Source organism: Bradyrhizobium sp. DN3, from assembly GCF_041357655.1.
In the GTDB taxonomy this organism is placed as follows: Bacteria; Pseudomonadota; Alphaproteobacteria; order Rhizobiales; family Xanthobacteraceae; genus Bradyrhizobium.
In genome coordinates this window covers 167,141-275,998 of the sequence record NZ_JAULLN010000009.1, presented here as the reverse complement: position 1 = coordinate 275,998, position 108,858 = coordinate 167,141, and the positions used below count along the sequence as shown (strand labels likewise).

General features: G+C 64.7%; 102 protein-coding genes (1 of these 102 running past the window's edge). 56 read left to right on the top strand and 46 right to left on the bottom strand.

From position 1 onward, the window contains the following. The coding region (locus AAE027_RS16415; protein ID WP_479714224.1) for a SufB/SufD family protein at positions 1-595 on the bottom strand (595 nt) is incomplete at its 3' end. Between the two features lie 122 nt (positions 596-717). After that, entirely contained in the window at positions 718-1,857 is a 1,140-nt protein-coding gene (locus AAE027_RS16410) for a cysteine desulfurase family protein (protein ID WP_370990351.1), read from the bottom strand. A 336-nt stretch (positions 1,858-2,193) separates the two neighbouring features. On the opposite strand from AAE027_RS16410, the gene AAE027_RS16405 reads away from it, so the two are divergent. Beyond that, positions 2,194-2,841 (top strand): alpha/beta hydrolase, encoded by a 648-nt coding sequence (locus AAE027_RS16405; protein ID WP_014495555.1) that lies wholly within the window; start codon positions 2,194-2,196, stop codon positions 2,839-2,841. A 127-nt stretch (positions 2,842-2,968) separates the two neighbouring features. Here AAE027_RS16405 and AAE027_RS16400 read toward each other — a convergent pair whose 3' ends face one another. From AAE027_RS16400 to AAE027_RS16390, 3 genes are all read right to left on the bottom strand, one after another. Next, entirely contained in the window at positions 2,969-3,292 is a 324-nt protein-coding gene (locus AAE027_RS16400; protein WP_370990350.1) for a DMT family transporter, read from the bottom strand. A 10-nt stretch (positions 3,293-3,302) separates the two neighbouring features. Continuing rightward, complete coding sequence (locus AAE027_RS16395) at positions 3,303-3,980, bottom strand: glutathione S-transferase family protein (protein ID WP_370990357.1); 678 nt, start codon at positions 3,978-3,980, stop codon at positions 3,303-3,305. 96 nt (positions 3,981-4,076) lie between these two features. Beyond that, positions 4,077-5,180: an anhydro-N-acetylmuramic acid kinase gene (locus AAE027_RS16390; protein ID WP_370990349.1), complete on the bottom strand. Its 1,104-nt coding sequence runs from the start codon at positions 5,178-5,180 to the stop codon at positions 4,077-4,079. Positions 5,181-5,345: 165 nt separating this feature from the next. Between AAE027_RS16390 and tyrS the strand changes: the two genes are divergently transcribed. The 4 genes from tyrS (at position 5,346) to AAE027_RS16370 (ending at position 10,640) form a co-directional block, all read left to right on the top strand. Further along, positions 5,346-6,599 (top strand): tyrosine--tRNA ligase, encoded by a 1,254-nt coding sequence (tyrS, locus tag AAE027_RS16385; RefSeq protein WP_370990348.1) that lies wholly within the window; start codon positions 5,346-5,348, stop codon positions 6,597-6,599. A 57-nt stretch (positions 6,600-6,656) separates the two neighbouring features. Next, complete coding sequence (locus tag AAE027_RS16380) at positions 6,657-7,928, top strand: MFS transporter (RefSeq protein WP_370990347.1); 1,272 nt, start codon at positions 6,657-6,659, stop codon at positions 7,926-7,928. Positions 7,929-8,148: 220 nt separating this feature from the next. Then, the gene (locus tag AAE027_RS16375; RefSeq protein ID WP_370990346.1) at positions 8,149-8,586 is read left to right on the top strand and encodes a DoxX family protein; all 438 of its coding nucleotides are present in this window, start codon (positions 8,149-8,151) and stop codon (positions 8,584-8,586) included. 359 nt (positions 8,587-8,945) lie between these two features. Continuing rightward, positions 8,946-10,640 (top strand): methyl-accepting chemotaxis protein, encoded by a 1,695-nt coding sequence (locus AAE027_RS16370; protein ID WP_370990345.1) that lies wholly within the window; start codon positions 8,946-8,948, stop codon positions 10,638-10,640. A 182-nt stretch (positions 10,641-10,822) separates the two neighbouring features. On the opposite strand, the gene AAE027_RS16365 is transcribed toward AAE027_RS16370, so the two are convergent. After that, a complete protein-coding gene (locus AAE027_RS16365; protein WP_370990344.1) occupies positions 10,823-14,632 on the bottom strand; it encodes a YhdP family protein in 3,810 nt (1,269 codons plus the stop codon). Positions 14,633-14,827: 195 nt separating this feature from the next. On the opposite strand from AAE027_RS16365, the gene AAE027_RS16360 reads away from it, so the two are divergent. Together AAE027_RS16360 and AAE027_RS16355 are read left to right on the top strand one after the other, a co-directional pair. Next, positions 14,828-15,508 (top strand): peroxiredoxin, encoded by a 681-nt coding sequence (locus AAE027_RS16360; RefSeq protein WP_370990343.1) that lies wholly within the window; start codon positions 14,828-14,830, stop codon positions 15,506-15,508. A 111-nt stretch (positions 15,509-15,619) separates the two neighbouring features. After that, positions 15,620-16,987 carry a M23 family metallopeptidase gene (locus AAE027_RS16355; protein WP_370990342.1) on the top strand — a complete coding sequence of 456 codons (1,368 nt, stop codon included), beginning with the start codon at positions 15,620-15,622 and terminating at the stop codon, positions 16,985-16,987. A gap of 42 nt (positions 16,988-17,029) precedes the next feature. Here the strand turns inward: AAE027_RS16355 and AAE027_RS16350 are convergent, their stop codons facing one another. Next, positions 17,030-18,226: a DUF5666 domain-containing protein gene (locus tag AAE027_RS16350; RefSeq protein ID WP_370990341.1), complete on the bottom strand. Its 1,197-nt coding sequence runs from the start codon at positions 18,224-18,226 to the stop codon at positions 17,030-17,032. Next, positions 18,223-19,134 (bottom strand): DUF6502 family protein, encoded by a 912-nt coding sequence (locus AAE027_RS16345; RefSeq protein ID WP_370990340.1) that lies wholly within the window; start codon positions 19,132-19,134, stop codon positions 18,223-18,225. Before AAE027_RS16345 ends, AAE027_RS16350 begins: the two co-directional genes overlap by 4 nt. A gap of 128 nt (positions 19,135-19,262) precedes the next feature. On the opposite strand from AAE027_RS16345, the gene AAE027_RS16340 reads away from it, so the two are divergent. From AAE027_RS16340 to AAE027_RS16320, 5 genes are read left to right on the top strand one after another with little or no spacing between them, the layout of a single operon-like run. Next, the gene (locus AAE027_RS16340; protein ID WP_370990339.1) at positions 19,263-19,424 is read left to right on the top strand and encodes a hypothetical protein; all 162 of its coding nucleotides are present in this window, start codon (positions 19,263-19,265) and stop codon (positions 19,422-19,424) included. A gap of 8 nt (positions 19,425-19,432) precedes the next feature. Beyond that, entirely contained in the window at positions 19,433-21,361 is a 1,929-nt protein-coding gene (locus tag AAE027_RS16335) for a glycosyltransferase (protein ID WP_370990338.1), read from the top strand. A 3-nt stretch (positions 21,362-21,364) separates the two neighbouring features. Next, positions 21,365-22,105 (top strand): ABC transporter ATP-binding protein, encoded by a 741-nt coding sequence (locus AAE027_RS16330; RefSeq protein ID WP_370990337.1) that lies wholly within the window; start codon positions 21,365-21,367, stop codon positions 22,103-22,105. After that, positions 22,102-23,481 carry a glycosyltransferase family 4 protein gene (locus tag AAE027_RS16325; protein ID WP_370990336.1) on the top strand — a complete coding sequence of 460 codons (1,380 nt, stop codon included), beginning with the start codon at positions 22,102-22,104 and terminating at the stop codon, positions 23,479-23,481. Before AAE027_RS16330 ends, AAE027_RS16325 begins: the two co-directional genes overlap by 4 nt. 11 nt (positions 23,482-23,492) lie before the next feature. Continuing rightward, the gene (locus AAE027_RS16320) at positions 23,493-24,773 is read left to right on the top strand and encodes an O-antigen ligase family protein (RefSeq protein ID WP_370990335.1); all 1,281 of its coding nucleotides are present in this window, start codon (positions 23,493-23,495) and stop codon (positions 24,771-24,773) included. On the opposite strand, the gene AAE027_RS16315 is transcribed toward AAE027_RS16320, so the two are convergent. The 5 genes from AAE027_RS16315 to AAE027_RS16295 all read right to left on the bottom strand — a co-directional run bounded on the left by AAE027_RS16315 (position 24,774) and on the right by AAE027_RS16295 (position 32,189). Further along, positions 24,774-25,721 (bottom strand): DMT family transporter, encoded by a 948-nt coding sequence (locus AAE027_RS16315; RefSeq protein ID WP_370990334.1) that lies wholly within the window; start codon positions 25,719-25,721, stop codon positions 24,774-24,776. 145 nt (positions 25,722-25,866) lie between these two features. After that, positions 25,867-26,850 carry an NAD(P)-dependent oxidoreductase gene (locus AAE027_RS16310; RefSeq protein WP_370990356.1) on the bottom strand — a complete coding sequence of 328 codons (984 nt, stop codon included), beginning with the start codon at positions 26,848-26,850 and terminating at the stop codon, positions 25,867-25,869. Beyond that, positions 26,751-27,882 (bottom strand): peptide chain release factor 2 gene (prfB, locus tag AAE027_RS16305; RefSeq protein ID WP_128934108.1). Its coding sequence is split into 2 segments (ribosomal slippage): positions 26,751-27,812 and positions 27,814-27,882, totalling 1,131 coding nucleotides; the frame shifts between segments, so codons are not numbered across the junction. Before prfB ends, AAE027_RS16310 begins: the two co-directional genes overlap by 100 nt. Before the next feature lie 209 nt (positions 27,883-28,091). Then, positions 28,092-30,593, bottom strand: a complete 2,502-nt coding sequence (locus AAE027_RS16300; RefSeq protein WP_370990333.1) for a penicillin-binding protein 1A — start codon at positions 30,591-30,593, stop codon at positions 28,092-28,094. Between the two features lie 300 nt (positions 30,594-30,893). After that, positions 30,894-32,189: an N-acetylmuramoyl-L-alanine amidase gene (locus tag AAE027_RS16295; protein ID WP_370990332.1), complete on the bottom strand. Its 1,296-nt coding sequence runs from the start codon at positions 32,187-32,189 to the stop codon at positions 30,894-30,896. 706 nt (positions 32,190-32,895) lie between these two features. Here AAE027_RS16295 and AAE027_RS16290 point away from each other — a divergent pair. The 3 genes from AAE027_RS16290 (at position 32,896) to AAE027_RS16280 (ending at position 38,963) form a co-directional block, all read left to right on the top strand. Beyond that, positions 32,896-35,973: an Rne/Rng family ribonuclease gene (locus AAE027_RS16290; RefSeq protein ID WP_370990331.1), complete on the top strand. Its 3,078-nt coding sequence runs from the start codon at positions 32,896-32,898 to the stop codon at positions 35,971-35,973. A gap of 218 nt (positions 35,974-36,191) precedes the next feature. After that, the gene (locus tag AAE027_RS16285) at positions 36,192-37,688 is read left to right on the top strand and encodes an amidase (RefSeq protein WP_370990330.1); all 1,497 of its coding nucleotides are present in this window, start codon (positions 36,192-36,194) and stop codon (positions 37,686-37,688) included. Positions 37,689-37,730: 42 nt separating this feature from the next. Beyond that, entirely contained in the window at positions 37,731-38,963 is a 1,233-nt protein-coding gene (locus tag AAE027_RS16280; protein ID WP_370990329.1) for an NAD(P)/FAD-dependent oxidoreductase, read from the top strand. A 125-nt stretch (positions 38,964-39,088) separates the two neighbouring features. Here AAE027_RS16280 and AAE027_RS16275 read toward each other — a convergent pair whose 3' ends face one another. From AAE027_RS16275 to AAE027_RS16265, 3 genes are all read right to left on the bottom strand, one after another. Next, positions 39,089-40,423 (bottom strand): dicarboxylate/amino acid:cation symporter, encoded by a 1,335-nt coding sequence (locus tag AAE027_RS16275; RefSeq protein WP_370990328.1) that lies wholly within the window; start codon positions 40,421-40,423, stop codon positions 39,089-39,091. A gap of 84 nt (positions 40,424-40,507) precedes the next feature. Next, complete coding sequence (locus tag AAE027_RS16270; protein ID WP_370990355.1) at positions 40,508-41,065, bottom strand: biotin transporter BioY; 558 nt, start codon at positions 41,063-41,065, stop codon at positions 40,508-40,510. 90 nt (positions 41,066-41,155) lie between these two features. Continuing rightward, a complete protein-coding gene (locus AAE027_RS16265; protein WP_370990327.1) occupies positions 41,156-42,343 on the bottom strand; it encodes a pyridoxal phosphate-dependent aminotransferase in 1,188 nt (395 codons plus the stop codon). Between the two features lie 194 nt (positions 42,344-42,537). Here AAE027_RS16265 and AAE027_RS16260 point away from each other — a divergent pair, with 194 nt between their 5' ends. From AAE027_RS16260 to aat, 10 genes are all read left to right on the top strand, one after another. Next, the gene (locus tag AAE027_RS16260; RefSeq protein ID WP_370990326.1) at positions 42,538-43,938 is read left to right on the top strand and encodes a M48 family metalloprotease; all 1,401 of its coding nucleotides are present in this window, start codon (positions 42,538-42,540) and stop codon (positions 43,936-43,938) included. 114 nt (positions 43,939-44,052) lie between these two features. Further along, complete coding sequence (locus AAE027_RS16255) at positions 44,053-44,820, top strand: DsbA family protein (protein ID WP_370990325.1); 768 nt, start codon at positions 44,053-44,055, stop codon at positions 44,818-44,820. Positions 44,821-45,032: 212 nt separating this feature from the next. Then, complete coding sequence (locus tag AAE027_RS16250; RefSeq protein WP_370990324.1) at positions 45,033-45,836, top strand: DUF1236 domain-containing protein; 804 nt, start codon at positions 45,033-45,035, stop codon at positions 45,834-45,836. Between the two features lie 229 nt (positions 45,837-46,065). Continuing rightward, positions 46,066-46,533 (top strand): type II 3-dehydroquinate dehydratase, encoded by a 468-nt coding sequence (gene aroQ, locus AAE027_RS16245; RefSeq protein ID WP_370990323.1) that lies wholly within the window; start codon positions 46,066-46,068, stop codon positions 46,531-46,533. A gap of 35 nt (positions 46,534-46,568) precedes the next feature. Continuing rightward, the gene (gene accB / locus AAE027_RS16240) at positions 46,569-47,057 is read left to right on the top strand and encodes an acetyl-CoA carboxylase biotin carboxyl carrier protein (RefSeq protein WP_370990322.1); all 489 of its coding nucleotides are present in this window, start codon (positions 46,569-46,571) and stop codon (positions 47,055-47,057) included. Between the two features lie 62 nt (positions 47,058-47,119). After that, on the top strand, positions 47,120-48,478 hold the full coding sequence (gene accC / locus AAE027_RS16235) for an acetyl-CoA carboxylase biotin carboxylase subunit (RefSeq protein WP_091888036.1): 1,359 nt from the start codon (positions 47,120-47,122) through the stop codon (positions 48,476-48,478). A 104-nt stretch (positions 48,479-48,582) separates the two neighbouring features. Beyond that, positions 48,583-50,109, top strand: coding sequence for a sensor histidine kinase (locus AAE027_RS16230; protein WP_370990321.1), 1,527 nt, complete (start codon positions 48,583-48,585; stop codon positions 50,107-50,109). Beyond that, positions 50,106-50,546, top strand: a complete 441-nt coding sequence (locus AAE027_RS16225; protein ID WP_091888040.1) for a response regulator — start codon at positions 50,106-50,108, stop codon at positions 50,544-50,546. The genes AAE027_RS16230 and AAE027_RS16225 overlap by 4 nt, the downstream gene beginning before the upstream one ends. Then, positions 50,543-51,646, top strand: a complete 1,104-nt coding sequence (locus AAE027_RS16220) for a sensor histidine kinase (RefSeq protein WP_370990320.1) — start codon at positions 50,543-50,545, stop codon at positions 51,644-51,646. The genes AAE027_RS16225 and AAE027_RS16220 overlap by 4 nt, the downstream gene beginning before the upstream one ends. A 62-nt stretch (positions 51,647-51,708) precedes the next feature. Then, complete coding sequence (aat, locus tag AAE027_RS16215; protein WP_370990319.1) at positions 51,709-52,389, top strand: leucyl/phenylalanyl-tRNA--protein transferase; 681 nt, start codon at positions 51,709-51,711, stop codon at positions 52,387-52,389. Between the two features lie 13 nt (positions 52,390-52,402). Here the strand turns inward: aat and AAE027_RS16210 are convergent, their stop codons facing one another. After that, positions 52,403-53,431 (bottom strand): DUF2155 domain-containing protein, encoded by a 1,029-nt coding sequence (locus tag AAE027_RS16210; RefSeq protein ID WP_370990318.1) that lies wholly within the window; start codon positions 53,429-53,431, stop codon positions 52,403-52,405. A 209-nt stretch (positions 53,432-53,640) separates the two neighbouring features. On the opposite strand from AAE027_RS16210, the gene AAE027_RS16205 reads away from it, so the two are divergent. Beyond that, positions 53,641-54,588: an alpha/beta hydrolase gene (locus tag AAE027_RS16205; RefSeq protein WP_370990317.1), complete on the top strand. Its 948-nt coding sequence runs from the start codon at positions 53,641-53,643 to the stop codon at positions 54,586-54,588. Between the two features lie 11 nt (positions 54,589-54,599). Further along, positions 54,600-55,607: a Na+-dependent transporter gene (locus AAE027_RS16200; RefSeq protein ID WP_370990354.1), complete on the top strand. Its 1,008-nt coding sequence runs from the start codon at positions 54,600-54,602 to the stop codon at positions 55,605-55,607. A gap of 817 nt (positions 55,608-56,424) precedes the next feature. On the opposite strand, the gene AAE027_RS16195 is transcribed toward AAE027_RS16200, so the two are convergent. After that, on the bottom strand, positions 56,425-57,327 hold the full coding sequence (locus AAE027_RS16195; RefSeq protein ID WP_370990316.1) for a LysR substrate-binding domain-containing protein: 903 nt from the start codon (positions 57,325-57,327) through the stop codon (positions 56,425-56,427). A gap of 101 nt (positions 57,328-57,428) precedes the next feature. On the opposite strand from AAE027_RS16195, the gene bla reads away from it, so the two are divergent. Further along, positions 57,429-58,310: a class A beta-lactamase gene (bla, locus tag AAE027_RS16190; protein ID WP_370990353.1), complete on the top strand. Its 882-nt coding sequence runs from the start codon at positions 57,429-57,431 to the stop codon at positions 58,308-58,310. 41 nt (positions 58,311-58,351) lie between these two features. Here bla and AAE027_RS16185 read toward each other — a convergent pair whose 3' ends face one another. Continuing rightward, the gene (locus AAE027_RS16185) at positions 58,352-59,290 is read right to left on the bottom strand and encodes a GlxA family transcriptional regulator (protein WP_370990315.1); all 939 of its coding nucleotides are present in this window, start codon (positions 59,288-59,290) and stop codon (positions 58,352-58,354) included. A 91-nt stretch (positions 59,291-59,381) separates the two neighbouring features. Here AAE027_RS16185 and AAE027_RS16180 point away from each other — a divergent pair, with 91 nt between their 5' ends. Together AAE027_RS16180 and AAE027_RS16175 are read left to right on the top strand one after the other, a co-directional pair. Beyond that, positions 59,382-60,068 carry a DJ-1/PfpI family protein gene (locus AAE027_RS16180; RefSeq protein WP_370990314.1) on the top strand — a complete coding sequence of 229 codons (687 nt, stop codon included), beginning with the start codon at positions 59,382-59,384 and terminating at the stop codon, positions 60,066-60,068. An 82-nt stretch (positions 60,069-60,150) separates the two neighbouring features. Next, on the top strand, positions 60,151-60,870 hold the full coding sequence (locus AAE027_RS16175) for a DUF899 family protein (protein WP_091888168.1): 720 nt from the start codon (positions 60,151-60,153) through the stop codon (positions 60,868-60,870). A 348-nt stretch (positions 60,871-61,218) separates the two neighbouring features. On the opposite strand, the gene AAE027_RS16170 is transcribed toward AAE027_RS16175, so the two are convergent. Continuing rightward, a complete protein-coding gene (locus AAE027_RS16170; RefSeq protein WP_370990313.1) occupies positions 61,219-61,629 on the bottom strand; it encodes an NADH:ubiquinone oxidoreductase subunit NDUFA12 in 411 nt (136 codons plus the stop codon). Positions 61,630-61,874: 245 nt separating this feature from the next. On the opposite strand from AAE027_RS16170, the gene AAE027_RS16165 reads away from it, so the two are divergent. The 3 genes from AAE027_RS16165 to AAE027_RS16155 all read left to right on the top strand — a co-directional run bounded on the left by AAE027_RS16165 (position 61,875) and on the right by AAE027_RS16155 (position 65,467). Further along, positions 61,875-62,546 (top strand): BA14K family protein, encoded by a 672-nt coding sequence (locus AAE027_RS16165; RefSeq protein ID WP_370990312.1) that lies wholly within the window; start codon positions 61,875-61,877, stop codon positions 62,544-62,546. A 246-nt stretch (positions 62,547-62,792) separates the two neighbouring features. Further along, positions 62,793-63,215 (top strand): response regulator, encoded by a 423-nt coding sequence (locus AAE027_RS16160; protein WP_091888060.1) that lies wholly within the window; start codon positions 62,793-62,795, stop codon positions 63,213-63,215. Then, on the top strand, positions 63,212-65,467 hold the full coding sequence (locus AAE027_RS16155) for a CHASE3 domain-containing protein (RefSeq protein WP_370990311.1): 2,256 nt from the start codon (positions 63,212-63,214) through the stop codon (positions 65,465-65,467). Before AAE027_RS16160 ends, AAE027_RS16155 begins: the two co-directional genes overlap by 4 nt. Positions 65,468-65,543: 76 nt before the next feature. Here AAE027_RS16155 and AAE027_RS16150 read toward each other — a convergent pair whose 3' ends face one another. Next, positions 65,544-66,440 carry a DMT family transporter gene (locus AAE027_RS16150; RefSeq protein ID WP_370990309.1) on the bottom strand — a complete coding sequence of 299 codons (897 nt, stop codon included), beginning with the start codon at positions 66,438-66,440 and terminating at the stop codon, positions 65,544-65,546. A gap of 760 nt (positions 66,441-67,200) precedes the next feature. Between AAE027_RS16150 and AAE027_RS16145 the strand changes: the two genes are divergently transcribed. From AAE027_RS16145 to AAE027_RS16125, 5 genes are all read left to right on the top strand, one after another. Further along, complete coding sequence (locus tag AAE027_RS16145) at positions 67,201-70,971, top strand: vitamin B12-dependent ribonucleotide reductase (RefSeq protein ID WP_370990308.1); 3,771 nt, start codon at positions 67,201-67,203, stop codon at positions 70,969-70,971. Positions 70,972-70,984: 13 nt separating this feature from the next. Beyond that, on the top strand, positions 70,985-71,902 hold the full coding sequence (locus AAE027_RS16140; RefSeq protein ID WP_370990307.1) for a hypothetical protein: 918 nt from the start codon (positions 70,985-70,987) through the stop codon (positions 71,900-71,902). 225 nt (positions 71,903-72,127) lie between these two features. Then, entirely contained in the window at positions 72,128-72,688 is a 561-nt protein-coding gene (locus AAE027_RS16135) for a DUF4145 domain-containing protein (protein WP_370990306.1), read from the top strand. A gap of 154 nt (positions 72,689-72,842) precedes the next feature. Continuing rightward, positions 72,843-73,520 (top strand): phasin family protein, encoded by a 678-nt coding sequence (locus AAE027_RS16130; protein ID WP_370990304.1) that lies wholly within the window; start codon positions 72,843-72,845, stop codon positions 73,518-73,520. A 245-nt stretch (positions 73,521-73,765) separates the two neighbouring features. Continuing rightward, positions 73,766-74,779, top strand: coding sequence for a hypothetical protein (locus AAE027_RS16125; RefSeq protein ID WP_370990352.1), 1,014 nt, complete (start codon positions 73,766-73,768; stop codon positions 74,777-74,779). A gap of 279 nt (positions 74,780-75,058) precedes the next feature. Here the strand turns inward: AAE027_RS16125 and AAE027_RS16120 are convergent, their stop codons facing one another. Continuing rightward, complete coding sequence (locus AAE027_RS16120) at positions 75,059-76,099, bottom strand: acyl-CoA desaturase (protein ID WP_370985298.1); 1,041 nt, start codon at positions 76,097-76,099, stop codon at positions 75,059-75,061. A 204-nt stretch (positions 76,100-76,303) separates the two neighbouring features. Between AAE027_RS16120 and AAE027_RS16115 the strand changes: the two genes are divergently transcribed. Then, positions 76,304-77,101: a transglycosylase SLT domain-containing protein gene (locus AAE027_RS16115; protein WP_370985299.1), complete on the top strand. Its 798-nt coding sequence runs from the start codon at positions 76,304-76,306 to the stop codon at positions 77,099-77,101. 304 nt (positions 77,102-77,405) lie between these two features. Here the strand turns inward: AAE027_RS16115 and AAE027_RS16110 are convergent, their stop codons facing one another. The 5 genes from AAE027_RS16110 to AAE027_RS16090 form a co-directional block, all read right to left on the bottom strand. Then, positions 77,406-77,912, bottom strand: coding sequence for a hypothetical protein (locus tag AAE027_RS16110; protein WP_370985300.1), 507 nt, complete (start codon positions 77,910-77,912; stop codon positions 77,406-77,408). A 402-nt stretch (positions 77,913-78,314) separates the two neighbouring features. Continuing rightward, positions 78,315-78,596 carry a hypothetical protein gene (locus tag AAE027_RS16105; RefSeq protein WP_091888080.1) on the bottom strand — a complete coding sequence of 94 codons (282 nt, stop codon included), beginning with the start codon at positions 78,594-78,596 and terminating at the stop codon, positions 78,315-78,317. 301 nt (positions 78,597-78,897) lie between these two features. Further along, the gene (locus AAE027_RS16100) at positions 78,898-79,548 is read right to left on the bottom strand and encodes a cell envelope biogenesis protein TolA (protein WP_370985302.1); all 651 of its coding nucleotides are present in this window, start codon (positions 79,546-79,548) and stop codon (positions 78,898-78,900) included. 247 nt (positions 79,549-79,795) lie between these two features. Beyond that, positions 79,796-80,197, bottom strand: a complete 402-nt coding sequence (locus AAE027_RS16095) for a VOC family protein (RefSeq protein WP_370985303.1) — start codon at positions 80,195-80,197, stop codon at positions 79,796-79,798. 121 nt (positions 80,198-80,318) lie between these two features. Further along, positions 80,319-81,725 carry an adenylate/guanylate cyclase domain-containing protein gene (locus AAE027_RS16090; RefSeq protein ID WP_370985304.1) on the bottom strand — a complete coding sequence of 469 codons (1,407 nt, stop codon included), beginning with the start codon at positions 81,723-81,725 and terminating at the stop codon, positions 80,319-80,321. A gap of 214 nt (positions 81,726-81,939) precedes the next feature. Here AAE027_RS16090 and AAE027_RS16085 point away from each other — a divergent pair, with 214 nt between their 5' ends. Further along, positions 81,940-82,290, top strand: a complete 351-nt coding sequence (locus AAE027_RS16085) for a zinc ribbon domain-containing protein YjdM (RefSeq protein ID WP_091888087.1) — start codon at positions 81,940-81,942, stop codon at positions 82,288-82,290. 8 nt (positions 82,291-82,298) lie between these two features. Here the strand turns inward: AAE027_RS16085 and AAE027_RS16080 are convergent, their stop codons facing one another. Beyond that, positions 82,299-83,219, bottom strand: coding sequence for a DMT family transporter (locus AAE027_RS16080; RefSeq protein ID WP_370985305.1), 921 nt, complete (start codon positions 83,217-83,219; stop codon positions 82,299-82,301). A gap of 86 nt (positions 83,220-83,305) precedes the next feature. Then, on the bottom strand, positions 83,306-83,722 hold the full coding sequence (locus AAE027_RS16075; protein ID WP_370985306.1) for a nuclear transport factor 2 family protein: 417 nt from the start codon (positions 83,720-83,722) through the stop codon (positions 83,306-83,308). 130 nt (positions 83,723-83,852) lie between these two features. Between AAE027_RS16075 and AAE027_RS16070 the strand changes: the two genes are divergently transcribed. Continuing rightward, positions 83,853-84,485: a bifunctional transcriptional activator/DNA repair enzyme AdaA gene (locus AAE027_RS16070; protein WP_370985307.1), complete on the top strand. Its 633-nt coding sequence runs from the start codon at positions 83,853-83,855 to the stop codon at positions 84,483-84,485. A 149-nt stretch (positions 84,486-84,634) separates the two neighbouring features. Here AAE027_RS16070 and AAE027_RS16065 read toward each other — a convergent pair whose 3' ends face one another. After that, positions 84,635-84,889 carry a hypothetical protein gene (locus AAE027_RS16065; protein WP_091888091.1) on the bottom strand — a complete coding sequence of 85 codons (255 nt, stop codon included), beginning with the start codon at positions 84,887-84,889 and terminating at the stop codon, positions 84,635-84,637. 170 nt (positions 84,890-85,059) lie between these two features. Next, entirely contained in the window at positions 85,060-85,266 is a 207-nt protein-coding gene (locus AAE027_RS16060; protein ID WP_091888093.1) for a hypothetical protein, read from the bottom strand. Between the two features lie 504 nt (positions 85,267-85,770). Between AAE027_RS16060 and AAE027_RS16055 the strand changes: the two genes are divergently transcribed. After that, positions 85,771-87,075 (top strand): hypothetical protein, encoded by a 1,305-nt coding sequence (locus tag AAE027_RS16055; RefSeq protein ID WP_370985308.1) that lies wholly within the window; start codon positions 85,771-85,773, stop codon positions 87,073-87,075. 5 nt (positions 87,076-87,080) lie between these two features. Here the strand turns inward: AAE027_RS16055 and pdxY are convergent, their stop codons facing one another. The 3 genes from pdxY to AAE027_RS16040 form a co-directional block, all read right to left on the bottom strand. Further along, positions 87,081-87,896: a pyridoxal kinase gene (gene pdxY / locus AAE027_RS16050; protein WP_370985309.1), complete on the bottom strand. Its 816-nt coding sequence runs from the start codon at positions 87,894-87,896 to the stop codon at positions 87,081-87,083. Positions 87,897-87,913: 17 nt separating this feature from the next. Continuing rightward, positions 87,914-88,579, bottom strand: coding sequence for an FMN-binding negative transcriptional regulator (locus tag AAE027_RS16045; RefSeq protein WP_370985311.1), 666 nt, complete (start codon positions 88,577-88,579; stop codon positions 87,914-87,916). Positions 88,580-88,674: 95 nt separating this feature from the next. Further along, the gene (locus AAE027_RS16040) at positions 88,675-89,307 is read right to left on the bottom strand and encodes a TetR/AcrR family transcriptional regulator (protein WP_370985312.1); all 633 of its coding nucleotides are present in this window, start codon (positions 89,305-89,307) and stop codon (positions 88,675-88,677) included. A 97-nt stretch (positions 89,308-89,404) separates the two neighbouring features. Here AAE027_RS16040 and AAE027_RS16035 point away from each other — a divergent pair, with 97 nt between their 5' ends. The 3 genes from AAE027_RS16035 to AAE027_RS16025 all read left to right on the top strand — a co-directional run bounded on the left by AAE027_RS16035 (position 89,405) and on the right by AAE027_RS16025 (position 91,201). Next, complete coding sequence (locus AAE027_RS16035) at positions 89,405-90,070, top strand: O-methyltransferase (RefSeq protein ID WP_370985313.1); 666 nt, start codon at positions 89,405-89,407, stop codon at positions 90,068-90,070. A gap of 217 nt (positions 90,071-90,287) precedes the next feature. Next, entirely contained in the window at positions 90,288-90,632 is a 345-nt protein-coding gene (locus tag AAE027_RS16030; protein WP_128944295.1) for a DMT family transporter, read from the top strand. Beyond that, positions 90,632-91,201: a TetR/AcrR family transcriptional regulator gene (locus tag AAE027_RS16025; protein ID WP_370985314.1), complete on the top strand. Its 570-nt coding sequence runs from the start codon at positions 90,632-90,634 to the stop codon at positions 91,199-91,201. The genes AAE027_RS16030 and AAE027_RS16025 overlap by 1 nt, the downstream gene beginning before the upstream one ends. Positions 91,202-91,220: 19 nt before the next feature. On the opposite strand, the gene AAE027_RS16020 is transcribed toward AAE027_RS16025, so the two are convergent. From AAE027_RS16020 to AAE027_RS16000, 5 genes are all read right to left on the bottom strand, one after another. Then, on the bottom strand, positions 91,221-91,538 hold the full coding sequence (locus tag AAE027_RS16020) for a hypothetical protein (RefSeq protein ID WP_370985315.1): 318 nt from the start codon (positions 91,536-91,538) through the stop codon (positions 91,221-91,223). 67 nt (positions 91,539-91,605) lie between these two features. Further along, positions 91,606-91,785 (bottom strand): hypothetical protein, encoded by a 180-nt coding sequence (locus AAE027_RS16015; RefSeq protein WP_128944298.1) that lies wholly within the window; start codon positions 91,783-91,785, stop codon positions 91,606-91,608. A 273-nt stretch (positions 91,786-92,058) separates the two neighbouring features. After that, positions 92,059-92,337 (bottom strand): hypothetical protein, encoded by a 279-nt coding sequence (locus AAE027_RS16010; RefSeq protein WP_176945616.1) that lies wholly within the window; start codon positions 92,335-92,337, stop codon positions 92,059-92,061. Between the two features lie 162 nt (positions 92,338-92,499). Then, on the bottom strand, positions 92,500-93,471 hold the full coding sequence (locus AAE027_RS16005; RefSeq protein WP_370985316.1) for an SH3 domain-containing protein: 972 nt from the start codon (positions 93,469-93,471) through the stop codon (positions 92,500-92,502). Between the two features lie 153 nt (positions 93,472-93,624). Next, positions 93,625-95,547 (bottom strand): FAD-binding monooxygenase, encoded by a 1,923-nt coding sequence (locus AAE027_RS16000; RefSeq protein ID WP_370985317.1) that lies wholly within the window; start codon positions 95,545-95,547, stop codon positions 93,625-93,627. A 102-nt stretch (positions 95,548-95,649) separates the two neighbouring features. Here AAE027_RS16000 and AAE027_RS15995 point away from each other — a divergent pair, with 102 nt between their 5' ends. Next, a complete protein-coding gene (locus AAE027_RS15995; RefSeq protein WP_370985319.1) occupies positions 95,650-96,114 on the top strand; it encodes a MarR family winged helix-turn-helix transcriptional regulator in 465 nt (154 codons plus the stop codon). 119 nt (positions 96,115-96,233) lie between these two features. Beyond that, positions 96,234-96,668 (top strand): COG4315 family predicted lipoprotein, encoded by a 435-nt coding sequence (locus AAE027_RS15990; RefSeq protein ID WP_370985320.1) that lies wholly within the window; start codon positions 96,234-96,236, stop codon positions 96,666-96,668. Between the two features lie 84 nt (positions 96,669-96,752). On the opposite strand, the gene AAE027_RS15985 is transcribed toward AAE027_RS15990, so the two are convergent. Further along, complete coding sequence (locus AAE027_RS15985; protein ID WP_165406031.1) at positions 96,753-97,349, bottom strand: L,D-transpeptidase; 597 nt, start codon at positions 97,347-97,349, stop codon at positions 96,753-96,755. Between the two features lie 336 nt (positions 97,350-97,685). Here AAE027_RS15985 and AAE027_RS15980 point away from each other — a divergent pair, with 336 nt between their 5' ends. Next, a complete protein-coding gene (locus AAE027_RS15980; RefSeq protein WP_370985321.1) occupies positions 97,686-98,687 on the top strand; it encodes a hypothetical protein in 1,002 nt (333 codons plus the stop codon). A gap of 382 nt (positions 98,688-99,069) precedes the next feature. Beyond that, complete coding sequence (locus tag AAE027_RS15975) at positions 99,070-99,300, top strand: DUF6894 family protein (RefSeq protein WP_091888123.1); 231 nt, start codon at positions 99,070-99,072, stop codon at positions 99,298-99,300. Position 99,301: 1 nt separating this feature from the next. Here the strand turns inward: AAE027_RS15975 and AAE027_RS15970 are convergent, their stop codons facing one another. Further along, positions 99,302-100,084, bottom strand: coding sequence for an SDR family NAD(P)-dependent oxidoreductase (locus AAE027_RS15970; RefSeq protein ID WP_370985322.1), 783 nt, complete (start codon positions 100,082-100,084; stop codon positions 99,302-99,304). A gap of 127 nt (positions 100,085-100,211) precedes the next feature. On the opposite strand from AAE027_RS15970, the gene AAE027_RS15965 reads away from it, so the two are divergent. Together AAE027_RS15965 and AAE027_RS15960 are read left to right on the top strand one after the other, a co-directional pair. Then, positions 100,212-100,604, top strand: coding sequence for a hypothetical protein (locus AAE027_RS15965; protein ID WP_091888127.1), 393 nt, complete (start codon positions 100,212-100,214; stop codon positions 100,602-100,604). A gap of 112 nt (positions 100,605-100,716) precedes the next feature. After that, positions 100,717-100,965: a hypothetical protein gene (locus AAE027_RS15960; RefSeq protein ID WP_370985324.1), complete on the top strand. Its 249-nt coding sequence runs from the start codon at positions 100,717-100,719 to the stop codon at positions 100,963-100,965. A gap of 21 nt (positions 100,966-100,986) precedes the next feature. On the opposite strand, the gene AAE027_RS15955 is transcribed toward AAE027_RS15960, so the two are convergent. From AAE027_RS15955 to AAE027_RS15935, 5 genes are all read right to left on the bottom strand, one after another. Continuing rightward, positions 100,987-101,172, bottom strand: a complete 186-nt coding sequence (locus AAE027_RS15955; protein WP_027572193.1) for a hypothetical protein — start codon at positions 101,170-101,172, stop codon at positions 100,987-100,989. 174 nt (positions 101,173-101,346) lie between these two features. Then, positions 101,347-101,628 carry a cell division topological specificity factor MinE gene (gene minE / locus AAE027_RS15950; RefSeq protein WP_091888131.1) on the bottom strand — a complete coding sequence of 94 codons (282 nt, stop codon included), beginning with the start codon at positions 101,626-101,628 and terminating at the stop codon, positions 101,347-101,349. Beyond that, complete coding sequence (minD, locus tag AAE027_RS15945; RefSeq protein ID WP_018644673.1) at positions 101,625-102,440, bottom strand: septum site-determining protein MinD; 816 nt, start codon at positions 102,438-102,440, stop codon at positions 101,625-101,627. The genes minE and minD overlap by 4 nt, the downstream gene beginning before the upstream one ends. A gap of 21 nt (positions 102,441-102,461) precedes the next feature. Then, complete coding sequence (gene minC, locus AAE027_RS15940) at positions 102,462-103,157, bottom strand: septum site-determining protein MinC (RefSeq protein ID WP_130220786.1); 696 nt, start codon at positions 103,155-103,157, stop codon at positions 102,462-102,464. A 274-nt stretch (positions 103,158-103,431) separates the two neighbouring features. Then, complete coding sequence (locus tag AAE027_RS15935; RefSeq protein WP_370985325.1) at positions 103,432-104,448, bottom strand: ABC transporter substrate-binding protein; 1,017 nt, start codon at positions 104,446-104,448, stop codon at positions 103,432-103,434. A 101-nt stretch (positions 104,449-104,549) separates the two neighbouring features. On the opposite strand from AAE027_RS15935, the gene AAE027_RS15930 reads away from it, so the two are divergent. From AAE027_RS15930 to AAE027_RS15910, 5 genes are all read left to right on the top strand, one after another. Beyond that, the gene (locus AAE027_RS15930) at positions 104,550-105,197 is read left to right on the top strand and encodes a TetR/AcrR family transcriptional regulator (protein WP_370985326.1); all 648 of its coding nucleotides are present in this window, start codon (positions 104,550-104,552) and stop codon (positions 105,195-105,197) included. An 81-nt stretch (positions 105,198-105,278) separates the two neighbouring features. Further along, positions 105,279-106,049 (top strand): ABC transporter permease, encoded by a 771-nt coding sequence (locus AAE027_RS15925; protein ID WP_370985328.1) that lies wholly within the window; start codon positions 105,279-105,281, stop codon positions 106,047-106,049. A gap of 17 nt (positions 106,050-106,066) precedes the next feature. After that, positions 106,067-107,104: an NAD-dependent epimerase/dehydratase family protein gene (locus AAE027_RS15920; protein ID WP_370985329.1), complete on the top strand. Its 1,038-nt coding sequence runs from the start codon at positions 106,067-106,069 to the stop codon at positions 107,102-107,104. Continuing rightward, positions 107,091-107,912 (top strand): GNAT family N-acetyltransferase, encoded by an 822-nt coding sequence (locus tag AAE027_RS15915; protein ID WP_370985330.1) that lies wholly within the window; start codon positions 107,091-107,093, stop codon positions 107,910-107,912. The genes AAE027_RS15920 and AAE027_RS15915 overlap by 14 nt, the downstream gene beginning before the upstream one ends. 6 nt (positions 107,913-107,918) lie before the next feature. After that, positions 107,919-108,858, top strand: the 5' portion of a protein-coding gene (locus AAE027_RS15910) for a dihydrodipicolinate synthase family protein (RefSeq protein WP_370985332.1). The gene runs 116 nt beyond the window's last position; 940 of the gene's 1,056 nt are visible here — the first part of the coding sequence; its start codon is at positions 107,919-107,921; its stop codon lies off the right edge, out of view.

Below are 108,858 nucleotides of genomic sequence, written 5' to 3'. Positions count from 1 at the left end.
TCGCGTAGAAATTGTCCGACGTCGGCACCACGGAGCCGAGATATTTCTGCACCAGTTCAGGGTGCTCGCGGATCGCCTCCGAGATCGGCATGAAGATCACGCCAGCCTTCTTCAGCTCCGCCTTGAACGTGGTCGCCACCGAGACCGAATCGAAGACCGCGTCGACCGCGATCTTGCGGCGGGCGGGGTCTTCCTCGCCCACCTTCGGCTCGACGCCTTCGAGCATGGCGACTTCCCGCAAGGGAATGCCGAGCTTTTCGTAGGTCTTCAGAATCTCCGGATCGATCTCGTCGAGCGAGGTGACCGTCTTCTTCGGCTTCGGCGCCGCGTAATAGTAGATGTCCTGGAAGTCGATCTTGGGATATTCGACGCGTGCCCAGGTCGGCTCGGTCATGGTCAACCAGCGCCGATAGGCTTCCAGCCGCCACTGGAGCATCCAGGCGGGTTCATTCTTTTTCTGCGAGATGAACTTTACGATCTCTTCCGAAAGCCCCTTGGGGGCCTTCTCGGAGTCGATCAGGGTTTCAAACCCATAACGATACTGGTCGACGTCGATGCGCTTCACGCGCTCGACCGTCTCTTGTACGGCTGGCATTCCATCCTCCGCTCGCGGTTTCAAGGACCGCGGTGGATCAAACTCGGACGAGTATTACGTCTATTACGATGTTTTTTGGCGGAAAGCACGCACCTAGAACCATTCAAGCCGTGTTTCGTCGCCTAGCCCTTAAGTAGGTTATTACCGAGCTTTCGCCAAGCCTCTAACGCTCGATTGATCTCCTCGAGTTCCGTGGACCAGCCAAGACTGAGGCGCACCGCTCCCTGGGCCACAATGGGATCGTACCCCATGGCCGAAAGCACGTGGGACGGCTGGACCTTTCCTGATGAGCAGGCTGAACCTGACGACACGGCGACGCCCGCGAGGTCAAAGCCGATCACAGCGGTCCCGGCCTTCAGGCCTGGCGCGGTGAAAAGGACGGTATTTGGCAACCGCTCTACATCGTCCGCAAAGACGATCACCCCGGCAATTGCGCGAAGGCCATTTTCCAAATGATCCCTGAGGGTTGCCATTCGCTTCGCATCCTCCGGCAGAGCCTGAAGCGCCACTTTGACCGCCGCGCCAAAGCCGGCAATCCCAGCGACATTCTCGGTGCCCGCCCGGCGGCTGAGCTCCTGCCCGCCACCCCGCAGAACCGGCTCCAGACCGGCGAGCCCTTCCGCCACCACCAGCGTGCCAACGCCCTTCGGGCCGCCGATCTTGTGCGCAGAAAAGGTCGCAAGGTCTGCGCCCACAGCCTTGATATCGAACGGAATTTTGCCCAGCGCCTGGATCGCATCGACATGCAGGAGGCCGCCGACCTCATGAACGATCCGCGCCGCCTCCGCGACCGGCTGGAGCGCGCCCGTCTCGTTGTTGGCGGCCATGATGGAGACCAGCGCCGGCGGGCCGCCACTGAGTTGGGCCTTCAAGTGGTCGAGGTCGACCACGCCGGAGCGCGACACTCGAATCTGACCGATCTTGTCCGCCGGGAACCGGCCGCCCGCCAGCACCGAGGCATGCTCGACTGCGGAGACCAGCAGTCGCTCGACGGGTCCGCCCGACGGTCCCCGCAGGCCGGGCGACAGCGCCAGCCCGTTGGCTTCGGTTCCGGCTGAGGTGAAAATGACGTTCCGCGGCAGCGCACCTACGGCGGTGGCCAGCGTGGCACGGGCCTCCTCGACCAGGCGCCGTGCCTCCCTGCCCTCGGCATGGACCGAGGATGGATTGCCGATCAGGTCGTATGTAGCCAGCATCGCAGCCCTCGCCTCAGCGCGGAGCGGCGTGGTCGCGTTCCAATCGAGATAGACCCGGGTCGGCATTGAGTAAGATATTACCTCAAATCAAAGGGGCATTTCCGTCGTCCCGACATGGGCCGCGGGCACGCGCTTGGCAACCATGATTCCGAACGGTGCGGTCGCGGTGACGCGACCATGACACGCTAACGTCTTGAACCCGTTGGGCGATGTTCAAGATGCTTGCTTTTTGACCCTGTGCCTATGTTAGAACGCGCACCGTCAAGCCACCGCGCGCCGTCAGCGCATCACCGCACGACGCGCCCTCTCACTCTTCATTGCGCTTTCGTCGGCATCTGCCGATGAAGCCACAATCGGTTGATTGCCGAGGTCGCCTCCAGGAAATCAATCAAGAGATCATCGATGCCCGAAGTCATTTTTACCGGCCCTGCCGGCCGTCTCGAAGGCCGCTACCATCCGGCCAAGCAGAAGAACGCGCCGATCGCGATGATCCTGCATCCGCATCCGCAGTTCCATGGCACGATGAACCATCAGATCGTGTATCAGTGCTACTACGCCTTTGCGCATCGCGGCTTCTCCGTGCTGCGCTTCAATTTCCGCGGCGTCGGCCGCAGCCAGGGCTCGTTCGACCATGGCACCGGCGAATTGTCGGATGCAGCGGCTGCGCTGGATTGGGCGCAGACCATCAATCCCGAGGCGCGCGCCTGCTGGGTCGCCGGCTTCTCCTTCGGCGCCTGGATCGGCATGCAACTCCTGATGCGCCGGCCCGAGGTTGAAGGCTTCATCTCGATCGCGCCGCCTGCCAATCTCTACGACTTCTCGTTCCTTGCGCCCTGCCCGTCCTCGGGCCTGATCGTGCATGGCGAGAAGGATGCGGTGGTGCCGCCAAAGGACGTCAACACGCTGGTCGAGAAGCTGAAGACGCAGAAGGGCATCGTGATCGACCAGCAGGTCATTCCCGGCGCCAATCACTTCTTCGACGCCAAACTCGAGCCGCTGATGGAAACCATCACGGCCTATCTCGACATGCGCCTCGCCAACGTGCGCTGAGGCCCTATAGCACTAAGGTCCTGTAGCCCGGATGGAGCGCAAGCGAAATCCGGGAAACTCCATCCGCAGATACAGGGCCCCGGATTGCGCTTCCGCTCCATCCGGGCTACGGGACTGAGTTCGCCGCTCAAGCCAGCTTGAGGGCGACGATCCCCGTCAGCACAAGCGCGATGCCCGCAAGCTTCACCGCGCTCAAGGTTTCGCCGAATAGCATGACGCCCATCAGGAATGTGCCGGCCGCGCCAATGCCGGTCCACACCGAATAGGCAACGCCGACCTCGAGCACCTTCAAGGCGCGCCCGAGCAGGAAGACGAAGGCGGCGAGCAGCACCAGCGAGGTGAGGCTCCAGCCTGCGCGCGTGTAGCCTTCCGCATATTTCATCGAGATCGCCCAGCCGATATCAAGCGCGCCGGCGATCACCAGCATGAGCCAGGCCATGGACTGCGACATCGGCGTCGCCTCAGGCCGCGAGCTTCAAGAGATGCGCGTCATGGCGCACCAGGAAGGCCCGCAACAATTGCGGATAGTCCGCCCCGACTGCGGCGCGCACGCTGGGTCGCTTCGCGAGCTCGGCCCGCCACCCGCGGACCCTGGGCAGATCGCTGAAGATGCCAAGCTCGGTCAATTCATCGAACACATCGAAATAGCGAAAAATCGGCGCGAACACTGCGTCGACGAGGCTGAACGTATCGCCGGCGAAATACGGCCCTGCGCCAAGCGCGGCTTCCACGCGCGCGAATTTGGCCGCGAGCGCCTGGCGCTTGCTCTCGAGCGTCGCAGGGTCCGTCGTCGTCTCCAGCCCCCAGAGGTCGCCGAGGATCGCCGAGCCGAACTCCATCCAGGCGCGGTGCTCGGCACGTTTCAGCGCATCCGCCGGATGCAGCTTCGCGCCGCCCTGCGTCTCTTCGATGTACTCGCAGATCACGTTGCTCTCGAACAACGCAACCTCGCCCTTGTCGGTCGCAACCACCAGCACCGGCACCTTGCCGAGCGGCGATAGCTTCAGGAACCATTCGGGCTTGTTGGCGAGATCGATATCGATCCGCTCGAACGGCACGCCCTTCTCCTTGAGCGCGATGACGGCACGCTGCACGTAGGGACAAAGCTTGTGGCTGATCAGTTTGAGCGAAGCGGTCATGGTGGCGATCTCGGCGGTTAAATGCAACTGCATCTATATAGATGCAGCTGCATTAACTCGTCAAGGTCGATGCATCTGCATCAACTGCCTGTGACTTCAGGGCCGCGCGATCACCCCGCCCGTCATCGGCATCGGCACGCCCGTGGTCGCCGGATAGGACAGCGGCAGGCCCTTCAGTCCCCGGGCAGCAAGGAAGCCGAAGGCCTGCGCCTCGATGGCGTCGGAGGCCCAGCCGAGCGTTTCGGCGGCCTCGACGATGGCCGAGCCGACCCGCTCGCGCAGCATCCGCAGCATGGTGAGGTTGCGGGCCCCGCCGCCGCAGACGATCCAGCTACGCGGCCGCCGCGGCAGCAGCGGCATGATGCGGGCGATCGCGGCGGCGGTGAAAGCGGTCAGCGTCGCGGCGCCGTCGGCCGGCGGCATGTCGCCGAGCTTCAGCGCGGCAAAATCATTGCGGTCGAGCGACTTTGGCGGCGGAGCTGCAAAGAACGGCCGCTCCAGTGCGCGCGCGATCCAGGCTTCATCAGCCTTGCCGAGCGCGGCGAATTTTCCTTCCGCATCGAACGCCTGGTTCATGCTGCGGTACATGAAGTCGTCGAGCAGCGCATTGCCGGGCCCGGTGTCGCAGGCGATCAGCGTGTCGTTGCCGTCGATATAGGTGATGTTGGAGACGCCGCCGATATTGACCACGACAATCGGCCCCTCGCGCTCGAGCGAATTGGCCAATGCCCGGTGGTAAACCGGCACGAACGGCGCGCCCTGCCCGCCGGCCTCGACGTCGGCGGCGCGGAAATCATGCACCACCGGGATATGGATCGCCTTGGCCAGCGCCGGCCCATCGCCGATCTGTACCGTCAGCCGCTTTTCGGGCCGGTGCAGCACGGTCTGGCCGTGGAAGCCGACGATGTCGATGTCCTCCGGCCTCATCCGGTTCTGCGCGACGAAAGTGGCGACCGCCTCGGCATGGGCCCGCGTCACCACGCGCTCGGCCTCGGTCAGGATCCCCGGCCGGGCATCGCGTTGGGACAGGTGCACGGCCTCGCTCAGCGCCTGGCGCAGCAGATTGCGCTCAGCGGGGCTATAGGGCCGGTAGCCGGTCGGCCCGAACGCCTTCACCTGCTTACCGTCGGTTTCGATCAGCGCGACATCCACACCGTCCAGCGAGGTGCCGCTCATCAAACCGAGTGCCGTCAACATCATGGATCAGCGTCCTCAAAAGACCTGCCCTGGCATGCCGATCTTGTGCCAGAGGGACACATCTTATAATGCCACAGCGCCAAGTGGCGGGCGGCAATCGAGTTCCCATGCAAGACTCTTAAATTGCCCCCAAAACAGTAAACCAAGAATTGTCAGGCACGCCGACAGATGACTGCATTTAAATCGGATTTCCTCAATACCCTGCAGGAACGTGGATTCATCCACCAGTGCTCCGATTTCGAGGGGCTGGACGCGCTCGCCGCCAAGGGCGAGGCGATCACCTATGTCGGCTACGATTGCACCGCCCCCTCGCTGCACATCGGCAACTATCTGACCATGATGATGCTGCACTGGCTCCAGCAGTCGGGCAACAAGCCGATCACGCTGATGGGCGGCGGTACCACGATGGTGGGCGATCCCTCCGGCAAGGACGAGACGCGCGCGATGCGCACCGTTGCCGAGATCGAGGCCAACAAGGCCTCGATCCGCGGCGTGTTCGCAAAGGTGCTGCACTATGGCGAGGGCAAGAGCGACGCCATCATGCTCGACAATGCGGAGTGGCTGACCAGGCTGAACTGGATCGAGATGCTGCGTGACGTCGGCCGGCATTTCTCGGTCAACCGCATGCTGACCATGGACTCCGTGCGGCTGCGCCTCGAACGCGAGCAGGAGATGAGCTTCATCGAGTTCAACTACATGGTCTGCCAGGCCTACGACTTCGTCGAGCTCGCCAAGCGCACCGGCTGCCGCCTGCAGATGGGCGGCTCCGACCAATGGGGCAACATCATCATGGGCGTCGATCTCGGCCGCCGCATGGGCACGCACCAACTGTTCGCGCTGACGACGCCGCTGCTGACGACCGCGTCCGGCGCCAAGATGGGCAAGACGGCGCAAGGCGCGGTCTGGCTCAACGCCGACCAGTTCTCGCCGTATGATTTCTGGCAGTACTGGCGCAACACCGAGGATGCCGACGTCGGCAAATTCCTGAAGCTGTTCACGACGCTGCCGATAGCTGAGATCAAGAAGCTCGAGGCGCTCGGCGGCTCCGAGATCAACGAGGCCAAGAAGGTGCTCGCGACCGAAGCGACCGCGCTCTTGCACGGCCGCGACGCTGCTAACCAGGCAGCCGAAACCGCGCGCCGCACCTTCGAGGAAGGTACGCTCGCCGAAAGCCTGCCGACGGTGGAAATTCCGCGCGGCGAGTTCGATGCCGGCTTTGGCGTGCTCAACGCCTTCGTGAGGGCGGGCTTGGTTGCCTCCAACGGCGAAGCCCGACGCCAGATCAAGGGCGGCGGCCTGCGCATCAACGACGCGCCGGTCACAGACGAGAAGATGGCGCTGTCAGGAGCCAATCTGACGCCGGAGGGCGTGATCAAGCTGTCGTTCGGCAAGAAGAAGCACGTCCTCATCAAGCCTGCATAGCCGTATGAGCTTTTCGCTGCTTGTCAGGGCGCGCCGAAGCGCGCTCCCTGACCGGCAATGGACCAGAACACGCCCAGGGAAACAAACAGGGAAACGAGCAAGGATGGCGTCGCGGCAACGCCGCAAGGCGCCGTGCGCATCGCGCTCACCGTGCTCGCGCTCTGCTTCACGCTGGCTGTGCTGGGCCGCGGGCTCGGCGACAGCTTTACGGTGTTCCTGAAGCCGATCTCGGAGAGCTTCGGCTGGGACCGAGCGCAGATCGTCTCGGTCTATTCGCTGACCTGGCTCGCCAGCGGCCTCACCGCGCCCTTCGTCGGACGCCTGTTCGATCATTCCGGACCGCGCATCGTCTACGCGCTCGGGCTGCTTTTGCTCGGCGCTGCGTTCCTGATCGCAGCGCACGCACAACACCTGTGGCAATTCCAGCTCTCGATCGGCCTCTGCGTCGGCATCGGCATTGCCTTCATCGGCATCGTACCGAACTCGATCCTGCTTGGTCGCTGGTTCGGGCCCCGCCTGCCGACTGCGATGTCGGTGGTCTATTCGGCGATGGGCGGCGGCGTGCTGGCGCTGCTGCCGGCCTCGCAGCTCCTGATCGATCACATCGGCTGGCGCGGCACCTACCAGCTGTTCGGCTTCGCGGCTCTGGGCCTGCTGGTGCCACTCATGCTGCTGCCGTGGCGGCTGTTCGCTGCCGGCTCGTCGCATGTCGTGAAGAAGACCGATCCGGATTTCGTGGACAACGGCTGGACGCTCCTCCGCGCCATGCGACACCACGCATTCTGGGCGCTGTTCTCGACCTTCTTCTTCACCGCGGTCGGCATGTATGCGATCGCCGCGCAGATCGTGGCCTATCTGATCGACGCCGGCTTTCCGCCGCTCCAGGCCGCAACCGCCTGGGGCTTCTCCGGCGTCGTGCTGGTGTTCGGCATGTTGGGAGTCTCCGCCCTCGACGGGCTGATCGGGCGCCGGCCGTCGGTGCTGCTGAGCTACGCGATCTCGATCCTCGGCATCTTCCTGCTCTGGCTCTTGCAGTATGATCCGAACATCATCCTGCTCACCGGTTTCGTCGTCTGCTTCGGCAGCATGATGGGCTCTCGCGGCCCGCTGATCAGTGCCACCGCGATGCGAATCTTCCAGGGCAAGCGCGTCGGTACCATCTACGGCACCATCTCGATCGGCAGCGGCCTCGGCTCGGCATTCGGCTCCTGGAGCGGCGGCCTGATTCATGACGCAACCCACGGCTACAATGCAGTGCTCGCCTTCGCACTTGCGAGCGTGGTGCTCGGGATGATTCCGTTCCTGGTCGTGCCCGCCTTGCGGCGGTAGGTTTCTCAGGGGTAACTTGAGCTCATTGGCGTCACCGGACAATTACGGGTGGGCATGACGCAAACACGAGCAAAAAATTCGGATCGAACGCGAGCCTGCGGTGTTTTTCTGACATGACGAAAATGTCAGAACGGAATTGATCCTGGGTGGCTTGCGAGGCCGAACCGAATGCGGTCCAAGTCGCAGCATTGGGTCACAGCATTGGATGGAGGGCAAACCAATGAACTTTCTTTATCTCACCCGCTTTCAACCGGTTCTCCTGAGCCTGTTCCGCTTCATCACCGGCCTGTTGCTGTTCCAGTACGGTATTGCCAAGCTGTTCAAGTTTCCGGTGCTCCCGTACTTCGCGAACATCCCGCCGATCATCTACGCGGCCGGTACGCTCGAGCTTGTGCTCGGAGCGCTCCTGATGCTCGGGCTGTTCACCCGCCTCTCGGCTTTCATTCTCTCGGGTGAAATGGCCTTCGCCTACTTCATGGGCCACATGTTCAAGGGCGAAGCGCCGGTGTTCCTGCCGCTGCTCAACGGCGGCACCGCCGCGATCCTGTTCTGCTTTACCTGCCTCTACCTCTCGGCAGCCGGCGGCGGCTCGGTCAGCGTCGATGCGGTGATGGGCAAGGAAAGCGATTCGGCCGGCGACGCCTACGCGCGGCGCTGACCCGCGCAATTGGCGTGCAAGTAACGGATGGCGCCGGCAGCTTCGCCGGTGTCATCTACCGCGAGCCCAGCACGTTCCAGATCAGGACGAGGGCCGCCACGAGCAGCACGGACATGATGATGCGGTGAACGAATCGATTCATCGCTGTCCCGGCCAGGCTCGGTCATAACCACAATCCAGCATCATTTCTCACCGCGATCCGGCGCGCCATGCGCAAGCGAAGCGCGTTGCGCCTGCACATTTGCGCATGCGGCTGCGAACGCTGCGTGCGCGGCAGCGCGTCGCACGCGTCCGTTCATGATTGGTAAGAACTTCATGCTACCGACGCGTGCAATAACAACCATCCCGTCGAGGCCGTGATGCAACTGCTGAGTCATCTCAAGATCCGCACCAAGCTTGCCAGCATGGTCTGCCTCGCGGCGCTCACGGTCACGGCCATCATCGGGGTATCGGCCCTGCTCAGCAAGAGCCGCATGATGGAGGACCGCATCCAGCAGATGCGGACTGCGGTGGAGCTCCTCTATAACTACGCGCAATCGCTCCAGGACGAGGTGACGGCCGGCAAGCTCACGCAAGCCGAGGCCAAGAGCTTGTTCCACCAGCGCGGCCGACGCATGAACTTCAACGACGGCCAGGGCTATCCGGTGGTCTATAATCAGGACACCTCCCTGGTCGTGAACGGCGCCAATCAGCAGCTCGAAGGCAAGATCACCGGCGCCAAGGATTCCAACGGCGTGCTGATCGCCGACGCCATCGTCAAGGCCGGCAGCGAGACCGCGCAAGGCGGCGTGACCTCTTATCTCTATCCCCGCCCCGGCCAGACCGAGCCGGTCCGCAAGACCGTGTTCGCACGCAAATTCGCGCCCTGGAACGTGACGATCAGCTACGGACTCTATGTCGACGACATCGACGCCGACGTGCGCGCATTGACGCTGGAGCTGGCCGCCATCGGCATCGGCCTGATGCTGCTGATGGCGACGCTGTCCTGGCTAATCGCCCGCGACGTGCTCGGCGCACTCGACCGCCAGAAGAACCGCATGCAGGAGATTTCCGAAGGCGCCATCGACAAGGTGGTCGAGGAGACCGGCCGCGGCGACGAGATCGGCCGCATGGCCGAGACGCTCGAAGTGCTGCGGCAAACAGCGCTGACGGCGCGCACCCTGGAGGCCGAGCAGGTCGCCACCAAAACCCGCAGCGAGCAGGAGAAGCGCGATGCCTTGATCGCGCTTGCCGACCGCTTCGATGCCTCCGTCGGCCAGCTCGTCGGCCTGATGGCTTCGGGCTCCGGCGAGCTCGAGGCCACCGCCAAGTCGATGTCGTCCACCGCCGAAGGCACCAACCGCCGCGCCGCTGTGGTCGGCTCGGCCGCCACCGAGGCCAGCCAGCGCGTCCAGACGGTTGCGGCTGCAGCCGAAGAGCTCTCCTCCTCCATCACCGAGATCAGCCGTCAGGTCGCGCAGTCTGCCGAGGTCACCGGACGCGCGGTGGACAGTGCCCGCCGCACCGACACCATCGTGCGCGCGCTGTCCGATGGTGCCCAGCAGATCGAGCATGTCGCCGAGCTGATCTCCAGCATCGCGGCACAGACCAATCTGCTCGCACTCAACGCCACCATCGAGGCTGCACGCGCGGGCGACGCCGGTCGCGGCTTTGCCGTCGTCGCATCCGAGGTGAAGTCGCTCGCGAGCCAGACCGCGGAAGCCACCCGCGAGATCGGCGACAAGATCGCCCAGATCCAGGGCGCGACCAAGGAAGCGGTGGACGCGATCGGCGGCATCACCGCCACCATCGAGGAGGTCAGCCGCATCGCCACCTCGATCGGCGCCGCCATCGAGGAGCAAGGCGCCGCCACCGCCGAGATCGCCCGCAGCGTCTCGCAGACCGCGGAGGCGACCAAGGAGGTCACCACCAATATCGGCGGCGTCAGCACCGCTGCGAACGAGACCGGCAATGCCGCCGGCATGGTGCTCGCGGCTGCCTCGAGCCTCTCCAAGCAGGCCGAACAGCTCTCCGGCGAAGTCGGCACGTTCCTGGCCGGCGTGCGCGCGGCGTAAACGCTCTTCACCTCTCCCGCTTGCGGGAGAGGTCGGCGCGAAGCGCCGGGTGAGGGCTTTCTCCTCATTGGGAATCTCGCTGCGGAGGCACCCTCTCCCCAGCCCTCTCCCGCAAGCGGGAGAGGGAGCGCACGTGGCTACAATCGAATCTGATCAGCTGCGAACTACAATGAGCCCCGCTTCTATCGCCGCGCGAGGCTGCAGCCGCTCGACAGCTGGCGCGTCGATCCGGTCGAACCGTCATTCGACTGCGACGGGAATTCTTCGAATGGCGAGTTCTGCTTGCCGGTGTTGAATTCGAAGATCTTGCGGAACAGGCCCGGCGCCATCGCCGAGATCGGATTGACGCGCATCACGGGCGCGGCCGGCGTGCCGACGACCTCGTAGGTCACGCCGATCAGACCTTCGTTGTTACCGCCGCCGAGGAAGATGCCGAACAACGGGATCTGGCCGAAGATGTTGTTGACGCCATACATCGGCACGAAGGTGCCGCTCATGCAGACCTGGTTGCCGGGATAGTCGATCGAGCCCTCGATGGTGGCACCGATCATCGGCCCCTTGACCACGCCGTCGCGGATCGTGAGCGCGCCATTCTGCCGTGTGAACTCGGCGCGGAGCGCGCTGAAGGAGACGCCGTTGCCGGTGCCGTTGGGCGCGCCGGCAGCGACGCGTTCGAGCTGCGCCTCGCCCTTGACCGTGAAGTCGCGCACGTTGATGAGGCCCTCGCGCGACGTGTTCGGCTCGGACGTCGGCGGCTCCATCGCCACCACCATCTGGCCGCCGACCGCCTTGGTGTAGGTGTCGGTGAAGCGCAGCAGCGCGCCGGCATCGTTGGTCTGGAGATAGATCACCTCGCGATTGCCTTGCGCGCGGCCGCCGCGCAAATCGGCTGCCACCGGCGTGTCGCGACCGATCTTGCCGCTCAGCGAAAATGCTTTGATGGCGCCATTGCGTTTCGACATCTTCGCGTCGACGCTGCGCATCGCCTCGCCGTTGAAACCCGCGACGGCACCGAGCTTCACGTCGATATCGAAATCGACGTTCTTCATCTTGTTCTTGCCGTCGTCCTTGGAATTGCCTGAGATCGCCGACTTCAGGAAGCCGCGGCCGTCGAACACGTCGCCGCGCATCGTGCCGCGCAGCACGCCGTCCTGACCGCGCTCGGCCTTCAATGAGGTCTTGTCGCCGTCAGACGGCGAATAGGTCGGGAAATTCACGTTCATGAGGTCGCCGTTCGCGTCGACCTCGAGCGAGCCCTTGATCGAGGCGCCGCCGCCTTCGATGACGATATCTTCCAGGCGCGTCGATTGCGCCGTCGGCACCACCTTGAAGCTGGCTTTCCCCGACTTGCCTGGCAGCTTGACCCAGCCGGGCAGGATGTTGTCGAGCTTGACCGAGGTCAGATCGGCCTCGACGCCGAGCTTCGTGGTCTGATCCGCGCCGCTCGCGATCTTGCCCGACAGCTTGATCGGCAACGATCCGCTGACGGCGGGGCTCAGATCAAATCCCAGGCGCGCGCGGCTGGCATCGTCCAGCGTCGCCTGCAATCTGACGTCCGCATCGCCTTCAGTCGGCTTGCGATAATCGAGCGAGGCGGCCTGTCCGTTGATCTTGACGTCGCCCTTGACCTGATAGCCCTGGTTACTCGCGACGATCTTGAGGTTGTTGGCCTCCAGCTTCTGATTCATCACCAGCTTGTCGGCGGCAAAGCCGTTGAGGTCGGCGGTCACGGCATAGGTGGTGTCGGCCTTGGTCAGCTCGCCCTTGACCGGCATGCCGAGCTGGATATTCGCCGAGAACGTTCCCTTGCTGGTGTTGGGATCGACGACGGTCGACGACAGATCGCTCAGGCGATCATTGGCGAGCATTTCGGCCGCGGCGGGCACGGGTCCTTCGACGCGGAACTTCGTGCGCGACGGCGACGGCTTGGGCGCCATGTCCGGCACCTCGAAGGTGAAGTCGGAGATCGTGATCTTGCGGCCGGCGGGCGTATCGGCAATGCCCTGCCCGATGTTCACGGTCGCGGTGCGGCCGGTCACGCGCGCCTTCAGATCGGCATCATGCACCACCGGCATGCCGTCCACGGGACGCACGGCGACACCGTTTGCGACGATGTTGACCGACAGGCCGTCGTCGGGGATCGGAGGCCCCTTGCGCGGAAGGTTCTTCACCGGCGAGTTGATGCCGATCTCGATGCGCTGGAGCGTGCCGCGCTCGATCCGCTCGATCACCCATTCACGCAGCTCGGGAACGATCAATGTGGGCCACATCCGCTTCAGCGCGGAGGCCGACATCGGCGTTCCCGCAAAGCCCAGCGTCAGCCGCGGCTCACCGGAATAGTCGATGGCACCGGTGCCGGCGACGCCGATCTCGCCATTGCTGATATCGGCCTGCGTCAGCAAGAGGCGCTTGTGGTCGGTGTCGAAACGGAAGCCGATCGCAATCCGGTTGAAGACGAGCGGCGGCTCGTTGTCGATGCCACCCAGCAGGATCGAACCGCCACTGAAGCCGAGCTGCCAATCATTGGTAGCACCGTTCGGTGGCTCGAGATGCCCCAGCAGCGTCAGGCGGTTGGCGCCAGAGAGAACCTTGAACGGTGCGACCAACACCCGCCGGTTCGCGTCCCACTCGACGTTGATCTCGGCCTGATCGATCGCCATCGGATAATCCGGCGTGTCGGTGTCGATGATGTTGCCCGCGCCGACCGCGATCTTGCCGCGGAAGAAGGTCGGAACGCCGTCGCGGCCGAGCTCGCCCTTCAGCTCACCCGTCAGCGGCAGGTCAGCGGTATAGGTGAGATCCTTGACACGCAGCGCCAACAGGATGTTCGAGGTCGAGACCTTGTCGGCGCGGATATCGACCGAACGCACGCCGTTCTCGGCCGGCCCGATCGTGGCGCGCAGCATCCACGGACGCGCACCCTCCTCGCCGAGGCTGAGCGTGACGCCGCCATGGCTCGGCCGGCGCAGGCTCAGCGTGATGTTCTCGAACGACCATTTGCTACCACGCTGCTGGTCGTCGACGATCAGATTGCCGTTCTTCAGACCGATCTCGTTGAGGTTCTGGCCGTCGAGCCCGGTCATGCTCAGACTGTCGAGCCAATCGAGGCCCTGCAGGATTCCGCTCTGTGCGGTCGCCTGAGGCGCGGCCTGGGACGCGTCCGGGCTCGCAGGCGCTGTGGCGAATGGCGGCGGCGGGACGCCATTGCGCGGGAATGTCGGCGGCAAGCCTGCCTCTTTCTTGGAGGCCACGCCGGTTGCCAGCGGCTTTGCGGTGTCGCCGGCCGAGACCGTGACGGTGCCGTCAGGCGCGATGCGGATCGCGAGCTCGGCATCGACGAGATTGAGGCTTTCCGCGCGCAGATGCCCCATGAGGAGACCCGCACCCGACAGCTTCACCTCGGCCTTCGGCGCACTGGCGACAATGGCGTGATCGCGGTCGCGGACGATGATGTCACGGATGCGGACGGCGATCCGGACCCGCCCCGCCCGCTCGATCTGCGTGCCGCCCACCTCCACGGTGTTGCCGTGGCCGATATTGTCCTCGATGGCGGCTGCCAGCCATGGCGTTGCAATGTCGAGATTGATGGGACCCGCGCCGAGCCGCCACCACAGCGCGCCGAAACAGCCGACGAAAATGACGATGAGGGCACTGACGACGACGGCAAAGCGCATCAGCCATCGACCGCCGCCCTGCCAGCGCTGCAACGACCTGAACCCGTCACCGAAACGATGGAAGCCCGAATTGGAACGCGACAACAGCCGGCGCGCGCGATGGCCCGCGGCCGCCTCCTGATCCGGATCCCAGTCGGCGTCGTCCCATTCCCGCGGCTCGTATTGGCCGCCGTGCCGATCGAAGTCCCGGTTGTAGTCCTGGGGCGACTTATTCCTTGCCATTGCCTCTCGATACAGGCGCCCATCGTAGGATTGAGCGCCGCCGGGACCGCAGCCGTCGAGGGGGAGCGAAGACCCCCGCGCCGGCACTGCCGCCATACCTCGAATATTCCTGCTGTTCGTCATTTCGCCCCGGGAGCGCGTTCAACGAGCAGTGGGGTGGTGCGTGGAATTCCTTGTAACCATACTCCGGCGTCGTCAGACTTGCCCAGCCGAGGGCGCGATTCCGGCACACCGGACGAGAGCTGCAATACCGCTTTGGTTGACCTGCCGAAAGCGACGAAAGGAAGGCGTATGTCCAAGAAATCCCAAAAGAAATCGTCCAAAACGCCCTCCGGCAGTCCGACGGCCAAAAAGAAGACCCTGAAAACGCGGGCAACGACTCAAACAAGGTCCGCGAAAACACAGCGGACGCCGGCGAGCAAATCAACCAAGACAGTAGCAAAAGCAGGATCACATAAGGCCGCATCGAAACAGTTAAATTCCTCCAAATCGCCCGGGGCGGCGAAGGCCGCCTTGACCGAGGGTCAGAAGGCTCCCGCCTTTCGCCTGCCGCGCGACGGCGGCGACGTGGTCACGCTTACGGACTACGCCGGCCAAAAGCTCGTGCTGTTCTTCTATCCCCGCGCCGACACGCCCGGCTGTACCAGGGAGGCCATCGATTTCACCCGGCTGGCGGACGCCTTTACGGCTGCCGGCACCGCCGTGCTCGGTATCTCCGCCGACCCGTTAAAGGCCCAGGAGAAGTTCCGCGACAAGCACAAGCTCGCAATGCCCCTCATCTCGGATGAGACGCATGAGATGCTGGAGGCGTATGGCGCCTGGGGCGAAAAGTCCATGTATGGCAAAAGCTTCCTTGGAATTCTTCGCACCACGGTACTGGTCGGGGGCGATGGCAGAGTGGCCAGGATCTGGCGCAATGTCCGGGTCGACGGCCATGCCGATGAGGTGCTGGAAGCGGCAAGAGGTCTTTAACCAGTCCTTTAAATTCGAATGTTCCCGTTTCCGGAAAATTAACCATGACCAGCCCAGATTGCTGCGGCAATTAGGCCGTTACGGACTCATCCGACCGGCGCGGGAGTGCCGATGTCGAAAAGTTCTGCCCAATACTCGCAGCACCTCCAGCATCATCCTCACGACCACGGAAGGGCCTTCCATCGCCGTCCTACCACCGCCGCAACGGCGGTTGCGATTCCCCTTCCGGCGACCGACGACGCCTACACCATTGTCCATGCCGGCAAGCAGGTCCGCTTCGGACCCGTGGTGTTCTGGATCGTGGTCGGCACGGTGGTGCTGCTCGGTCTGTGGTCGGCTGCGACCGCCACCTATTTCGCCTTCCGCGACGACGTTCTGACCCGGCTGATCGCCCGCCAGGCCGAGATGCAGTACGCCTATGAGGACCGTATCGCCGAGCTGCGGGCCAAGGTCGACCGCACCACCAGCCGGCAGCTGCTCGATCAGGAGCAGTTCGACCAGAAGCTCGACCAGATCATGAAGCGCCAGACGGCGCTGGAGTCCCGGGCTACGGCGCTCGGCGCCATGCCCGACGTGACCGGATCGATCCCGCGCGCGACACCGCAGCGTGGTGACGCCGGCCAGAACGCAACGCAGGGCACGCCGAAGCCGTCGCCGATCAGCGACACCGTGATCTTCGTGGCCCCGCCGGATCGCGAAGCGCGGCTCGAATCGCGCGCGCCGAACGTCGCGACGCCGCCGACCAGCCAACTCGCCAAGAACCAGGGCTTCGACAACGTCCTGGTCCGGCTCACGACCTCGCTTGATCAGGTCGAGCGGCGCCAGATGGCGGCGCTCAGCGCCGTCGAGGAAGGCATGGATTCACGCATGCGCCGGATGCGCGGCGTCGTCAGCGATCTCGGCCTCAACCTCGCCAGTCTCGAAGCCGCCGTACCGCGCACCGCGATGGGCGGGCCTTTCGTACCCGTCAAATTGACGCCCAACGCTGGGCCGTTCGAGAAGCAGCTCTACCGCCTCAACACCACGCGCACCGAGTTGGACCGCCTCAATCGCACGCTGGCGTTGGTGCCCTATCGCAAGCCCGTCATCGGCGAGGTCGAATTCACCTCCGGCTTCGGCGTGCGCAGCGATCCGTTCCTCGGCCGGCCCGCGATGCATACCGGGCTCGACTTCCGCGCCGCCACTGGTGATCCCGTTCGCGTCACCGCCAACGGCAAGGTGGTTTCCGCCGGCTGGTCCGGCGGCTACGGCCGCATGGTCGAGGTCGACCACGGCAACGGGCTTTCGACCCGTTATGGCCATCTCTCCGAGATCAACGTCAGGGTCGGCGAGGTCGTGAAGATCGGTCAGGTGGTCGGTCTCGTCGGCTCGACCGGCCGTTCCACTGGTCCACATTTGCATTATGAGACCCGCATCGAGGGCGAAGCGGTCGATCCGCAGAAATTTTTGCGCGCCGGCGTGCGGCTCAGCGCGGGCTAAGCCCACGCTTCTCTCTTTCCCGTAAGTTCGCCACAAGTGGCCTTAGCGCCGGCCACCGCCCATCCCGCCTCCGGGACCGCCGAAACCACCACCGATTCCACCCCCTGGCCCCATGGGCCCGCCGGGTGCACCCAGACCGCCGGGACCTGACGGGCCACCCGGTCCTGTCGGCGCCGGGCCGGACGGCGCGCCAGGGCTCGCCCCCGGGGCAGGCGCGCCCGGTGCACCGGGCTGGCCGCCGCCAGGCGTGGCGGTGCCGCGATTTGGATGCAGGATCGAGCCGCCCGGCGAGCGCCCGGGCTGGCCTGCTCCGCCGGGCGCCTGCCCCGGCGATCCCGGGAATTGACCGACCGCGCGCGCCGAATCGAGCTGGAGGCCGCGTGAGCGATCGAACACGCCGTTGACCACCATGCGTGCTTCGCCGGCGGCTGGCCCGAAGCGCGAGCTGTCATGGGCGATGAGCCCGGAGCCGAGCTGGAGGTTCGATCCCATGCGCTGCACATAGGCCTCGACCGACAGGCGGCTCGCGCCGACGAGATCCGAGAAATCGTCGATCCGCGTGCGCGCGGCCTGCATCGCGCCCTGGCTCGCGCTGCCCTCGATCTGGACGCGCTGGCCGACGAGCAAGGGATCGACGCCGTTCAGCCTCAACCCACCGATTCGCAAGCCGTCCGGCCCGCGTTCGACCAGCCCCGTCACGCGCGCGGCCGCATCGCGCCGCGGCTCGACCAGGCTTGCGACAATGACCCCGTCAGTACGGCGCAAGCCGTAGACGGCGACCTGCGTGCCCGTACGGAGCTTGCTCTCCTTGTCGCCGGCGACGATCTTCTGACCGAGCACGGTCAGCTCGTTGCCCTTCACCTGCTCGATCGGACCGGAGACTTCGCTCGCGATCGTGATGTTGCGCGTGACGAGCGTGCCGTCGGCCTGACGGGTCGCAACCACGCGCGCGAGCTGGCCAATGCGCAGCGCCTTGGCGCTGGCCGCTTCACCGTCGATCCGGACCGGAACGTCGCTCGCATAGGTGACGCGCTGGCCGTTGACGTAGATGCTGCCGAAACGCTGGATCACGCCGACGATGCCGGTGCCGCCGATGCCGTGATCATCGCCGCGCGTGATCCCGGTGCCGCCGATGCCCTGATCGGTGCCGCGCTTGACCTGCGCACGGGCGATGGCCGTGCCGGCGAGCCAGAATCCCATCAGCAGCAGGCGGCGGGAGATGAGCGGCGGCCGGCTCATGACGAAGCGCCCTCTTTGCCACCGTCTTTGCCGCCCTCCTTCGCCCCGCCTTCCTCATCGGCATCTTCGCTGTAGATGTAGAGGCCGAAATTCCAGCGCGCGTTGCCGCCCTTGTCCTTGGCGAGAGCCCGATTGGCCTCGCGGTTGGCTGTCTTCAGCGCATCCATGGCGAGTTCGCGCGAGCGCGCCTCGAGCTTCCGTGCCAGTTTCGGCGAGATGTTGTTGTAGTGCACCGCGCGTTCGAGGAAGCGTGGCGCCCCAGAGACATTTTCCGCGGCGGCCGCGATATGGTCGTGCAGATTGCGGCCGAGATAGTGCCATTTGCCGTCGTCCTCACCGCTCGGAACGAAGGCGGCCTCGACCAGCTCGATTTCGTCGGCGTCATTGATGGTGACGAGCTTGCGGTCGATCCATTCGTCGAGCACCGCGCGCGGGCGCACGTCCTTGGTGACGGAGGCGACGAGCTGCTCGAACGACGGCGCATCGCCCTCGGCCGTTCGCGGCAAAGCAAGCGGCTCGCCCTTGGCATCGGTGAATTCCGGCGCGGCAAGCCAGCGCGCGATCACCGCACTGGTCAGCGACACCGCCGCCGGCGCCTCGTGCACGGGTGCGCCGGCGCCGCGCAGCCGCGCCACCTCCTTGCGATGGATGCCGGTGAGCAGGCTGACCCGGCTGTCGGTCTGCTCTTTTCCCTCCAGCGCGAAATCGTGCTCGGCGACGTTGACGAAAAGCTCGCGAAGCAGCTGCGCCAGCGCCGGGAAGGTCATGCCACTGCGGATGCACAGCCGCACGAGCGGGCGCAGCAGCCGCGCCAGCGGCGCGTGCAGCTTCTCGGCGGCATTCGGCTGCGGCGCCATCGGCTTGTCGGCCGATTTGTCAGCCTCCTTGGATCCGGACTTGGCATTCATGTCTGAATTGTACCGATGCCTTACGTGGGACACAATCCCACTTTTTTCCACCAGGTCGATTGACGTGGTAAATTTTCCCACATATACGAACCGCCACTGAGGGCGCGACGTAGAGGGACTCAAAACCTATGGTTGACCGCTTGGTCCGCATTTCCACTTCACCGCCTGCTATGCCGGCTCCCGATTGGGGGCATAGCGCGATCGAGCCGATGCTGCCGGCGCTGCTGCGCGGCGCGATCTTCATTGCGGTGCTGGCCGCACCGTTCCTTGCCGCGCTCCTCGCAGGCTGACCATCGTCATGCATCACACCCACGAAACCCCGCACCGCCCGTCGGTGCTGCACATCTTCAAGGTCTATTATCCCGACCTGTTCGGCGGCACGCTCACGGTGATCCGCGACATCTGCGCGAGCCTGAAAGATGCCTTCGCCTCCGCCGTGCTGGTCTGCTCGCAATCGGCCGAACGGCGCGAGATCGTCGTCAACGACGTTCCGGTCGAACGCGTCCGCTCGTTCGGCAATTTGTTGTCGCTGCCCGCCGCTCCCACCTATCCCTGGCGGCTGTGGCGCAAGATCGCCGCGCACGATCTGCTCGCGCTCCACGCCCCCTTCCCGCTCGCCGACCTCGTCTTTGCCTTCGGATTCGGCGCCAAGCGGCCGCTGGTGGTGCACTGGCACGCCGACATCGTCACCCATGCCGGCCTGCGCTGGATTATCGAACCTCTGATGCGGCGGACCTTGCGGCGCGCCAAGGCGATCATCGTCTCGGACCACGTGCTGGTCGACAACACGCCGTTGCTGCGCGAATTCGAGGACAAATGCCACGTCGTGCCATTCGGCATCGACACCTCTGGCTATGACTGGCCGAAGATCGAACCGCACCACGTCAACGATCGCGGCCGACTCGTGCTGGCCTGCGGCCGGCTGGTGCCCTACAAGGGTTTCGACGTGCTGATCCGCGCCGCTGCCGCACACAATTTCGAGGTCTGGATCATCGGCGAGGGCACCGAGCGGCCGCGGCTCGAGCAACTGATCCAGGAGCTCGGCCTCGGTGATCGCGTCCGCCTGCTCGGCTCGGTCAACGATTGCGAGCGCATCAAGCTGATGTGCCTCGCCGACGTCTTCGTGATGCCGTCGGTGACCAATGCCGAGACGTTCGGCCTCGTCCAGTTGGAAGCCATGGCCGCCGGCCGTCCGGTCGTGAACACGGCGCTCGACACCGCAGTGCCGCGCGTCGCCCGCCACGGCATGGAGGCGATCACCGTGCCGCCCGGCGACGCCGCGAGGCTGGGCGAGGCTATCGACACGCTGATCCGCGATCCCGAGCGCCGCCGCCGCATGGGACGATCGGCGCGCGCGCGCGCCCTCACCCGCTATTCGGCCACGGCCTTCAAGCAAGGCATGGAGACCGTCTACCGGGAGGCCATCGCCGCACCGAGCGAGCAGCGATCGGCGATCGCCGATCCGCCGCAGGCGACGGGATGGGTGGACACCGTCCGGATCGCGGCGGCGCTGGCCTGGTCCGACATGCGACACCGCTATGTGCGCTCGCTGCTCGGCCCGTTTTGGATGTCGCTCCAGATGGCGATCGTGGTCGCGGTGCTGGGCTCGGTGATCGGGCAGATGTCGAACGCCGACGTGCTGTCGCGCCTGCCCATGCTGGCGCTGTCGATGACGGCCTGGACCTTCCTCAACAGCGTGGTGCTCGATGCCACCACGGCGCTGCAGAACTCCGCGAGCCTGATCCGCGACCGGGCGCTGCCGCCGGTAATCTTCCTGCTGCAATGCACGTTCCGCCAGGCGCTGTTCGCGCTCCATAACGCCTGCGTGCCGCTGCTCCTGTGGCTCATCCTGTCACGCCACGATCTCTCGCACGCGCTGGCGGCGCTGCCGGGCCTCCTGCTGTTCGTGGTCTGCACTTTCGCCCTGAGCCTCGTCCTCGGTGCGATGGCAACGCGCTATCGCGACCTCAAGCCGATCATTGAATCCACATTGATGCTCGCCTTTCTCGCCTCACCCATCATCTGGTCGTCGGAGATGATCAACCACCGCTCGACGGTTATGCGGATCAATCCGCTCACGCATCTGTTCGCCGTGTGGCGCGAGCCGCTGGCGGGTGGCCATGTCGATCCCGTCAGCATCGTCTATGTCCTCGTCGCGTTGGCGCTCCTGATCTGCGCGAGCGTGCTGACGCTGGTCCATCTGCGCAAAGCTGCATTCTGGATCTGACGCATGGTTTCGATCAGTCTTCGCAACGTCTGTCTCGACTATCCGCTCTACGGTGCCTACGACTATTCGCTGAAACGGCGGCTGCTCGGCCATCTCATTCGCGAGCCGGGCGAGATGCGGATCATCCGCGCCGTCGATAACGTCACGATCGAGGCCGAAGCCGGCGCCCGCATCGGGCTTGCCGGCCCCAACGGCTCCGGCAAATCGACGCTGCTGCGGCTGATCGCCGGCGTCTATCCGCCGAGCGGTGGCAACATCGCAATTCAAGGCAACGTCGTGCCGCTGCTCGGCCTCAACGCGGGCGTCAATCTGGATTTCGTCGCCGAGGATAACATCGCGCTGCTGCTGCGGATCAGCGGCCGCAAGCCGACCCGCCGCGTGATCGACGAGATCTGGGCCTTCACCGAGCTCGAGGCACGCATGCAGCGGCTGCCGCTGCGGATGTTCTCCTCGGGCATGCTGATGCGGGTGCTGTTTGCGACCGCCACGGCGTTTCCTGCCGATATCCTCCTGCTCGACGAATGGCTCAGCGTCGTCGATGAGCACTTTGCGGAGAAGGCCCAGCAGCGGCTGCTGAACCTCGTATCGCAGGCGGCAATCGTGATCATCGCCTCGCACGACCAGCCGCTGCTGCGCCGCACCTGCACCAGCATCATCAATCTCGATCACGGCCGCGTCGCCTCGACCGTCCCGGTCACCCCGCCGGCCACCCACACCTTCGAGCTCCGCGAGAAACGCGCATGAAGCAGAACATCCTTGTCGTGTCCGAAGCACTCGGCGAGCCCAACCACAAGCGCGGCATCTTCCACTTCACGCGTGAATTGATGCGCTCGCTCGCGGCCGAGGGGCACGAGCTGACGCTGCTGGTCGAGACCACGCGGCGCTATCGCAAGCTGCACCGGCGCGAGCGGCGCACCAAGCTCTTTCCGGCGCAGTCGCGCAACATCGAGCTGCTTGCGCTCTACCGCTTTCTCGATGAGGTCAACATGGGCGAGCCGGTCGTGCGCGGCGGACTGCGGCGCACGCTCGACTGGATCCGCCACAAGGCCACCATGTCGGTGTCGTGGGACTACATCGTCTGCTTCCTCCGCGCCGTCGGCCTGCGTGGCCTGCACGCCCGGCTGATCGAAAACAGGACCGAGGCGCTCGAATACGTCCCGCCGGACCTGCGCCATCTCGAGCTGTTCCGCGACTTTCAGCTCGAGCCCGGATTCTACAGCTATCAGGACTCCTCGGCGTTCTTCCTGCTGCCGCCACCGCGGGTGGACGCGCGCGAGTATGACGTCATTGTCGTGGATACGCCGACGAGGGTTGCGATCAGGCGTAGGCCCAACGCCAAGGTGATCTGCGTCGTCCACGATTTGTTGCCGCTCACCGACCTCAAGCTCAGCGACGTCGCGACACGCCTGTTCCTGTCACGGCTGCTCACCAGCCTGCGCCAGGCCGACGAGCTCGCCTTTGTTTCAAACTATAGCATGATGCGGTTCAGGGAACTGTTGCCGCAATTTGCGCACCTGCCGGCGCGGGTCGTGTATCCCCGCACCCGGTTCGACGCCCCGGATGTCCTGCACCTGCCAGCCCCGTCGGGGCGTCCGGGGCGGCCGAGCTTCGTCGTCATCGTCTCGAACGAGCCGCGCAAGAACATCGCCACCGTCGTCCGCGCCTTCCGCGGCGTACCCCACGCCGATCTCGTCGTGATCGGCTATGCTGGCGAGATCAGCCGGATGCGCAATCTGCCGCCGAACGTCCGCTTCGCCGGCTATGTCGACGAGCACGAGAAGGCGGCCCTGATCGCGGAAGCGCACGGCCTGATCATGCCGAGCTTCGCCGAAGGTTTCGGCGTGCCGATCATCGAGGCGCTGGCCGCGAACACGCCGGTACTGTGTTCCGACATCGCCGTCTTCCGCGAGGTCGCGGGCGAGCTCGCCGACTATTTCGATCCGTTCTCGACCGAGGCGATCGCAGCCTCCGTCACCCGCGTGCTGACGCGGCAGGAGGAGTGGCGCGGCAAGATCCGGGCGAGGCGCCACGAGCTCACTGAACGCTTCGGCTACGAAACCCAGGCCCGGGATTTCCTCGGGCATGAGATGCCGAGAGAAAGCCTGGTCGCAGCACAGTAGGCGTCAGCCAGATGACAGCTGAGCAGGCAGCATGGTCCGGTCCGGCCAGCCCGCCAACTTTCCGCGACCGATGGCAGGCCCTGGGCCGTTCCGCCGCGCTGTTCCGCGCTGCCGACATGCTCGCCGTCCTCATCGCGGCGTCGCTGCCCTGGTCGACCACGGCGCCTTCGATCTTCGTCGGGCTCTTTTTGCTCGCGGTCACGCCGACCATCGACTGGCGCGACTATGCGCGCAGGCTCATGCGGCCCGCGCTTGCCCTGCCCTTCGCCTTCCTGCTGCTCGCCCTCATCGGCACGCTGTGGTCGGACGGCGCATGGGCCGACAGGCTGCATGCGCTCAAGCCGGTCGCAAAGCTCGTGCTCATTCCGCCGCTGCTCTATCATTTCAGCCGGTCGGAACGCGGCTTGTGCGTCTGTATCGCCTTTCTCGCCTCCTGCGCGCTGCTTGCGGTCTTCTCATGGATCGTGCTACTCGATCCCAGCTGGAAGATCACCGCGACGGCATCATCAGGCGTTCCCGTCAAGAACTACATCGACCAGAGTCAGGAATTCACGCTCTGCGCGTTCGCGCTTTCACTCCCTGCGTTGACCTTCTGGCGCAGCCGAAACCTGGCTGCGACAGCCGGCTGCCTGGCGCTGATCCTGCTGTTCGCCACCAACATGGTGTTCGTCGCGTCCGCTCGCACCGCGCTGCTCTGCATCGCGGTGCTGCTGGGCTTATTTGCCTGGCGGCATCTGAGCCTGCGCGCGGCACTGCTCCTGCTCGCAGGCTCGCTCGCCGCGAGCGCGCTGGCCTGGTCAACGTCGCCCTATCTGCGCCAGCGCATCACCGACATCGCCGTCGAATACCGCCACGGCCATGAGGATATCAGCCGCGCCTCGACGGCGCAGCGGCTGACCTATTGGCGCAAGTCGCTTCACGCCTTTGTCGAGGCGCCCCTGATCGGCCACGGCACCGGCTCGATCAAGCACCAATTCGAGCGCGCCGCCACAAGCGGGAGCAGCCTCGATTCCGAAGTCGTCAGCAATCCGCACAACCAGACCCTCAACGTCGCCGTGCAATGGGGCCTTCTGGGCGTCGTCCTGCTCTACGCCCTCTGGATCGCACATCTTCGCCTGTTTGCAGGGGAAGGCGTCGCCGCCTGGATCGGTCTCGTCGTCGTGGTGCAGAACGTCACGAGCTCGCTGTTGAACTCGCACCTGTTCGATTTCCACGAGGGCTGGATGTACGTGCTCGGCGTCGGCGTCGCCGGCGGCATGGCGCTGAAGGCGAAAGCCGGCAGCCGGCCCTGACTACTGGCTGTGCTCGTGGCCGACTGGGAGCTTGCGCTCCGCGACGCGGCGCAGCAGGCTCAATGTGCGTCCGTCGATCACGAGCAACGCGCTGCCGATGACGATTGCGCCCGCGATCTCGCGCATCGAGATCGGCTCGCCCAGCACCAGCCATCCCAGAAGAATGGCGGTGACGGGAATGAGCAGCGTCACCAGCATGACGTTGCTCGCGCCCGAGCGCCGCAGGATCTGAAAGAAGACGATGTAGGCGAGCGCCGTCGACAGGCCGGCAAGGCCAAACACCGCAAGCCAGGTTGTGAGGCTCGGCACCGGAAGGCGCCAGGGTTGCTCCACCGCCCCGGCGACGGCCGCCATCATCACGGTCGACGCCATCAGCTGAAACGTCGCCGTGCCCAGCGGAGCTGCGTCCTTCAGCAATCGTCGCGCCGCCAGCGCCGCAAAGGCATAGCTCAACGCGCCGCCGAGGCAGAGCAGAATGCCGAGCCCCTGCCCCGGCCTTGTCTCGAAACCCCATCCGCGCAGGATGATCACGCCGGCAAGGCCCAGCGCCACCCCGGCCATGCGACGCATCTGCAAGGTCTCGTCGCCTGCCGCCGCCATCACCACCACGGTGAACAGCGGCGTGGTGGCGTTGAGGATCGAGGCCAGCCCGCTCGGAATGAAAGTCTGGCCGATCACAATGAGCGAGAACGGAATGACGTTGTTGAGCAGTCCGATCAAGACGAACGGCCTCCAGCCCGCGACGCCCTTGGGAAAACCGATGCCCTGCATGCGCAGCAGCGGAAGCAGGATAGCAGCGCCAAGCGCAACGCGCAGGAACACCAGCGTCAGCGGCGGCAAGTCCCGCAAGGCCGCGCCGTTGAAGAAGAACGAGCCACCCCAGAGCACCGACAGCACGGCGAGCAGCGACCCGTCGCGCGCATCGATCCGGTTATCGTTCGGGGACATGGCGTCTCACCTCGGCGGCCGAGCCCATCGCCTAGAACGCTGCGGTGGACAGTGCCACCCGATTTCCGATGAAGCACCGGACTTGAAAACCGGTGCTCGGAATGAATGGAGCGGCCAAGGCGGCCCCATGTTGATACACACCTGCCTACGAGGATTTCTTCGGCCGCGACACCAGCTCGATCATCCTGCCCTCATCATCGTCGGGCATCACAGCCTTCGCCTGAGTGTAGGCCTCGACCGCGGCACGCGCGACCAGCGGCTTATCAGCCAGCAGACTCTCGGCGAGCTTCACCGCGTAGGCGGCATCCTTGTGCCGCAGCGCCGACGTGAAGGTCGCGCCGCTGAAATCGCGAGCGACCATGCGCTTGGAGTGGCGCTGCACCTGTGGGCTTGCGGCGACGCCCGCCTGGATCGACTCCAGCACGAGGTTCATGTCGAGCCCGGCCTGCTCGGCGATCGCAAGGCCCTCGGCGAGGCCGGCGATCTGGATCGCGCCCAAGAGATTGTTGATGAGCTTGTAGACCGTGCCGGTGCCGACCGCACCGAAATGGCGGACGGTCGAGCCGATTGGGTCGAGATAGGGCCGTGCGCGCTCGAGATCGGCTGCATTGGCGCCAACCAGCAGCGTCAGCTTTCCGCTAGCGGCCGCATCGGGCAATCCGGTCACCGGGCAGTCGATGTAAATGAGCCCGCGCGCGTTCAGCTCGCGGCCCATCTCGCGGGCATGGTCATAAGAGACGGTCGAGCATTCGATCGCGATGGTGCCTGCCTTCGCGGTCTTGGCCGCGCCCTTGGGCCCGAGCCAGACCGCACGCGAGGCCTCGTCATCGGCGACCATGGTCACGACCGCATCGGCATCGATCGCGGCATCCTCCGGCGAGGTCGCCCATTGCGCGCCGCGGGCGATCAGGTCTTCCGCCTTGGCCTTGCTGCGATTCCACAGCGTCACGGTAAAACCGGCATCGAGATAGCGGCCGGCCATGCCGTGCCCCATCCGCCCAAGTCCGATGAAGGCGACGCGGGGCATGATCAGTCCACGTCCTCGATGTCGCCGCTGGTGGTGCCGAAGGCGCGCTGCGCCAGCGTCGCGGCCATGAAGTCGTCGAGCTCGCCATTGAGCACGCCGGATGTGTCCGAGGTCTGCACCCCCGTGCGCAAATCCTTCACCATCTGGTAGGGCTGCAGCACGTAGGAGCGGATCTGGTGGCCCCAGCCGATATCGGTCTTGGCAGCCTGGTCAGCGGCGGCTTTCTCCTCGCGCTTCTTCAGCTCGATCTCGTAAAGGCGCGCACGCAGCATGTCCCAGGCCTGCGCCCGGTTCTTGTGCTGGGAACGGCCGGCCTGACAGACCACCGCGACACCGGTCGGAATATGCGTCAGGCGCACCGCGGATTCGGTCTTGTTGACGTGCTGGCCGCCAGCACCGCCCGAACGCATGGTGTCGGTGCGGACGTCGGATTCCTTGATGTCGATCTTGATGCTGTCGTCGATGACGGGGAACACCTGCACGCTCGAGAACGAGGTGTGCCGCCGCGCGTTGGAGTCGAACGGCGAGATGCGCACCAGGCGATGCACACCCGCTTCGGTCTTCAGCCAGCCATAGGCGTTGTGACCGGAGACCTGGATGGTCGCCGACTTGATGCCGGCCTCTTCGCCCTCGGATTCTTCCAGGAATTCGACCTTGAAGCCGTGGGTTTCGGCCCAGCGCGTGTACATGCGCAAGAGCATCTGCGCCCAGTCCTGGCTCTCGGTGCCGCCGGCGCCGGCATGAACTTCGAGATAGGAATCGAAGCGGTCGGCCTCGCCCGACAGCAGCGCCTCGAGCTCGCGCCGCGCCACCTCCTTCTTGAGGTTCTTCAGCGCGGCTTCGGCCTCGGCAACGACACCGTCATCGCCCTCGGCCTCGCCGAGCTCGATCATGCCGATATCGTCTTCGAGCTCCTGCTCGACCTTGCCGATGCCCGACAGCGCATCCTCCAGCGAGGTGCGCTCCTGCATCAGTTTCTGGGCTTTCTGGGGATCGTTCCAGAGATCGGGATCTTCTGCGAGCTTGTTCAGCTCAGCGAGGCGCGCCGTCGATTTCTCGACGTCAAAGATGCCTCCTCAGCAGCCCGACTGACTGCTTGATCTCTTCTACCAACCGCTCGATTTCGGCGCGCATGTCGTTCTCTGATGTCGCGGAATTGTTCCGCATTCGATTGCAACGGGGATGTAACGGCGGCGGCGCCAAAGCGCAACCGCCCGCTCCTTCAAACGTCAGCGTTATCCGCTAAAGCATGATCCGGAAAAGTGCGCAGCGGTTTTCCGAAAAGATCATGCTCAAACAACAACCTAAAGCGTGATGACGATTCATCCTAATCTCTTCGCGCTTTAGTACAGCCCGCCGGTGCCTGGCCGCATGAAGAAGCCGGAATCCGGCTGCTGCTGCTGCGACGCCGGCATGCGCCCGTCGGCATCGGCCACGCCGATGACCGAATAATTATCCGGCGGCGCCGTGCCCGGCTTGAAGGCTTCGAGGATGGTTCCGCCGGTCTCGCCGGGACCTGCGCGCATGCCGGTCTTGGAGACGACGCGCACGAGCTTGATGCCGGCCGGCACCTTGAACGGAACGGCGGGCTTGTCGGCGAGCGCAAGCTTGAGGAAATCGCGCGCGATCGGAGCTGCCAGATGGCCACCCGTCGCGGCATTGCCTTTGCCGAGTGGGCGCGGCTTGTCGTAGCCCATATAGATGGCGACGGCGACGTCGGGCGAGAAGCCGACGAACCAGGCGTCCTTGGCCTCGTTGGTGGTGCCGGTCTTACCGGCGATCGGCTTGCCGACTTCCTTGACCACGGTCGCGGTACCGGCCTGCACCACGCCTTCCATCAGCTCCGTGATCTGATAGGCGGTCATGGAATCCAGCACCTGCTCGCGGCGGTCGATCAGCTGCGGCTCGGCCTGATTCTTCCAGCCGCCCGGCGCGTCGCAGCCGCGACATTCGCGCTGGTCATGCTTGAAGATGGTGCGGCCGTAGCGGTCCTGGATGCGGTCGATCAAGGTCGGCTTCACCCGGCGGCCACCATTGGCGAGCATCGAGTAAGCCGTGACCATGCGCATCGCCGTCGTTTCGCCGGCGCCAAGCGCGTAAGACAGATAGTTCGGCAGCTCGTCATAGACGCCGAAGCGGCGGGCATATTCGCCGATCAGGGGCATGCCGATGTCCTGCGCGAGGCGCACCGTCACGGTGTTCAGCGACTGCCGCAGCGCGTTGCGCAGCGTCACCGGTCCCTGGAACTTGCCCGAGGAGAAGTTTTCAGGCCGCCACACGCCGGCGCCCTGGCCCTGATCGATTTCGATCGGCGCGTCGAGCACCACAGTCGACGGCGTATAGCCGTTGTCGAGCGCGGCCGAATAGACGATCGGCTTGAACGACGAACCCGGCTGCCGATAGGCCTGCGTGGCGCGATTGAACTGGCTCTGGTCGAACGAAAAGCCGCCGACCATCGCGAGCACGCGGCCGGTCGAGGGATCCATCACCACCATCGCGCCCGACACTTCGGGGATCTGACGTAGCCGGTACTGGCCCTCGACGGGCTGACCGTCCTTGTAGAGCGGATCGGCATAAATGACGTCGCCGGGCTGGAGCACCTGCGACACCGCCGTCGGCGTCTTGCCCCTTGTGCCACCCTGCGTGGCCCGTGCCCAGCGCACGCCGTCGACCGTGACGATGCCGGTCTCGCGCTGCTTGCTGATGGCACCGCCAAGCTCGCGGCTCGGCTGGAAGCCGATGCGCGCCGACTGGTCGCTGGTCTCCAGCACCACCGCCATGCGCCATGGCGAGATGTCGGAGAGCGACTTGATCTCGGCAAGCTTCACGCCCCAATCGCCCGAAATGTCGAGCTTGCTCATGGCACCGCGATAGCCCTGCTGCTCGTCATAATTCACGAGGCCGGCGACCATGGTCTTGCGCGCCATGACCTGGATCTTGGGATCGAGCGTGGTGCGGACAGAGAGACCACCCTCATACAGCTTCTTCTCGCCATAGCGCTCGAAGATGTCGCGGCGGACTTCCTCGGCGAAATATTCGCCGGCGAAAGTGTGGGCCCCGTTGGAGCGGCTGGTGACGGCGAGCGGCTCCTTGCGCGCCTTCTCGGCATCGGCCTGCTTGATCCAGCCGTTCTCCTGGAGACGGTCGATCACATAGTTGCGGCGCTCGATGGCGCGGTCGCGGTTGCGCACCGGATGCAGGGTCGCCGGCATCTTCGGCAGCGCGGCCAGATAAGCGGCTTCCGCAACGGTAAGCTCGTTCACCGACTTGTCGAAATAGACCAGCGACGCCGCCGCGATGCCGTAGGCGCCGAGGCCGAGATAGATTTCGTTCAGATACAGCTCAAGGATCTTGTCTTTCGAGTAGGTCTTCTCGATGCGCATCGCCAGCAAGGCTTCCTTGATCTTGCGCGCGAAGGAGACCTCGTTGGTCAGAAGGAAGTTCTTGGCGACCTGCTGGGTGATGGTGGAGGCGCCCTGCGGACGCCGGTTCGAGCCGTAGTTCTGGATGTAGAGCAGACCTGCCCGCGCCATGCCGGTGTAGTCGATGCCGCCATGCTCGTAGAAATTCTTGTCCTCGGCCGCCAGGAACGCGTTGATCACGAGCTTCGGCACCGCCTGGATCGGCAGATACAGCCGCCGCTCCTTGGCGTATTCGCCGAGCAGCGAACCGTCGACCGCGTGCACGCGGGTCATCACCGGCGGCTCGTAATCCTGAAGCTGAGAGTAGTCCGGCAAGTCCTTGGAGAAATGCCAGATCAGGCCTGCCACGGCCCCGACACCGACAAGGAACACCACTGTTCCCGCGGCGAACAGGAAGCCCATGAACCGCACCAGCAAGCGCATTATGTGTTTATCCGTTCAAACTCTGGATCAGCCCAGTATCAGCCCCTTGGCACCCCGAACAGGGGCCGACCTTTACGTCACGAATTCACCGGCTTACACAATTACATCAGCGCCGGATTTTAGACGCTTGCCGAGCGGGATTCTCTCCAATTCCGGAACCCCCTGCGGCATTTTTATAAAGCGCCCGCTGTGGCCAAACTAGGGCTTTTGCGGCGGGACGGAAAAACCCTTTCAGTTCGAAGACCCCCGGGTCGTCAATTTGACGATCCCCGGGTCGTCAATTTGACGATCCCCGGGTCGTCAATTTGACGATCCCGCCGTGGCCATCCGCTTGGCCAAAAACCCGTCGATCGCCTGTGCCATGGAGCCCACGGCACGGGACCGCCAGCCCTCGGAGACCAGATGCTCGAGGTCACCCTTGTTCGAGACATAACCGATCTCGACCAGCACAGAAGGAACGTCGGGCGCCTTCAGCACCCGGAAGCCAGCCGACTTCAGGGGATGCTTGTGCATCCGCACCGTCGACTTCATTTCCCCCATCAGCAGACGGGCAAAACGGTTTGAAAAAGTGCGGGTTTCCCGCTGCGTGAGGTCGATCAAGATGTCGGCGACGTCGGTCGGCTCCTCCGCGAGGTTGAAGCCGGCGATCGCGTCCGCCCGGTTCTCGGCGTCAGCCAGCCGCTGGGCCTCGGCGTCGGAGGCCTTATCGGAGAGCGTGTAGATGGTCGCGCCCTGCGCATCGCCCTCGGCACGAGGCAGCGCATCGGCATGAATCGAGACGAACAAAGCGGCCTTGAGGTTGCGGGCGATCTTGGTCCGGTCATTGAGCGGAATGAAAGTGTCGTCGTCCCGCGTCATGACCACGCGATATTTGCCGGCCTTTTCCAGTCTATCGCGTAGCGCCAGCCCAAAGGCGAGGACGAGGTTCTTCTCGCTCTCGCCGCTCGACTGCGTGCCGTTGTCGATGCCGCCATGGCCGGGATCAATCACGACCACCGGCCGGCCATCGGCCTTCTGCTGCGCGGTTTCCGGAGCCGCCGTAGTGGGAACCGTGGCAGGCGGCGCCTCGGCGATCGCGGGCCTCAGCTCGGGACGATTTTCGGGCGCGACCGAGGGCACAAAGGCGGCGCGGTCGACCTCTTCCAGCTCAAGCACGAGACGGGCCGGCTGGCCGTTGGCGGCGTCGACCACGTAGGAATTGGCGATCTTCGCCGGCCCGGTCAGGTCGAACACGATTCGCGAGCCGCCAGGCATGACGAGCCCGTAGCGGAAGGCCTTGACCAGCCCCCGCCCCCCGCTGCCGGTACCGGCGGGCAGCTGAAAATTGACTTGCGGCACGTCCACCACCACGCGGTAGGGGTCGGCGAGCGTGACGGCGCGAAAGGTAATGGTCTGGTCGATGTCGAGGATGAAGCGGGTCTGCTTGCCATCGCCAGCCAGACGGGCGGCCGAAGCGATTGGAAAATTCGCAACCGCAACAGAGGGTTGCGGCTGGCTTTCCGCTGCGCTCAAGCGCGAGGAATTTGCATATGGCAATGCTGCGGCGCACAGCAGCACGCATCCCAGCAAAACCCTTTGATTTGTGCGGCTCGCCACCGAATTCCGTGCCTCCGAGCAGCCTCTTTAACGCAATAGAACCACAGGGTTAAACGATCCTTAATGACGGATATGCGAAACTCGCTGACTGTGACCGCCGTGCGACGCTCCCTTGCACGGATGGCTCATTCCTCGTATGTACGGAATGCTGACGGCCGATATTCCCGGTTGTGTCGCATTCAGCCTCCCGGTGCAGCGCCGGAACTCTCAAGGTTTGGGAATTCCAGCGTTTTCCGTTCCCCTCTAAGACCAGCGCGGTGCGCGGCAACGAGATGGAGCGGGTCAAGCTCCGGCGGCGGACGGTCCTGGGTTACCACTCACGTCACCCGGGCGGTTCTGACAGCGACGTAACCATTAACCCGGTCTCTTGATCCCAAGGGAGCGGTTCGTGATCCCCAAGGCGAGCGCGCTCGCGCCATGCCTGGCCAGCAGCAACTGATTGAGGGGCGGCCCCGCCGCCCAATGTTTCATACGGGCCGACGCTTGATGCGCCAGACTGTGCCGACGAATTCTGAAGGACCATTCGCGACGCTGCGGATTGAAAATCCCGCGCGCCGCGCTGGCCCCGAAGCTTCCGGTTCGGCAAGGCGCGAGAGACGGTGTCTCGGCCTTCCCCTCACCCCCGAATCAGGTGGACCGTCGCGTCACCCGGCGGCGCGATACGCGCCCACGGTGAATCGCGCCCGCCGCCGCCAAGAGTTAAGACATGCCCAACAAGATGTTGATCGATGCCACCCACCCGGAAGAGACCCGGGTCGTCGTGGTCCGCGGCAATCGCGTCGAAGAGTTTGACTTCGAGACCGCACAACGCAAGCAACTGCGCGGGAATATCTACCTCGCCAAGGTCACCCGGGTCGAACCCTCGCTCCAAGCCGCGTTCGTCGAATATGGCGGCAACCGCCACGGCTTCCTCGCATTCAGCGAAATCCATCCCGATTACTACCAGATCCCGGTCGCCGACCGGCAGGCGCTGATCGAGGCCGAAGAACAGGCTCATCGCGAGGCCGAGGAAGAGAGCGAGAACCGCTCCCATGGCCGCCGCCGCTCGCGCCACCGCAACGCCCGCCGCCGCGGTCATGGCGAACGCGTCCGCAGCGACATCGTCGAAGGCCTCGAGGCCGGCGCCGACCCCGCGGCCCAGCCGGTCGAAGGTGAGACCCTGCCGGCGCAGACCGAAGGCGCTTCGCACGAAGGCGAGCTCCTGCAGGCCGATGCCGAGCATTACGGCGAGCACGACGGCCATGATCATCACGAACACGATCATGGCGATCATCAGCCCCATGATGACGATCACCAATACGCCCACGCTGATGACGACCAGGGTGATCACGGCGAGCACGATCATCACGACCATGATCAAGCCGACGAGACGCCGGCGCCTGTCGCGGCCGTCGGCGCCGAGCCCGTGGTTGCGGCCGAGACCGTTGCCGAGCCGCAGGAGGCCGCCGCCCCCGAAGCCCGCGCCGAGGCTTTCGCCGAGGCTGTAACTGTCGCCGTTGAACCAGCCGATGCCGTTTACGCCGCCGACGCGGCGCATGCCAAGGGCGCGGAAGTGACGGCCGACGAAGAGGAAGAGGACGAGGACGGCGAGGAAGCCGAAGAGGAACTCGTCGAATCCGTCGGCGGCGACGACGTGCTGGAAGAAGTGCCGGAGCGCACCTTCCGCCCGCGCCGTCAGTACAAGATCCAGGAAGTCATCAAGCGCCGCCAGGTGATGCTGGTGCAGGTCGTCAAGGAAGAGCGCGGCAACAAGGGCGCCGCGCTGACGACCTATCTGTCGCTCGCCGGCCGCTATGCCGTCTTGATGCCCAACACCGCGCGCGGTGGCGGCATCAGCCGCAAGATCACCAGCGCCCAGGACCGGTCGCGCCTCAAGGAAGTGGTGCAGGATCTCGACGTGCCCGAGGGCATGGGCATCATCCTGCGCACCGCCGGCGCTGCCCGCACCAAGCCCGAGATCAAGCGCGACTTCGAATATCTGATCCGGATGTGGGAGACGGTGCGCGACTTGACGCTGAAGTCGCAGGCCCCGACCCTCGTCTACGAGGAAGGCTCGCTGATCAAGCGCTCGCTGCGCGACCTCTACAACAAGGAGATCGACGAGATCCAGGTGGCCGGCGAATCCGGCTACCGCGAAGCGCGCGACTTCATGAAGATGCTGATGCCCGCCAATGTCAGCGCGGTGAAGCAGTATCGCGACGGCCAGCCGCTGTTCTCGCGGATGGGCGTCGAGAGCCAGCTCGATGCGATGTTCTCGCCGACCGTGCAATTGCGCTCCGGCGGCTACATCGTCATCAACCAGACCGAAGCGCTGGTCTCGATCGACGTCAACTCGGGACGATCGACCCGCGAGCACCATATCGAGGACACCGCGCTCAAGACCAATCTGGAAGCGGCCGAAGAGGTCGCCCGCCAGCTCCGCCTGCGCGACCTCGCCGGCCTGATCGTCATCGACTTCATCGACATGGACGAGAAGCGCAACAACCGCGCGGTCGAGCGCAAGCTGTCCGATTGCCTCAGGCAGGATCGCGCGCGCATCCAGGTCGGCCGCATCTCGCATTTCGGCCTGCTGGAAATGTCGCGCCAGCGCATTCGCGCCAGCGTGCTGGAGAGTTCGACCGATCCCTGCCCGCATTGCGGCGGCACCGGCCATGTCCGCTCGGTCTCCTCAGTGGCGCTCCAGCTGCTGCGCGGCCTCGAAGAGATCCTGATGAAGGGCGCGACCCACAATCTCGTGGTCCGCACCCGCACCGACGTCGCGCTCTACGTGCTGAACCACAAGCGCGGTCATTTGCGTGATCTCGAGAACGGCTTCAAGGTCACGCTGTCGGTCATCGCCGATCAGTCCGTCAGCGGACCTCAGGCTTACGTGATCGACCGCGGCGAGCAGGTGCATACGCTGGAAGCTGCCAAGGCCCTGCTTGCGGCGCAGGCGGCTGCGAGCCCGCCGCCCCTGGTCGAAGACGCCTATGAGGACGAGGAGTTCGATTCGGAGCTGGAATCCGAGATCGAGTCCGAGGAGACCGAAGGTCTCGCCGAGGAGCAGGCCGCCGGTGAGGCCCCCGAGCAGGACGGCCAGCGCCGCAAGCGCCGCCGCCGCCGCCGCGGCCGTGGCGGCCAGCGCGACGGCGAGTTGCGCGAGGATGGCGCGCCCACGCTTCCTGAGGCCGCTATGGCCGCCAGCGAATCCGAAGAGGATTCAGAGTCCGAGCAGGACGGCGAGGAAGGCGAGGAACAGGCCGCCCGCGGCGAGCAGCAGGGCAGCGGTGAGCGCCGCCGCCGGCGTGGTCGCCGCGGCGGACGCCGTCGGCGCGGTGGCGCCGAGGAAGGTCTTGCCGGCTCCATCGGCGACGAGCTCGCGGCCAATGCGCCGCCGGAGGCGACCGACGCAGTCGCCGATTTCGACAGCTTCAGCAACGAGGCCGCGCCCTCGATTGCACAGGCCGAACACACCGCCGAACCGCAGGCGGCGCAGCCTGAACCGCGCGCCGACGTGCAGAGTGAGCCGCCGGCCCGGCCGGAGCCGGCTCCCGTCATGGCGACCGCAGCGCCGGTCGAAGAGCCCACCGACGACAAGGCCGCGCGACGCCGCTCCACGGTCCGGGAAAAGGTGAGCTTCCTGCTGCACAGTCAGCCCGAGCCCGCGACACCGGTTGCGCAGCCGACCGAACCGGTTGCTGCGCCCGCACCGGCAGCCGAGCCCGCACCGCAAGCCGCAAATGAACCTCCGGCCGCCCCGCGCCGTGCCGGCTGGTGGTCGCGCCGCTTCGGTGGCGGCGAATAAAGCCGAATATCGAATGCAAAACGCCCGGCTCAGCCGGGCGTTTTTGTTTCGGCGATCTCCTTGCTCGCACGACGGCGGCAGGTCGTCGTCGCCAAGCGACGCGGCCTGATCTGGCGGAGCTGGAGAGAATCTCCAAAACGCAAAAACTCGGTGGCAGCGCGCCCAACCGAGTGTCCGGTGTGCTAGATCGTCTTCACGATTTGAAAGGGGATTGGCATTTGTCAGAGCTTTGCGATTCCAGTGCCGTCGAACTGCGCCGCCTGCTGGCCGCCCGGGCGATCTCGCCCGTCGAGCTGCTGGAGTCCTGTCTGTCGCGGATCGCCGCCATCAATCCGGCCGTCAACGCCGTCGTGACGCTGGACGTATCAGGCGCACGTGCCGCGGCCAAGGAGGCCGAGGCCGCTATCCTGCGCGGCGAGGATCGTGGCGCCCTGCACGGGCTCCCCGTTCTCATCAAGGACACCCAGGACACGGCCGGGCTGCGCAGCACCTATGGCAGCCCGCTGCTCAGAGATAACGTCCCGGCGGCCGACCAGGGCTCGGTCGCGCGGCTGCGTGCAGCCGGCGCCATCATCTTCGGCAAGACCAACACGCCGGAATGGGCCGCGGGCGGCAACACCCGCAACCCCGTGTTCGGCGCGACCGGCAATCCGTTCGATCCGATGCGCTCGGCGGCCGGCTCATCCGGCGGCTCGGCGGTGGCGCTCGCCTGCGGCATGGCGCCACTCGCTTCCGGCTCGGACACGGGCGGCTCCTTGCGCAATCCGGCAGGCTACGCCGGCATTGTCGGCATGCGTCCGTCCTACGGCCTCGTGGCCAGCGAGAAGCGCGCGTTCGGCTGGTCCAATCTGTCGACCGACGGGCCGATGGCGCGCAATGTCGCCGACACCGCGCTGATGCTGTCGGTGATGGCGAGCGACGATGCGCGCGATCCGCTTGCCTATACGCTGCCCGGCGAGCCGTTGCGCGGCCGCGCCGAACGCTGGGCCGCGCCGCGTGCCGCCGAGCTCGGCAAGCTGCGCCTCGCCTTCACCGAGGACTTTGGCCTCGCCCCGACCGAGCAGGCGATCCGGCGCGTGTTCCGGCAGCGCGTTGGCAAGCTTGCACCGCTCTTCGCCGCATGCCGCGAAGCGACGCCGGATTGCGCCGGCGCGGACGACGCCTTCGCCGTGCTGCGCGCGGGCATGTTCCTGGCGACGCACGGCAAGAACTACAAGGAGCGTCCCGAGATGCTCGGCCCCAATGTCCGCGCCAATGTCGAGGAAGGTCTCGGCTACAGCCTCGAAGACCACGCGCGCGCCGCAACGACACAGACGCGGATCTATCGCGCCTATCAGAGCTTCTTCGAAACGACCGACGTGCTGATCAGCCCGACCATCACGCTGAGCCCGCGGCCGTGGTCGGAGCTCTACCCCGCCGAGATCGACGGCGCGCCGACAAAATCCTACTTCCACTGGCTCGCGCTCGCCTATGCCGTCACGCTTCCTGGCCATCCCGCCATCAGCATTCCGCTCGGCCTCGATGAAGCCGGCCTGCCCTTCGGCCTCCAGATCGTCGGTCCGCGCGGTGGCGATGCCGTCGTGCTCTCGGTCGCGGCAAGCATCGAAGCGGCGTTTGCTGATGATGCGCAATTGTCCCGGCCAGTCCCCGATCTGGCGCGGCTCGCCGCGGCGCCGCCGCTGTCGACCGCACCAGGCTTCCTCGCCTGGGAATGACCCGACCTCGCCCACAACCAGCCTGACAGGAGAATTCTGCCAATGCAAAGCGCGATCGTTCTCGGCGGCGGCATGATCGGCGTCAGCGCGGCGCTGCACCTGCGGCAACGCGGCTGGTCCGTCACGCTGGTCGACCGCAGGGAGCCGGGCCGCGAGACCAGCTACGGCAATGCCGGGATGATCCAGGCGGAAGCGGTCCGCCCCTATCCGATGCCGCGCGACCTCGCCACGCTGCTGAAGATCGCGACCGGCCGCACCAACGACGTGCGCTACAGCCTGTCGTCGCTTCATCTCCACATCGAGCCCCTGCTCCGCTATTGGTGGCATTCGGCGCCGAAGCGGCATCGTGAGGCGATCGAGGCCTGGGCACGGCTGATCGCCTATGCGACGGCGGAGCACGACATCCTCATTCGCGAAGCCCATGCCGACAATCTCATCCGCCGCGCCGGCTATCGCATGCTGCATCGCGATCCTGCGTCATTCGATCTCGCGATCAAGACCGCGGAGGAAGACCAGCGCGAATTCGGCGTGAATTTCCGCGTGCTCTCCGGCAGCGAGCTCGCCAAGGCCGAGCCGATCCTGCGCGACGATCTCCCCGGCGCGATCCATTGGCTCGACACCTGGACCGTGTCCGATCCAGGCGCCCTCGTCACGGCCTATGCCGAGCTGTTCGAGCGCCTCGGCGGCACCATTGTGCTCGGTGATGCCCAGAGCCTGCGGCAGACCGCGACCGGCTGGTCCGTCGATACGGACCAGGGACGTCTCGACGCTCCCCACGCGGTCGTAACGCTCGGGCCGTGGTCGCCCGATCTGTTGCACAAGTTCGGCTATCGCATTCCGCTGGTACGCAAGCGCGGCTACCACATGCATTACAGCGGCGGGGCCTCGCTCGACCTCCCGCTCGTCGACAAGGGCGGCGGATACGCCATGGGCCCGATGGCCAAGGGCATCCGCATCACCACCGGCGCGGAATTGACCGGCATGGACGCGCTCGCAACACCGGTGCAGCTCGCCAGCGCCGAGGCCTCAGCACGCGAGCTGATCGATCTCGGCAAGCGGGTCGAGCCGGATCCATGGTTCGGCACGAGGCCCTGCACGCCCGACATGCTTCCGGTGCTCGGGCAAGCTCCACGACATCCTGGCCTCTGGATGAATTTCGGTCACGGCCACCAGGGCTTTACGCTGGGGCCCGCGACCGGACGCCTGCTCGCCGAAATCATGAGCGGTGAGACGCCGGCGATCGATCCGGCGCCCTATCGGCCGGAGCGGTTTTAGCTGTCGACGTTCCAATCTCGAGCGAAGACGCGCGCCTTGCGCGGATGCACGCCGAAAGAAAAAGGGCTGATCGAGGATCTCGACCAGCCCTGCTTACTTCTGAGCTTGGCGGCGCGTCGCGCCGATCAGTCCGTCGTGATCGCCGTCTCCATGTCGGTCGGATCGATCTGCTTGGAGAGGTTGGCGTTGAGCTTGTCGCGGTCGAGCTCGCGTTCCCACCAGGCGACGATCACGCAGGCGACGCCGTTGCCGCATAGGTTGGTCAGCGCGCGGCATTCGCTCATGAACTTGTCGATGCCGAGCACGATCGCCATGCCCGGCACGAGGCGTGGATCGACCACGGCGAGCGTTGCCGCCAGCGTGATGAAGCCGGCACCGGTGATGCCGGAGGCGCCCTTCGAGGTCAGCATCGCCACAACCAGGATCGTGAGCTGCTGGCTGAAGGAGAGATCGTAACCGAGCGCCTGCGCAATGAAGAGCGTCGCCAGCGTCATGTAGATGTTGGTGCCGTCGAGGTTGAACGAGTAACCCGTAGGCACCACGAGACCGACCACCGACTTGGAACAGCCGAGCCGCTCCAGCTTTTCCATCAAGGATGGCAGCGCGCTTTCCGACGACGAAGTGCCGAGCACGATCAGGAGTTCGTCCTTGATGTAGGCCAGGAACTTGAAGATCGAGAACCCGGCCACGCGCGCGATGATGCCGAGCACGACGAACACGAACAGCGCCGCCGTGAGGTAGAAGGTTGCAATCAGCCCGACCAGGTTGAGAATCGCGCCGGTGCCGAACTTGCCGATCGTATAGGCCATCGCACCGAACGCGCCGATCGGTGCTGCACGCATGACGATGGAGATGACGCCGAACACGGCATGCGCGGCATCGTCGATGAAGCTGCGGATGGTGTGGCCGCGCTCGCCGAGGCTCATGATCGCGAAGCCGAACAGCACCGAGAACAGCAGCACCTGGAGGATTTCGCCTTGCGCGAAGGCGCCGACCACGGTGTCCGGAATGATGTGCAGCACGAAGTCGACCGACTTCTGACCGGCAGCCTGCTTGGCGTAATTTGCGACAGCCGCCTCGCTTGCCGCGCCGCTGCCGAAGCCCGCGCCGGGCTTCACCAAGTTGCCGATGATGAGTCCGATCACCAGCGCGAAGGTCGAGACGACCTCGAAATAGACCAGCGCCTTGACGCCGATCCGGCCGACCTTCTTGGCATCCTGGATATGGGCGATACCCGAGACGACGGTGCAGAAGATGATCGGCGCGATCACCATCTTGATCAGCTTGATGAAGCCGTCGCCGAGCGCCTTGATCCACTCATTGGTGGCGAGCTGTGGCCACAGCCAGCCGACGATGGCGCCGAGCACGATGGCAATCAGGACCTGGACGTAGAGGATTTTGTACCACGGCTTGGCGGCGGGCGGCGCGACCGGCGTTTCCGCCATCGTTGTCGTCGTCATCGTTTCACTCCCCCTCAAACTATCGGGCCAGCCAAGATCAACTTGGCCGGCCCTGTCAATTGGAACTGCTCGTTACTGCGCGTTTTACCCGCGGCGATCGATGATCCGGCGCGCTGCCGGCATCAACGCGGCGCCGAGCGCGTTCTTGACCAGCGAAGCCGCAATGAACGGCACAATGCCGACCTGCCAGGCCTTCGCAGCGCCGAGGCCAAGGCCAAAGGCCAACCAGCCGAACCCGGCGGCGAGAATGACGATATGGCCAACGGCCATCGCCGCAAACAGCAGCACCACGCTGCGATCCCAGCCGCGCTCGGCGAGCCAGCCGGTCACGAAGGCTGCGGCAATGAAACCGAACAGATAGCCTGCAGTCGGACCAATTAGCGGTGCAATGCCCCCCACCGGACCGGCAAATACCGGCAGCCCGAACGCGCCCTCGGTGAGGTAGGCGATCATGGTTGCGCTGCCAAGGCGCCAGCCATAGGCAGCGCCGATCATCAGCACCACCAGCGTCTGCAACGTCATGGGCACATAGGGCAGCGGCAGGCTGACCTTGGCTGATAGCGCCATCAACGCGGTGCCGAGTGCAATCAGCATGAAGGCGCGCACTGCGCCGACGGTTTCGCCCGGCCGGGTCGGCCACATCAATGCGGCGAGAGGAGAATGCGACGTGGCGGCGGGCGCGGCAGATCGGTCAGACAAGATGAACTCCGGAAGGCTGATCAAAACTGGCGGCTATTTAAGCCAGTCAGCGATCCGGTCAACTGCCTCGCGCATCTCCTCGGGCGAACGTGCGTAGGAAAAACGAACGAACGAGCGTCCGTGGATGGGATCGAAATCGAGGCCGGGCGTAGCCGCAACATGAGCCTGTTCCAGCATCTGCTTGGCGAACTCGAAACTGTCGGAGGTGAAGTCCGAGACGTCGGCATACAGATAGAAGGCGCCGTCGGCGGGCAGGAACCTGGTCAGGCCGGCTTTGGGAAGTCCCTCGATCAGAATGCGCCGGTTTTCCTGATAGCCGTGCTTGATCTCCTCCATCTCGGCCGTGCCCTCGAAGGCGGCCTCGGCCGCGATCTGTGACAGCGCCGGCACCGAGATCGAGAGGTTCTGCTGCAGCCGCTCGATCGGCCGCACCAGGATCTCAGGCACGACCATCCAGCCGACGCGCCAGCCCGTCATGCAAAAGTACTTCGAGAACGAGTTGATCACGAGTGTGTGGTCCGACAGCGCCGCCGCCGTCACGGCAGGAAACGCATAATCCAGCCCGTGATAGATCTCGTCCGAGATGAAGCGGATACCTGCGTCCTGCGCGGCCGCGATCAGGCCAGTGAGCGCCTCGCGGGACATCATGGTCCCCGTCGGATTGGCGGGGCTGCCGACCAACACGCCCTTCAGCGGCGCCTTGCGATGGGCAGCAAGCAACGCCTCGCCGGTGAGCGCGTGGCGCGTCTCGTTGGTGGTCTCGATCAGCACCGGCTCGCAGCCGAGCGCGGTGAGGATATGGCGGTATGGTGGATAGCCCGGCACGGTCACCGCGACGCGATCGCCGGGCTCGAACATCGATAGGAAGGCCAGGATAAATCCGCCGGAGGAGCCGGTCGTCACCACGATCCGCTCGGGGCTGACGTCACAGCCATAGACATCGCGATAATGTCGCGCGATGCGCTCGCGCAGCGAGGGGATGCCGAGCGCGGAGGTATAATCGATCCGCCCCGCTTCGAGCGCAGCATGGGCGGCTGCGATTGCGGTCCTGGGCGCGCCGGCCGCGGGCTGGCCGACCTCCATGTGGATGACATGGCCGCCGGCGGCCTCGATTCGGGCCGCCGCCGCCATGACGTCCATCACCATGAACGGGGGAACATCGCTGCGGCGGGAGGGCTCGAGCCACTGTCCCAACCGGTTCCTCAATGTCGCATCGTGCATCGATTTCTGCTATTCGCTGGCGGACCGGTCCGTCCGGTCCGGAACACGGGGGCGCTTGCGCCCCAGACTAGCCGCATTGTACGGCTCATAAGGGGTAAAGGCTCACAAGGGCATATCGCGTATCCGGTCCGCCGCCAATCGCCAAAACCAATCACGAAACTGCTTGACCAAGACCGTTTGACCCAGACCGCTTGATGTTGCTCCAGATCGCATTGCGCAAGAAGGCTTCCGCCCTCACCGCCCTCGTTACGGCCACGGCGATCGCGCTGACGCCGTTCTCGGCTGCGCGTGCGCAGGCGAAGGGGCCGCCGGTCCTGCGCGACACCGAAACCGAGCAGCTCCTGCGCGAGTATACCCGCCCGATCCTGCGCGTCGCCGGTCTGGAGAAGCAGAACATCCAGATGGTGATCATCAACGACGGCTCGTTCAACGCATTCGTGGCAGACGGCCGCCGCATCTTCGTCAATTGGGGCGCGATCCTCCAGTCGGAGACGCCGAACCAGATTATCGGCGTGCTCGCGCACGAAACCGGGCATCTGGCGGGCGGTCATCTGTCCAAGCTGCGCGAGCAGCTCGCCACGGCGCAGACCCAGATGATCATCGCGATGCTGCTCGGCGCCGGCGCAATCGCCGCGGGCAGCACCCAGCGCAGCAGCGCCGGCAATAACGGCCTTGCCAATGCGGGGGCGGCCGCCATCGCCGCTCCGCAGGAGATGATCCGCCGCACGCTGTTGTCCTATCAGCGCCAGCAGGAGGAGAACGCCGACCGTGCCGGCGTGAAATTCCTCACCGCGACGGGGCAGTCGCCGAAGGGCATGTACGAGACCTTCAAGCGCTTCACCAGCGAGAGCCTGTTCGCCGCGCGCGGCGCCGATCCCTATCTCCAGTCGCATCCGATGCCGGCCGAGCGCGTCGCCGCGCTGCAGGTGTTCGCAAGCTCAAGCCCCTATTGGGACAAGAAGGACGATCCCGCGCTCCAGCTCCGCCATGACATGGTGCGCGCCAAGATCTCCGCGTTCATGGAGCGGCCGGAGACGGTGTACCGCCGCTATCCCCAGACCAACGACAGCTTGCCGGCGCGCTATGCCCGCGCCATCAGCACCTATCTGCATGGGGATTTGCGCAGCGCGCTGGCCCAGATCGACGCGCTGATCCAGGTCCAGCCGAACAACCCGTACTTCTACGAGGTGCGCGGTCAGGCCTTGCTGGAGAGTGGGAAGCCCGCCGAGGCGATCGCTCCCCTGCGCAAGGCGGTGCAGCTTTCGAACAATGCGCCCCTCATCGAGATGTTACTTGGGCAGGCTCTGGTTGGAACCGATAATAAGGCCTACACCGACGACGCCGTTCGGATTCTCCGCGCCGCGGTGGCGCGAGAGCCCGAGGCCGCGCTCGGCTACACCCAGCTCGCGATGGCCTATGGCCGGAAGGGAGACTATGCCGAGGCGGATCTCGCGTCGGCGCAAGCCGCCTACTTGCGCGGCGACAACAAGACCGCCCGCGAGCTCGCTACGCGCGCGAAAACCCGATTCGCCGTCGGCACGCCCGGATGGGTCAAGGCCGACGACATCGTGGCGGCCAAGCCGCCGCGCAACTGACGCAACGCAAACGACGCAACGCAAACGACGCCCGACACCACGACGTCACGACATCGAGCTTTAAGTCCGCCGCGACGTTTTACCGAAACCTGCTTTGGATAAGAGGATTTGACCATGCCTTCGCTGCGCCTGCTTGCTCCCGCGCTGTTTGCGCTCGCCATGTTCAGCGCAGCCGCGCCCGTTTCGGCCGAGAGCTTCTCCGATAGTCAGCGCACCGACATCGAGGCGATCATCAAGAACTATCTCGTCAGCCATCCCGAGGTGCTCGAGGAGGCCATGACCGAGCTCAGCAAACGTCAGGCCGCGGCCGAAACCCAGAAGCACGAGGCCAGCATCGCGCAGAATGCCGACGCGATCTTCAACTCGCCGCGCCAGGTCGTGCTCGGCAACAAGGACGGCGACGTCACCTTCGTCGAGTTCTTCGACTACAATTGCGGCTACTGCAAACGCGCCATGGGCGACATGCTCGATCTGATGAAGAGCGATCCGAAGCTGAAGGTCGTGCTGAAGGAATTTCCCGTGCTGAGCCAGGGCTCGGTCGAGGCGGCCCAGGTCGCCGTCGCCGTGCGCATGCAGGATCCCTCCGGCAAGAAATATCTCGACTTCCACCAGAGACTGCTCGGCGGTCGCGGCGCGGCGGACAAGGCGCGCGCGATTCAGGCCGCCAAGGAGGCTGGTCTCGACACTGCTAGAATCGAGAAGGACATCGCCAGCCCCGAAGTGCGCGCCACGATCGAGGAGAACTTCAAGCTCGCCGAAGCGATGGGCATGAACGGCACGCCGAGTTACGTGATCGGCAAGCAGATCGTGGTCGGCGCCATCGGCGTCGAAGGCCTCAGGGAAAAGATCGGCATCGCCCGCTGCGGCAAAGCGACCTGCTGATCCCACATTTTACGATACTGAAAACGCGAAAAAGGCCGGCAGGGAAGCCGGCCTTTTTCTTGTGCCAAATCTTGGCGCGCCTCTGCAAAATCATTCATCCGGCGTTCAACAAACAAAGCTCGTCGGAACCTCCTGATTTCGGAACGACCGCGCTCTCCTTTCGTTGTCGGCGCGGGCAATGACGCAAAGAAATCACGTGAGGAGAGGTACAAATGACTAATCGCTTTTTGGTCTCGGTTGCAGCCTTGGCGCTGATCGCCGGCACCGGTTTCGCCAATGCGCAAGGAACCGGAACCAAGGACTACGGGAGTGGCCAGCAGACCCAGCACAGCACGCAGCCTTCTGGTGAGCGCAGCGGCTCCATGGGCAAACAAGAGTCCATGGACAAGCAAGATAAGCATGACAAGGGAACGGTCGGTCAGGCCGGCGGCATGAAGGATCAGAAGGATCAGCCGAGCGCTCATGACAAGTCGACTCAGTCCGACAAGATGAACAAGGACCAGCCGGGTGCGATGCGTGAGAAATCAACGCAGTCGGAGAAGTCGTCGACGGTCGGCCAGAGCCCGCGGAGCGACGAGAAGTCCAAGGGTAGCATGAGCAAGGAAACCGAGACCAAGGGCAGCAAGGACATGAAGCCCCAAGGTCAGGAAGACCGCAGCGGTATGAATGCGCCTGGCCACCAGGGTTCCCAAACCCAGACCCAGACCCAGACCGGGACCGAGCGGTCGCAGACGACGACCGGCCAGGCTGGCGCGGCCGCCAAGCTCTCGACCGAGCAGCGCACGCAGATCACCTCAGTGATCCGCGAGGAGAAGGTGGCGCCCGTGACCAATGTGAACTTCAACATTTCGGTCGGCACCCGCATCCCGCGTGAGGGCATTACGCTCCACGCCCTGCCGTCGAAGGTCGTGACGATCTATCCGGAGTGGCGGACCTACAAGTTCGTCCTGATCCGCGAGGAAATCGTGATCATCAATCCGGATACCTATGAGATCGTGGCGATCCTGAACGCCTAAGGCCGGATCACCGCAACCTCAGGGGGCGGGCAGCGATGCCCGCCCCCTTTGCGTTCGGCCGGCAGCCATGCTTTGGACCGGTTAACAAGCAATTTCCGCAGCTTCCACACAGGTTTTTGCGCACTGGATGAGGTACTTGAAGCCACCCGGAAGGCCCTTCAAGGCTTCCCCTCACGCGCTTTGTTACCTATAACCCCCGCCACGCCGAAGCACCTCTTCCGGGATTGGAATGGCTGAACCTGCAACCGACACGATCCTCGTCCTGAACGGGCCGAACCTCAACATGCTGGGGACGCGCGAGCCCGAAAAGTATGGCCATGCGACGCTGGCCGACGTCGAGGCGCTGTGCCGGGAGACGGCGGCGACCTTCGGCCTCAAGGCCGACTGCCGACAGTCCAACCGCGAAGGCGAGCTGATCGACTTCATCCACGAGGCACACGCCCGCAAGATGAAGGGCATCATCATCAATGCCGGCGGCTACTCCCACACCTCGATCGCGCTGCACGACGCGCTGCTCGCGGTGCAGATTCCGACGGTCGAAGTGCACGTGACCAACATCCACGCCCGCGAGGGCTTCCGTCATCACTCCTACACCGCGCGCGCGGCCTTCGCCTCGCTGTGCGGTTTCGGCATCGAAGGCTACCGCCTCGCGATCCAGGGCCTTGCCGCGAAGCTCGGCATCAAGCCCAAAGCCTGACGCCCCCTTCCAACAGAACATTCGGATCAAACAACATGGCGCGCCAGCCAGACGACAAAGCAGCCGCAAAGTTTTCCAGCGAGGATTCCGCGCTCGTCCGCGAGCTGGCCTTGCTGCTCGATGAGACCAGCCTCACCGAGATCGAGATCGAACGTGCGGGCCTGCGCCTGCGCGTTGCCCGCAACGTCAGCGTCGCCGCGACCATGCCGATGCCGGTGGCAGCCGCTCCCGCCGCCCTGCCGGCGGCCGCAGCCGCGCCCGCAACTGCCGCGGCCGATCTGTCGAAGCATCCCGGCGCCGTGACCTCGCCGATGGTCGGTACCGCCTATTGGGCGCCGGAGCCCGGCGCCAAGCCGTTCATCGACGTCGGCACCAAAGTCTCGGTCGGCCAGACGCTGCTGATCATCGAAGCCATGAAGACGATGAACCAGATTCCGTCGCCGCGCGCCGGCACGGTGACGCAGATCCTGGTCGAGGATGGCCAGCCGGTCGAGTACGGCGAGCCGCTCGTCATCATTGAGTAACGGCCCCCGGCGGCCAGCCGCCCTCACCGCTTCCCGCGCGCTATTCGTCCCTTAAGGGCACCATGTTCGACAAGATCCTCATAGCCAATCGCGGCGAGATCGCTCTTCGCATCCTCAGGGCCTGCAAGGAGCTCGGGATTGCGACCGTAGCCGTGCACTCCACCGCCGACGCCGACGCCATGCATGTGCGCCTGTCGGACGAGAGCGTTTGCATCGGGCCGCCACCTTCAAAGGACAGCTATCTCAACGTGCCCGCGCTGCTCGCCGCCTGCGAGATCACCGGCGCGGATGCGGTGCATCCCGGCTACGGCTTCCTGTCCGAGAACGCGCGCTTTGCGGAGATCCTCGCAGAGCACAATCTGCATTTCATCGGCCCGAAGGCCGAGCACATCCGACTGATGGGCGACAAGATCGAGGCCAAGAAGACCGCCAAGCGCCTCGGCATCCCCGTGGTGCCCGGCTCCGACGGCGCCGTCGGTCCCGATGACGATGCGATGGCGATCGCGAAGAAGATCGGCTTCCCCGTGCTGGTGAAGGCTGCGGCCGGTGGTGGCGGCCGTGGCATGAAGGTCGCCCACAGCGAGGCCGATCTCCAGGTCGCGCTGTCGACCGCGGCCAACGAGGCCAAGTCCGCCTTTGGCGACGCGTCCGTCTACCTCGAAAAATACCTCCAGAAGCCGCGCCATATCGAGATCCAGATCCTCGGCGACGGCCGCGGCGGCGCCATTCATCTCGGCGAACGCGACTGCTCGCTGCAACGCCGCCACCAAAAAGTCTGGGAAGAAGGCCCCTCGCCCGTCCTCGCCGCGGCTGCGCGCGCCAAGATCGGTGAGACCTGCGCCAAGGCAATGCGCGAGATGAAATATCTCGGCGTCGGCACCATCGAATTCCTGTTCGAGGACGGCGAGTTCTACTTCATCGAGATGAACACGCGCATCCAGGTCGAGCATCCCGTCACCGAGAGCATCACCGACATCGATCTCGTGCTGGAGCAGATTCGCATCGCCGCCGGCGGCGACTTGCCGGCCAGGCAGGACGAAGTCCAGGTCATCGGCCACGCGATCGAGTGCCGCATCAACGCTGAGAATCCGCAAACCTTCCGCCCCTCGCCCGGCCGCATCCTGCAATACCACTCGCCCGGCGGCCTCGGCGTCCGCATCGATTCCGCCGTCTATCAGGGCTACACGATCCCGCCCTATTACGATTCCCTGGTCGGCAAGCTGATCGTGCACGGCAAGACCCGCGCCGAATGCCTGATGCGGCTGCGCCGGGCGCTGGACGAGATGGTGGTCGAGGGCATCGAGACCACGCTACCGCTGTTCCGCGCGCTGGTGCGCGAAGCCGACATCATCAACGGCGACTATCACATCCACTGGCTGGAACAGTATTTGGCCGGCCAGGCGGAACCCGCCCCGCGATAATCTTCCTCCTCGTGGAACCCTTTGGCCCCAATCGCGTTCAGGAGGGTTGGGGCCAGTTCCAAGGGGGCGCTTTGAACTCCACTGAAATAGACAGGTGAACCGTCGTGAAGGCTGAAGGCCATCGGCGGCGCGCATTCTGGCAGATCCTGCTGTTCTCGGCGGGCCTTTTGGTGCTGACCGTGATCAGCGCCGGCTCGGTCTACCTCGTCAACAAGGCACGGGGAGACAGCAAGTGGGTGGTCCACACCATCGAGGCGGAGAACCAGATCAACGCGTTGCTGCTCGAGGTCCGGCGCGCCGAAAGCGCCCTGCGCGGCTACCTCCTCACGCTGGGACCCGAATTCCAGACAGATTACGAAAGGTCCGTTGCGGCGATCATTCCCGCGCTCGACAGGGTGACGCGCCTGACCCGCGACAACCCCGCGCAGCGTGAGAACATCGAGAAGTTGAGCGCGGCGATTGAGACTCGTCTGGGCCAATTCGCGCGCGAAATCGCTGCCATCAAGCAAGGCCAGCCGGACATGGCGACGGCACTGTCACGGGAGGCGGCGGCCCAGGGCGCCACCACCACGATCGGCAATGTGGCGGAGGCAATGATCGACGAAGAGGAGCGACTGTTCCGGCTCCGGTCGGCCAATGCCGACAGCAGCCAGACCCTCGCTGCATCGATGACCGGCATCGGCTCCGGCCTCGTCGTGCTACTGGCGCTGATCTCGATCTGGCTGGTGCGGCGCTCGGCGCGCGCCCGCGACGAGGCCGAAGCGCGCCTGCGCGATGCCAACATCAATCTGGAGACCGTCGTCGATGAACGCACGGCAGACCTGCGCGAAGCCAACGACGAGATCCAGCGCTTTGCCTATATCGTGAGCCACGATCTGCGCTCGCCGCTCGTCAACATCATGGGCTTCACCAGCGAACTCGAGGAGCTCGGCGGCGACGTCTTCCGCCGCATCGGCAGCCTCACCCATGTCCCGGCCGACGGACCGCCACTGGCGCCCGGCGCCCCCGGCGAGATCGTGCTCAAAGGCGCCGACAAGCAGCTCTCGGATGACTTTTCCGAAGCGCTCGACTTCATCAAGACGTCGATCGCCAAGATGGATCGGCTCATCTCCGCCATCCTCAACCTCACCCGCGAAGGCCGCCGCGAATTCCAGCCGGTGAAGATCGACACAAGCGAGCTGATCGGAGCCATCGTGTCGACGCTGGCGCACCAGGCCGCCGAAGCGCAGGCCGAGATTCACGTCGAGCCCCTGCCCAACCTCATCAGCGACCGCCTCGCGCTCGAGCAGATCTTCTCCAACCTGATCGACAACGCGATCAAGTACCTGAAGAGTGGCGTGCCCGGCGAGATCAGAATCCGCGGGCGCACCAAGCTCGGCTATGCCATCTTCGAGATCAGCGACAACGGCCGCGGCATCGATCCGAAGGATCACCAGCGGATATTCGACCTGTTCCGACGCGCGGGAACCCAGGACAAGCCCGGCCAGGGCATCGGTCTTGCGCATGTACGCGCACTTGTGCGTCGCCTCGGCGGCACCATGTCGGTATCATCGGAACTGAACGCGGGCAGCACCTTCACGATCACGCTGCCGATCGCCTGGAACGTGAGTAACCGGAAGGCAGATCGATGACCAAGCCTGTGACCATCATCATGATCGAGGACGACGAGGGCCACGCCCGCCTGATCGAGCGCAACATCCGAAGGTCCGGCGTCAACAACGAGATCGTCTCCTTTGCCAACGGCACGGACGCGATGAAGCACCTGTTCGGTGCCGACGGCAGCGGGCTCGTGCAGAAGGGCAATGCGCTGCTGATCCTGCTCGATCTCAACCTCCCTGACATGACCGGGATCGACATCCTGAAGCAGATCAAAGAGAACAAATATCTGAAGGCTTCGCCCGTGGTCGTGCTGACCACCACCGACGACTCCCAGGAAATCAAGCGCTGCTACGAGCTCGGCTGCAACGTTTACATCACCAAGCCCGTCAACTACGAGAATTTCGCCAATGCCATCCGGCAGCTCGGCCTGTTCTTCTCGGTCATCCAGGTCCCGCCCGCCGCCTCATGAACCAGCACACGCCAACACTGCTCTACATCGACGACGACGAGGCGCTGTCGCGCCTGGTTGATCGCGGCCTGACGCGACGCGGCTACAGGGTCATTCATGCCGCGAGCGGCGAGGAAGGCCTCGAGCGCATCCGCCGCGCGGGCGCCGAGGGTGGCATCGATGTCGTGGCACTCGATCAGTACATGCCGGGCCTCGACGGGCTGGAGACGCTCGAGCAGATCATGGCGATCCCGGACGCGCCACCGGTCGTGTTCGTCACCGCGTCGCAGGATTCCAGCATCGCGGTCACCGCGCTGAAGGCCGGGGCGGCCGACTATCTGGTCAAGGACGTCCAGGGCGACTTCATTCCCCTCCTCCACGTCGCCGCCGACGGCGCGCTGCGTCAGGCCGAGTTGCAGAGGGCGCGCGAGGAAGCCGAAGCCGAGATCCACGCCTCGCGCGACCGCTACGCCGCGCTCGCCGCCGAACGCGAGCTGCTGCTGCGCGAGGTCAACCACCGCGTCGGCAATTCGCTCCAGATCATCGCCTCGCTGCTGCATCTTCAGGCGAGCACCGCCGCGCAGGAGGAGGTCAAGGCGGCGCTGACCAATGCCATGGGCCGCGTCGCCGCGGTCGCGCAGGTGCACCGCCGCCTCTATACCTCGCAGGACCTGAAGAGCGTGGTCCTGAACCAGTATCTGGACTCGCTGCTGGAGGACCTCAGGCGCTCGGCCGAAGGCAACCGGATGTCGCGCCTGACGCTGAAGGCCGAGCCGATCGAGATCGATCCGGACCGTGCGGTCGCCGTCGGCATCATCGTCAACGAGCTGGTGATGAACGCGGTGAAATATGCCTATCCCGATGGCGCCGGTCCGATCCATGTCGAGCTGATCTCGCAGGGCGAGGATCTCCTGCTGTCGATCACCGACAACGGCGTCGGCGACAACGTCAAGGCCGATCCGCGCTCCACCGGCATGGGCCAGCGCATCGTCGCAGCCATGGCGTCCAAGCTCGACGCGTCCGTCGAGCGCGATCCCGCCCATAGTGGAACCCGCATCGTGCTCAGGTTCCGCCGCGCGCCTCCGGCCCCCGGCAAGACCAACGCCGCCGCCGCGAGCTGACAGGCGCGAGGCTTTGCGCCACCCATCGCAACCGCATTGCGATCCTGCTATTGTCGCGCGCCATGACGTCTCGCGACTCTGCCTCTTCTGAAATCACGCCGGCCGTGCTGCTGCGTGCCTATGCCTGCGGCATCTTTCCGATGGCGGAAAGCGCCGACGATCCGACCCTGTTCTGGGTCGAGCCGGAGCTGCGCGGCGTCATCCCGCTGGACGGATTCCGCGTGGCCTCGCGGCTCGCGCGCACGGTGCGTTCGGATGCGTTTCGCGTCACCGTCAACACCGCGTTCAAGGCGACGATCGCCGGCTGCGCGGCGCCGCAAGCCGGGCGCGAGGATACCTGGATCAACAAGCGCATCCGCGACCTCTATGGCGGCCTGTACGAGCTCGGCCATTGCCACAGCGTCGAGGCCTGGCAGGGAGACGACCTCGTCGGCGGGCTCTACGGCGTCAGCTTGGGGCGCGCCTTCTTCGGCGAGAGCATGTTTCACACCGCGCGCGATGCCTCGAAGGTTGCGCTGGTGCACCTGGTCGCGCGGCTCATCCAAGGCGGCTTCGAGCTGCTCGACACGCAATATGTCACCGAGCATTTGAAGAGCTTCGGCGCGGTCGAGATTTCGCGGCGGCGCTACACCGCGCTGCTCGACAAGGCGCTCGCGGGCGAGCCCGGCGATTTCCTGAGGCTCTCTGCCGGTGAGGCGATTCCGGGCGCGCGCGCGCTCGAGATCATCGCCTCGCGACAATGATCGATAGTCGGACTTACCGGCCGAACCCGGGGATACCGAACAAACCTGGCCGCTGCTCTGGTGGCGGAGGCGGCGGCGGGGCCGGTTGCTGCTGCTGGATTGGTGGCAGTGGCTGCGGCGGACGCTGCTGCACCTGCTTGGGCGCAGCCTTCTTCTGCGCAGGCGGCGGTGGCGGGGCCGGCTTGGCCGCGGGGTCCGGCGCGGCGGTGGCAATGGTCTGCTGCGGCTCTTTGCAGTCGGTGAGCCAGATATCGTAGATCGGATGCTCGACGCCGTGCAGGCCGGGGCTTGCGGCATACATCCAGCCCGAGAAGATGCGCTTCACCTCGCCCTGCAAGGTGATCTCGTCGACCTCGACGAAGGCGTCGGTGTTGGTGGCCTCAGTTGCCGGCCGCGTATAGCAGGCGTCGGTCTTGACCCGCAGCGCGCCGAACTGGACGGTCTCGCCGATCTCCTCGTCGAAATTGATGATACGCCCGGTGATCTTGTCGAGGCCGGAGAAGGTCGCCTTCTTGTTCACGATCTTCTGGGCCGGCGGTTCGGTCACGACCTCGTCGCCCGGCTGGAGGCTCGCCGGCGTCTGCGGGACCGTGCCAGGTGCGCCCTTCTGCTGGGGCTGGCGCTGACCCGGCGCGCCTTGCGGACTGGGCGGGGCGATCGCCGCGGAGGGCGGCTGGTTTGGCGGCGCGACGCTGGAGCCCGGCGGCGGCGCCAGGGGCTGGGTCTCGACCGGCCCGGGCATCACATTGCCCTGCCGGCCCGGAGGCGGCGGCATCGGGCGCGACGGCAGCACCCGGCCCTGCGGCGGCAGCTCCGGCACCTCTTCGTCGTCGTCGGGGATCTGCTGCAGCTGCGGCTGGCCGCGTGGAATGTTGCCGGGCGGCCGCAGCGGCGGCGGATCGGAGAAAATCGTGCCGATCTGCGCCTGGGCCGGCGTCGCAACCGTGAGCGCGGTGGCGGCCAGCAGCGCCGCAAGGCCTGTCAGGGAAAGGGTTTTGAACATCTCGCGCGGCTTCAACAGCGAATCGGGCTTGTTGGACATTCTACAGGGGATACCGCCGCTCGCAGGCCCTCCGGTTAACACGGCGAATACGGCGGGGGAAGGGCGGCATCCCTGCTCCGCCCGGCGCCGACTGGCCAGACCGGCTCCCGGATGGGATAGTCGCAAAGACCCTTCCTCGGAGCTGCGGCGGGCGTCGCCCTCCGAAAACGACGTTCCAACCATAACTGGAAACCCAGAGGCCGCCCCCCATGCCCGTTGTGCTCGATCCCGATGCCGCCGCCGTCTATAAGGCGTTCCAGGAGGCCGGCCGGCCCGCCTACGAGACCCTGACTGCACCGGAGGCGCGCGCCTTTTATTCGCAGGCGCGCTTTGCCACCAACCCCGAGCCGCCGGAGCTTGCCCGCGTCGCAGAGCTCGCAATCCCGGCGCCGCATGGTGTGATCCCCGCCCGCCTCTACGTTCCGAAGGAACCGCGCCGGCACGATGGCCTGTCGCCGGCGCTGGTGTTCTTCCACGGCGGCGGCTGGGTGATCGGCGATCTCGACTCCCATGACGTCGTCTGCCGCCAGCTCGCGGTCGAAGGCGCGCTGATCGTGATCTCGGTCGACTATCGCCTTGCGCCCGAGCACAAGTTTCCTGCCGCCATCGAGGACGCCATCGCCGCCACCAAATGGGTCGCCGCGAATGCGCACGAGCTCGACATCGACGCCTCGCGCCTCTCGATCGGCGGCGACAGCGCCGGCGGCAATCTCACCGCGGTCGTGGCACTCGCCGCGCGTGACGCTGGCGGTCCCGCGATCGCGGGCCAGGTCCTGATCTATCCGGCCACCGATTTCGCGATGACGCACGGCTCCCACAGCGAGCCCGAGACCAGCGTGCTGCTGACCCATTCGGTGATCCGCTGGTTCCGCGACCACTATCTCAATGGCGCGGCCGACATCCACGACTGGCGCGCCTCGCCCGCGCGCGCTGCGAGCCTCATTGGCCTGCCACCGGCCTATGTGCTGACCGCCGGCGCCGATCCCCTCCGCGACGAAGGCGACGAATATGCCGAGCGTCTGAAGCAGGCCGGTGTACCCGTGACTACCAAGCACTATCCCGGTCAGTTCCACGGCTTCTTCACGATGGGAAGATTGTTGCAAGAGGCCAACGTCGCCGTGCGCGAGATCGGCGCGTGGCTGAAGGCGCTGGGCTGACGCCGTTCCGCATGCCCTCCGTTCTTCAAACCGTCTTCGCTCTCCCCCTGCGCGGGCTGACATGGCTCGGCGGTCAGGGCACGCGCGCGGTGGCGGCCATCGCGTTCATCGCGGTCGCGGTGCCGCCGCTCGGTGCGCTGCTGCGTCCCTATGTCACCGAGGCGATCTTCCTTCTGCTCTGCATCTCCTTCATGCGCGTCGATCTCGTCGCGCTGTACGGACATCTGCGCCGGCCGGCGCTGGTCGCGGCCGCCACGGCCTGGACCACGATCGGCGTGCCGCTGATCGTCGCCCTGGCCGTTTACGCGACCGGGCTGACCAATAGCTCGCCCGGCCTTGCGCTTGCGCTGATGCTCCAGGGCATGGCCTCGCCGATGATGGCGGCGCCGGCCCTTGCCGCGCTGATGGGCCTCGATGCCACCTTGGTGCTGGTCACGCTGGTGACCTCGACCGCGCTCGTGCCTTTCACCGCCTCGCTGTTCGCCAGCCTCTTTCTCGGCGGCATGCTCAGCATCGCGCCGCTGACGCTCGGCCTGAAGCTGCTCGGCATCCTCGCCGCATCGCTGCTGGCCGCGACGATCATCCGCCGCCTGTTCGGCACCGCAGCGATTCAGCGTCACAAGCGGCCGATCGACGGCATCAACATCGTCATCCTCTTGGTGTTCGCCTCCGCGGTGATGGGCGACGTCGCCACCGACCTCATCACCGATCCCCTGTTCACTATCGCCGTCGCGCTGCTGGCTTTTGCGGTCTATTTCACCCTGCTCGCGGTCACGACGCTGATCTTCCGCCGCATCGGCACCGAGCGCGCCTTCGCGATCGGCCTGATGGTGTCACAGCGCAATCTGGGCCTGATGCTGGCGGCAACCGCCAGCGCGCTGCCGGCCACGACCTGGCTCTATTTCGCGCTGACGCAGTTTCCGATTCATCTCGCGCCGTACCTGCTGATGCCGATCGCCCGGCGCTTGACCGCGCGCCCAGATAGGTCGAGCGGGGCGGCGGCAAACAGCACGACTTAAGCAGTACGCATAATCCAGGATGTCTGCTTTCTCGCGTAATCTGACAGGCGGTTCCAGCTCGGAATGTCGCCTGTGGAACCCGAAGCAGTCATGCGGCATTCAGACACACAACGCCGGTTAACCTTGGTTATTTTTTAATTTTAAATGGGAAATAAAATGTTTTATTTTAAATCGCAGACCGATCGGCGGAGCGCAATCTAAGCGCAACTTAGGAAGAGGAGCGGATCCATGAAGGTCACCTGGGGCGTTCTTTCCGCAGCAGCATTTGCGTTGACTCTGGCGGTGACGACCGTGCCGTCTGCCTCAGCTTGCAACGGCAATGGGAATTGTCCCAGCGCGCCCGGCCAAACGAGGGGAGCCGCCGGACCGATTGCAGGTGCCGGCCTTCCTATTCTCGCGATCGGATACGGCGTGTACTGGCTGGTAAGACGGCGGCGGACCCGCTAGTTGCGTAGTCGTCCCCGCGATCGCTCATATTCGAGCTGATCTGATCGTCAGCTTCTGGGTCCACGGCGGACATTCGCCTTTGCCTCGTAGATGTCCGCTTTTGTGGCAACGCGAACCTCGCCATCCCGCACAAGTTTGCGAGCAAACGCCTGCCCCCGCCTCTGCGGTGATGGGCGACGTTGCCACCGACCTCATCACCGATCCTCTTCACGATCGCCGTCGCGCAATCCTCCTTCGCCGTACCTGCTGATGCCGATCGCACGACGATTGATGGCCCGCACAGATACTTCCAGCGCAGCGGCCGCAGAAGGCCCCACCTAGAACATGCAACGCGATTCGCATCGGAGGTCCGCGGCAAGACTCGCAAGGCTCATGGATTGAGCGGTCTCTTTTTCCTGCACTCCGCCAAGATCCAGTCGCGGAACGCTTGCATGGCGTGCGAAAGCGGCTTCGATTTCAACGACGTGAGCCAATACGATCCGAGATGGACCTTGCTGTCATAAGGACAGACCAGTCGTTTGCGCGACATATCATCCGAAAACAACGCGACCGGCAATAGCGCGACACCGGCGGCTTGAGCTGCCGCATGCGCCAGCGAGACCGATGAATCGAAGGTCGGGCCCGTCATCCGAGGTTGCCGGCATTTCACCGCCTCGAACCACTGTGCCCACTCGCCAATCCGATACGATCGCAACAGCACCTCCTGATGGAGATCGAGCGGCGTTCTCAGTCGCTTCGCGATGGCTGGCGCGCACATCGGCGTGAAGAGGGCATCGACCAGACGCTCGGCGTTCGTTCCGTGCCATGCGCCGTCGCCAAATCGAATGGCATAGTCCAATCCTTCGCCGCCGAGGTCTACGCGATTGTTGTTGGCAAAGATCCTGACGTCGATGTGCGGATGGCCAGAGGTAAAGTTCCTGAGGCGCGGAAGGAGCCAGCCGGACGCGAACGTCCCGACCACGCCGATCGTTAGCATCTCGCGCATTCGACCGTTCTCGAACCGGTCGAGGACCTGATTAATTCGACTGAAAGCGTCCGAGATCGCAGGCAGCAGCGCTTCGCCTTCTTCGGTCAGAGCAAGCCCGCGGGTCAATCGCCTGAAGAGCTTCACGCGCAGACTCTCTTCCAGGATCCGCACCTGCTGGCTCACGGCGGCCTGTGAGACGCGAAGCTCGAGACCGGCCTTGGTGAAGCTGAGATGTCGCGCCGCCGCCTCGAACGAGCGGAGCGCGTTCAACGGCAGGCTGGAAACGTTGGGAGGGCGGCGGGCCACGTCTGATCCAAGTTTTTCTTATGGATGGCCTCACGAAGCATCGTTTGTCAATCGCGAGAGCGCGACGCAAAAACTTGTTCACGATTCCTGGGGAGTTTTCGATGCTTACGCGACGTCAGTTCGGCTCATCAGCATTTGCGTTCGCGGGAAGTCTCTTCCTGCCGGAGATTTCGAGTGCAGCGCCAGTCGGAGCAGAACGACTGATCGAGGCCATCACGCGGCTGGAACTGAAGAGCGGAGGCCGGCTCGGCGTCTCCGTGCTCGACACGAAAACGGGAGCGCTGATACATCACAGGGGAGATGAACGCTTTCCCATGTGCAGCACATTCAAGGTGCTCGCTTCCGCAGCGATACTGAAGGACGCAGGCAGCAGGCTGGATCGCCTCGAACGGCGCGTTCGCATCGAGCAGGCCGACATTGTCGAGAACTCGCCTGTCACCCGTGAGCATGTCGGCGAGGGCATGTCGCTCCTTGAACTCTGCGACGCCGCCATGACGAGGAGTGACAATACCGCCGGGAATCTGCTTTTGAAGAATATCGGCAGCACGGCCGGGCTGACCAGCTTCGCTCGGACTCTCGGCGACGATGTGACGAGATTGGACCGGATCGAACCCGAGTTGAACGAAGCGGCTCCGGGCGATCCTCGCGACACCACGACTCCGAACGCAATGGCCGCAAATTTCAGGCGCTTGCTGCTCGGTGATTTGCTCCTGCCGGAAGCTCGTGATCAGCTCGTGAAATGGCTGGTCGCGAACAAGACCGGGGATAGCCGATTGCGCGCCGGCCTGCCGCAAGGCTGGCGTGTGGGCGACAAGACTGGCGCAGGCGAACACGGCACGACCAACGACGTAGCGATCGTATGGCCGCCTGGGCAGTCGCCGCTGATCATCGCCGTTTACCTCACCGGAGCCGCACTCGATGCGAATGGACGAAACGACGTGATCGCATCGGTCGCACGCGAGATCGGCAAGGGTCTCGGCTGACAATCGCGATTTTTCTTTTCGCCCGGTAAGACCTGCCGCGCCTAGCCTGCCCGCGCCGCGCGCCGCAGCGCCTGCGGCGGCTGGCCGAAGGCGCGGATGAAGGCGCGCCGCATTCGCTCGGGGTCGCCGAATCCGGTCACTTCCGCAACGAGCTCGATCGCCTCGCGCGAGGACTGCACGCGTTCGCGTGCGACCTCGAGCCTGAGCCGCTCGATCGCCTTGGACGGTGTCGTGCCGGTCTCGGCGGCAAAGGCGCGGGCGAAATGTCGTGCGCTCATGCCGGCGCGATCGGCGAGGTCTTCCACCGTCAGCGGCGCGTCGAGATTTTCGCGCGCCCAGGACAACAGCGCGCCGAAGCGCCCGTTCGGCGTCTTCAGCTCCAGCAGCGAGGAGAATTGCGACTGGCCGCCGCTGCGGCGGTGATAGAGCACGAGGTGCCGCGCGGTCTGTTGCGCGATCTCCTCGCCGTGGTCCTCAGTGACCATCGCGAGCGCGAGATCGATGCCGGCGGAGATTCCCGCCGAGGTCCAGACATTGCCGTCGCGGGTAAAAATCTGGTCCGGCTCGAACTTCACCTTGGGATAGCGCGCGACGAAATCGCGCGTCCGCCCCCAATGGGTGGTGGCGCGGCGGCCGTCGAGCAGTCCCGCTTCGGCGAGCACATAGGCGCCCGAACAGACGCTCGCGACCCGCACGCCACGCTTTGCCAGGCGCTGCACGAAGGCGCGCGTGACCTCGCAGCGCGCGGCATCCGCAACGCCCGCGCCGCCGGCCACGACCAGCGTCGTGATCGCATTCGCCGACTTGAAATCACGCGCCATCATCTCGACGCCCGACGAGCTGCGCACGAGGCCCGCCGTCGCCGCCAGCACGCGAATGCCAGGCGGCTTGCCGGTGCAGCGCGCGGCGACCTCGAACGCCGAGATCGGGCCCGCCGCATCGAGCAGCTGAAAGTCCGGGAAGATCAGGATGCCGATCATGGTCATGTCCGAAAGTGAGGGAATTACGCCATTTTGGACAGAAGGGCACCATGCGATCCTGCCGGCGTCAAGCTCATTTTCGGAGGCTCCCATGTCGTCACCGCTCCAGATCGGAATCCTGGTGTTTCCGCGCGTCACCCAGCTCGACTTCACCGGTCCCTTGCAGGTGTTCGCGATGCTTCCCGGCGCCAAACTGCACCTGATCTGGAAGCGGATCGAACCGGTGCCGAGCGATTCCGTCCTGACGCTGACGCCGACCACGACCTTTGCGGACTGTCCGCAACTCGACGTCATCTGTGTGCCCGGCGGCGGCGGCGTCAACAATCTGCTCAATGACGAGGAGGTGCTCGAATTCCTGCGCCGGCAGGCAGAAGGCGCCAAATACGTCACCTCGGTCTGCACCGGAGCGCTGGCGCTCGGCGCGGCCGGCCTGTTGAAGGGCTACCGTGCCGCCACCCACTGGAGCGCGATGGAGATGCTCGGCCGGTTAGGCGCAACGCCGACCAGGACGCGCGTCTCCATCGACCGCAACCGCATCACCGGCGGCGGCGTCACCGCCGGCATCGATTTCGCGCTGACGCTGGTGTCGATCCTGGTTGACCGCACCGCGGCGCAAGCGATTCAGCTCCAGATGGAATACAATCCCGCTCCACCGTTCAACTCCGGCTCGCCCGACACCGCGCCCGCCGAGGTGCTGGCCCTGCTCCGGGAGCGCGGCGCGCAAAACCAGGCGCGCCGACTCGAAGCCGTGAAGCGCGCGGCGGCGCGGGTGATGTAGACGTTCCACCTTCGGTGGTGGAACTGAGGTTTTAGGGGAGGAGTTAAACCCGCACGAAACTCACGGCATCCGGAGCGCAATCATGGAGCATCTCCACTACCCCAATGAAAGCACTGAGTATCGTGCCGCGCGAAATGCGCTGCTGGATGAGGAGATTGCCCTCCGAGCTCAGATTGAGGCCGTTGCCGCCAGGCGTCGCGCGCTACCGCTCGGCGGCGAGGTGCTCCAAGATTACGTCTTCGAACGCATCGGCAAAACGAGCATGCCAGAACAGGTCAGGATGTCGGAGCTATTCGGCCCTCATGAAACGCTGGTTCTGTACAGCTTCATGTATGGGCCGGAGCGCGAGTTGCCCTGCCCCGGCTGCACCCATTTGCTTGACGGGCTCGACGGCGCCGCACGGCATGTCGGCGAGCGTGCAGCGCTTCACATCGTTGCGAAATCGCCGATCGCGCGTCTCGCAGCCTGGGCCCACGAACGAGGTTGGGAACATCTGTCGCTGCTGTCCACGGCCGGCAACACCTTTGATGCGGACTACTTCGGCGACACCTCGAAGTTCTCTAAGGGTATGCGCGCGCAGCACCACGTTCCCGACGGGCAGAATTGGGACGAGACGATCTTCAACGTCTTCAGGAAAGCGAATGGCAAGATCAGGCACTTCTGGGGCTCGGAGATGAGTTTCGCGCCGCCCGCGCCGAAGCAGCATCATCGCGCCGGTGATCTGGTCGATCCGCTCTGGGGCCTGCTCGACATGACGCCTGAAGGCCGCGGCGACTTCTTCCCGAAGGTGCGCTACGACTGAGGCGCACAAACCGGCTGACGAAGTGCCTCAAAGAAAAAGGCCGCTCGGTTTCCCAAGCGGCCTTTCCTGTCTTACGGCGGCTGCACATTCCATCGGGCGATTTCGGAACTTCCAGACCGGGGGCCTATCTCCCGATCGAGTCCTTACTCGGCGGCCGCTGCATCTCGGGACAGTCGCGAACTGTTGCCCGAACCGAACGCGATGGTCTCCCATCTCCGTAAGATGGGACCATTGAGCCGCATCGCTGGCGTGAGCACAACGCCGGCGCATGCGGCATCCCCGCTGTGCCCGTTGTCCACAGCGGTTGCGAGGCGGATGCGCGTGCATCCAGTGGCGAGTGGACAGACCTCAGTTAGTCGGGGTCCAGGGCTGATAGTCGCCGGTCGCCTTCGGCCGCCGGCCGCTGGCGAGCGTCGAGCCCGAAGGACGGTAGGCTTTCGCCGTGCCGGTGAGATTCGGCTGGTGCGGCTTTTCCCACTCGCGCGGCTGGTAGTTAGCCTCGGTCGGCGGCACATCGACGACGTGATGGATCCAGCCGTGCCAGGACGGCGGGATGCGGCTCGCTTCGGCATAGCCGTTATAGACCACCCAGCGCCGCTCGAATCCGAGCGTCGGATCGATCGCCCCGCCGCGGGTCCGATAGTAGAGATTGCCCTGCTCGTCCTGGCCGACCAGCTCCCCGTACCGCTTGGTCCAGAGTTGGGTGCCAAACGTCTGGCCATTCCACCAGGTGAAGAACTTGAGGAAGAATTGTTTCATGCGGCAAGGGCCCTGCTTCGTCGGGTCCTGATGCCATCCGGGCGCAGAAATGTCCAGTTCGGTAGGGGCAGCCATGCTCTCCGCAAATGCGGTGCCCCCGACGCGGGCGTTGCCGCAAATCGGACGCGATCCGTTCATCCCGGGTACAGCGGTCAGGTGAGACGCTTCCTGCACGCATGCAAACCGGCGTGATCCAGGAACCACTGCCATTTCGCAGGGTTGGCTTCCGGGAAAGGAGCTTGATCATGAAAAGTCTGACAGTTTTGAGTGCCGCCGCGGCCATGGCGCTGGTTCTTCCGCTGGCGAGCCCGAGCTTTGCTCAGAATCGTCCTACCGTAGGCGGTGGCGCCCATGTCGGCGGCGGTGGAGGCGGCGGAGGCGGCGCACGCATGGGTGGCGGTGGCGGCGGCAGTTTCGCGGCTGGCCCCGCGGCGCGTCCAAGCGGCGGCAGTTTCGCGGCTGGCCCCGCAGCGCGTCCAAGCGGTGGCAGTTTCGCGGCCGGAACCGCAGTGCGTCCGAGCAGTGGCAGTTTCGCGGCCGGCACGGTGAGCCGACCCGCCATCTCGCCGACCGTCAGCGGCACCAGCGTCGCAACCGCCCCGTCCGGCACTTGGAGCGGCAGTGGCGGCACTTGGAGCGGCGGCTGGCGCCATCATCATCGCGGCGGCTTCTGGCCCGGCTTTGCGGCAGGCGCCGCGATCGGCGGCCTCGGGTCGTACGCCTATTATGGCGGGGGCTATGGCTATTACGACGACCCCTACTACTACGGCGACAGCTACTATGATGAGCCGTCAGTAGCGGTGGTGCCCGACAGCGGCGACGACTCCGCGGCCTATTGCGCGCAGCGCTACAGATCGTACGACCCGGCTTCGGGGACCTATCTCGGTTATGACGGCCAGCGTCATCCCTGCCCCTAAGCCGATCGATGACATTTGAAGCAAAGGCGTCGCAGCGATGCGGCGCCTTTCGCGTGTCGATCGCCCTCATGGGCTTCGCGGAAACTACTCGCCGATTGTGACGCCGCTACCGCGACGCAGGCGGGACCTTTATGCACTGCGCCGTGCATATCTACGTTGACCCAATCCAAAATTGACCCGACCCACGATTCGCGGATATCACAAACTACAGTGGGGACTTCGATTACTCGATTACTGGGAAGTGTCATGCCGCGCATTCTCGTGGTTGATGACGATCCGATGGTCGGCGCGACCATCGAGGTCCTCCTCCAACGTCAGGGCTTCGACGTCACGTTGACCGACGGCGGAGAAGCGGGATTGGCTGCGCTCGAAACACAGACTTTCGACGTGATGCTGGTCGACATCTTCATGCCGCACATGCGCGGCTTCGAGTCCATCCGCATCTTTCACGAGCGCGCGCCCGCCACGCCGCTGATCGCGATGTCCGGCTACGCCTTCGCCTCGTCCGCCTCGCCTTCCCCCGACTTTCTCCGCATGGCGCTGGAGCTCGGCGCGACCCGCTGCCTGCGCAAGCCGTTCACTCCGGACGCGCTGCTGACCACGATCCGGGAATGCCTCACCGGCGCGGGCGGGAGCGCACAGCCGAAGGACAAGAAAGAAGCCCCTTGATCCCAACGCAGCGCGTCATTCTCGGTGCTGGACTTGCCATCCTCCTGATCATCACCGCAGCCTCGATCGCCCTCGACGTCAAGTCGCGGTCCGATGCGGCGTGGGTCAATCACACCGTCCAGGTGCAGAAGAAGATCTCCGATCTGCGCGTGCTGATGCGCCGCGCCGAGAGCGCAGCGCGCGGCTACGAGCTCTATCGCAGCCCGGGCTTCAACGACGAGTTTCAGGCGGTACGCGCCCAGATCGCGCCGGCCCTCGCCGACCTCAAGCGCGACGTGCGCGATAGTCGGGATCAAGTGGCGCTATTGGAGGGCACCGAGCCGCTGGCGCTGCGCCGGGTCGAGATTGCCGCCGCAGCGATGCGCCTGCGTGCCGAGAACGATCAGGCCGGCATTGCCGCGCTCAACAGCAAGGCCGAGGGTCGCGGCCTCATGGACACGGTGATGGGCAATCTCGACCTTTTGAGCGCCGAGGAAGAGCGCCTGCTCACAGCGCGCTCCCAGGACTCGCGCCGCACCGGGACCGTGCTGCTCGGCATCGACGTTGCAGGCGCCGTGCTGATCCTGCTCCTGGTCGCGCTGGTGATGCGCGAGAGCCAGCGCGCCACGGTACAGCTCCAGAGCACGCTGACAGAGACCACGGCCGCCAAAGAGGCACTCGAGGCGGCGGTGGCCGAGCGCACCGAGCATCTTGTCGCAGCCCATGACGAACTGCGCCTGTCGGTCAACGTGCTCCAGAGCACCTTTCGCAGCATGGCGGAAGCGGTGCTGGTCATCGATACCGAGGGCGCCGTCCTACTGTCCAATCCGGCCGCCGAGCGCATCTTGTTACATCGCGCCGGCATGAATTTGCGCAATCTGCGCGCGCTGTCCGACGTCTATCACGGCGACGGCGTCACGCCGCTGAAGGCCGACGAGCTGCCGTCGACGCGCGTGCTGCGCGGCGAGCACTTCGAAGAGCTGGAGATGATCGTCCGCCCGCACGGCGGCAATCCTCCCCGCCATCTCATGATCAGCGGCCGGCCGATGCTGGACGGGCAAGGCAATATCTCGGGCGCGGTGCTGGTCTATCATGATGCGACCACCTCGCGCGAGACCGAGCGGCAGCTGTACCAGTCGCAGAAGCTGGATGCGATCGGCAAGCTGACCGGCGGCGTCGCGCACGACTTCAACAACATGCTGACCGTGATCTCCGGCAACACCGAGACGCTGGTGGAGAGCCTGATCGGCCAGCCCGAGCTCCAGCGCACGGCACGGCTGATCGACGATGCCGCCGAGCGCTGCGCCGAGCTGATCCAGCATTTGCTGGCGTTCGCGCGCAGGCAGCCGCTCCAGCCGCGCAACGTCGAGATCAGCACTGCGGTCGCGGACATCGCAAAACTGCTTCGCCCTACCCTCGGCGAGCAGATCCAGATCGAGACCGTGCTGGAACAGGGGCCGATGACGACGCACATCGATCCGTCTCGGCTCACCAATGCCGTGCTCAACATGGCGATCAACGCCCGCGACGCCATGCCGAACGGCGGCAAGCTGCTGTTCGAGGCCCATCGGGTCGCGCTCGACGAGGCCTATGCGCAGAACAATCCGGACGTGCGGCCTGGTCCTTACGTGATGCTCGCCGTCAGCGATACCGGCACCGGCATGCCGGCCGAAGTCCAGCAGAAGGCGTTCGAGCCGTTCTTCACCACCAAGGAGGTCGGCAAGGGCTCGGGCCTCGGCCTGTCCATGGTCTATGGCTTCGTCAAGCAGTCCGGCGGCCACATCAAGATCTACAGCGAGGAAGGCCACGGCACCACGATCAAGCTCTATCTGCCGCCGGGCGAAGGCACGGCGGACATGGCGGCTCCCGTCGCGCCGCAGGCCGAAGGCGGCGCCGAGACCATTTTCGTGGTCGAGGACGACACGCTGGTGCGCAACTTCGTCACCGCGCAGCTCCAGAGCCTCGGCTACAAGGCGGTGGCCGCGCCCGACAGCCGGGCCGCGCTGCAATTGATCGAGGCCGGCCAGCCGTTCGATCTGCTCTTCACCGACATCGTCATTCCCGGCGGCATGAGCGGCCGCGAGCTCGCCGAGGAGGTGGCCAAGCGCCGGCCGGGCCTGAAGGTGCTCTATACCTCCGGCTACACCGACAACGCCATCGTCCACCACGGCAAGCTCGACGACGGCGTGATGCTGCTGACAAAACCCTACCGCCGCAACCAGCTCGCCGAGATGATCAGGAAGGCATTGAACGGCGGGATGGCGGCGAGCTAGCGCGAGATGCGCTTTGCTAGATCGATGCGGTCGCCCCGAATTCGGATCACCTCTCCCGAAGGGAGAGGTGAAGATCTCAGCGCGTCGCCAGCACGACGGCTCCAAGCGTGAAGATCAGCGCCGCGATCTGCCCTGCCCCGAGCGGCTCGCCGAGCGCGATCGCCGAGGTGACGACACCGATCACAGGCACCGCCATGGTACCGATCGCGGCGACCGAGGCCGGCAGGCGCGCCAGCGCGGCGAACCAGCTGACATAGGCGATGCAGAACTGCCCGACGACCGAATAGACCAGCAGCCACCAGCCGACCGGCGTCACCTGCGAAAGATGCGTGGTCTCAATCAAGAGGCCGATGATCGAGATCGGCAGGCAGCCGATCCCGATCTGCCAGGCCGCGGCCGTGATCGGCGGCAGGTGGATCGGGTACTTCTTCGAGAACACCGTGCCGACGGCAAAGCCGAGCGCGCCGCACAGCGCCATGATGATGCCCGGCAGCTTTTCTGCGCTGGCAGCAATGCCGTTACCGCCCATGATCGAGGCGAGGCCGGCAAAGGCCATTAACAGCCCCAGCGTGCGCAAGACCGTCGGCCGCTCACCCAGCACCGGCCAGGCGATGATCGAGGCCCAGACCGGCATGGTGTAGGCGATCAACGCCGCCTCGCTCGCCGGCAGCCAGAGCAGCGCCAGGCCCATCAGCACCATCCAGCCGGTAACGTTGAGCACGGCGGCGGTCAGTAAGCGCGGCCAGATCGCGCCGTCCACCCGCAGGCTCTGCCGGCGCATCACCGCAAGGAACGCCAGCAGCACGGCGCCGAGCACGCCGGTCACCCCGCGTAGCGTCAGCGGCGGCAGCTCGGCGAGCAAAAATTTCGTCACCGGCCAGTTGAAGCCCCAACCGATCGAGGTAATCGCGAGGAACATCAGGCCGGCGGGGGCGATGCGCGGTCGCTGCACCGGCCTCGTCGAATCATGCATGGGGGCAGTCCGGCAAAATCGGGCTCAGCTTGGCGCGGATTCGCGGCGCAAACCACCGCCTTGGCGGGCATGCCTGCCCTCACCTTCCGTAGGGCTACGTGAGTCCCACTGACGCAATCCCATCGCCCAAAAATATAGCTGCCCTGTGAACAGCGGGATGAAGCGCCTGCTGCATCACGGCATGCAAATTTTTTCGGTTGGGAATCCCTGAGGACTCACTGATACTTGGCTCCACAACAGGCGCGGCCGAGACCCCTGTTATCCCCCACAATCCACCATATTTAGTATTTGATTCAGGAACTCGCACTACTTCTTGACGGGCGCAACGGAGAGTCCTAGCTTTCGGACCGTTCGGCGCGAGTGAGTTTGCGTCCCGCCGGCACTCCCCCAAAGGGTCTCGCAAATCTCAGCTCCGCCGGCCAGCCAAAGGCAGCGGGATGAGGGCTTGTCTGCCCTCGGATAGCGGACTTTTCGGGCGCCAGAACGGGCCGGCAACAGGCTCGCATGGCAAACGGCTGAAGTGACGGTGTGGGCGTTGAACGCATGTCGGGCGCATCCCCTTGGGGGCGGATGGGTCTGGGCATGCCGGCGGATGTTAGGTGCGTGCACCGAACAATCGCGTCGGGAGAAAAAGGGCCGGGTTCACCGGCTGAACTGCGATGCCCAGAGGCCGAACGGCCAAAAGGACTCGCGAAGCGAAATGTCGACCGGGACGCCTGAACGGAGGCGGTTCGGTCAAAGATAAGGACGGGGCAAGACCATGCGGATTGAGCGGCGCCACACCACGGTAGGACAGTCACCTTATGCGGGAATCGATTTCCGGCTGACCACGTCGGAGATTCGCAATCCCGACGGCTCGGTCGTGTTCAAGCTGGACAATGTCGAGGTGCCGACCGAATGGTCGCAGGTCGCCTCCGACGTGCTGGCCCAGAAGTACTTCCGCAAGGCCGGCGTCGCCGCGCGCCTGAAGAAGGTCGAGGAGGAATCCGTCCCCTCCTTCCTGTGGCGCTCCGTGCCCGACACCGAGGCGCTTTCCGCCCTGCCCGAGAAAGAGCGCTATGTCAGCGAGCTCAGCGCAAAACAGGTGTTCGACCGCCTCGCCGGCTGCTGGACCTATTGGGGCTGGAAGGGCGGCTATTTCTCCACGGATGAAGACGCGCAGGCCTTCTACGACGAGCTCCGCTACATGCTCGCCATGCAGATGGTCGCGCCGAACTCGCCGCAATGGTTCAACACCGGCTTGCACTGGGCCTATGGCATCGACGGCCCCGGCCAGGGCCATTATTACGTCGACCCCTTCACCGGCAAGCTGACCAAGTCCAAGTCGGCCTATGAGCATCCGCAGCCGCACGCCTGCTTCATCCAGGGCGTCGGTGACGACCTCGTCAACGAGGGCGGCATCATGGACCTCTGGGTCCGCGAAGCCCGCCTGTTCAAATACGGCTCCGGCACCGGCTCCAATTTTTCGCGCCTGCGCGGTGAAGGTGAGAAACTCTCGGGCGGCGGCCGCTCGAGCGGCCTGATGAGCTTCCTCAAGATCGGTGACCGCGCGGCCGGCGCCATCAAGAGCGGCGGCACCACCCGCCGCGCCGCCAAGATGGTCGTCGTCGACGTCGATCACCCCGACATCGAGACCTATATCGACTGGAAGGTGAAGGAGGAGCAGAAGGTCGCCGCCCTCGTCACCGGATCCAAGATCAACCAGAAGCACCTCAAGGCGGTGCTGAAGGCTTGCGTCAACTGCGAAGGCTCGGGCGACGACTGCTTCGATCCCGAGAAGAACCCAGCGCTGCGCCGCGAGATCAAGCTCGCGCGCCGCAGCCTCGTGCCCGACAATTACATCAAGCGCGTCATCCAGTTTGCCAAGCAGGGCTACAAGGACATCCAGTTCGACACCTACGACACCGACTGGGATTCGGAAGCCTATCTCACGGTGTCGGGCCAGAACTCCAACAACTCGGTCTCGCTGAAGGACGACTTCCTCCGCGCGGTCGAGACCGACGGCGACTGGAATCTGAACGCCCGCACCTCCAAGAAGGTGACGAAGACGCTGAAGGCACGCGACCTCTGGGAGAAGATCGGCTACGCCGCCTGGGCCTCGGCCGACCCGGGCTTGCACTTCAACACCACGATGAACGACTGGCACACCTGCAAGGCGTCCGGCGACATCCGCGCGTCCAATCCGTGCTCGGAATACATGTTCCTGGACGACACGGCGTGCAACCTCGCTTCCGCCAATTTGCTGACGTTCTACAACACCACGACCAAGCTGTTCGACGTCGCAGGCTACGAGCATCTCTGCCGGCTCTGGACCCTCGTGCTCGAAATCTCGGTGATGATGGCCCAGTTCCCGTCGAAGGCGATCGCCGAGCTCTCCTACGAGTTCCGCACGCTCGGCCTCGGCTACGCCAATATCGGCGGCCTCTTGATGACCATGGGCCTGCCCTATGACAGCAAGGAAGGCCGCGCGCTCTGCGGCGCGCTGACCGCCGTCATGACCGGCATCACCTACAAGACCTCGGCCGAGATCGCGGCCGAGCTCGGCACCTTCCCCGGCTACAAGAAGAACGCCGCGCACATGCTGCGCGTGATCCGCAACCACCGCCGCGCCGCGCATGGCGAGGCCTCCGGCTATGAGCAGCTCTCGGTCAACCCGGTGCCGCTCGATCACGCTTCGTGCCCGCAACAAGACCTGGTCGCGCATGCCAAGGCGGCCTGGGATGCGGCGCTTGCGCTCGGCGAGCAGCACGGCTATCGCAACGCCCAGACCACCGTCATCGCGCCGACCGGCACGATCGGCCTCGTGATGGACTGCGACACCACCGGCATCGAGCCCGACTTCGCGCTGGTGAAGTTCAAGAAGCTCGCCGGCGGCGGCTACTTCAAGATCATCAACCGCGCGGTCCCCGCAGCGCTGCGTGCGCTCGGCTATCGCGAGAGCGAGATCGCGGAGATCGAGGCCTATGCCGTCGGCCACGGCTCGCTCTCCAACGCGCCGGGCATCAACGCCTCGACCCTCAAGGCGAAGGGCTTCACCGATGAAGCCATCGCCAAGGTCGAAAAGGCCCTGCCGACCGCCTTCGACATCAAGTTCGCCTTCAACAAGTGGACCTTTGGCGAAGACTTCATCCGCGACCAGCTCGGCATCGGCGCTGAAGCCATTGCCGCGCCGGGCTTCGACCTGCTCCAGGCCGTCGGCTTCACCAAGCGCGAGATCGAGGCGGCCAACGTCCACATCTGCGGCGCGATGACGGTGGAAGGTGCCCCGCACCTCAAGGCCGAGCACTATCCGGTGTTCGACTGCGCCAATCCCTGCGGCAAGGTCGGCAAGCGCTATTTGTCGGTCGAGAGCCACATCCGCATGATGGCGGCAGCGCAGCCCTTTATCTCGGGTGCGATCTCCAAGACCATCAACATGCCGAACGACGCCACGGTGGAGGACTGCAAGTCCGCCTACATGCTGTCGTGGAAGCTCGCGCTGAAAGCCAACGCGCTCTATCGCGACGGCTCCAAGCTCAGCCAGCCGCTCAACTCGCAGCTCATCAGCGACGATGAGGACGAGGACGACGCGGTCGAGCAGCTCTATGAGAAGCCGATGGCCGCGCGTGCGACCCAGGTCTCGGAAAAGATCGTCGAGAAGCTGGTCGAGCGCATCATCGTGATGCGCGAGCGCGAGAAGATGCCTGACCGACGCAAGGGCTACACCCAGAAGGCGGTGGTCGGCGGCCACAAGGTCTATCTTCGCACCGGCGAGTATGACGACGGCCGTCTCGGCGAGATCTTCATCGACATGCACAAGGAAGGCGCGGCGCTCCGCTCCTTCATCAACAACTTCGCCATCGCGGTCTCGCTCGGCCTGCAATACGGCGTGCCGCTGGACGAATATGTCGACGCCTTCACCTTCACCCGCTTCGAGCCGGCGGGCCCCGTGCAGGGCAACGACAGCATCAAATACGCGACCTCGATCCTCGACTACGTCTTCCGCGAGCTCGCGGTGAGCTACCTCTCTCGCTTCGACCTCGCCCACGTCGATCCCAACGAGACGGGCTTTGACGCGCTCGGCAAGGGCGTCGAGGAAGGCAAGGAGCCGGACGAGGACGGCGGCCAGCACGCGACAAAACTGGTCTCGCGCGGCCTCACCCGCTCCCGCACCGACAACCTGTTCGTGATGCGCGGCGGCACCACCGCAGTCTCGCAAGGCAACGACAGCGCTCCCGCCGGCGGCAGCAAGGTCACGGCGCTGGCCTCGCACGGCACCTCAGCCCGTGTCGGCGACGCCCTCGAAGGCGCCGTCGCCCTGAAGCAGGAGGCGAGCCACGACCTCTCCCCGACGGAGAAGCTCGAGCAGCTGCAGTGGAGCAAGGCCGGCACCGCCGCGACCGCCGCCCCCTCTAAGGCCGAGCGTCGCGCAGAGGCCAAGGCCAAGGGCTACGAGGGCGAGATGTGCTCAGAGTGCGGCAACTTCACGCTGGTGCGGAATGGCACCTGCATGAAGTGCGATACTTGCGGAAGTACGACGGGGTGTTCGTAATCCAGGAAAGCGCATGGAAACTGCACTTGTCCTTTGGAACTCGTACGGCAAGGATATAGTCCTTGCCGTACTCGGCATTTTAGGTGGCGGGATTATTTCATTTTTCTTTTACAGACGGTCTTTGCAACGAACCGAGTTAAGTTTTGCGTGCGAATATTCTCGCTTTATTTGGTTTCGAATTCCTGCATTTTCCGATGTTACGCTATTCTATAAACAGCGGCAGCTTCGCGATCCGCGACGCGTATTGTTCTTCATTTGGAACAGCGGCAATACGACCATCGATGGCACCGCGATCGCCACGGCCGATCCGCTGCGATTGAGAGCCGGGAATGTGCAGATCATCAACGCGGCGATAATAAAAGCAACCCGCGATGTAATTTGCACGACCGCGCACTTGGACGCCGCAGGGGACGTAACGATCAGCTTCGATTACTTGGATGCCGGAGATGGGTTTACTATAGAAATTCTCTATGACGTTGTTGAAAAACAAAAGGGCGCGAACACGTGCCCCGAACTGCTTGGAACGATCAAAGGAATTAAGAGCTCGCCGGTTAACCGCGACATTGCTTTTGAAAATCGAGCGCTGAAACGTTTTGGCCAATCTACAGCGCTACTTCTGTTGCTGTTTGCTTCGGCCGCCCTGCTGTTTTTTCAAATTTACGAAATCACGAGCGAAAAAACTTGGTTCCTACTGATTCCAAAGGTTCTCACGGCGTGCCTCTTGTTTCTTGCGGCGATCGGAATGGTCATCGCGCTACTTTCTTCCCTAAGAAGCTACCGAATTCCCATGAGCCTCAAAATTCCTGATGAAGCAGACAGTTTTCCAACATCGTACAATGAACTCGTCGAGAAAATAGATCACGGCAATCAACTGCTCACCGCACAGAATCTCGAGATGCAAGAAGATGCACGGCGCTCACGAGCGAGCTAGCTCGTAGGATAGATAGAGCTTGTAAAACCTATCATTCGACGATGATGGGTTTCGCTCCGCTCTACCTATCCTACGAGCTGCTGGTCAATTCGAGTCAAGACGAGGCGGAATGGCATGAAGTGTCCTCATTGTACCATTCATTTCCATGAAAACTGGTTTGTGGACTATCTCCGACGCGGCCAAGATTTGTTGAGGGACAATTTAGGCGACGCTGCCGGAGCTTGGATGTACCGCAACTGCGTTTGCCCAGAATGCTCCGAAGTGACTATTGAGGTGACCATTGGTGCAAATCGACAGCCGCTTGGACCATGGCGTCAAATTTTTCCGACCGGCGCGAATCGAGGTCCGGCACCTGCTGAAGTGCCAGCGAATATCTCCAACGACTACGTCGAGGCATGCAACGTTCTTCCGATCAGTTCGAAGGCGTCTGCGGCCCTCTCGCGGCGCTGCCTCCAGAACATATTGCGCGCGGCCGGCTACAAGGACAAAGACTTAGCTCGTGAAATCGAGCAGTTGCTGGATGAGGCCGATCCGAAGAAAGCACTGCCGAGCAAGCTTCGTGAAACCATCGATGCGATCCGCAACTTTGGAAATTTTTCCGCCCATCCCATCAACGATAAGACCACCCTTCAGCTGATCGAGGTCGAGCCTCACGAGGCGGAGTGGTGTCTCGAAGTAATCGAAGAACTGTTCGACCACTTTTACGTGGGCCCGGCGGTTGCCGCGGCGAAAAAGGCTTCGCTTAATGCGAAGCTCATAGCTGGGGGCAAGCCTGCTGCGAAGTAAGTCTCGTCGCGTAAGCCAACGGCCCTGACCGGATTGCAGCTCGTAGGATGGGTAGAGCCCTTGCGAAACCCATCATTCGCGGATCGACATTGATGGGTTTCGCTCCGCTCGACCCATCCTACGGACCTGCCGGTATCCGGCAAAATCTCACCACATGGCGGCCACGCAAGCGACAACCCACAATCGCGATTTCAGCGCAAACGCGGCGGAGGCTTGCGGCTTCAGAGATATTCAGGAGCCATTTGCAATGTTGAGTGCGGTAGAAAACAAGCCAACGGGCAAATCCGGCCGGCGCGGCGGGAAGAAGAAGGCCAGGCAACGGTCCGGGGCCGACGAGCAACACGCAACTGCAGCGCATCAATTGCCGGATGCCTCGGTGGGGATCAGCCAAGAGAACAGGCAAGAGAACAGCCAAGAGAACAAGCAAGAGACCAAGCAAGAGGTAGAGGCGAGCCGACAGAGCAGTGCGGAGGTACCCTCGGCTGCAGCGTTGCCGTCCGGGATGGAGATCGTTGCCAGCGCGCCCGTCGCACCGGTGGAACCCTCCCAGGCCAGCCCGCAGGCGATTGCCGATGCCTATAGCGGCTACATCAGGACCTCCGTTGAGCACGCCTGGGCCTTCCTGGGAAAGCTCGCGACAGCGCGCTCACCCGTCGAGGCCTTCGAGCTTCAGATGGAGTATGCGAAACAGGCGTGTGAATCGTTCGTCGCCGAGTCCCAGAAGATCGCCGGGTTGCATGAACAAATGACCAGACAAAGGGTCATGCATTTTGAGGGGTTCGTGGCCAGGCTCACCCAGACGACGCTCGAAATCCGCGCGACGCGTCACTAACGACAGTTGCGTATTTCGACGGTGCGGGGACAGGATGCCCGTACGATGGGTACGTTGATCGGCTTCGCTCCGCTCGACTCATACTGCGAACTGCGCTTTGCGCAGTCGCGGTATTAGCCCCTACGCGCTCACGCCCGCCCCGCTCCCGCGCCCGCCATAATTTTTCCGTTGCACACGCGTTGTGTTGGACAGCGGCGAGACCTATCCTTCCAGTGATCGGACTGCCTCCCATGACGCCCGACCGGATGGAGAGCGCATCGGTGCCTGAAACGAACGACCCCAAGCCTGATAGCGACAAGCCTGATACCGACAAGCCCGAGACCGTCAAGCCCGAGACCGTCAAGCCGGATGAGGCGCGCGCCGATGGCGGGCTGACGCGGGCCTACGACCGGATCAAGAGCGCGGAGGAAGAGCTTGCGCGGCTCGACCGGCTGGTTTCCGGAATGGAACGCGACAGCGAAGGCCAGCGGACCTCGCACGCAACCGCCGGTAGGACGGCAGCCGCAACTTCCGGAAACAAGGCGCCGACGCCGGATACCAAAGTTCCGAATGCCGGGGTTCGCGATCAAGGCTTGAAGGGAGATCGGACCATGGTGCGCGCTTTGGTCGGCCTCGTGCTGGCGATCGGCCTTCTCGGTGCCGCCTTCGCTTCGCAATATCGCGATGAGGCCAAATCGATCAGCAAGTCGATCATGGCACGATGGTCTCCGCCGGCTGCGAGCAGCTCCCAGCAAGCGTCCGCGGTGGAAAGTCCGGCGCAGCCGCCGGCAGTGCAACTGGCTGTTGCGGATGAGCCGAGCCCGGTGCCCGCGCCGCCGGTCGCCAAGGACACGGAAAGCGCCCCAAAGCCTGCCGCCGCAGCGCCAGCGCCTGACCCGTCATCGTCTGATCTCGCGCAATCGCTCAAGGCCATCACGAGCGAGCTTGCGAGCATTAACGGCAAGCTCGAGCAACTGAAAAGCCGCAACGACCAGACCCTGCGTGAGCAGGCCGACACCATTCAACAGCTCAAGGCGGCGCAGGAGAAGGATGCGGCGGACAATGCGCGCCTTGCCGCACAGGTCCAGGCGCTGCAAACGCAACTGAGCGCTTCATCCGCGTCTGCAACCACCAAGCCCGTCGCGCGGAGTGTGATGAACAACGATGCGCATGCCCGGCCGCACGTACCGGCGGCCGAACCCCGGCGGCCCCGACCGCCGCGAGGCCCCTGGATGCCTCCGCCCTATATGCCCGACCCTTACGGCTATCCGGATTGGTGAGCCCGCAAGGCGCGGGCTTGTTTCCCGAAGGCGCGATTGGATTTGAAGCCCTACGAGCTGCGGCTTCGACTCGCCTTTAGAGCGTGATGTGATCAGGTTTGATTGCTACAACGGAGGTGCACTCCCTCTCCCGCTTGCGGGAGAGGGTTGGGGAGAGGGTGTTTCCGCAATGGGACAATCCCCAAGAGCGAGCGTAGCCCGGATGAGCGAAGCGACATCCGGGGAATGCTTTCGGCGCCAAAGGTCCCGGATATCGCTTCGCTCATCCGGGCTACGGGTCTACCTTCCAGCCGAGCGAAGATCTTCTGCAACACCGTCGAATGCGTTCTGACTCGCGACGGCCCCGCCCTGCTGCGCATCCGCTTGTGCAGACCGTTGCCGCGCACCGACACCGAAAATGTCGTGCACCAGCCCGAGCTTCCCAAGCCCCAGGATGATCAGGCCGTTGATGTCGATCTCGTACCAGGCGTGCGAGAGGTAGGCGTCACGCGGAAACCGGTGATGGTTGTTGTGCAGACCTTCACCGAAGGTGAGGATCGTGGTCACGAATTCGTTGGTCGTGCCGTCATTGGTCTCGAAGCGGCGGTAGCCGTAGCGGCCGTCGCTATGGCAGACCGAGTTCACCAGCGAGGTGGCCATGGTCATGATGTAGCTGCGGAACAGGCCGGAGAACAACACGCAGCCGATCATGCCGTGCACGCCGCCGAACGCGTAGCCGATGGCGCCGGGAATGATCACCGCCGACAGCGCGTACCAGTACCAGCGAGTCCTCGTGAAGAACATGGCGATCGGGTCGGCCAAGATATCCCTGGCGTAGTATGCGCCATCGGTGGTGGCCTGGTCCCACACCCAGCCGCCTTGCGCATGCGACATTCCCTTGAGGAAGCTCGCATAGCGATTGCCGAATCCGTCATAGTAAGGGCTGTGGACGTCGCCGGGCTTGTCGGAGTGAAGATGATGCCGGCGGTGGTTGCTCACCCATTTCAGGATCGAGCCTTGCACCGCCAGCGTGGCGATCGCGGCCAAGATCGCCCGCATCACCGGACCGCAGCGAAAACTCCGGTGCACGAAGTAGCGATGCATGAAGCCGATCCCGACCGTGGTCAGCAGGAACATGCCGACGAAGACCGAAACCTCGACCCAGCCGATGCCTTGCCAGAATGCCCAGATCAGCGCCGCGATCGAACCGCCGATCATGAAGCCGAACGCGATGTAGGAATCGAGAAACTTGGCGTCGACCAGCGGACCTTCAACAACCACTCCCGGTGGCATTTTCGGGTCCGCCCCCGCCTCCGCCACCACGCTCTCGATTACGGTCATTTCAGTCGATCCATTTACACAAAATTAACTGTTCTGCGGCGCAACGTACAACCGGGGGTTATTTCTCGCAAGGATTGGAGCGGCCGTAGCAGCGCGGAGCCGGGACCTGAAAAGGCGCCGTCGAGTGAAATGAAGCGAGATTTTAGGGCAGGCGGACAGCGTTAACTAAGTCCACAGGCTCCGCAATTTACGCCCACCGCGCACATGCCAAGGAAAAGCAGCAGCCTCCTCCCTCGCCTTCGTAGCGTCCGGCGGGCCGCCCGGTGGGCGCGGAAGACTTTCGCGCGCGCACCGCGGATGGTGCGGATCGCGGGCGGCGTGGCGATGCTGCTTGCAGCCATCGCGCTTGTGAACATCGTCACTCAGATGGTCCGCAAGCCGACTGAGCTGTTCGTCTTTGTCGGCAACTCCCTCGATAAGGAGCCGGCAGAGACTTGGGTGAGATACGGGCCGCTGTTCCGCAAGCATTCCACCGCTGCGATCACGCCGGAATTGCTGGCCGCGCTGGCGCAGGTCGAGAGTTCAGGCAATCCGGTGGCGCGCACCTATTGGCGCTGGCGATGGAGCTTCAATCCGCTCGCGATCTACCGGCCCGCCTCCAGCGCCGTCGGCCTTTTCCAGATGACCGATCCCGCTTACGCCGAGGCCGCACGGTTCTGTGTCCGCGGCAACGCCGTCACCGACACCGGTTGCGGGTTCACCAGTCTCTATATCCGCGCGATCCCTGGCCATGCCATCGAGCTGGCATCGGTCTATCTGGACCGCGAAGTGGCCGACGTTCTCGCCCGCACCGGCTATGTGAAGGCAAGCGCGCAGCAGAAGCAGGACCTGGCCGCCTTCATCCATCTCTGCGGCGCAGGCCCAGCCACAGCCTACGCACGCCGCAAGTTTCAGATGATCGCCGGCGAGCGCTGCGGCGATCACCTGGTCGCAAGCTATGTCGCCAGGGTCAACGCGATGAAACGGCAGTTTCAGCGCCTTGCGGCCGGTGACGGCGATTAGCGGCGCGCGTAGCCCGGATGGAGCGAAGCGAAATCCGGGGTCTTGCTCCAAGCTGCACTGGTCCCGGATTGCGCGGAGCCTGTCATCGGGCGGCGCTGCGCGCCGACCCGTTGGCTCCATCCGGGCTACAGGCGCTTGCCGTGAGTGACGGCGATTAGATGATGCGTTTCGCAAGACCGTAGGATGGGCGGAGCGACTTGTCCGCCGTAGCGCGACGAGCGGAAGCGATACCAACGACGCTGGCGCGCGACGACGGGTTTCGCAAGAGCTCAACCCATCCTACGAACTACGCTCTATGCCCGCCTCACCGTATCTCGTTCATCGTCACCTGGGCGGCGATCCCGCTCAGCTCGGGCTCTTGCGCCTCAAGCTCCTCATCGGAAGATGGACCGACCGAGACTTCGACCATTCTGCGCTTGACCTGTTCGCATGTCTTGCGGACATCTTCGGTGAACAGCGCGCATTCTTCGATGCGCTTGAAGATCTTCCGACCCTCTTCACGATACCCCGCCGCCGTTTCCCGCATGAAGGCGATCGCATCATGGACCTGGGCTGTCAGCGCCTCGCATTTTTGCGCAGCGTCGATCAACTCGGTGCCCATGGCCTCGATTTCTTTCGCAGCGGACTCATAGTCGCGAATGACCGCCTCTGCGCTCAGCGCGCCGACGCGCGTCACGCCCGCGGTGTGCTCGACGTAATCAGGCAGAGCAATGGAAGTAATAGAGCTTCCCGAGCGTACCGACGATATGTCCGCCTCGAGTTGGACCAGGTTAACGCCGTCCCGTCTGCGCAATTGTTCAACACTTGCCATGATTGATCCTCTCAATACGCGCCCGTACCCCTTAACAGTATTGGGTGTATTACGGGGATAAATGCCATTCCACCCCGATGTGTCCTTGACAGTCGCAGGTTTGCCATTTTTTCCTAATCGCTGACGTCGCACGCAGCGATATTGGACTTAGAGGCGTTCAACCTCTCCGGATGGCCAGGCTGGGAGGTGCGCAAGGGCTTGAGCTGTCGAGCGAAAATGAGCGCGTACGATCGGTGCAGGCGCGTAGCGAGCGCAGCCCGGATGGAGCGAAGCGAAATCCGGGGTCTTGCCTCAAGCTGCGCCAGTCCCGGATTGCGCCTCGCTTCATCCGGGCTACAGGCGCCAGTCAATTCCGTGTCCGTCGCTGGCCGAACTCCACATGCCGCAGAATGTGATGGTTGTTCACCACCAATATGGCCACCGCCACCCCTCATAGCGGACCCACGACGAGACCAGGGGCGGACCGTAGGGATCGACCCGGTCGTCTTCAGGACGATAACGATATCGTGGAACGATATAATAATCCCACGGCGTTGGCCTGAGCACGGGCGCCGTGACGATAAGTCTCTGCTGGGGTTCGCGAACGACTTGCGCCTTGCGCGCCCGGGCTTCAGCCCCTGACATCCCAAGGCTGCTCAGCACCAGGGCCGTTCCGAGCGCACACGCGACGGTCATTTTCTTCATGCGTTGGCCTCCTTCCCACAAGAGTGCTCAAGGTCGCAAGGCAAGGCAAGCCAATTCGCGCGCGACTTTGCTGGAATGACCGATGGTGGCTCGCAACTCTCCACCGTCATTGCGAGGAGCTCGCGACAAAATTGCGTAGCAATTTTGCGCTGATGCGACGAAGCAATCCAGACTGCCTCGGCGGAGGAACTCTGGATTGCTTCGCGGAGCCTGTCATCGGGCCGCGCTCCGCGCGGACCCGTTGGCTCGCAATGACGAAGAACGCAGCGTAGAGCTTCGCCTGCCGCCCGCACCAAACCGACTACTCCCGCGCCCGACGCACCGCCTCCTCCAGCTTCCTCCTCTGCTTGTCCCACCGGCCCTGCTCCGCCTCGGCGCGTTCATCGATCGCAGTCCGTTCTGCCTCGATCTCCTCCGCCCGCGCCTCGTGCTCGCGCTTCGCCTTGTCCAGCGCCGCCTGCGCTGCCGCGACCGCCTTGTCGCGGCGCGCGCGCTCTTTGGCGCGGGCGGCCTCTTCCCTGCGGCGCTCGGCTTCGCGCCGCCGCTCTTCCTTTTCGAAGGCCGCGGCGGCCTTGCGGGCTTGTCGATCGTCGATCTTGCGGGACGGTTTCTTTGCGGTCTTGGCCGCGCGCTTGCTCGGCTTGGGCTTACGTTTTGGCTTGGCCTTACGTTCGTCGGCGAGATCGGTCGGCAGCTCGGCGCTTTCGGTGAACGGGCCGTTCGAGCCGACCGGACGCCTGAGCACGACGCCGGGGCTTGCCATGGTCGCCGCGACGATATCGGGATCGTCGGTCTCCTTGGCCACGCCCTGATGGAACAGATTGGAGCTGGCGCCCCAGGCCTCCAGCGCCGCCTTCATCGAGGGCGCGGCGACTGCCTGGTCGTAGAAGCCGATCGAGGTCTGGTAGGTCTTCAGTTTTCTTTTCGCTTTGCTTTTCGGTTCTCTTGGCATGTCGCCCCGCGGCCCGGCGACGCATCAGCTCCCCATCGCACCGGCGCCATCATGCCAGTGTGCCCCTGTTTTGCCCGACGAGTCAAATTCTATTTCGGGATCACCGAAGTCGGTCCGCATCTGCGTGTCCCGGCCTTGCCCGACGGGTCACATCATTTCGGTATCGCCGAACTGTGAATTCTCAAGGAGTTCCCTACTGTGCATGGGGTTGTTTTCGCACTTATTGTTTTGACGGGCGACGCTCGGCCTACGCCCCGAGCAACGCGTCATACCCCTGCGCGCTGAACGCCAGCAGACAAAACCCGTGCCCGAACGGATCGGCCAGCATGGCGATCCGCCCATAGGGCGCATCGCTTGCGGCAACCTCGAGGATCGCGCCGGCGCGCAGCGCGCGTTCGACGGCGGCATCGACATCGTCGACGATGACGTCGATATGCACCGGCGTCCAGTGCCGCGCGTAGCGGCGGCGATCGCCGCCGGCGCCCACCGTGCCCGCTTGCTTGGTCAGCAGATACACCGGCGCCGGCCAGCCGAGCAGCTCGACGAAGTCGTTGCCGAAGCGGCGGCCGACCGTCAGGCCGAATGCGGCGGTATAGAAGCTCGTCGCTCGCTCCACGTCGGGAACGTCGATGTTGAGGAGGAAGGTCATAGCGGGAAATGTAGCCCGGATGGAGCGTCAGCGTAATCCGGGATGGCGCCGCACCTGCTGCCCCGGATTTCGCTGACGCTCCATCCGGGCTACGAAAACCTCACGGGATCTACGAAAAGCCTCACGGTATCTCGTACACCGACACCCTGTCCGCGATCCCGCTCAGCGCGACGCTGCGACGGGTCGGGTTGAGGCCGCCGGCATCCAGCAGCGTCCGCGTCTCGGCGTTGTCGACCACCGCCTCCGTCACCACGATCGCGCGCGAGGCCGCCAAGCCCTGGACGCGAGAGGCGATGTTCACGGTCTGGCCGAAATAGTCCTGCTGGCCGTTGAGGGTGACGGCGAGGCACGAGCCTTCGTGGATACCCATCTTGAGCAACAGGCCCTGGTGCTGGCGCTGGGCGCCGAGCTCGCTCATGGCCTCGCGCATGCGGATCGCAGCCGCAATGGCGCGGTCGGGCGTCTCGAAGGTCGCCATCACGGCATCGCCAATGGTCTTGACCACGGCGCCCTGCTCGGAGGCGATGATCTCCTGCAGCAGGCGGAAATGCTCGTTGACGAGATCGAAGGCGACGAGGTCGCCGACATGCTCGTACAGCCCGGTGGAATCCTTCAGGTCCGAGAACAGGAAGGTCAGGCTGAGGATCTTGAGGCGCTGGCCGATCGCCAGCGTATCGGTGCGGTAGAGATCGCGAAAGGTCTGGTTGGTGAGCAGGCGCTTTGCGGTGAGGCTCGGCTTGCGCCGGGTCAGGAGGTCATCGAGCCGCTGGTTCATCACCCACACCGCGGGCAGCACGCGGCTGTCGGTGCGGTTCTCCAGCGCCAGCCGCAGCGGTCCCGGGCGCAGGCTGACGGCGTCGACGGGAACCTCGGACTTGTTGAAGATCAGCGACAGCGTCTGGCGTTCGGCCGTCTCCTCGCCCTTCACCTCGATGTATTGCGCCGTGTGCGTCACGGGATCGAACACGATCAGCATGCCAGGCTGCACTTGCAGGGAGAGAATGGCGCGCTCGCCCGGCGGCAGGTCGACGGATTCCAGCGTCAGCTCGCGCAGCAAGCCGTCGAGGTCGGGCGGAAGCTCGATCGCCGAGCTCCAGAACACCTGGCGGTAATATTCGGCGAGCGGCAGCTCCTCGGCATTATGCGCCGCAATCCTGCGCACGCGCGGACTGACCGCGAAGGTCACTTCGACCAGATTGTCGAGCGTCGTCTCGTAGCCGGCGGCGCAGAAGGCGCAATGATATTGCGGGCTGTTGACCGTCTTCAGGCTCTTGTTGGCCGAGAGCACGCCGGCGCAGCTCGGGCACATCACGTTCCAGGTCATCTCGAGGATGCCGAGCCCGACCGCATGCAGCAGCCCCGCGATCACCTGCTCCTCGCCGAGACCCGCCGTCCTCGCCAGATGCAGCGCGTTCATCTTGCACAGGGCATGGTCCGGCCCCTCCCGCACCATGCGCTCGAGCATGTCGATGACGGGCGCGTCGGCCGACTGACGCAGGACACCGAACAGGGTTTCGATCTCGCTCATGCCGTGATGTTACATGGAAGGGGATGAGGCGGACATCCGCTTTCCGATCAGCTATGCTTGGTGAGGCAAAGCACAAGCCATAGCCGTCAATTGCTGCGTCACGATGATGGGAGCTTGCCGGGCCGCGCGGCAGAGGCCGGATTTTCCTTGCTTTCCCCGTTCCCGCCCCTACGGTGCGCCCGCCCACAGGGGCCGAACAGGGGATGAATCGACGATGGACGATGCCGTGAAATGTCCGAGCTGCAACTCCGAGCACGCCTATCAGGACCGCGGTCTCTGGGTCTGTCCGGAATGCGGCCATGAATGGAGCGGCACGGCCGATGCGGCCGCGGAAGCCGCGCCCGAGGCAGGCGTGCGCGATGCCAACGGCAATGTGCTGGCCGACGGCGACAGCGTCATCGTGATCAAGGACCTCAAGATCAAGGGCTCCTCCTCGGTCGTCAAAGGCGGTACCAAGGTCCGCAACATCCGCCTCCAGGACGCCAGCGACGGCCACAACATCGCCTGCAAGATCGATGGCATCGGCGCGATGAATTTGAAATCGGAGTTCGTGCGGAAGGCGTAAGGTCGCGCCTATCTTTGCCGCTGCGCCAGGTAAAACCCGCACAGCACCGTCACTAGGCCCGCGGCCTGGAGTGCCGTCGGCGGCTCCCCGAGCAGGAGCCAGCCGACCAGAAGCGTCAGCGCCGGCACGATCGCGGGAAATACCGCGGCCCGGGCGACGCCGAGACGCTGGACGGAGACCGCGTAGAGATAGAGCGCGGCGGGACCTGCGAGCACGCCCTGCGCCAGCGCCTGGATCGCGTTCTCGGTGATGCCGATCGCGGCGATGCGGGCAAGCCCGCCGGTCGCGAGGTAGATCGGCAAGAGCAGCAGCGACAGCACGTTGATGACGAGCGCGGCCGACACCGCGGAGACGCGCCAGTGCCGCAGCAGCGCGCCGAAGCCCGCGAACATGAATCCGGTGAGCACGAAGATCAGATCGCCCTGCACGCCGTCGGCGCCGATATGCCCGATCGATTCCGCGCCGATCACACCAAGGCCGCCGACGATGACGAGAGCGCCGGCAAGCCGCGAGGCGGAGATCTTCTCTTTCAGGAACAATGCGGCGAGCAGCAGGCCGCCAAGCGTCGCGCTGGAGGGCTGGATCACGCTGCCATGTCCAAGCGGCACGAACAGGAAACCGGTGTAGGAGATCAGCGCCATCACCGGGCCGCCCAGCACCATCAGCGCAAGGCCCCTGCCCCAGCCGATGCCGCAGAGATCGGAGATGCCGGCGCGCAAGACCAGCGGCAGGAACGCGATCCCTGACCAGACATAGCGATGCACGAGCAGATCGACCGGCGTGAAGCCGACTTTGAGGCCGTGCCGCGTGCCGACGAAGCCGAGAGCCCAGAACAGCGCTGCGGACAGCCCGCAAACCACGCCGAGCAATGCCGGCGCCGCGTCGTTCTTCTGAATGAGAGCGTCAGCGCCGCTCGTCCGCTGATCCATGGGAGAAGCCTTATGTCAGCGGGCCAATCCGCTCAACCCACGCCGTTGCAGGGCTGGCACGCAGCGAAGTTGCGCAGCCCGGCTCGTCACACCTCCTCACCGAACACCATCCGCCATCCCTTGCGCGTATCCATGTATTCGCGCACCTCGCGGATTTTGTCTCCGGTCACAGTGAACACGAAACAATAGTCGTTCTCGTAACGAGCGCCGCCGGGAAGCGTGGCGCACATTCGCTCCTCCACGATCACGACATCGCCGTCGGCGTAGACGCCGCGAAAGGCGATATCGATTTCCGAGAACAGTCTGTGCATCTCCTGCGCGATGAAGCGCGCGATCGCTTGCGCGCCCTCCATGTGGTCGGAGTGATCGAGCGCGATCGCGGTGGCGTTGCCCTTTGGCGCGATCCATTCGGCGTCATCAGTGAACAGCGCCGCGATGCGCGCGGCGTCGCGCGATGAAAAAGTCTTCCAGGCATTCAGGACGATGTCTTTGGGGCTGGTCACGAGGCGCTCCGCGGCTGGCATTGAAACGAGCGCCGCCTTCTAGGCCTTGATCCGCATTGCCGCTCGCCACAATCGGACTCGGTCATCCCGCAGCACTTCCCTCCCCACGCGTCTGCGCTATCATCCGGGCATGCTGAGTTTTGCGACCTGTAACGCCGCGCGCCTGCGCCGCGATCCCCGCTATGACGGCCGCTTCTTCACGGCGGTGAAGACCACGGGGATCTATTGCCGTCCGGTCTGTCCGGCCAAGCAGCCGCTGACGCGCAACGTCAACTATTATCCGACGGCGGCCGCCGCGGAAGCGGCGGGCTTCCGGCCCTGCCTGCGCTGCCGCCCCGAGACCGCGCCGTTCTGCCCGGCCTGGAACGGCACGCGCTCGACGGTCGTGCGGGCGATCAAGCTCATCGACGAGGGCGCGCTCGACGAGGATTCGGTCGTGACACTCGCGATGCGGCTCGGCATTTCCTCGCGCCATCTGGCGCGATTGTTCGAGCGGCATGTCGGTGCCACGCCGCAGCAGCTCGCCAAGACGCTGCGCGTGCAACGCGCCAAGCGCCTGCTCGATGCCGGTGATCACACCATGACGGAGATCGCGTTCCAGGCCGGCTTCGGCAGCCTGCGCCGCTTCAACGCCGCCTTCGTCGAGCTCTACGGCCGTTCGCCATCGAGCCTGCGCGTGTCGCGCACGCCGTCCGCATCAAGCAATGCGACCTGCAAAGCAACTGTCAAAAGGATTGGGCTCGTTATGAACGAGCATACATAACCGGCGCCATCACGCGAACTTGTTCGCGGCCGGATTCTGAAGCATCCCCACACGCGCGCGGCGCATGCGGGCGTCGTGACGTTCATGATCGCATGAGGCGGCGGGTCGCGCACGCGGCGAGACCCGCCTGCCCTTCATGCGATGTCAGCTCAGCGGGCTGCGCCCGTCGTGACGTCCGCGGTCTTGACCTTGCGCGAGCTGAGCACCTTCACCTGGTGCGCCGAAGCAACCGTCGTGGGCGCCGCGACCTGCTGCTCGACATGGCCGGCCCCGAGCACGCCAACCTGGACGGGGGAGACCGGAAAACCATTGGCCTCATAGGTCGGCAGCTCAGCGGCGAAAGCCGAAGTAGCGCCCGCGATCGTCAGGACAGCGGCGGCGATCGTCAAAGTCTTCTTGTTCATTGGTGGTGCTCCTGATGGAAGATTCGGAGCACATTTAAGCGCGTTTTGCTGCATTGCGACATGCGCTGTTGCATTGCAACAACGCATGTAGCGCATGGCGATATGTTTAACGCGTACAAAGCCTTGGCCGAATCATGCCGGCCGCGACATGGCGCTTTTATGGGCGGTGGTCAGCCACCGAGCACGTTCCCCCAGCCGTCGAAGAGGTAGGCCTTCCAGGCTACGGTTCCATCTTCGCGCGGCCGGCTGGACTGCCGGTAGTCATCAGCCTGATCGGCGGTCCAGGTGATGATCGTGTCGGACAGACGATCATGCAGGATGGCGGGCTCGGTGGGATCGAAGGCGTCCATGGGACGAAGCGAGGAATGCGTGCTCATGGGCCGATCAACGCACGGCGCTGCGCAAAGTTGCCGCGAGGCGTCGGGCAAGACACCTTGTCACAAGACACCTTGTCAACAGCCCACGGCGAAAGCCTTGTTACCGCCTATTTCAGCGCGGTCGCGAGCGATTGCAGTTTTGCGACGAGAGCGGTGCCGAGCGCATAGATGATCTCGATGATCGCGAGTGCGATGCTGGCTGCGATCAAACTGTATTCCAAGTAAATGCGGATCACTCAATTTGACGACAAGCGGGGGCTTGCCGTTGCAGGCATTTTCCGCCGCAGTCGCGTACGGAACGCCACGGAACCCGCGTTGCAACTTCGCAACACCCCTTCGAAAAGCTTGTTTTCGCTGAATTACGCCATTGCGCCGCCACACCGTCTTCCGAACAATCAACGCGCTGCGTGCCTTTCCGTGCAAGTCTGTTCGCATCAAGACTGTTTGCATCACTGACTGTTCGAACAAGACGGGTTCGAACAGAACCGTTTGGAGGCAGGGATCATGAATGATCGGCGGTCTCTTCTGGTGGCGGTCTCATGCCCCTCGGCCGTTCTCGCCAGCTGGCTGGTGCTCTCCCTGTCCGCCTACGCGCCTGCCCTTATCGAGAACAGCGGCGCCAATGCTGCTGCTGTCTCGCACGCGAAAGATCTCGATCGCCTCGACCTCGCCGACGTCCCACGCGCTGCGACCATCGAGGACGGCATCGCCTTGACCGCCGAGATCGCTGCGGCGGCGGCGAGCCTGCCAACCGTTGAAGCGGCAGCCGCGCCGGAGGTCCCAGCCGTCCAGCTCGCGTCGGCCGATCCCGCGCTGATATTGCCGGCGGAGCAGCCCGCGCCTCAGATTTCGCCTGAACCGGCACCCAGCGTCAGCGAGGCACCTAGCGTCAGCGAGGCTCCGCCTGCACCGACGCCAGAGCCCGTCAAACTCGCATCCGCCGATCCCACCGAGATCGTGACTACGGACGCATTGTCCCCCGCGGCGATCGCGGGCGGACAGGTCCCGCCCGCAAACAAGGCGCCCCCCGCGGACACCATCGCCGTGCTCGACGAATGCTTCGTCATGGACGCCTGTATCGACCGCTATCTCTGGGCGCTCTACCAGCGCACGCCCAAAGAGGATTCGATCAAGGTCGAGGAGCGCCGCCCCGTCACAGTCAAGCGCAAGGGCAAGACGGTGACCGTGATGCGCAGCTTCACCAAGCTGGTCGACGAGGATTTCGGCTGGAAGGATCCGAAGGCGGCCGAGCACGCCGGCATGTCGATGATGGATTACGTCATCGGCGGCATGGACAAGAGCTTCAAGCGAAAACTGTTTCGCACGCTGCTCGCAGCCGAGGCCGCCGGCCTCTCGCCGGGCATCACCAGCGCGTTCCGTGACGACTATCGCCAGTCGATCGCGAGCGGCCTGAAGGCCGCCTCCGACCGCTCCTATCACGGTGGCAGCACGCGTGGTGGCTACGGCCACGGCATGGCGGCGGACATCGTCAGCACCCAGGGTAGCAACCGCGCGCAGCGCTGGGTATCGACCGAAATCCTGTGGAAGTGGGTCGACGCCAACGGCAAGGAGCTCGGCATCGGCCGGCCCTATCTCGGCCGCGATCCGCCGCATGTCGGCCCGATCGACGGCAAGGAATACATCTCGCGCCGGGGCACGGCGGACCGCAAGGAAGCTGCCAATGCGAAGCCCAGGAAGATGCGCGCCGCGGCCCATGCAAAGCCGCCCAAAGCACAAGCCGCGCGCGAGCAGAAGGGCCCGGCAAAGCCGCAGAAGGCGGCGCAATCGGCCGGCAAGCGCGCGACCTGAAGTCGTTACGGCTCGCGGCCCCGCGGCAGCGGCACGAGACGCATCTCGGCTGTGCCGGCCTCCTGCGTGCGCAGCAGCACCGCGAAGGTGGTCTCCATCGCGCGCCGCACCGCCACCTCCGTCGCCTCGCCCTTGGCCAAATGCGCCGCGATCAGACCGGTGAGAAGGTCGCCCGTGCCATAGGGCCGGATCGGCAGAAGCGGCGTCGCAAAGCGCGACAGCCGGCCGTCGGCGCACAGGATCGTCTCCAACTGCCCTTCGGGCGTGTCCGCGAGCGTGCAGCCGGTGGCGACGACGTCGATGCGGCCCTGTCCCACGAGCGCCGCGCACGCCGCAAGCAGGTCCTGCGCATCGGCAATCGTGAGGTCCGCAAGCAGCTCGAGTTCGAACCGGTTCGGTGTGGTCAGCTTCGCGGCCGGCAGCAGCCGATGCCGGAGCACGTCCAGGATTCCGTCGGCGACATAGACGCGGCCGTCGTCCCCGATCACGGGATCGCAGAGATAGACGAGCTTCGGATTGCGCATCAAAGCCCGCTCGACGAAGTCGGCAACGACGGCGGCATTGCCGGGCGAGCCGAGATAGCCGGTGACGAGCACGGCCGCCTCGTCGACGAGATCGCGCTCTTCAACGCCCTTGAGCAGATCGGCGACCAGCTCGGTCTCCAGCACCCGCCCGCGCAGGCTCGGATAGCGCGGATGGTTCGACAGCAGCGTCGTCGGCACCGCCGCGACGTTCACACCCTCCGCCTGCATGGCATAGGCAGCCGCGCTGTTGCCGACATGGCCGTGGACCACCTGGCTTTGAATGGAGATGACGAGCATGAAGGAGGTCCGTGAGGTCAAACATCAGACGAAGCAAGGCTTGACGGGGTCTCGTACTTGAGCTCCGGTCGCAGCGCTTGCATCCTGCGCGCCAGCCGCCGCTGCCCTGTCTCCTCCGACCGCGCCAATCGATCTGCGACTGCGACATGGTCCGCATCGCTCTTGTGCTGATTGAGCTTGGCCTGGCCCTCGACTTGATCCACTACGAGATCGATGACGCGGATCGCAGCCAGCATGCTCTCGCGCTTGCTTGGGTCCATCTGCGCGAGATCCCAAGGCTGCTTGGGCAACCGCGCCTCGGAGACGGCAAGCAGCGCATCGCCATGTCGGCGATTTTCGTCCAGCCCGCGCAGATGCGCCACGCCGGATAGGTGCACCGCCTCGTAGAGCCAGGTCGAGACGTTGTCGCGGGAGGCATACCAGTCATTGGAGACGTAGGCATCGTCGCCAGCAACGATCAGCAAGAATCGCCTCATGCCGTCGGCGAGCGGCACGAGCGGATTTTTGGCTGTCAAATGGATCTGCACGATAGCGCGCCCGCCGCGCTCGCCCAGCACGAACGGCACGTGGGAGGCCCGCGGCCCGCGCTCGTCCGCCGCTACGATCACGCCGAAGCCGCGTCGCCCGGCAAATTCCAGCGCGCGCTGCTCCTCGATGCGGAACTGGGGACGGAGGACATGCATGGCGCGGCGCTCGATGATTGGATAAAGGACGAGGCTAGGCTAACCCGGCGAAATCCGAAGAACAATCGGCCCGCAAATGCCGATGTCAGCAATGCTCAGCGCCGCGCCAGCCTCGTAAGATAAGCGCAGAACATGTCGGCCATGGCATCGGCATAGGCTGCGATCTCCGTCTCGCTCCGCGTCTCTTCCGAAAAATTCCTGCCGACCTCGCTGAGCGTCGTCGTAATCAGCTCGCCAGCAAGGCTGCGCGTCGCATCCGAGGCTTTGGGCAGCGCCTCCCGCATGAAGGCGGCGACGATGCCCTCGCCGGCTGCCCGTGCCTCATGCGCCTCGGGCGCGTCGCGATAGAGCGGTGCGGTATCACTGAGCGCGATGCGGATCGCAGCCTCCTCGCATTCGGAGCGGATGAAGGCATGGACCAGCGCGCGCAGCCGCGCCGGAGGCGGCCTCGCCCGGTCCACCAGGATGCCGGCGAGCATCTCGCTGGTGCGCCGCCATTCGTCGCTCTGGAGGCGGAACAGGATGGCCGCCTTGTTCGGAAAATATTGATAGAGCGATCCGACGCTCACCCCGGCCCGCTCCGCCACCCGCGCCGTCGTGAAACGCTGCGCCCCCTCCTTCGCCAGAACCTGAACAGCGGCATCCAGGATGGCCGCCACCAGCCCGGTGGAGCGGGCCTGTTGCGGCTGTTTTCGCGAGGAAATTGAACGGCTTCGACGGTTGGCCATGGCGCCTGCGAGCAATGCGAATAGGAAATGCGACGAATTAGTCGTATTTCGATCTCCGCGCAAGCACGCGCTTCGCTGCGAACTCTGGAGACACCAAATGACCACCCCAATCATCACATCGCTTGCGCCGCTGCTGGATCGACTGTTCAGCGAGGCCGAAGCAGCAAGCGGCGCAACGCTGGCTGCCGTCGCCAATTTGTCCGATGCCGACCGGGCGCGGATGTTGCGGAGCAAGACCGCCTACCGCGATCTCTATGGACGCCTGAAGGACGCCCCGCTCGCGGTCTCGCGCGAGACCGGTACGTTGCTCTACATGCTGGCGCGCAGCTCCCGCGCCAGGACCATCGTCGAGTTCGGCACCTCGTTCGGCATCTCGACTCTGCACCTTGCTGCAGCTCTGCGCGACAATGGCGGCGGCCGCCTCATCACCAGCGAGTTCGAGTCGTCCAAGGCGGCACGGGCGCGGGACAACCTCTCGGCCGGCGGCGTGATCGATCTCGTCGAAATCCGCGAGGGCGATGCGCTGAAGACGCTCAGTGCCGATCTGCCTGACACGATCGACCTCGTGCTGCTCGACGGTGCCAAGGCGCTCTACTCCGATGTCCTGGATCTGCTCGAAGGCCATCTCAGGCCGGGCGCGATCATCGTCGCCGACAACGCCGACGACAGCCCCGACTATCTGGCGCGCGTACGCGCGCCCGGAAGCGGCTATATGTCGACGGCCTTTGCCGAAGACGTCGAGCTCTCGGTGCGGATCAACTAAGGTCCCATCGAACCGCCAGCCCCGGGCCGCCGCACGATGCATCGCGCGGCGGCTTCGTGTTGTCAGCGACCTGTCTTGGAAACTCCGGTCCTGGCGCGTGACGCGCCTGTCGCCGCCCCGTCACTCACACGTGATACCTGCTCCTGGCAAAAGCCATGTTCCGCGTGCTAAACATACCTACCGCGCGGTATCTTTTCGCGCTTGCGTTCGAGCTCTCATGACATCCGCCTTCAATGCCTACGCCGCGCTTGCTCTCGCCATCGTCTTCGAGGTCACCGCCTCCGCCTTCCTGCAGCAATCGGCGCAGTTCACCCGGCCGTGGCCGACGCTGGCGATGGTGCTGTTCTACGTCGCCTCGTTCTATGCGCTGTCGGTCGCGATCCGCGTCATTCCCCTCAGCATCGCCTATGCGATCTGGGGCGGGGTCGGCATCATCCTGACCGCCACGGTCTCCTTCGTGCTGTTCCGCCAGATGCTGGATGCCGCCGCCTTCGTCGGCATTACGCTGATCGTGTCCGGGGTCGTGATCATCAACCTGTTCTCGGAGACCACGGTGCATTGATGCCGGAAAGCCGCTACACCCGCGCCAAGCAGCCCGAGCAGGTGCGGCGCGCCCTGCTCGACCACGCTGCTGCCATTGCCATGGACCATGGCGTCTCCGGCGTCACGGTGCAGGCGGTCGCTGCGGCGGCCGGCGTCACCAAGGGCGGTCTGTTTCATCATTTCGGAAGCAAGCAGGCGCTGATCGAGGGCCTGTTCGCCGATCTCCTCGCCCGCGTCGATGCCGAGATCGACAGCGCCATCGAGTCGGATCCCAAGCCGCGCGGCAGCTTCACGCGCGCCTATGTGAATGCGGTGTTCACCGGCAAGGCCTTCGGCTTCGCAACGCCCTGGGCGGCGCTGAGCATGGTCGTCGTCACCGATCCGTCGCTGCGCCGGCTCTGGAACGACTGGATCAAGGCACAGCTGAAGCGCCATCGCGCCACCGATAGCGCGCCCGACCTTCACATCGTCCGCCTCGCCGCCGACGGCGCCTGGCTGTCCTATGTCACGACGGGACAGACACGCATGAGCGCCGACCTGCGCGCCGTGCACGACCGCCTGATCGCGCAGACCTATCGACGCGCTTAGCCGGGATTCGGGACGACAGTTATTGGCTCTGTACCGCTTTGGGCGGACGTGGCGATGATCGCAGCGGTTTTGCGCCGGGCTTGGCCGCAGGACGCGGCGGCGGCCCATCGACCGACTCCAGATAGGCGGCAAGCGCCTTGGCGGAATCGGAGCTGGTCGCGTAGTGGTCCTTCAGGAACCAGGTCAGCGTCAGGCTGAAGCGTCCCTTGGCAAGGCCCCGAGGGGTGCGGTGACAGGTTGCGCAACCGTCGGCAAAGAGCTTTGCGGGCGACTTGCCGGCGTCGAGATTCTGCGCGGCCGCAACCGTCGCCGTCAGGACGGCGGCAAGAGTCGTCAAGGGCGCGATCAAGCCGCGCCCCGGTCGAAACAGCGAAATCAATGTTGTCCCCTAGCCCGTCTTGCGGTTACGCCGCCAATAGCTGATCGAATTCGGGCGGCGCGTAGGCCTTGCCATCCTGATCAGTGATGACGACCTGCCATCCCTCACTGGCCCACACCCTTGCCTTGGCCACGATGAGCAACCGGCTCTCGCGGGCGAAACTGTACTTCTCGTTGTCGCGTTCTGCGACCATTTTGTAGGCCAATGCAAATCCCCTGGCGTTGCCTGCACCCGCTCCTCTCGTGGCAGCGGGCTTTGGCGGCAATTCGCCAGGAGCGTGGCAATTTGGTGCCATCCGCAGGCAGCACTGTGCCAGGCACGCTTCCAGCCGGGTAACCGGATGAGCGCGCGCCGCGTCCGGGACGCGATCCTGCTTGTCGCGGGCTGCTTGCCGTCAGGCGCGTCGTCATATCATGCTGAATCGGCCGCCGGTCCGTCACGACTGTCACGGGGACCGATAGCGCCTGTCCGAGCCCCGCTAGTGGACCCGGATCACGTGCGGCCGGCCGAGATTGATCAGCCCCTGCACCGCCGAGAGGCGATCGTCGAGGGCTGCGATGGTGAGCTGCAGATTGTTGCGGCGCTCGTCGAGCATGCCCATCTCGGCGCCGGTGAGCTTTGCGCTCGCCCGTTCCTTGTGGATCGCTTCGAGCGATTTGCGCAATCCGGCAATCAGGCCGGACAGCTGCTTGGCCTCCTTGGTCATCGACCGCTTCGCGACATTTTGGCGGCGCGTCTCCGCCTGGCTCTGTCTCATCGTCATCCTCCCGTGCCCCGCTGCCCCGAGTGGATGCTTACAGCTTTCGGTAGAGATATTACGATCGATGAAATCTGCCGGCGAAGAACTGACTTAAATTGTAATGGCCTTGCGATGGCCAAAGAAAAAGCCCGGCGCTGCGGCCGGGCTTTTTTGGCAACCCTAGTGCTTTTGATGGCCGCCGCCGGGACCGCCGGCCGGCGCATTGCCGCCGCGCGGCGCCGCATTGATGTGCGGAGCGCCGCCGCCGCCCGGGTGCGACATTGCGGGCGCAGCCGCGCGCGGCGCCGGCATCTGCGCACGGGCATTCGTCGGCGAACCGTGGCTGACGTTCGGCTTCGCGACGTGCGGCGTCGCGGGCCGGGCTGCAGGCGCGGCCGCGCGCGGCGCTTCATGAGCGCGCGTCATCGGCTGCGCGCGCACGGCGGCACGGCTCGCACCACGGTCGTGCATCATGCGCGCCTGCGCCTCGCGCGCACTGCGGCTCTGCACGGCGGCTCGCTCATGCGCGATGCGCTCACTCCGCGCGGCGCGGGTCCGGTCGATCGTAACCGCGGCGTTGCGCTTGGCGATGGCGGCGTTGGGCCGCGCGACCGCGGTATTCCGTCCGGTGATCGCGACATTGCCCCTGGCGCGCACACCGCTGCGCTCGAGTGCGACCGCCGCGTCACGCGTCGCCGCGCGACCGATGCGGGCCGCACGTGGATCAAGCGTCATCCGCGTCGCGAAGCGCTGATGCGAAGTCCAGTAACTACTCCAATAGGCGTGGCGACGGTACCAGGGACGTCCCGCATAGTAGCTCGACCAGTACGAGGTCAGCACGAACGGGACGACGGGCACGTCGATCTCGTCGACATAGTCAGGGAGATAGACGTAGTGGTTGCGATAGAGATATTCGAGATATTGCGACGACACCCAGCCGCGATCGTCGGAGAAGCTCACATCGCACCAGGCATTGCCGCGCAGGCAACCGTGGATGTTGACGCGGGCGCCGCCGGGGATGCGGTCGACCAGGGGAAAGCCCGTGCCCGGCCCGGCGCGCAGGCCGGTCGAGACAGTGACGATGCCCGGCGCGGCCAGCGCGGCCGTCGGGACGAGCAGCAATGCGGCAAGTAAAACGCTTTTGAGTCTCATGGCGTGTTCCTCCTCTGCCAGTCGGAACGCGCAAGCAGAACGGGCGTTCCGCGAACGGTGGTCGCATGCGTCGAAAGATCGAGATGCACGCCGCGCGCGGTTCAATATTCATTCGCCGTTCATCGGCACGGCGCCTGGCGCACCGCCAGGCCGTCAATTCGCTGGCAACATGACGGCGTCGAAGTACGACGCAAGCGCAGCAAAGGCGTCGAGCGGCAGCACGTTCGCGACATACTGGTCCGGCCGCACCACGACCATGCAACCCGCCTTCCGGTCGATGCCGCGCATAGCGAAGACGTCGTGCCCGCTCTTGAGGTCGGGACAAAACATCTTTTCGTAATCGATCAAGCCGTAGCGGCCTTTGCGCGGCAGCAGCTGCGACGGCATCGCCTCGACGGCAAGCTCGCGATGATCCTGCTGGAAGACCGCGCGCAGGTCGATCACGCTGTCGATATCGGCGCCCGTGGGCGTGTATCGCCTGATCGGCGACTCCCTGGCTTCGGTGAGGAAATTGCACAGCGCGCGAATGGCTGAGCCGACGGCGGCGGGATCTTCCGCCGGTGAAAGCGCGTAGATGCGGAAGCGGCCGTCGGCCTGCGCCGCATGGCCGAGATGCACGGGCTTGGCGTCCGCCAGCCGGATCACCGGCGCGGAGTGGAAGCGCTTGCCGATGACGAGACCTTGCGCAAGATGCTGATGCGCCGCCGTGCCGGTGAGAAGCGACGGACGGTAATGCGTCGCGGTCCCTGCCGTGTAACGGCCGTGCCGGACGAAATAGTCCTGCGTCTTCGCCGCATCGGCACCGCCGGCCTTCGCGGCGGAAGCGAGTATCCCCGCCCATTCACGATCGAAATCGATCAGCTCCTTGGCAACCGCCTGGCGTTCGGCCGAATAGGAATGCAGCAGGCTTGGGGCGCACTGCCTGCGCAGGACGGCGGCGAGCTTCCAGCCGAGATTGAAGGCATCCTGCATCGAGACGTTCATGCCCTGCCCCGCCTTCGGGCTGTGGGTATGGCAGGCATCGCCGGCGATGAAGATGCGTGGCAGGCGGGCGGCGACGTCGGCTTCCGGCACGTCGTCGAACTTGTCGGTGAGGCGCTGACCGATCTCGTAGACCGACCACCAGGCGATCTCCTTCACCTCGAGCGTATGCGGCTTCAAAATCCGCTGCGCCTTGGCGATCACGTCATCGGCGGTGATGTTGCGATTGGCGACGCGCTCGCCGATCTCGAGCTTGGCGAGCTCGACATAGAGGCGGACCATGTAACCGCCTTCGCGCGGGATGATCAGCAGGCTGCCGTCCTTCGCCGATTGGATCAGAGACTTGAAGCGGATATCAGGGAAGTCTGTCACCGCCAGCACGTCCATCACGCCCCAGGCGTGATTGGCGGAATCACCGTGCAGCTCGCGGCCGATCGACTTTCGCACCGTGCTGCGCGCGCCGTCGCAGCCGACGACATAGCGCGCCTTGATGGTTTCGATCTTGCCCTCGTTTCCGGCATCGACGCGCTCGAGGCGCACCGTCACGGCATGACCGGCGGCATCAGCGGCCGGATCGACATCGAGATCGAGCACGCGCCGGCTGTAATACGGCTCGAGCTTGGCCGGCGATTTCCGCATCACGTCGAGAAAGCCGTCATGGATGCGGGCCTGGTTGAGGATGACGTGCGGGAATTCAGACAACCCGTCCTCGACGTCCTGCACCCGGCCGCTGCGGACGATGGTCTCGGGCTGTCGCTCGTCCGGCCTCCAGAACGTCGTCTCGTTGACCCAATAGGCCTCCTTCAGCACACGCTCGCTGAAGCCAAAGGCGTGAAACATCTCCATGGTGCGGCAGGCGATGCCGTCGGCCTGACCGACCAGCAGGCGGCCCGGCTTCTGCTCGACGATGCAGGTCTTGATATCAGGGAATTGCGCGAGCTGGGCGGCCAGCGTCAGGCCGGCGGGCCCGCAGCCGACGATGAGGACATCGACCTCTTCGGGCACGGCGCCCGCTGCACCCGAGGCCTGAACGCGCTCGGCGGGATCCGCAATCTCGGGATCGCCCGGCTGAAATCCATTCAGATGGAATTGCATGAGCACCTCTCCCGCCAAATTTCTGTTTGGATGTTGCTCAGTATGCTGACTATCAGTATACTTGTCAATGATCCGCAACGTCCCTGCCAAACGGAGACCTCGGTGAAAGACAACAACGACATGCCCGGGCATCTGGCGCGCCGGTTCCAGCAGATCGCGGTCGCGGTATTCCTGGCTGAAGTCGGAGATGCCGGCTTCGATCTTACGCCGGTACAATATGCCGCGCTGGCGACCATCAAGGCCAATCCGGGGCTCGACCAGGTGACGCTCGCAGGATTGATCGCCTACGACCGCACCACCATCACCGGCGTGATCGATCGACTGGTGCAGAAGAGCCTTATCGAGCGCCGCGCCTCCAGCCGCGACCGCCGCGCGCGCGAGCTCGAGATCACCGATGAAGGCCGGCGCACGCTGCGCAAGATCACGCCCGCCGTCGAATCTGCGCAGCGCGTCATGCTGCGCGGCCTCAGCGCGAAGGAAAGCGAGGAATTGATGCGGCTGTTGCGCAAGGCGATTGCCGCCGGCAACGAGCTCAGCCGCGCGCCGTTGCGCGATGTGCAGGCATAAGCCGGTCGTTTTGTACGTAATTGTCGCAGCGCCGCGAAACCTGGAACTAACGTTCGACTGTTACGGTCGGCCCGTTCGGCGCTTAACGCGCGATTAACTTTGCGGGTCGGGAGTTTCGGATGTTCAGGTGCATTGTTGCGGCCGCGGCGATCGCGCTCGCGAGCGGTCATGCGCTCGCAAACGGCCATGGCGGCGGCGACTCCCCGCCCCCGCCGAAACCCGAGGAAACGACCGCACCGGCGAAGGTGGTCCTGACCAAGCAGGGTCCCAAGCTCGTCGACCTCAAGGGCATGACGCTCTACTATTACGAGCGCGACACCACCGGCAAGACGTCGAACTGCAACGGCAAGTGCACCGAGAGCTGGGTTCCGCTAGCCGCGACGACCGACGCCAAAGCCGTCGGCGATTTCACCGTGATCAACCGCAACGACGGTAGCAAGATGTGGGCATACCGCTATCGCCCGCTCTACACCTCGCCTGCCGACAAGGCGCCGGGCGATGCCAACGGCAATGCCATGACGCTGCAATGGCGGATCGCCAGGCCGGGCGATTAAGACGAGATCGGCCCGCGGGCGTGAGCACCAGAGGTGCTCACGATGCCGCAGATGCCGGACACATCACGCCCGAGTGAGCTTTCCTCACCCGCGCCAGAACGCGCCAGTCACGGCCTGCGCGTTTTGCCCAGGCGGCAGCACCACCACGGTCGAGCCCAGCTTCACCCGGTCATAGAGATCGATGACGTCCTCATTGCGCATCCGGATGCAGCCCGACGAGATCGCCTGCCCGATATATTCGGGCTGGTTGGTGCCGTGGATGCGATAAAGCGTGTCCTTGTTGCCGGCATAGAGATAAATCCCCCGCGCGCCCAGCGGGTTGGCGGGACCGCCGGGAACGCGCGCCGGATACGGCCCGAGCCGCGCCTGGATATCCGCTGTCGGAATCCAGTCCGGCCATTCCGCCAAGCGGCCGACCCGCGCGACGCCTGAGAACGCCATGGCTTCCTCGCCGACCGCGACGCCGTAGCGGATCGCTTTGCCCTCGGGCAGCACGAAATACAGGTAGCGCGCGTCGGTATCGACCAGGATGGTCCCTGGCTGCTCCTTGCGCTGGTAATCGACGATGTGGCGTAGATACTGCTCAGGTACGTTGGCCTTTGCGTAAGGCGTGTGCGCGAGCAACTGCCGGTCGCGAGCCGTCATGCTCGCATCCGTCGATGGCGAAAGCGTCGTCTGCATGCAGCCGCCGAGCGGCAACAAGGCGACGACGAACAAACAGAGAAGAGATCTTGGCACCACCGGCCCCCCGATAGCGCCCCCAGCCCCGCCAGATGCTGCCCAAATCGTGCTGAAAACATGGCAAACCGGAACACGTGCACGTGTTCGACAAAACGGGTTCCATCACCACAAACGGCAGAGGAGCGTCGCATCATCTCCATCTCCTTGCCTTGCTTTGGTCAAACCCGGCTGGACTCGTGCGTCCCAGGGATTTGGGATGGGCCCACCTCAACAGATCGGCTCCGCGCCAATGCGGAGGACCAAAACTTAAACATCTGGGCTTCAAAAGGAGCTGCGATGCTCGCGACGCTGAACAGCAAACAAATCGTCGATGAGATCGTGAAGGACACGGTCAAGGACAACGACCCGCACGACGCGGTTCAGATTTCTCCCGAGATCGTGCTGGTCTCGCGCCCGGGGAGCACGGCGCCAGCGCTGGCGCCGGAGGTCGCCCCCCGTCCGGAGCCTAGGTTCGCTCCGAATCCCGCGCGTGCGCCGGAGCCCACGATCAACGTCGTCTACGGCAAGCCCGCTGCGGCACCTTCGGTCGACACGGCGGTCCGTGTGACGGCCAGCGATGGTCCGGGCCATCGCAAGCGATCCGCGGTCGGCAAGTGGCTGCGCGGTGCGTTCGTCACGTTCCTGTTCGCGGGCGGCAGTGCGGCTGCCGCGATTGCCTGGGAGAAGCACGGCGACACCGCGAAGCAAATGCTCGCCGAATGGACGCCGGTAGTGACGTCGTTGATGCCTTCGATCTCGCTGACGTCTTCGACGTCGCAGACGACGCCCGTCGCGGCAGCGGAAGCCGCCCCGCCCGCAGCACCAGCGGCAACGGAACCAACGGCCGATCAACCCGCGACGCCGCCTCCGACCCAGCTTGCCGCCGCACCCGCAACGACGCAGCCCGACACCGCGCAAACGGTGCAATCGATGACGAACGATCTCGCCGCGATGGCGCAGCAGATCGAGCAGCTCAAGGCCAACATCGCCGAGCTGAAGGCCGGACAGGAGCAGATGGCCCGCGAGATGGCGAAGCCGCCTGCGCCAAGGCCAGTGGCTGTCGAGACCAAGCCGGTCGATCCGCGCCCACGCGCCTCTGCGCTCCCGCCGCGGCCTGCGCCGCCGGTTCGCAAGCCCAAGCCGGCCGTCACGCAGACTTACATGCCGGCCTATACCCCAGCGCCGCTTGCACCTCCGCCGCCATCGCAGGCTGTCGCGGCCCCGCCGCCGGCTACGACGACGCAAGCCGTAGCCGATGACGATGGACCTGTCGTGCGTCCGCCGATGCCGCTGCGCTAGCGCAGCGCCATGCGGCACACAGCGTCGCAACATCGCCTACGCTGTCCGAGTCGATGTGATGCGTTGAGTCCGGGCGATTACGGGAAGCGATCGTCTTCCGCTCAAGAGAAAAGGCCGTCGGGATTTATGCCGGCGACCTTCTCTTGCAACTGCCGGTTCCCGGAGCCCGGTTCTGTTGCGATTCCATGCTTCATGGTCGCGCCGCATATTTAATAAAATCTTAATGAGCTCACATGCTGCACATCATTTCTGCGCTATAAGCACAGAGATTGCGCGGCCGGATCATTCGATAAATATCGACTCGTGATACCATCCCGGATGTGTCGAGATTTCCATTGAAGACTTGTTTTTCAAACTTGGGTCATCACACCGGGGAAGTCGGATGCCTTACTACTCCTTCGATCTTGTGGTTGGTGAAGAGTTCAGGAACCAGGGTGGAATCATCCTCGAAGACATCGAGGTCGCCTCCGATCGCGCCGATCAATTGGCATGCGAGCTGTCGCAAGTGAAGCCGGAGCTTCAGCAGAAGGGTTGCTCGGTGCGCGTCACCGATCGCGACCACAATGAGGTCTATCGCACGCCGCTCGATCCCGTGCCGGCTTGGCAGCGCTAGGCTAATCCAGCACCGGCGGTTCGAACCAGTTCGTCAGCGACAGCCCGCCGTCGACAACGAAGGCTGCGCCAGTGACATAAGCGGAGAGCTTGTTCGACAAGACGGTGAGCGCCATCGGCGCGAGATCATCGGCCTCGCCGAGACGCCCGAGCGGAATGTGCCGCGCCAGCGAGGGATCCGCGACGAACCCGCCGGCTGCGATCGCGCCGGGCACCAGCGCGTTGACCCGGATGTCGTGCTGGCCGAACGTCTTGGCGAGCTCCTTCACCAGCATCGCCATTGCCGCCTTCGCTGTCGAATAGTGCGGCAAATTGCGCGGCGTGCCGGCATGCAGCGAGGTGAGAAACAGGAACGAGCCCGGCCGCTTCGCCGCAATCAGCCGTTTCGCGATCTCGCGCGCCAGATGAAAGCCGGCATCGAGATTGACGGCATGCATATCCTGCCAGGTCTTGCGATCGACCGCGAGCGCATGGTCTGCCTCTCGCCGCGGCGGAGACGCGCTGTGGACGAAGTGCGTGACCTCCCCGAGCGCCCCCTGTGCGGCGGCCAGCAGTTCATCGCATGCCTCGAGCCTGGCGAGATCGCCGATCCAGGACACCGCCAATTCGGGTCTCTTGCTCGCGCTGATGGCGGCCTCTACCCGCTCGGCACTGATATCGGCGAAGATGGTCCGCACGCCCTCGCCGACCAGGGCCTGCGCGATCGCCCGGCCGATGCCGTTGCCCGCGCCGGTGACGAGTGCGGTGTCGCGTGCGGGATCGAATGGCGTGCTGAACAGGCTCATGTCGCGCTCCTGGGCCGGGAGCGCCAGATTAGCGCACCGCACGGAGGGACGACAATTGCGCTCCGCTCCCATTGCAGAGTGGCGCTCCGGACGCTAGCCTCTCAAAAAAACGGAGGAGATACCAAGGATGCGCACTGGTTTTCTGATGACGGGCCTGTTGCTGCTGGCTGCACCGGCCCAGGCGGCCGACGCGCCGCCGCGCTCGACCTATGTGACGATGGTGTTGCAGGCCTTCGCCGCCAAGGTCGAATGTCCCGGCACGGATCTCGTCTATCAGGACCTCGTGCAGAAGGCGCAGCAGATGCACCTTCCCGACGGCACCACCGAGAAGGTGCGCAAGGCGATCGCCTGGATGCACACCGGCGGCAAGATGGGCGAGAAGCAGGACGACGATTTGATGGCCGAGGTCGCAGTTGCGACCCAGGCGACCGACATGGACCAGCGCCGCCTCGGCATGCCCGGCTGGTGCGAGGCCCAGAAGACCAACCTCGCCGGATTGATCCGCAGCAAGGGCGGTTAACCGTGCGGCTTTTGCAGCGTTAAGCACGCTGCGACGAACCGTTGCTTCGGCTAACAATCGTCACAATCCTCCACACCATGCGGCCTCTTCGAATTCGAACCAGAGAGCCCTCATGCGGAGTATCCATTTCGTTTTCGCCGGCGCGATTGCGGCCGCCACGGTGCTGACCGCGCCCGTGCTGGCGAAAAATTCCGACGCCCAGAAAGGCGAGGAAAAATCCACCTCGTCGTCATGCAGTGCCTATCAGCAGGCGCCGGACGGATCGTGGGAACCCCTTCCCTGCAAGGAGACGGGCGAGCGCGCGCAGCCCCAGACACAGCATCGCACTCAGCAGCAAGGCGTTGACCGCGGGGAGCGTTGAGCACGCCCTGGCTTACAACTGTCAGCTCTGGTGCGGACCGCGCATGATCTTCATGGCGTCGACAATGTGACGCCATTCCTTGGCCTCCTCGGCCTCGCCGCGGCCCTCGCAGGCTTGCGCCTGCTCGGCGGCCTTCGCAATCGCAGCGAATCCATGCTGTTCCAGCATCTGCCGCGCGACGGTGTGGACCTGGACCTCGGACATCATGGGCGCTCTCCCGGTGGACGGAAACCGCGGTGCATCGCTCCCGCGAGTCTCTCACAACGATTGAGCCCGGGGCCTCGTTCCGTGCCGCCACCTGAGCGCACAACAAAGGCGGCCCGCCATGCCCGGCGGACCGCCTTCTCACCCACCCCAATTTGGACGCGCCGGCCGTGTCCCCTACGCGACCGCCACGCGCTTGCGCTCGATATCGTTGGGCACCTCGATATCGACCTCCAGAGTCGATACCTCGTCGCCGCGCTCGAGCCGGACGATGACCTTGGTCGGGTCCAGCGTGACGTGCTTGGACACGACGGCGAGAATTTCCTCACGCAGCACACCGAGCAGATCGGGCTGGCCACGCATTCCGCGTTCATGGGCAAGCAGGATCTGCAACCGTTCGCGAGCGACGGGTGCAGTGGCTTTCTTGCCGCGGAGAAGTCGAAGCAGACCCATGCTCATGCAGCCCTCCGTCGCAGCAGGCGGTCCATCAGACCTCTGCGCTCGGCGGGAACGTGCATCGTCACGTTCTCGCCGCAGAGGCGCTTGGCCGCGTCCATATAGGCTCGCGCCGGCGCTCCATCCGCGTTCGACAGCGTCACCGGCGTGCCGACGTTGGAGGCCTTCAATACGTCCTGGCTCTCGGGGATGATGCCGAGCAAGGGCGTTGCGAGGATTTCCAGGATATCGTCGATGGTCAGCATCTCGCCGCGCGCGGCGCGGGAGGGATCGTAGCGGGTGATGAGAATGTGCTTCTCGACCCGCTCGCCCTTTTCAGCCCGCACCGTCTTGGAATCGAGCATGCCGATGATGCGATCGCTATCGCGCACCGAGGAGACTTCCGGATTGGTGACGATCACGGCCTCGTCGGCAAAGCGCATGGCCATGGAGGCGCCGCGCTCGATGCCGGCCGGGCTGTCGCAGATCACCCAGTCGAACCGGCTGCGCAGATCGGCGATGACCTTGCCCACGCCCTCTTCCGTCAGCGCGTCCTTGTCGCGGGTTTGGGAAGCCGGCAGCAACCAGAGATTCTCCAGCCGCTTGTCCTTGATCAGCGCCTGCGGCAGCTTGGCCACCCCCTGCACCACGTTTATGAGGTCGAACACGACGCGGCGCTCGGCGCCCATGACGAGGTCGAGATTGCGCAGGCCGACGTCGAAATCGACCACCACGACCTTGTCGCCGCGCTGCGCGAGCGCAGCCCCCAGCGCGGCGGTCGTCGTGGTCTTGCCGACCCCGCCCTTGCCTGATGTCACGACCAGTACCTTACTCATCTGAAATGTCTCCTTTGCTGGTCAGTTCAGTGCTGTAATTCGCATGGTATTCCCCTGCAGCCAGGCCTGCGCCGGCTTGCCGCGCAAGGCGGCGTCGATGTCGTCGGCAGTCTGATAAAATCCATCGATTGCAAGCAGTTCGGCCTCGATCTTCTGACAATAGATGCGCGCGCTGGTGTGACCGTTCACGCCCGCCATGGCGCGGCCGCGCAGCGCGCCGTAGACGTGGATGGAGCCGCCCGCGACCACCTCGGCACCGGAGCCGACCGAGCCGAGAATGGTGACGTCGCCTTCGGGGAAGATCACGGTCTGGCCCGAGCGCACCGGGTTTTCGAGCAGCAGCGAGGTCGGCTTGGCTTGGACTTTGTCAGCCTTCTTGGGCGCGCTCGGCTCGACCACGCAGCTGCGCCCGCCTGAGAGCAGCGGCGGCATGGATGGCGTCAGCCGGCCGTCCTCCACGCCCTCGATGCCGAGCACGCGGATGTTGCGGTCCTGCAGGCTGGTCAGCAGATGGGTGATGCCGGCTTGGCTGAGGTCGACCGAGGACAGGTCGATCACCACGGGTCGGCCGGCAAAGAAGCCCGGCGAGCGCGCAATCGTGGCATCGATCTCCTGGAGCCAGTCCTGGATCGGAACCGTCGGCACGAACACGAAGGCCACATAGGAGCGCCCGCGCAGGCGCACCATTTGGCGTTGGACTTTTGCTGCAGCCTCCATAGCGGCCGACTCGTTCCCCGTTATTGAATGGTTAACGATGCGGCGAATGTGGTTAACGGCGAGTTAATTTCTCTGTCGGGTCATGTGAGACAGCTGGAGTTGGGCTGGCCAGAGGACGTTGGTCGGGAGCTCTCGCCCAGCATAAAGCTGTCATCGCCCGGCTTGACCGGGCGATCCAGTATTCCGAGACGGCTGTAGATCAAACGAAGGCCGCGGCGTACTGGATGCCCCGGCCTTCGCCGGGGCATGACAGTCGCATGTGGGGCAAGCCCCCCTACTTCTTCACCTTGCTCGCATCCATCTTGATGGCGGGATCGAGCATCTTGGTCGTGAACGCCGTCGTCACGTCGAACGGCTTCTCCATGCCGAGATAGGTCTGGACCAGCTCGTAGTCCTTCTTCATCCGCTCGCCGTCGATCCAGCCGAGCGCCTTCGTCGTCGTGAACGCGTCGGTCATCAGGAACTTGATGCGTTCCCACTGGCGCTCCTGGTTCTCCTTGTCGAGACCGGAAACCTGATCGAGCAGCGCTTTCAGGCACGGCGTGACGTCGGCGACGCAGGCAGCAAAGGCCTTCTGCGTGACGCGCACGAACGCCTCGACCACCTTGGGATTCTTCTGGAGATAGGCGCCGTTGACGATCAGCGAATTGCCGTAGGGGTTGAGCCCGATGTCCTTCCAGTTGACGTAGCCGAGGTCGCCACCGAACTCGATCACCTTCAGATCATGCTCGTTGTAGAAGTCGCTGATGATGTCGACGGTGTGGCTCTTCAGCGCCGCGATCTTCGCGGTCGGCCCGACATTGACGAAGCCGACGGAGTCCGGCGCAAGGCCTGCGGCCTTGGCGAAGGCCGGCCACATCACGCGCGAGGCGTCGCCCGGCGGATTGCCGATCTTGTGCCCCGCGAAATCCTTCACCCCGTTCACGCCGTAGCTTTTCAGCCAGTAGAAGGTCTGGCCGGTATTGGCGTAGACGCTCATCACCGCAATGGCGTCGGCGCCCTTGCTCTTGGCCACCAGCATGGTGGCGAGATCGGCGACGCCGAACGGCGAACCGCCGGAGCCGACCTTGGCGGCGGAGACACCGGAGCCCTTGCCGGTCTCGATCGTCAGATCGATCCCGGCCTTCTCGTACCAGCCTTGCGCCTTGGCGTAATAGTACGGCGAGTGATCGGCCGTCGGCGTCCAGTTCAGGATCAGATTGACCGCCTCGCCCGCGCTCGCGGACACCGCCGACACACCAAGCATCAGGGCCAACACCAGGGCAGAGCCCGCCGCCTGCAAATGCTTCATCGCACCTCTCCTCATCGCCGCGACCCCGGCTTGTCGCTCTCCCCATGTGAGGATACCAATGCAACAAGCCTGCTCTCAACTTGTCAACTGTTTGGTTGGAAATGCCCGTAAAACGATCTGGCGACACCGTGCCGCAGCGCCGCGATCCCGTCGCCACCCGCAACAAGCTGCTCACCGCGGCGCGCCTCGAATTCGCCCGGCACGGCTTTGCGGGGGCCCGCGTCGACGAGATCGCCGAGCGTGCCGGCGTCAACAAGCAGCTCGTCTACCACTATTTCGGCGACAAGGACGCGCTCTATCTCGCCGTGCTCGAATGGGTCTATGAGGACATTCGCGAGCAGGAGCGCAGGCTCAATCTCGAAGGCCTGCCGCCGGAAAGGGCGATCCGCAGGCTGATCGAAGCCTCATTCGACCACCTCGCCGCAAACCCTGATTTCATCGTGCTCTTGAACGACGAGAACCGCGGCGGCGCCCGCCACGTCCGCGGCTCGAGGCGGCTGGAGGCGATGCATTCCCCGCTGGTGAGAAGCGTCTCCCACATCCTCAACGAGGGGGTGCGCGCGGGCGTGTTCCGCAAGGGGATCGATCCCGTCCAGCTCTATATCTCGATCGCGGGCCTCAGCTATTTCTTCTTCTCCAACACGCCGACGCTGTCGGCGATCTTCGGCAAGGACCTGTCGAGCCGCGCCCAGCGCCGCGCCCGCCGCAGGCACGTCGCCGATCTGGTGCTGCAGTCGCTCCGGCCATAATCAACCAACTGGTTGAAACTTCCCTGAAGGCCGGTTAGGCTCGTCGCAGCGGCAGGTGACCGCGACAACAGGGAGCAACCGGTGACAGGAGACGCGGCCCGCGCCTCGCGCAGCTTTGCGATCATCCTGGTCGTGCATCTCGCTGTGCTCGTGCTCTGGCAGGTCGCGGTCGACGCCTTCCACGTGCCGAAATTCATCCTGCCCTCGCCGCTTGCCACCGTGCAGACGCTGGGAACCGCAGGCTATGCCTGGGGCGCCAACTCGCTGGTGACGGCGATCGAGATCCTCGGCGGCTTTACGCTCGGCGCTTTCGTCGGCATCGCGCTTGCGGTGATCTTCAGCTGGGCGCCGTTGCTCAGCCTCGTGCTGCTGCCGCTGTTCGTGACGCTGAACATGATCCCGAAGGTCGCGCTCGGCCCGCTCTTCATCGTCTGGTTCTCCTACGGCATCGTGCCGAACATCCTGATCGCCTTCAGCATCTGCTTCTTTCCGATCCTGCTCACCACCGCGCGCGGCCTGCGCGAGGTCGAGCCTGACCTGCTCGACCTCGTCAAATCGCTGCGCGGCTCGCGCTGGACGCTGTTCCGCAAGATCCAGCTGCCGGGATCGCTGCCTTACATCTTCTCCGGCATGAAGGTCGGCGCCATCCTTGCGGTCGCCGGCGCCATCGTCGGCGAGTTCATCGCCTCCGAGCGCGGGCTCGGCTACCTGATGATCCAGGTGCAGTCCTCGCTCGATACGCCGGCGATGGTGATGGCGGTCGTGCTGCTGACGCTGCTCGGGGTCGCTCTCTATGGCCTGGTGCTCGCCCTCGAACGCATGTTCGTGGTCGGCAACGCCAGGCAGAACTAAGACCAAGGACCAAATCCATGCTGCTCTCCCGTCAGACGCTGCCGAAGACCATTCCGGATGTCGCTGCGCTCGACGAGCTCCTGTGCCGGCCGACGCAGGCGCTGATCGACGACCTCGCCAAGGTTGAGGGCGACATCATGATCCTCGGAGTCGCCGGCAAAATGGGGCCAACGCTGGCGGGGCTCGCGAAAGCCGCCGTGCCGGATCGCCGCGTCATTGGCGTCGCGCGCTTCAGCGATGCCAGCGTCAAGGACTGGCTGCATGCGCGCGGCGTCGAGACCATCAATTGCGATCTGATGGACGAGAGCGCAATTCAAGCGCTGCCGAAGGCGCCCAACATCATCTTCATGGCCGGCCGCAAATTCGGCGCCGAGGGCGATCTGTCGCTGACCTGGGCGATGAACGCGCATGTGCCGGCCCTGGTCGCGCAGGCCTTCCCCTCATCCCGCATCGTGGCATTCTCGACCGGCTGCATCTATCCCTTCGTGCCCGTCGACAGCAAAGGCTCGACCGAGGACATGGCGCCGAACCCGCCCGGCGAGTACGCCCAATCCTGCGTCGGCCGTGAGCGCATGTTCGAGTATTTTTCGCGCAAGTTTTCGACACCGGGCCGCCTGTTCCGGCTCAATTACGCGATCGACATGCGCTATGGTGTGCTGCACGACATCGCCACGAAGGTGCTCACGGGCACGCCGATCGACGTCAGCCTGGGCCATGTCAACTTCATCTGGCAGGGCGATGCGTCCTCCCAGGCGCTGCGCTGCCTTGCCCATTGCACGACGCCGACCTCGCCGATCAATGTCAGTGGCCACGAGATTTTGGCGGTGCGCGATCTCGCGCAAAAGTTCGGCGCAAGGTTCGGCCGCGCGCCGGTGCTGACAGGCAAGGAAGAGCCGACGGCATGGCTGACCGACACGTCGAAGGCAGTCGAGCTGTTCGGCTTGCCCGTCGTCGACACCGGGCAGCTGATCGCCTGGACCGCGGATTGGGTCTCCCGCGCCATGCCGAGCCTCGGCAAGCCCACCAAATACGAGGTGCGCGATGGACGCTACTGACGGCCCGCCAATCATCAAGCTCGGCGTCCAGGATGCGATCGCCGGGCTGGCGCTGTCGACGGAAGCGCACTGGAACCAGACCGAAGAGGACTGGCGTGTTTTCCTGCGCGACGGTGTCGTGTTCGGCATCCGCGACGGCGCGCGACTGGTGGCGACCGCAGCACTGCTGCCCTATTCCGGCAACAACGCCTGGATCAGCATGGTGCTGGTGTCTGCAACACATCGCCGTCGTGGTCTCGCGACACGCCTCGTCGATGCCTGCCTGGAAACGGCGCGCAAGAACGGTCTCACGAGCTGGCTCGATGCGACGCCCGACGGCGCCGCCGTCTACGGGCCGCTCGGGTTCACGCCGACCCTGCAATTGCGCCGGCTGAAGCTGGTGAAATCTGGGCCGTCATCCGGTCCGGTGCCGTCGGCCGCAACGCTCGAGGCGCTTTGTGCCCGCGACCGGCGCGCCACAGGTTTCGACCGGACCGCTCTGCTGACCGCCTTTGCACAGCGCTCGGGGTCACGCATCGTCACTGCAAACGGATGCATCGCGTTGGTCCGCGACGGCAGAACCGCGCGCCATATCGGCCCCTTGTTCGCAAATCATGCAGCCGAAGCGCTGGCCCTGGTTCGCGCGATCGCGGGGTCCGAGGACCGGCCGCTCCTGCTCGACGCCGTCGCTTCGGAGGGCGCGTTCCTGGAGGGATTGACCGCCTCGGGCTGGACCATCGATCGGCCGTTCCAGCGCATGCGGTTCGGCCCCGCTACCATCGCCGCGGAAGAAACGCCATTCGCCGTCGCCGGCCCCGAATTCGGATAGGACATCATGCACCACAGCCAGATCAACAGCGACATCCGCAAGCTGATCGCCGAGGGCACCGTGCTGCCGGCGCATCCCCTCGCCCTCACCTCCGAGCGCCAGCTCGACAAGACGCATCAGCGCGCGCTGACGCGCTATTACATCGACGCCGGCTCAGGCGGCCTTGCCGTCGGCGTGCACACGACGCAGTTCGCGATCCGCGACGTCGGCCTCTACCGTCCCGTGCTCGAGCTCGCTGCCGAGACCGCCGCGAGCTGGACCACGCGGCCGCTAGCGATGGTCGCAGGCCTTGCCGGTCCAACCAGCCAGGCAACCGCTGAGGCCCGCACTGCACGCGACATCGGCTATCACGCCGGCCTGCTCAGCCTCGCTGCGATGAAGAGCGCCTCCGAGGACGAGATCATCACGCATTGCACGTCCGTGGCCGCCGAAATACCGCTGGTCGGCTTCTACCTCCAGCCGGCCGTCGGCGGCGTCGTCCTGTCGAGCCGCTTCTGGCAGCGCTTCGCCTCGATCGACAATGTCGTCGCGATCAAGATCGCGCCGTTCAACCGCTATCGCACGCTCGATGTTCTCCGCGGCGTCGCGGTCGCCGGCGCGCTCGACCGCGTTGCGCTCTACACCGGCAATGACGACCATATCCTGCTCGACTTGATGCTGCCGTTCGACCTGCGCGACAACGGCGTCACCACACGCACCTATTTCAAAGGCGGCCTGCTCGGCCATTGGTCGGTGTGGACGGCGAGCGCCATCAAACAGTTCGAGCGCTGCAAGGCCGCGCGGCACAAGGACAGCGTTCCGGCTGACCTGCTCGCACTCGATGCCCGCGTCACCGACTGCAACAGCGCGTTCTTCGACGTCGCCAATAATTTTCACGGCTGCATCGCCGGTTGCCACGAGGTGCTGCGGCGCCAGGGCCTGATGGAGGGTTTGTGGTGCCTCGATC

What these genes read in the sequence shown, in the direction of transcription:
- AAE027_RS16180 (WP_370990314.1), top strand. Translation starts at nt 59,382, where the DNA reads ATGTCGTCACCGCTCCAGATCGGAATCCTGGTGTTTCCGCGCGTCACC.
- AAE027_RS16105 (WP_091888080.1), bottom strand. Translation starts at nt 78,596, where the DNA reads ATGAAGAAAATGACCGTCGCGTGTGCGCTCGGAACGGCCCTGGTGCTG.
- AAE027_RS16045 (WP_370985311.1), bottom strand. Translation starts at nt 88,579, where the DNA reads ATGCATGTCCTCCGTCCCCAGTTCCGCATCGAGGAGCAGCGCGCGCTG.
- AAE027_RS16160 (WP_091888060.1), top strand. Translation starts at nt 62,793, where the DNA reads ATGCCGCGCATTCTCGTGGTTGATGACGATCCGATGGTCGGCGCGACC.
- AAE027_RS16400 (WP_370990350.1), bottom strand. Translation starts at nt 3,292, where the DNA reads ATGTCGCAGTCCATGGCCTGGCTCATGCTGGTGATCGCCGGCGCGCTT.
- AAE027_RS16340 (WP_370990339.1), top strand. Translation starts at nt 19,263, where the DNA reads ATGGTTGACCGCTTGGTCCGCATTTCCACTTCACCGCCTGCTATGCCG.
- AAE027_RS16290 (WP_370990331.1), top strand. Translation starts at nt 32,896, where the DNA reads ATGCCCAACAAGATGTTGATCGATGCCACCCACCCGGAAGAGACCCGG.
- aat (WP_370990319.1), top strand. Translation starts at nt 51,709, where the DNA reads ATGACGTCTCGCGACTCTGCCTCTTCTGAAATCACGCCGGCCGTGCTG.
- AAE027_RS16055 (WP_370985308.1), top strand. Translation starts at nt 85,771, where the DNA reads ATGAATGATCGGCGGTCTCTTCTGGTGGCGGTCTCATGCCCCTCGGCC.
- AAE027_RS16150 (WP_370990309.1), bottom strand. Translation starts at nt 66,440, where the DNA reads ATGCATGATTCGACGAGGCCGGTGCAGCGACCGCGCATCGCCCCCGCC.
- AAE027_RS16330 (WP_370990337.1), top strand. Translation starts at nt 21,365, where the DNA reads ATGGTTTCGATCAGTCTTCGCAACGTCTGTCTCGACTATCCGCTCTAC.
- AAE027_RS16120 (WP_370985298.1), bottom strand. Translation starts at nt 76,099, where the DNA reads ATGACCGTAATCGAGAGCGTGGTGGCGGAGGCGGGGGCGGACCCGAAA.
- AAE027_RS15965 (WP_091888127.1), top strand. Translation starts at nt 100,212, where the DNA reads ATGCGCACTGGTTTTCTGATGACGGGCCTGTTGCTGCTGGCTGCACCG.
- AAE027_RS15930 (WP_370985326.1), top strand. Translation starts at nt 104,550, where the DNA reads ATGCCCGTAAAACGATCTGGCGACACCGTGCCGCAGCGCCGCGATCCC.
- AAE027_RS16165 (WP_370990312.1), top strand. Translation starts at nt 61,875, where the DNA reads ATGAAAAGTCTGACAGTTTTGAGTGCCGCCGCGGCCATGGCGCTGGTT.
- AAE027_RS16205 (WP_370990317.1), top strand. Translation starts at nt 53,641, where the DNA reads ATGCCCGTTGTGCTCGATCCCGATGCCGCCGCCGTCTATAAGGCGTTC.
- AAE027_RS16065 (WP_091888091.1), bottom strand. Translation starts at nt 84,889, where the DNA reads ATGAACAAGAAGACTTTGACGATCGCCGCCGCTGTCCTGACGATCGCG.
- AAE027_RS16130 (WP_370990304.1), top strand. Translation starts at nt 72,843, where the DNA reads ATGGCGGCCACGCAAGCGACAACCCACAATCGCGATTTCAGCGCAAAC.
- AAE027_RS16090 (WP_370985304.1), bottom strand. Translation starts at nt 81,725, where the DNA reads ATGAGCGAGATCGAAACCCTGTTCGGTGTCCTGCGTCAGTCGGCCGAC.
- AAE027_RS16125 (WP_370990352.1), top strand. Translation starts at nt 73,766, where the DNA reads ATGGAGAGCGCATCGGTGCCTGAAACGAACGACCCCAAGCCTGATAGC.
- AAE027_RS16260 (WP_370990326.1), top strand. Translation starts at nt 42,538, where the DNA reads ATGTTGCTCCAGATCGCATTGCGCAAGAAGGCTTCCGCCCTCACCGCC.
- AAE027_RS16185 (WP_370990315.1), bottom strand. Translation starts at nt 59,290, where the DNA reads ATGATCGGCATCCTGATCTTCCCGGACTTTCAGCTGCTCGATGCGGCG.
- AAE027_RS16300 (WP_370990333.1), bottom strand. Translation starts at nt 30,593, where the DNA reads ATGCGCTTGCTGGTGCGGTTCATGGGCTTCCTGTTCGCCGCGGGAACA.
- AAE027_RS16110 (WP_370985300.1), bottom strand. Translation starts at nt 77,912, where the DNA reads ATGGCAAGTGTTGAACAATTGCGCAGACGGGACGGCGTTAACCTGGTC.
- AAE027_RS16270 (WP_370990355.1), bottom strand. Translation starts at nt 41,065, where the DNA reads ATGTGGCCGACCCGGCCGGGCGAAACCGTCGGCGCAGTGCGCGCCTTC.
- AAE027_RS16095 (WP_370985303.1), bottom strand. Translation starts at nt 80,197, where the DNA reads ATGACCTTCCTCCTCAACATCGACGTTCCCGACGTGGAGCGAGCGACG.
- AAE027_RS16030 (WP_128944295.1), top strand. Translation starts at nt 90,288, where the DNA reads ATGACATCCGCCTTCAATGCCTACGCCGCGCTTGCTCTCGCCATCGTC.
- AAE027_RS16025 (WP_370985314.1), top strand. Translation starts at nt 90,632, where the DNA reads ATGCCGGAAAGCCGCTACACCCGCGCCAAGCAGCCCGAGCAGGTGCGG.
- AAE027_RS15960 (WP_370985324.1), top strand. Translation starts at nt 100,717, where the DNA reads ATGCGGAGTATCCATTTCGTTTTCGCCGGCGCGATTGCGGCCGCCACG.
- AAE027_RS16175 (WP_091888168.1), top strand. Translation starts at nt 60,151, where the DNA reads ATGGAGCATCTCCACTACCCCAATGAAAGCACTGAGTATCGTGCCGCG.
- AAE027_RS16040 (WP_370985312.1), bottom strand. Translation starts at nt 89,307, where the DNA reads ATGGCCAACCGTCGAAGCCGTTCAATTTCCTCGCGAAAACAGCCGCAA.
- AAE027_RS16370 (WP_370990345.1), top strand. Translation starts at nt 8,946, where the DNA reads ATGCAACTGCTGAGTCATCTCAAGATCCGCACCAAGCTTGCCAGCATG.
- AAE027_RS16345 (WP_370990340.1), bottom strand. Translation starts at nt 19,134, where the DNA reads ATGAATGCCAAGTCCGGATCCAAGGAGGCTGACAAATCGGCCGACAAG.
- AAE027_RS16280 (WP_370990329.1), top strand. Translation starts at nt 37,731, where the DNA reads ATGCAAAGCGCGATCGTTCTCGGCGGCGGCATGATCGGCGTCAGCGCG.
- AAE027_RS16320 (WP_370990335.1), top strand. Translation starts at nt 23,493, where the DNA reads ATGACAGCTGAGCAGGCAGCATGGTCCGGTCCGGCCAGCCCGCCAACT.
- AAE027_RS16350 (WP_370990341.1), bottom strand. Translation starts at nt 18,226, where the DNA reads ATGAGCCGGCCGCCGCTCATCTCCCGCCGCCTGCTGCTGATGGGATTC.
- minC (WP_130220786.1), bottom strand. Translation starts at nt 103,157, where the DNA reads ATGGAGGCTGCAGCAAAAGTCCAACGCCAAATGGTGCGCCTGCGCGGG.
- AAE027_RS15970 (WP_370985322.1), bottom strand. Translation starts at nt 100,084, where the DNA reads ATGAGCCTGTTCAGCACGCCATTCGATCCCGCACGCGACACCGCACTC.
- AAE027_RS16000 (WP_370985317.1), bottom strand. Translation starts at nt 95,547, where the DNA reads ATGCAATTCCATCTGAATGGATTTCAGCCGGGCGATCCCGAGATTGCG.
- AAE027_RS16035 (WP_370985313.1), top strand. Translation starts at nt 89,405, where the DNA reads ATGACCACCCCAATCATCACATCGCTTGCGCCGCTGCTGGATCGACTG.
- AAE027_RS15975 (WP_091888123.1), top strand. Translation starts at nt 99,070, where the DNA reads ATGCCTTACTACTCCTTCGATCTTGTGGTTGGTGAAGAGTTCAGGAAC.
- AAE027_RS15980 (WP_370985321.1), top strand. Translation starts at nt 97,686, where the DNA reads ATGCTCGCGACGCTGAACAGCAAACAAATCGTCGATGAGATCGTGAAG.
- AAE027_RS15985 (WP_165406031.1), bottom strand. Translation starts at nt 97,349, where the DNA reads ATGCAGACGACGCTTTCGCCATCGACGGATGCGAGCATGACGGCTCGC.
- AAE027_RS16355 (WP_370990342.1), top strand. Translation starts at nt 15,620, where the DNA reads ATGTCGAAAAGTTCTGCCCAATACTCGCAGCACCTCCAGCATCATCCT.
- minE (WP_091888131.1), bottom strand. Translation starts at nt 101,628, where the DNA reads ATGAGCATGGGTCTGCTTCGACTTCTCCGCGGCAAGAAAGCCACTGCA.
- AAE027_RS16085 (WP_091888087.1), top strand. Translation starts at nt 81,940, where the DNA reads ATGGACGATGCCGTGAAATGTCCGAGCTGCAACTCCGAGCACGCCTAT.
- AAE027_RS16255 (WP_370990325.1), top strand. Translation starts at nt 44,053, where the DNA reads ATGCCTTCGCTGCGCCTGCTTGCTCCCGCGCTGTTTGCGCTCGCCATG.
- AAE027_RS16100 (WP_370985302.1), bottom strand. Translation starts at nt 79,548, where the DNA reads ATGCCAAGAGAACCGAAAAGCAAAGCGAAAAGAAAACTGAAGACCTAC.
- AAE027_RS16410 (WP_370990351.1), bottom strand. Translation starts at nt 1,857, where the DNA reads ATGCCGACCCGGGTCTATCTCGATTGGAACGCGACCACGCCGCTCCGC.
- AAE027_RS16395 (WP_370990357.1), bottom strand. Translation starts at nt 3,980, where the DNA reads ATGACCGCTTCGCTCAAACTGATCAGCCACAAGCTTTGTCCCTACGTG.
- AAE027_RS16335 (WP_370990338.1), top strand. Translation starts at nt 19,433, where the DNA reads ATGCATCACACCCACGAAACCCCGCACCGCCCGTCGGTGCTGCACATC.
- AAE027_RS15990 (WP_370985320.1), top strand. Translation starts at nt 96,234, where the DNA reads ATGTTCAGGTGCATTGTTGCGGCCGCGGCGATCGCGCTCGCGAGCGGT.
- minD (WP_018644673.1), bottom strand. Translation starts at nt 102,440, where the DNA reads ATGAGTAAGGTACTGGTCGTGACATCAGGCAAGGGCGGGGTCGGCAAG.
- AAE027_RS16315 (WP_370990334.1), bottom strand. Translation starts at nt 25,721, where the DNA reads ATGTCCCCGAACGATAACCGGATCGATGCGCGCGACGGGTCGCTGCTC.
- AAE027_RS16070 (WP_370985307.1), top strand. Translation starts at nt 83,853, where the DNA reads ATGCTGAGTTTTGCGACCTGTAACGCCGCGCGCCTGCGCCGCGATCCC.
- tyrS (WP_370990348.1), top strand. Translation starts at nt 5,346, where the DNA reads ATGACTGCATTTAAATCGGATTTCCTCAATACCCTGCAGGAACGTGGA.
- AAE027_RS16200 (WP_370990354.1), top strand. Translation starts at nt 54,600, where the DNA reads ATGCCCTCCGTTCTTCAAACCGTCTTCGCTCTCCCCCTGCGCGGGCTG.
- AAE027_RS16005 (WP_370985316.1), bottom strand. Translation starts at nt 93,471, where the DNA reads ATGAGACTCAAAAGCGTTTTACTTGCCGCATTGCTGCTCGTCCCGACG.
- AAE027_RS16360 (WP_370990343.1), top strand. Translation starts at nt 14,828, where the DNA reads ATGTCCAAGAAATCCCAAAAGAAATCGTCCAAAACGCCCTCCGGCAGT.
- AAE027_RS16145 (WP_370990308.1), top strand. Translation starts at nt 67,201, where the DNA reads ATGCGGATTGAGCGGCGCCACACCACGGTAGGACAGTCACCTTATGCG.
- AAE027_RS15915 (WP_370985330.1), top strand. Translation starts at nt 107,091, where the DNA reads ATGGACGCTACTGACGGCCCGCCAATCATCAAGCTCGGCGTCCAGGAT.
- AAE027_RS15955 (WP_027572193.1), bottom strand. Translation starts at nt 101,172, where the DNA reads ATGATGTCCGAGGTCCAGGTCCACACCGTCGCGCGGCAGATGCTGGAA.
- AAE027_RS16250 (WP_370990324.1), top strand. Translation starts at nt 45,033, where the DNA reads ATGACTAATCGCTTTTTGGTCTCGGTTGCAGCCTTGGCGCTGATCGCC.
- AAE027_RS16325 (WP_370990336.1), top strand. Translation starts at nt 22,102, where the DNA reads ATGAAGCAGAACATCCTTGTCGTGTCCGAAGCACTCGGCGAGCCCAAC.
- AAE027_RS16010 (WP_176945616.1), bottom strand. Translation starts at nt 92,337, where the DNA reads ATGAGACAGAGCCAGGCGGAGACGCGCCGCCAAAATGTCGCGAAGCGG.
- AAE027_RS16390 (WP_370990349.1), bottom strand. Translation starts at nt 5,180, where the DNA reads ATGATGTTGACGGCACTCGGTTTGATGAGCGGCACCTCGCTGGACGGT.
- AAE027_RS16140 (WP_370990307.1), top strand. Translation starts at nt 70,985, where the DNA reads ATGGAAACTGCACTTGTCCTTTGGAACTCGTACGGCAAGGATATAGTC.
- AAE027_RS16405 (WP_014495555.1), top strand. Translation starts at nt 2,194, where the DNA reads ATGCCCGAAGTCATTTTTACCGGCCCTGCCGGCCGTCTCGAAGGCCGC.
- AAE027_RS16220 (WP_370990320.1), top strand. Translation starts at nt 50,543, where the DNA reads ATGAACCAGCACACGCCAACACTGCTCTACATCGACGACGACGAGGCG.
- AAE027_RS16135 (WP_370990306.1), top strand. Translation starts at nt 72,128, where the DNA reads ATGTACCGCAACTGCGTTTGCCCAGAATGCTCCGAAGTGACTATTGAG.
- AAE027_RS16365 (WP_370990344.1), bottom strand. Translation starts at nt 14,632, where the DNA reads ATGGCGGCAGTGCCGGCGCGGGGGTCTTCGCTCCCCCTCGACGGCTGC.
- AAE027_RS16265 (WP_370990327.1), bottom strand. Translation starts at nt 42,343, where the DNA reads ATGCACGATGCGACATTGAGGAACCGGTTGGGACAGTGGCTCGAGCCC.
- AAE027_RS16225 (WP_091888040.1), top strand. Translation starts at nt 50,106, where the DNA reads ATGACCAAGCCTGTGACCATCATCATGATCGAGGACGACGAGGGCCAC.
- AAE027_RS16275 (WP_370990328.1), bottom strand. Translation starts at nt 40,423, where the DNA reads ATGACGACGACAACGATGGCGGAAACGCCGGTCGCGCCGCCCGCCGCC.
- AAE027_RS16170 (WP_370990313.1), bottom strand. Translation starts at nt 61,629, where the DNA reads ATGAAACAATTCTTCCTCAAGTTCTTCACCTGGTGGAATGGCCAGACG.
- bla (WP_370990353.1), top strand. Translation starts at nt 57,429, where the DNA reads ATGCTTACGCGACGTCAGTTCGGCTCATCAGCATTTGCGTTCGCGGGA.
- aroQ (WP_370990323.1), top strand. Translation starts at nt 46,066, where the DNA reads ATGGCTGAACCTGCAACCGACACGATCCTCGTCCTGAACGGGCCGAAC.
- pdxY (WP_370985309.1), bottom strand. Translation starts at nt 87,896, where the DNA reads ATGCTCGTCATCTCCATTCAAAGCCAGGTGGTCCACGGCCATGTCGGC.
- AAE027_RS15935 (WP_370985325.1), bottom strand. Translation starts at nt 104,448, where the DNA reads ATGAAGCATTTGCAGGCGGCGGGCTCTGCCCTGGTGTTGGCCCTGATG.
- AAE027_RS16060 (WP_091888093.1), bottom strand. Translation starts at nt 85,266, where the DNA reads ATGAGCACGCATTCCTCGCTTCGTCCCATGGACGCCTTCGATCCCACC.
- AAE027_RS16115 (WP_370985299.1), top strand. Translation starts at nt 76,304, where the DNA reads ATGCCAAGGAAAAGCAGCAGCCTCCTCCCTCGCCTTCGTAGCGTCCGG.
- accB (WP_370990322.1), top strand. Translation starts at nt 46,569, where the DNA reads ATGGCGCGCCAGCCAGACGACAAAGCAGCCGCAAAGTTTTCCAGCGAG.
- AAE027_RS16210 (WP_370990318.1), bottom strand. Translation starts at nt 53,431, where the DNA reads ATGTCCAACAAGCCCGATTCGCTGTTGAAGCCGCGCGAGATGTTCAAA.
- AAE027_RS16375 (WP_370990346.1), top strand. Translation starts at nt 8,149, where the DNA reads ATGAACTTTCTTTATCTCACCCGCTTTCAACCGGTTCTCCTGAGCCTG.
- AAE027_RS16080 (WP_370985305.1), bottom strand. Translation starts at nt 83,219, where the DNA reads ATGGATCAGCGGACGAGCGGCGCTGACGCTCTCATTCAGAAGAACGAC.
- AAE027_RS16380 (WP_370990347.1), top strand. Translation starts at nt 6,657, where the DNA reads ATGGACCAGAACACGCCCAGGGAAACAAACAGGGAAACGAGCAAGGAT.
- AAE027_RS15920 (WP_370985329.1), top strand. Translation starts at nt 106,067, where the DNA reads ATGCTGCTCTCCCGTCAGACGCTGCCGAAGACCATTCCGGATGTCGCT.
- accC (WP_091888036.1), top strand. Translation starts at nt 47,120, where the DNA reads ATGTTCGACAAGATCCTCATAGCCAATCGCGGCGAGATCGCTCTTCGC.